Here is a 113,081-nt window from a genome sequence, read left to right on the forward strand (position 1 = left end):
AGACCGGGTCTACGAGCGGTTCGCGGCATGACAGCGCGCCGGCAGACAGCCCGGCAACGAGCGCCGCCGGCGGCGCTCTCAGTCGGACAAATTGTGCGACGTTTCCGGTGTGAAGGCGGTATCACTGCGAAGTGCCCTGGCGTCGCCACAACCGGCCGCCATGCACGCTCACTGCGCTCAACGTGACCCGAATTGATCATTTACGTTGGGAGAGATCTCATGAGATGCAGCGGTACCTACGAATATCTAGACGGCCCGGCGGAACAGGCGCGGCTCGACGCGGTACGCCGCTACCAACTGGTGGATGAGCCGGTCGAGGACACGTACGAACAGATCGCGTTCGTCGCCGCCGCCCTTTTCGACACTCCGATCGCGACGGTCTCGCTGGTCGAGCAGCATCGCGTCTGGCTCGCCGCTGCCTATGGCCTGCCGGACGTCCGCGAGGTCGGCCCGGAGCCGGGCCTGTGTGCTTCCGCCGTCGCCCACGACGGCGTCTATGTAGTCAACGACGCGGCCACCGACCCGCGGACCTACGAGCACCCCCTCGTCCGCGGCCCGCTCGGCCTGCGGTTCTACGCGGCAGCGCCGATCCGGACCTACGACGGCTACCGGCTCGGCACGGTCAACGTGATCGACAACCGGCCACGCGAGGCGACCCAACGACAGCTGACCGCTCTGGAGCATCTGGCCGCGACAGTGTCCGACGAGCTCGAACTACGCCTGCTGGTGATACGCAGCGCCGTGGCCGAGCAGCGCATGCGAGAAACGGTCAATTGAGTAAATACGCAGCTCATCCGCGGTCACAAGCTGCCGCATCCCAGTCCGCGTGCACTGCAGTGCCGTACCGGCACGGTGCTTGAGCAGGAAGCCGCCGGCGTCCGGAAGGACGTGCTCGACCCTGCTCGACGGTGCAGGCCATCAACGCGACCTCGCCTAGCTGACCAACGCGCACGCGCTCTTTGCCGACCGAGACCATGTTTCCGGTGTCGTGGTCAACCACGATGGTCAGGAACTCATGGCCGCGGTGATACGGATGTCGCGATCCACGCGCCTCGGCGACGGTGACACCGGCCCGCAGGAAACGTGCGATCAGCGCCGCGACGTGCTCCGGTCTGACGAGAGGTGACGTGCGGGATGTTGATCGAGATGGCGGCCTGCGCCCCGCCAGGGACACCCCGCCCCGTCCGACCCGCTGGTACCCGCCCGCTTCGTACCTGTAGGCGTTGGAGTCGAGCCCGGTGGAGTAGCTGATCAGATCGACCTCGTACTCGAGCCCGTCGACCACGATTCCGCGTTCGGTGATGTGGTCCACCCCGCGGCCGTCGGTGTCGGTCAGGGTGAAGATCAGGCCTGGACGCTGCGCAAGAACAGGTCGGCGAAGCGGCGGGAGGCGGCGATCGTCGCGGCTTCCGTCAGGCGGCGGATACCGCGATGGGCCATGATCAGCAGAAGCACGTCGTCGATGGTGATGTCCTGGCTCAGGCGGCCGGCCTCCTTGGCGCGGCGCAGCATCTCGCCGAGCGCGCGCACGGACCACTCGCGGGCGGCGCCGAAGTCGACCGCCTTCGGGTAGGTGGCCATGACAGCCATGGTGAAGCCGCGGTCGCGGGCGTGCAGGTCGCACACCTGCTCAACCACGTGGCGAAAGGCCTCCCACGGGTCGGCCATGGCGAGGCCCTCCGCGACGATGCTGCCGCAGCGGCCCATCTGCTCCGCGAAGGCCTCGGTGACCAGGGCCTCCTTCGTCGGAAAGCGGCGGTAGAGGGTGGCGGGCCCGACGCCCGCACGGCGCGCGATCGCCCGCATCGGCACGTCGAGGCCCTCGGCCGCGAAAAGCTCGCGGGTCGCCTCGAGGATCCGCTCCCGGTTGTCCGCGGCGTCCGCGCGCAGGTGAGGCACTTGGGCAGTCACGGCTCTCACTTTAGCTAAACGGACGGGGCGTGCCGCTAGCGTCCGGCGCATGAGAGCTGTCGTCTTCACCGAATACGGCCCCGCCGGCGTCCTGCACGTCGCCGAGGTGCCGGCGCCGCACCCCGGGCCGGGCCAGATCCGCGTCGCTGTCCGGGCCGCCGGCGTCACACCCGCCGAAACCAAGATCCGATCCGGGGCCCTGACCAGCGCCGTCAAGGCGACGTTCCCCGTCATACTCGGCTTCGACGCGGCGGGCGTGGTCGACGAAATCGGCGCGGGCGTCGCCGGGGTCGAGATCGGCGACGAGGTGTTCGGCGTCAGCACCGTCACGCTGCGCGCGACCCAGGCCGAGCACGCGGTCCTGGCCCACTGGGCGCCCAAGCCTGCACAGTGGAGCTGGGCCGAGGCAGGCGGCGCCGCCAGCAGCGTCGAGACCTCCACCCGGGTCCTGGACCGGCTGGCCCCCGGCGTCCTGCTCATCAACGGCGCGGCCGGGGCCGTGGGCACGGTCGCGGTCCAGCTCGCCGTCGCGCGCGGCGACACCGTCATCGGTACGGCCGGCGAGAACAACCACGAATTCCTGCGCACGCTCGGAGCGATCCCGGTGACTTACGGGCCGGGCCTTGCGGAACGCGTCGCGGCGTACGAAGTGGACTCGGTGTTCGACTGCGCCGGGGGCGCGTTGTCCGAGCTGATCGCCATCGCGGGCTCCCCGGCGAAGGTGGTCACGATCGCCGACTTCGGCGCCCCGGCACACGGCGTGCACCTGTCACACGGGGCGCCGCCCGGAAGCCCGTTCGGCGATCCCGACCCGATGGCGTTCCACGGGCTGGAGGCAGCCGTTCGCCTCGCAGGCGAGGGCCGGTTGCGGATCCCGGTCGCCGGGGCGTTCCCGTTCGCGGACGCGGCGGCCGCCCACGAGCTCAGCGAGACCGGCCACGCCCGAGGCAAGATCGTTCTACTCCCCTGAGGCCCCTGCGTCGTGTCCGCGGGCATGGTCGGTGAACGCCGCCGGCTGCACTGTCGGCCCGGACAGCCGAAGGAACCGGTTGAATACTGTGGTGAGTCGCACGAGTTGATCAACGAACGACGGCAACGTGACCATCTCCTCGCTGACACGAGGTGGCTGCTGACATGCGCTCGCAACAACGCCAGACATGACCGAACGTCACAGGAGCTTCTGAGGGCGCCCAGCGCCCGCACCGACCCTCCATGCTGGGGCCCGGCGATGGCCGACGTCATTCGGAGCAGTGGGAGGTTCACCTGTTCGAACAGAACAGTGAGGATCGCTGCGAACGGCATCGAGAGGACGATTCCGATGCCGGGCGCTATCGGATCGGCACGCTGTTGTCGACGGGGGCGAGGTGGGCACGGATCTGGCCGGACGCCGCTGAATCCGGACCGGCAGCCGGTGGCCGGCCAGACCGCGCCCGGATAGCCTGCCGGGAACGCGGGAGGATTCGATGAAGGCCGAAACAACACGGCTGCGGGCCGACGCTCAGCGCAACCGCGACCACATCGTGGCCGTGGCCCGGGTCGTGTTCGCCGAGATCGGCCCGGGCGCGCCGATGGACGAGATCGCCCGGCGGGCCGGGGTCGGCGTCGGCACGCTCTACCGCCGCTTCCCCGACCGGGGGTCATTGCTGCGCGCCGTCGCCCTGGAGAGCCTCTCGGCGATCCTGGCCGACGCCCACGCCGCGATCGGCGAGGAGCGGACCGCATGGGACGCCCTTGCGCGGATCGTCCGCCGGGCCGTCGGCCTGCGGTTCAGCACGCACGTATCCATGATGGACGAGCACACGCGGCAGGCCTTCAAGGAGGCACCCGACTTCCGGCAGACCCGCGCCGCGGTGATAGACGTGGTCGAGCACCTGGTCGAGCGAGCCCAGGCCGAAGGCTCGATGCGGTCCGACGTCGGCGCGGGTGACGTGTTCGCGGTGGTGTCGTTCCTGCTCAAACCTCCACCGAGCCGGTCCGCGGAGATGTCCGACCTGCTGATGCGGCGCTGTTTGACCCTCATCCTGGATGGCCTGCACTCCGGCGGGCAGAGCACGCTTCCCGGCGCGCCGATCAGCGTGGCCGACCTCCACCTGGATTCCTGACGACCAGACTGTCGACTCTGGACGAATGTCCGGATTCAGAGCTATTCTGGGCGAACAAGCGGAGGATTTTATTCCGCTTTGATTCGACCGCGACCGATGGAGGTTCCTCGGTGACCGCCCCCGCCCTGCAGACCACCCGCCGCTGCCCGTACGCGCCCGCGGACGAGCACACCCGCATCCGGGACACCGATTCCGGGATCTCCCAGGTCACCCTGCCCAGTGGTCAGGTCGCCTGGGCGCTGAGCCGGCTCGAGCACATCCGCGCCATGCTCACCGACCCGCGGTTCAGCTCCGACCGCCAGCATCCGAACTTCCCCCGGTTCACCCGCGAGCGACCCGCCTTCGACCTCATGCGCCGATCGATCATCCAGCTGGACCCGCCCGAGCACGGTCCCGCCCGCAAGGCCGTGGTCGGCGAATTCACCGTGCGCCGCATGGCGGCCCTGCGCCCGCGCATCCAGCAAATCGTCGACGAGCACATCGACGCGATGCTGGCCGGGCCGCGCCCCGCAGATCTCGTACGGTCCCTCTCCCTGCCGGTGCCGAGCCTGGTCATCTGCGAGCAGCTCGGCGTGCCGTACCGGGACCACGAGTTCTTTCAGGCCCGCAGTTCGGCCCTGCTGAGCCGCGCCGTCACCGCCGAGGGCCGGCGGCAGGCGGTCACGGAGCTGCGCGACTATCTCAGGGACCTGATCGCCGAGAAGGCCGCCGACCCGACCGACGACCTGCTGGGCCGTCAGCTCACCCAGGGCAACGACCCCGAGGACGTCCTGTCGCTGGCCTTCCTGCTGCTGATCGCCGGGCACGAGACCACCGCCAACATGATCTCGCTCGGCGTGGTGACGCTACTGGAGCGCCCGGCGGAACTGGCGGCGCTGCGCGAGGACCCGACGCGTACGCTCCCCGCGATCGAGGAGTTGCTGCGGGTCTACACGATCGCCGAGTTCGCCAACTCCCGCGTCGCCATCGAGGACGTCCAGATCGGCGACGTGACCATCCGGGCCGGCGACCCCGTCCTGGCACTGAGCAACGCGGCCAACCACGACCCGTCGGCCTTCGACGAGGCGGAAGAGATCAAGCTCGACCGGGGTGCCCGTAACCACGTCGCCTTCGGCTTCGGCATCCACCAGTGCCTCGGCCAGAACCTGGCCCGCATGGAGCTGCAGGTCGTCTTCGACACCCTCTTCCGCCGGATTCCGACGCTGCGCCTGGCCAAACCCGCCGACCGGCTGCCCTACAAGGACGACGCCTTCATCTACGGCATCCACGAGGTACCCGTGACATGGGACGAGCCGGCATGACCAAGATCGTGGCGGACCTCGACCGCTGCGTCGGAGCGGGCCAGTGCGTCCTGACCGACCCCGAAGCGTTCGATCAGAGCGATGAGGACGGCACGGTCGTCGTCCTCCAGGACACCCCGGCGGACGACGAGGCCTTGAAGCGGGCCCGGGTCGCCATCGAGATCTGCCCGAGTAGGGCCTTGACCCTGACGGAGTAACCGCCGGCACGGCGCGCGGCCACGCGTACAGGAACGCGGTGCCAGAGTTGATGTCCTTCCAGCTCGGCTCTCGGACAGTTCCAGCCGGGCATACGCGCGATAGATCGTAGTATTTCGCGGGCGTCCTCGCCTTGTAGTGGAGACGGTGCCGGCGGCCCGGGATCAGGGTGCCCGGGCCGGCGCGGCCACTTTATGTCAGCACTTCTTCCAGGCGACGTGGTAGACGGTGTCGATGCTCCCGTCAGTGGAATCCATGGTCAGGAAGCTCGTGCTCTTCGGGTTGGACCAGCCGCGGTTGACCCGTAGTTCGGTGTTGACGTTGAGGTAGCGGTCCTCGCCGCAGGGCAGGAACGACAGCGACTGGATGCCGACCGTGTCGGTGCGCTGCCAGTCGGAGTCCGCCGGGCCGGTGAAGTCGTGCCGGATCCGGGTCGACTGGGGCTCACCCTGGAAGTAGTAGTTCGCGCTCTCCGACCCGGATGCGCCGCGCTCGAGGCGCGCGTAGCCGCGGTAGTCGGCACCAGCGATGGCGAACGTGTAGCCCTGCGGGACGTGCACGTTCAGGGCGAGCTGGCAGTTCTTGCGGAAGTCGGTCGGCTTGGTGCCTGCGCCGGTCTGGGCGGTGAACTGACTGTAGGTGACGGTGAACGCCTTGTTGTCCGGCGACACGGTCACGTCGGCGCTGCCCATCGGGCAGCCCGAGCCGTTCGCGGCGGCCACCGTGATGGCCATGTCATCGCTCGGGTGAGTCGACGCGGGTCCGGCGTGTGCGGCCGCACCGGTGGTGGCGAGTGAGGCGAGCAGGGTGGCTCCGGTGGCCAGTGCCTTCAGCATGCTGGTTGTTCCTTCTCTATCAAGGGTGCTGTGGTGACGATGCCGGTGGGCGGAACGAAGACCGAACCGCTCCACTGTCCGTAATGTACGTTTTGCGGCTTTAATGCGCCATAAGCGTTTTCGAGTAGATGATCCCGGACGGGTGACAAACGGCGGCCTTCAGGCCGTTCGGCCGACCCGATAGCTGACCGTTCGGCCGATCACATTTTACGAAGAGGAATCCGAGAAAAGGTCGGTGCATTTAGTACGGCCATCTGAACATCCGCTCGGCCGGCGGGCTGTGGTCGGATCGGTCGCAGCGTTATGCCACCGAAGAACTGACGTTGTCCATCGGAGGGAAAATGAACTGCATTACTCGTTTGCTCGCTATGAGCGGCCTCGGGCTCGGCGCCGCTTTGGCGATCGGCGCAGGACCCGCCCACGCCGCCACCGCCACGACCCAGCCGGCCGCGCACGGCGCCTGAATCCAGATGGGCAGCCATGAGAATGACGACGACAGCGATGTTGTCGGCTACTTTCCGGACCCGGATCGGCTGCGAGCGTGTCGGCCGGCTCGGCGAATACCACGACAGCTGGGATGACCCGGACTGGGGGAGCTCGAGATGGCCTGACGGGACCGGCTGGCGTCTTGGGCCCAGTGGTGTCCAATGGCCGCGCGGCGTGAACCGCGGGGCCGGTGCGTTGCGCGGGCAGGTCCACCGAACGCAGAGCAGGGATAATCAGGTGGCCGCATGCCAAGCAGCGAGGCCTTCCGCCAGGCCTGCCTCGAGCGCGGCACCGAACCGATCATCCCCAAGCCCAACACTCCCGGCGCGACGTCTCCTGCAACGACGAGCGAGGTGTCGGGTGACCGCCGTGGCATCAAACGAAGCGACCGGCCGAGGGACTACTCAAACTTTCGGACGAATTGCGCCGTAGCCTACAACAATCAATGTTCGGCCATCCACCGTTCGACCCTGTCCGCAAGCGCTGATGCGGCCACTTTCACTCACCCGGACCAAAGACTAATGGTGATCTTACGTCAGAGACACCGAGCCTTTAGTCACCATTTTTTGGTCGGACGTAATCAGTTACTCGCGGGCCGGTTCGGCCGTTGGCGTAGACGACTGGGAAGCAACTTCCCGGTCATCACGACCCCCCGATACGAAGGAAGTGAATTCACCATGTGGCACAACGCCCATCACGGCAACCCGCACGGCGGCAACGACTGTTCCGACCCCGGCCGTGAACGTTTCGGCGGGAACCACGAGCAGCACCACGGCGGAGGCTGGGGCGAACACGGCGTCTTCAACGATCCCGGCTGGGGTGGCGACTGCGGCCGCCTCGACGACCCTGGCTGGGGCGGCCTCGGCGACTGCCACGACGACCGTGGCTTCGGCGGCTTCGGCGACTGCCACGATGGCGGTCGCGGCCTGATCGGCTTTGACCACAACTCGATCCTGGCCTGCCACTGACGACGAGCGCGGTCGCCGGCGGCTTCGGTCGCCGGCGGCCGGCCCGCCGCCGGGCACTGTTACATAGCGGAGGCCACGATGACCGTTGCGAGCGACCTGATCGTCCGTGGTGATCTGCGGGAGGTCGTCGACCTGGTGCTGCAGGGAGCCGCGGCCAACGGGCGAGCCGATCTCGTGCGGCGGATGCACACGGCCGCCGCGGAATTGGCTGCTGGGCGCCCGGCGGCGCCTGTCGCCGAGACTGCGATACGAGCCTTGCAAGCGCTGGAGATCGACCTTCGCAACCGCCGCGCCGTCTTGGTCGACCCCGGTCAGCGGGCCCGCATCGCCAACGAGGCGCGATACGACGAGGTCCGCTTGCGCCAGTTTCAGGAGCGCGCCGTCCGATGGCCCCGGGTGCTCAGCGATGCCTTGGCGGCAACCACTTCGGACATCGAGTTCGCCGTCCACAACTGGTTGCGCGCCCTGCTCGACGAGGGCACCGTGGTGATCGAGTCGAAGGGGCTGACCGGCGACGACCTCGACCGCTGGCTGCGGAAGCGCCTGGCGACCGAGACCGAGGCAGTGCATCGAGCGTTGCGCCTGGCGGCACGCGAGATCGGCGACCGGGTCGCCTCCTCGGTCGAGCTGAGCGTGCCGGTGCCGCCGGCAACTCTCGACCTCGAGCCGCCGGCGGAGCTGGTGGCTCACATCCACCGCGGCCCACGGGCCCTCTCCGAACGCCAGGCGTTGGCCACCCGTCTGGTCGGTGTCCTGATGCCCGCCTACAGCGGGATCATGATATCCCTCGTCGTTCCTCGATTCCTCGGTATCGGGATGCCGCTGTGGTTGACCGGAGCTGTCTCAGCGTCCGGCGCGCTCGGCCTGGGCGGGGCGGCCGTGGCCGGGGAGAGGCAGCGGCAGCGCAGCCGACGCAACGCCGAGAGTGCCGGCGAGCTGAGGTCACTGATCGACGCGTTCCGCATGGCCGTCAGCAAGCGGATACGCGACGGGATTCGCGCCATCGAGCAGCAGATGCACACCGGGCTGAACGAGGCGGTGACGAGCCAGTCCCGCCAGCTGTCCGCGATCGCCGATGCGTCGCGGCGCTCGGCCGGTGAGATCGAGCGGCCGCAGCAGACCTTGGCCGATATCGATATCGACCTCGCCTCCATCCGTGAGCTGCGGCAACGTGTGCAACGACTCGGCTGGTCCGGCTGAGTCCCGCTCGTCAGGTTGTGGTGGCGTGCAGGTGGTCCGCTCGAAACTGCGGGTCAGGGCACTCCGGGGGCGAATCTGTCCCACGCGTGGAAAGCTCCGGCCTACACGTGCAGCTGGGTTCGGGACGCCCGCCTCGGTGAGCCGGCGGCCGAAGTCGATGCCTTCGTCGCGAAGGACGTCGTACTGGGCCACGGCCAGGAAAGCAGGCGCGAGGTACGGGGACGGTTCAGGCGCTTCCACAAGCCTCCGTAACGGCCCGAGACAAACGAACGGCAGGAAGCATCCCGGCGGCTGCCCGGCGCTCTGACAGTTCCGCATACGGTGTGAGGCGTCAGTCCGCCTTGATGCTGTCCAGGACGTTCAGCTGCGCGGCCTGCCGGGCCGGCCACAGTGCCGCCAGCAGACCGACCAGGGCTGCACCGGCAATGTATGCGGCGAACCGCCCGAGCGGATAGACGGTCGTGAGTCCGGTCATCGCCCTGCTGAGCAGCCGGACGCATGCCCAGGCCAGGAAGCTGCCGACGGCGACGCCCAGCGCGGCGCCGAAGGACGCGATCAGGACCGACTCCAGCCTGACCATCCGCTTCACCGCGTGGCGGGGAAGGCCGACCGCTCTCAGCATGCCTATCTCGCGCTTTCGCTCGAGGATCGACATGGCGAGCGTGTTGACGACGCCCAGGGTCGCGATGATCACGGCCATGGCGAGCAGGGCGTCCATGGCGTACAGCATCAGGTTGATCTGCCTGCTGAAGTGCTCTCGCATCTGGTTTTTCGTGCGGACGTTGATCAGCGGGTTGTCGCCGGTGGAGTCCTTGAGTGCCTGCTGAAGTCGGACCGTGGCGCCGGTGACTCCTTTGACCAGTACGGCGCTGTAGAACGGTGTGGTGGTGTGTGGGCTCAGCACCGACTCGCTCATCAGCACGGAGCTGAGGGCTGCGCTGTTCCGGTAGACCCCGCCGACCGTCAACCGGCTGCTGGTGCCGTCCGGGTAGGTCACCGGGACCGTATTGCCGACGCTCCAGTGATGGTTTGCCGCGTGGTCTTCGTCCACCAGGACCTGGCCCTGCCGGAGAGGTGCGCTGGAGCCGCTGACCATCTTCGGCACGAGGAGTTGGTCCAAGCTGGTCGGGTCGACGCCGGTGACGGCGAGTTCTTGGCCGTCCGTACGGAGGTGCTGGTCGTCCAGCGCGCTGTATGCGACCACGCCCGGGGTCCTGGCGATCGCGGGCAGCAGCGCCGGCGCGATCGGCAGGCTGAGCAGTGCGCTGACCGCGTAGTCGGCTTCCATGTTCTGGGTTACCTGCTCGTCGATGGCGTGGGTGAAGGATGCGCCGATGGCCGTCAACGCGCTGATCAAGGTGATACCTACGGTGAGTGCCGAGGCGGTTGCGGCGGTACGGCGCGGGTTGCGTACCGCGTTCTGTCGGGCCAAGGTGCCCGAGATTCCGAACAGCCGGGTGTACAGGGGACCGATCAGGGCGATCGCCGGCCGGGACAACGCGGGGGTGAGCACGAACACGCCGATCAGCGTGCTCGCCGCCCCCGCGGCGACCAGCACGTTGCCCACCGAGCCACGGTGCTCGGCACCCCACAGGACAAGTGCCAGACCGAGTCCGGAGAGGGCGCCCCCGATGCTGTTGCGAACGGCGAGGCTCTTGCGGGTGGCCGGGGAGTCGTCGTCGCGCATCGCGGCGAGCGGGGCCACGCGGGAGGCACGCAGGCCGGGCAGCAGCGCCGCCAGAACGGTGACGGTTAACCCGGCAAGCAGGGTGACCAGGACGGTAGGGGGCGAGACGACCAGCGTGCTGGTGGAGATCTGACTGCCCATGGAGCCCATGAAGGCCTGGAGCGCGGCGCCGATTCCGATGCCCACGACGAGCCCGGCGACCGATGCGCTGACCCCCACCACGAGTCCTTCCAGGAGCACCGCGTTGGTGATCTGGCGGCGGCTCGCGCCGACGGCGCGCAGCAGTGCCAGCTCCCGGGTGCGGTGTGCGACGAGCATGGTGAAGGTGTTGGAGATCAGGAAGACGCCGACGAACAGGGCGACCCCGGCGAAGGCGAGCAGCACGTTCCTGATCCCGGACATGTTGCCGCGAGACTGTGCGGATAGGTCGGCGTCGAGCTGGGTTCCGGTTCTAACCGTAATGTTCGAGCTGTCCGGAACGACCTTGAGGACCTCGCTGCGTAATTCGTCCTGGCTGGTGCCGGGCGTGGCGACGACCTGGATGCTGTCGTACCGGCCGGTCCGGAGATAGAGGCGCTGAGCGGTGGCGGTGTCGAACAGGACGAGCGATCCGCCCGCTCTGACGTGCGGGTCGTCGGTGCTGAAGATGCCCGTGACCGTCATCCTCAGCACGGGTCCGTTGACGGCCACCCGTACGGTGTCGCCGATCTTGAAGTTGTTGTCGCTCGCGGTCCTGCGATCGATGGCGATCATGCCGGCGGCGGTCGGTCCGGCGCCCTGTGCGATAGGGAACTCCGGGTCGCCCGAGTTCCCCGACGGTACCCAGTTGGCGCCCTGGGTGTTGCCGAGGCTGCCGATGAGGTTGCCGCGCGGGTCTGAGAGCCCGGCGAAGCCAGTGACAGTGCCACGCACCGAGCGCGTTGCCGTGAGGGCGGCGATCCTGCGCACTGTGGACTCGGTCAGCGGGCTCCGGGCACCGCTGTCGTCGGCGGCTCCGGAGCTCGGGTCCGCGGCAGTGTCGGTGACCTGGACCGAGACCCTGGAGTGGCTGCCGGACATGCTGTTCTGGAGGGACTGCTCGATGGAGTCGGAGAAGATCAGGGTTCCGGCGACGAAGGCGGTGCCGAGGAGCACGGCCAGCATCGTCATCGGCAGGCGGCCCTTGTGGGCCCACACATTACGGAACGCGGCGCGGTACACGGTGGTCGGCTCCTGTTCAGTTGGTACTGGCCGGGGCGTCGAAACGCCGCATGCGGTCCAGTACGGTGGCTGCGGTCGGGGCCGGCAGTTCATCGACGATGCGACCGTCCGCGAGGAACATCACGCGGTCCGCGTACGAGGCGGCGACCGGGTCATGGGTGACCATCACCACGGTCTGTCCGAGCTCACGCACGCACTCACGGAGGAAGGCGAGGATTTCCGCGCCGGACCGCGAGTCCAGGTTGCCGGTGGGCTCGTCCGCGAAAATGATCTCCGGCTTGGATGCCAGAGCGCGGGCGCAGGCCACCCGCTGCTGCTGACCGCCCGACAGCTGGGACGGACGATGGCCGAGGCGGTCAGCCAGGCCGACGATCGCCACCACCCGGTCCAGCCACGCCGGGTCGGGCCTGCGCCCGGCGATGGCCATGGGCAGCGTGATGTTCTCCAGCGCGGTGAGCGTCGCCAGCAGGTTGAACGACTGGAAGACGAAACCGATCCGATCCCTGCGCACTCCGGTGAGCTGCTTGTCGTTGAGGCGTCCCAGTTCGGTGTCGCCGATCCGGGCCGAGCCCGCGGTAATCGAGTCCAGGCCGGCCATGCAGTGCATCAGGGTGGATTTGCCGGAGCCGGACGGACCCATGATGGCGGTGAACTGGCCGCGCAGGAACTCGACACCGATGTTGTCCAGGGCAATGACGCGGGTGTCGCCCTCACCGTAGACCTTGCTGAGACCGACAGCGCTTGCTGCGGCGGTTTGCGGATTGGCTGTCATCAGGGCTTCACCGGACATCTGAACTCCTTGACCATGGCGGCGTTCACGTCGCGGTCCACGGTGCCGGGCCGGCATGTCCGCAGTCATTGCCCCGCGGGCAGATTTCCGCGCTCTGCCCGCGGGGGTGCGCCACCGCTGAACGGGCTGGTGTCCGCCCGTGGAGGTATGCCGCGAGACTGACGGGCCGGCGCCGAGGAGCGCCGGCTGGACCGGGTTCCGGCCGATCTTCGGGGCTTCCGCTATGCCGATGGGCATAGGCCTCACGGCAGAGGCCGGACGCCTGGCAGCGCCCTACGCTTCAGCCATGCACACCGAGCCGCGGCCGCCGCTGATCAAACGGCTGCGGCCCGCCCATTGGCTGACCCTGGATTGCCTCGTCGCTGCCGGAAACGCCGTGATCGCCGGCGCGGTGCTGGTGCGACACCCGTCCGGAACGCCGATGGCACTCGGGCTGGCCGCTGTGGCGGTGCTCAGCCTCGCGATGGGACTACGCCGCCGGCAGCCGGTGCTCGCGTTGGCGGTGGTGCTGGTGCTGCTGGTGGCGCTCGACTTGCCGTACCAGAGTCTGCTGCCCGCCTGGAGCGCCCTGTACCTGGTGGCGGTCACCGGCCGGCGGCGGACCGCGCTGGCCGCCCTCGGTGCGGTGATCATCGCGCCGGCGCTGGTGGCGGGAGTTTTCGACCGCGGTGTGCTGCTCGGCCTGATCTCCAGCCTGGTCTGGACCATCGGCTACGCGGTCGGGCGGCACCGGGCCTCCGAGCGGGAGCTGCGGCTGTACCAGGCCCGGCAAGCTGCGGCCGAGCTGGAGAAGGCGCGTCGTGGTGTCACCGAGGAGCGGATGCGCATCGCCAGGGAGTTGCACGACGTGGTCGCGCACAGCTTGAGCGTGATCACGGTACAGGCCGGTTTCGGCAACCTCGTGATCGACGACCAGCCGGCCAAGGCGCGGGCCACACTCAGTGCCATCGAAACCACCAGCCGGGAAGCGCTTCTGGAAATGCGCCAGCTTCTCGGCATGCTGCGGGACGACGGTCCGGCGGCGCTCGCTCCGGCGCCCGGTCTCGGCGAGCTCGACCATCTGGTGGCGCAGACCGCGAAGGCCGGCGTCCGCGTCCAGGTAAAGATCACCGGCATCCCTCGGCCGCTGCCGCCCGGGATCGACCTGTCGGCGTTTCGGATCGTGCAGGAGGCGCTCACCAACGTGGTCAAGCACGCCGAGACCGCCAACTGCCGGGTCGCCATCGCGTACGCGGAGCAGGAGCTGTCCATCGAGGTGACCGATGACGGCCGAGGCGGCCCAGCGGTCAACGGGCACGGCCACGGCCTCATCGGCATGCGGGAGCGAGTGCACCTTTACGGCGGAACCGTGCACGCCGCGCCGCAGCCCGCACGGGGGTTCCGGGTCGCCGCGTCGCTGCCGGTCGCGAGGGCGGCGGTGTGACCATCCGTGTACTCGTCGCCGACGACCAGCATCTCATGCGTGCCGGCCTGCGCGGCATAGTCGACACCGCCGCCGACCTGACCGTCATCGCCGAGGCCAGCACCGGCCTGCAGGCGGTCGACCTGGCCCGCCGGGAACGACCCGACGTCGTCCTGATGGACATCAGAATGCCCGACATGGACGGCCTTGAGGCCACCCGCCTCATCACCGCGTCGACCGGCGTGCGGGTACTCATTCTGACCACCTTCGATCTCGACGACTACGTCTATGAAGCGCTGCGCGCCGGAGCCAGTGGCTTCCTGCTCAAAGACACCCCGCCGGCCGACCTCCTCGCCGCCGTCCGGGTCATCGCATCCGGCGACGCGCTGCTCGCCCCGAGCATCACGCGCCGACTCATCGCCGAATTCGCCGCCCGCCCCGAGCCGCCCGGACCAGGCGCTGCTGGTCCCGGCGCTGCTGGTCCCGATCCGCTCGCGTCGATCACAGACCGGGAGCGCCAAGTGCTCGCGCTCGTCGCCGAAGGACTGTCCAACGCGGAGATCGCCCGGCGGCTGCACATCGCACCCGGCACAGCGAAAACCCATGTCGGCAACCTGCTGTCCAAGCTGAACGCCCGGGATCGGGTCCACCTGGTGATTTATGCCCACCGCGCGATGGGCGCGCCACACCAGGCATAGGCGCCGCCGTTCTCGTCGAGTGGCCAGATGCCGGGAACGTGGGCGCCACTCACGTCCGGGCGGCCTCGGGTTTATCGACAATCTTAAATTTTTCTAAAGGTCACTCGTGTCGAGGGCCATGGATGCTTCAATCTGTTAATCAGTCTTACTAACGATTGACGGAGGCTCCCCCCACATGCCATCCACCCGTACGCGCTTCGCTGTGGCAGCGGCCGCAGCTCTCGCGCTCGCCACCCCGTTCGCCATCAAAAGCGCCGACGCCGCCACGACCCCCGCCGCCACGTCGGTCACGGCCGCCCAGGCGCTGGCTGCCGTCCAGGCGAACATGACGACCGCGAACAAGGTCAACTCCAAACCACACATCAACACCATGACGCGAGCCCAGAACGTGAACGTGTACCAGGTCAAGCCGGGCGTCTACGCCTACACCTCCGGCATGGCCATCGACACCGACGGCAGCGACTCCGACCCCGATCCCGACCACCAGGGCGAGACGACGTGGCAGGACAGCAACGGCAAGGCGCTGGGCGCACACCACGTGCCGTTCTACGTGCTGGGCGACGACTGCTGGGATCGCACGTCCCCCTGCCCGCACTTCTTCTACCAGGACCACAACATGACGGGCCGGCAGTTCGCCCTGATGTTCTACAACGGCAAGGTCATCGGTTCGATCTTCGGCGACACGCAGACCGCGAACAACCAGACCACCTCCGACAACGACTCCCGCGAACTGGGCGAGGCGTCCGTGAAGGCGGCCCAACTGCTCGGCATCCCCAGCAGCGGCACCACCGGTGGCGTCGACAACGGCGTGACCGTGGTGATGTTCTCCGGCTCGTCCTGGGTCGTCAGCGGCACCAACGCCACCCTGAACGACAACGCCCAGGCCCGGGTCCAGCAGGCCCTGGACAGCCTCGGCACCGGTGCGAGCACGCCGCCCACGACCCCGCCGGGGAGCACGGTGTTCGAAGCGGAGACCGGCACACTGTCCGCCGGTGGCACGTTCGACTCCAACCACCTCGGCTTCACCGGTACCGGCTTCGCCAACCCGGCCAACGCGGCCGGCGCGTACGTCGACATCCCGGTCACCGCGGCCGCCGCCGGCACGAAGACCCTGACCTTCCGATACTCCGACGGCACCACTGTGGCGCGGCCCGCGACCATCTCGGTCAACGGAACCTCGCGCGGCACACTGAACTTCCCGATCACCGCCGACTGGGACACCTGGTCCACCGCGTCCATCTCGGTGCCCCTGACCGCTGGCGCCAACACCATCCGGGTCACCGGCACCACCGCGGTAGGCGCCGCCAACATCGACTCGGTGACCATCTCCTAGTAAATCCAACGTGCACCTACGTCCCGGCGCCGGCCGGCGGGCCACCTCCCGTCGTCCGGCGCCGGTGCCGTCTCCCCCGTGCATGGCGAGCGAAAAGTCTTCCTACCCGGTGAGCGGGCGGCTCGCTCGCTGGTGCCGCTCCCGGTAGGTGCGGGTCTTGTGCCGGTTGCCGCAGACCTCCATCTCGCACCAGCGCCCGCGCCCGCTGCGGGACGTGTCGTGGAACGCCCAGCGACAGTCCCCCGCGGCGCACAGTTTGATTCGCTTCCAGTCGTCGCGGGCGGCGCTCTCCGCCACCGTCTCGACGATGACATCCAGCCACGGCCGGCCTGACCGGGCGGCCAGGCGCAGTCCGCCCGACGCGCCGGGAACCAGCCGCAGCGGGTAACGCTCGAGGGCGGTCGCGGCGTCAGCCTCGCCGCTGAGCGCCCGCCGCAGCGCCGTACGCAGTTCGGTAGTGGCGGCCAGGTCGGCCGCCCGCAGCGGGCCCCCGCCGGCCGGGAGGTCGCGGGCCGTCAGCCAGTCCGCCAACGCCTGGGGCGACGTCAGCTCCTCGCCTGCGACGTGCCGCTCCCCGTTCCGCACGAAGGTCCGCTCGTCGACGGTGTTGAGGAACTCCTCGATCAGCTGTAGCTCGGCCACGACACCACCATACCCCGATAACGGTGTTTGACGAGACCGCAACACCGGTATTAGGTTTCAGTGGTGTTGCAACGATCCAGGGAGGAATCGATGTCTGTTCTCAACGTTCCCGACGCCGACCTCGACGACCTGCGGGCACGCCTGCGGGGAACCCGCTGGGCGGAGCCTTGGCCGGTCGCCGCCTGGGAGGCCGGCACCGACGGCGACGAGCTGCGCCGGCTGGTCGGTTACTGGGCCACGGCGTACGACTGGCGCAAGCACGAGGCCGCCATCAATGCCCTGCCGTCCCGCTTCGCCGAGATCGCCGGAACGACCGTCCACTACCTGCGTTACGACGCCGAGCGCCCGGAGGCCCCGCCGCTCCTGCTGACCAACGGCTGGCCGAGCTCCTTCCTGGAGCTGACCGGCCTGGCCGACCGCTTGTCGAATCCGTCGCGATACGGCGGTGCGGCCGAGGACGCGTTCACGGTGATCGTCCCGTCCCTGCCCGGGTACGGCCTGTCCCCGCAACGCCCCGCCCTGGGCGGCCCTCTGCACACCCACGAGCTCTGGCACCGCCTCATGCACGACGAGCTCGGCTTCCCGCGCTACGGGTTGCACGGTTCCGACATCGGCGCCGGCGACACCAGCCGGTTGGCGCAGGCGCACCCCGGGGCAGTGACCGGCATCCACCTGACGGACGTGGCCGCTCCGCCCTCCTACGATCCGGCGACCCTGACCGACGAGGAGCGGGCCTTCCTGGCCGCCGAGAAGGCATGGGAGGAAGCCGAACGCGGCTACTCCCACGAGCAGCAGACCCGTCCGCTGACCCTGGCCCAGGGGTTGTCCGACTCCCCCTCGGGCCTGCTCGCCTGGATCCTGGAGAAGTACCGGGCCTGGAGCGACAGCGACGGCAACGTCTCCACCCGCTTCAGCGACGACTTCCTGCTGACGCAGGCGTCGCTCTACTGGTTCACCAACTCGATCTCGACGTCGTTCCGCCCGTACTACGAGCGCAACAACCGGCTGGCCACCCGTATCGAACGCGTCGAGGTGCCCACCGCACTGGCCCTTTTCCCGGCCGACCTGGGCGCCCGCCAGCCCCGCAGCTGGGTCGAGCGCACCTACAACCTGACCCGCTACACCCCGATGCCCCGGGGCGGCCACTTCGCCGCCCACGAGGAGCCGGCCCTGCTGGCAGCCGACATCACCGCGTTCTTCCGCCGGCAGGTGCGGTGGTAGCGCGCATGACGAAGGCGGCGCTGTCAAAGGTTCAGGTAGGCGGTTCCAATCGATCCTCCAGCGCTGTTGCGCAGGGTCAGGACACTGCGGTCGTACGCCGGGTCTGTCCCGCCCTCGTTGAGCCCGATAGCGGGGAGGATGAAGGTTCCGTTGACGACGCCGGCGACGACCGCCGTACGCCGGGGGCGGCTCAGCGAGACCGACGCGACCCGCCCGTCCAGGACAAGCCCGGTGACCGCAACCGTGTCACTCGCGGTCGAGCCGTCGGCCTGGTTCGCGAAGCCGTAGAAGACCGTATGGGTGTACACCGACGGGTTGCCCTGCGCCTCGTCATCGCGCAGGCCGTTACTCAGCAGCCCGTCGTCGACGGTCACCTCCGGTGAGCCGGCCGCCCCGGCCGCTCCACGTAGAACACATACCGCCAGCAGTCCGCCGTAGCGAGCCAACTGGATGCTCTCGTTGTCGTTCAGACGCGCGGAGGCAGCCGGTTCCCAGGCCGGGGCATCGACCAAGGGCGGATTACCGCCCTGCTCGGCGCAACGGTCGATCGTGTGGCCGGCGACGGTGCTGCGGTCGGCCGCCGGTTGGCGCCGATCGGTCACGGACGTTACCGCCGCGGGCAGTTCGGCCGCCGTCACCTCGATGGTGGTGGCCGGTCGAGTGCCGCCGGCGCCGAGGCGCAGGTGCAGAGACGCGGGGCTGGCGGTGACGGTGTTGGGAAGCACGAAGACACCGTCGCTGACCACAGCCTCCTCGCCGTCGGTCGTGGTCGGGTTCAGCAGTGCCGGATCGGCGACGGAAACGTCTTCCACGGCTCGGTCGACGACTCCGGCGACCGTCCCGTGCGCGGACACATAGGTCACGGAGCCGCCGGCGGCCGGAATGGACGCCGGGGTAGATACCGCGACGGTCTGGGGGGTCAATTCACAGAACCGCACCGTGGCGCCGGACCGGAAGACGACCACCGTGTCACCCCGGCTGGAGGCAGTCAGTGCCGGCCGCCACGATGCCGGCTCCGGCCGGCTCAAAGACGGCTCGGCCCGCCGGCAGCGATCGGCCGTATCCGTCGTGGCACCGTCCTGCACGCCGTACCTCTCGTACGGGGTCACGAAGTGGGTGCCGGACGAATCGCCGTCGGACGGCTTGCCGTCCGACCCGTGCCGCGAAGGGACGTCGACCACCGCGCCGGCGACCGGAATCATCAGGACGACGGCCGCCGCGGCTACCACAGCCAGCACGGTCGACCCGCGGCGACGCCGAGGCGAGGGAGTCAACGCGTCGTGCAGGCGCCGGCGGGCCGTGACCCGGACGGCCACCGGCAGCGGGCGCGAGGGCGGCAGGTCATCAAGGTCGAACATCGGAATCCTCCGTAAGAATCTGCTGCAGGCGGGTACGGGCGCGGTGCAGCCGGGACCGGACGCCGTGAACCGAGATGCCCAGCATCTGCGCCGCGTCGTCCGTCGAAGTGCCGCCGAGAAGGCACAGGCGGACCGCCTCGCGTTCGCTGCGGGGCAGTCGTTCGACCGCGGCCAGCACTCTCGCCAACCGCTCGGTGGCGGCATCGCGGTCGGCGACCTGCTCGGCGTGGTCGGGCACCTCCCCGCTGAGCAGGCGCGGCAGGGCGCGGAACAACCGGGCCAGCCGACGCCGTTCGGACCGGCACACGTTGCTGGTCACCACGAAGAGCCACGGCAGGGCGCTGTCCCGGACCAGACGGATGTCGCGCCGGCGGCGCCACGCGGTCAGGAACACCGCCGAAAGCAGGTCGTCGGCCTCGCTCCACGAGCCGGTCAGCCGGTACGCGAAATTCCAGACGGCTTCGGCATGCCGTTCGTACAGTTCGGTGAACGCAGCATGATCGCCGGTGCGGACCGAACCCGACAACGCGGTGTCGGAGGCATCGGGGGGTGCGGCCAAGTTGCCGCCCCCGTCTAAAGGTGTCACATCCATATATGGCCGCGGTCGACTCGCTCGTGCATATCAGCGTGGTGACCTGGCCCACAGCAGACTAAGACCCAGGTGACGCAAGGGTAGTCGCCTAGCATTTACCACCATGCAATTGGATCTCAATGTGCTCGTCGTGCTCGACGCCCTGCTGGAAGAGCGCAGCGTCATGGGAGCCGCCGAGCGGCTGCACCTGTCGTCGCCCGCGATCAGCCGGACCCTCGGGCGGATCCGAAAGCTCACCGGTGACGACATCCTGGTACGGGCCGGCCACTCGATGATTCCGACGCCGTACGCGACGGCGATTCAGGAGGATGTCCATCGGCTGGTCCGGCAGGCGCACGACGTACTCCTGCCCAGCCGGACGCTGGACCTCAGCACGCTCGACCGCGTTTTCACGATCCAGTGCCACGAGGCGCTCGCCACCTCCCTGTCGCCCGCACTGCTCAGCCGGGTCCAGGAGCAGGCGCCCGGGGTACAACTGCGGATCCTGGCCGAGAACTCGGTGGACACCGACGACCTGCGGCGCGGCCGCGTCGACCTGGAACTCGGACAGGACCGGCCGGATCTGCCCGAGTTCCGTTCCCAGGCGCTCGGGCAGGACGCCCTCGTCGTGGCGATGCGTCCGGGCCACCCGCGCGCCGACGACCTCGGCCTCGCCTCGTACGCGTCCCAGCCGCACGTGGTCGTCTCCCGGCGCGGCCGGCTCACCGCGCCGATCGACGATCTGCTGGCCGCCGAGGGGTTGCAGCGCCGGGTCGTCGCGGCCGTCGCAACCCTCACCATGGCTCTTCACATTGCCAGCCGGAGCGACACCCTGGTCACGAGCACGGCGTTCATCAGCCGTCCGCTGATCGACGCGTTCAATCTCATCACCCGGCCGTTGCCGGTCGAGTTTCCCCCGGTGCCGATCAACTGCAACTGGCACCAACGCTATGACACCGATGCGGCGCACGTCTGGCTGCGTGACCAGGCGCGGGCCACGCTGGCGGAGATCAGCCAGAGCTAGCTCGGCAGCGGTACGGCGATGGCGGCCCGGTCGGTGCCGAGAGCGGAGAGCACCAGGGAACCCTGGTTTACGACCGCGGCGAGGCCCGCGGCATCGGTCACGTCGGCCGTGACTTCTCGCAGCGCCGGCCGAATCCAGTGCACGTAGGTAAAGGAATCGATTGCGCTCCGGTAAATCGGCAGTTCCGCAGAAGGCAATTCACGTCCGGCCCGGCGCCCTTTACAGTCGTAGGCACACAACGTGGCAGCCGGCATTTCGGCATCCGGCCGGCAAAAGGAGTCAGCTCATGCGTGCAGTGGTGGTCGGCGGGGGGATCGTCGGACTTACCAGTGCGATCGCGCTTCGCAGTATGGGCATCGACGCGGTCGTCCATGAACAGGCATCCGATATCCGCGCCGCCGGCGCCGGCCTCGGATTGTGGGCGAACGCCCTTGCGGTTTTCGGTGAACTGGGACTGAGCGCTCAGCTGCGGGCCATCGGCAAACCAGCCGAGATGTACTTCCGGGATCCGACCGGGAAACTGATCGACCCTCCGGGGTTCTCCACCGATGATCACAGCTACCTTCTGGTGCACCGGGCCAAGCTCAGCGAATTGCTGGCCCGGACGGTGCGGCAGGAAAACATTCGGCTGAACTCACGCCTGGCCGGTTACGAGGAGACCGACGCCGGCGTGACCGCACGTTTCACCGACGGAACGACGGTCGAGGCGGACCTGCTCGTGGGCGCGGACGGGGCGTACTCGGTCGTTCGTTCCCAGCTGATACCCGGTAGTGAGGCGGTCGAGCACAGCGGCCACTACGCCTGGCGCTCGGTCGTCAAGCCACCGGCGGGCGTCCGCGTCGACGCCGGTGTCATCGTGCTGGGCGACCGGCGCAGTCGCGGCGGGTACGTGCCGACCGTGGACGGCAGCGTGTACTGGCTGGTCAACCAGTTCGAGTCGCCTTCACTCGAGGGCACACCGAAACAGCAAGCCCTGGAGCGGGCCGACCTCCTGGACACGACCGGCTGGAATCCGGCGCTGCTCGCGTTGATCGAGTCGACCCTCGACGAGCAGATCCTGTGCAACCAGATCATGCTCGTCCCGCCCCTGCCGCGATGGGTCTCCACGCGCGTCGCCCTCGTCGGGGATTCGGCGCACGCACTCTCTCCGCACATCACCGCGGGCGCCTCCCTGGGCGTCGAGGACGCATTGCTGCTTGCCCGGCTGCTTGCCTCCACCGACGACATTCCCGCCGCGCTCGCCGCGTACGAACAGGACCGGATACCGCACTACGGCAAGGTCAACGAGCTTTCCCGAAAGGTCGAGAACTCGGCGACGCCGGACGAGTTCGCCACCAATTACGTGGCCTTCACCCACTGGATGCTCAACCGATAGCGGCGCCGACGAATCGGAGACAGAAATGGGTTCGACCATTCACACGGATGTGCCCGTGCCGATGCGCGACGACGTTGCTCTGGCGACCGACGCCCTCCGACCCCGACACCCGGATCGCGGTCAACCGAGTCTTCCATGGGCCCGCACATCCCAGCCGGCTGACGTTGCCGGTGATCGCGAGAGCCTCCGCACCCACATGAGGACGATCGGCGTACCCCCCGCCGCCGAGGTCCTGCGCCGCAGACTCATCCGCCGGGGTCGTCTGGATCTGCGCACTGGCCCTCGGCTATGCCCAGGGTGCGGCGTTCGCGTTCGCACTGCTGCTCATCACACTCCGCAGTCCGGATGCGGCCACCGCATCAGCGATGTCAGCCATGGCTCAAGGGATCGGCTACCTGATCGGATGCCTCGGCCCGCTGGGAGCGGGGAATTATCCACGCAGTCACCGGCTCCTGGACCATCCCGTTGGTGGGACAGGCCGCGGCTGGGGCCACCCCGCCTTGATCAAGCGGCCGCGCGGGCTTGTTGTTGCAGCATCCGGCTGATGTCGTCGGCGGGCAGCGGCCGGGCGAACAGGAAGCCCTGCACGTGGCGGTAGCCGAGTTCGAGCAGCCGCCGCGCCTGTTCGGAAGTCTCCACCCCTTCGGCGACGGTGCGCAGGCCCATCGTCTCGGCGATGCCGGTCAGGGCGGTGACGATGGCCTCCTGCTGTGGGGTGCCGCCCAGCCCGTCGACGAACGACTTGTCGACCTTGATGACGTTCACCGGGCAGGTACGCAGCAGGCCGAGCGACGAATGCCCGGTGCCGAAGTCGTCCAACGCGATGCCGACCCCGAGGTCGGACAGCGCGTGGACGGTGGCCAGGGCCCGGCTGCCACCGAACACAGCGGTCTCGGTGATCTCGACGGTCAGCTGCCGCGCCGGGATGCCGTGGCGGCCCAGCGCGGCTTCGACGAGGCCTGGCAGGGCGGGATCCAGCAGCTGCCGGGCGGACACGTTGACACTGACCGAGGCCAGCGAGTCCGGGCCGTGGTGATGCCGCCACGCCGCGGTCTGCGCGCACACCTCGTCGATGATCCAGGCGCCGAGTTCGATGATCAGCCCGGTGTCCTCGGCGATCGGGATGAAGTCGGCCGGCGAGACGACCTGGCCGTCCGGCCGGGTCCAGCGCACCAACGATTCCACGCCGCTCATCCGCCCGTGCGGCAGTTCGACGATCGGCTGGTAGAGCAGGTGGAATTCGCCGGCGGTCAGGGCGCGGCGCAACTCGGCCGCCAGCACTGCCCGCCGGGTCAGCTGACGTTCCAGCGAGGAGCCGTAGCGAACTACTCCCCCGCCGTCGGCCATCGCGGCACGCAACGCGATCTCGGCCCTGCGGTACAGGTCACCGGTGTCGCCGTCGGCGATCCCGACGGTCACGTCGACCAGTACCTCGCGGCCGGCCGCGTGCAGCGGCTCGCCGTTGGCCTGCAACAGCCGGTCAGCGAAGTCCGAGTCCGCCCCGGGAAGCAGGATGCCGAAGTCGTCACCGCCGAGCCGGGCCACCACCGAGCGGGCACCGGCCAGCCGGGTCAGCCGGTGCCCGAAGGCGATGAGCAGTTCGTCCCCGGCGTCCGGCCCCAGTGCCTCGTTGAGTTCCCGGAATTCCTTCAGGTCGAGCAGCACCACAGTGTGTGCGGTGGTCAGGGCGGCGACGGCGGGTGTGAAGTAGCGACGGGAGAACAGGCCGGTGAGATCGTCGTGCATAGCCTGGTGCGAGACCGTGTCGAGCAGCGTCACGTTCTCGGCCAGCGCGACCGCTTGCCGGGCCACCACGAGCAGTAACAACATCGTGGTGCCGCCCACTTGGACCGCACTCAGGTGCCCGTTACGCGCGAAGAGGGTGGCCAGCAGCAAACTGGTGAGGCCGGTGGCGACCAGCGGCACGGCGGTGCCACGCCGGGACGCCACCGGACGCGGCGTACGCGTGGGCCGGCCGACGCTGCCGGCGCCGAGCGCACGCCGCTGCGCCCGCGTGGCGAGCACCCCGAACAGGCCGACGAAGGGCAGCACCGCCGCGCTGCCGTTGAGATACGGCCACGGGCTCAGCACCGACATGAGAACCGTGGACAGCGGCCCGCAGAGCCCGACCGGTGCCAGCCACCACAGCGCGGCACGGGGCACCGGACTCAGCCGCGCCGACATGATCTTGACGACGACCACCACACCGGCGACGGCGATCGCCATCATCGCGATGTTCAGCCACCACGCCGAGGCGCTGACACCGAACCGGTCGACGAACCAGCCCACGTACTCCGAAGCAGCGATCCCGGCGGTCACCGCCACCACCGCCACATCGAGCACGGCCGTAGTCAACTGCCGCCAGTTGCGCCCGCCGCCCGGCAGCCGCAGCAACCCGGCGATCGCGAGGACGGTGCCGATCACGTAGAGCAGAAGGGTGCGCGCGCCGATCGGCGGCATACCCGAGTACGGGATGGTCATGACATCGACGGTCTGGCTCAGCGCCGCGACACCCACCGCACCCATGCCCAGCGAAAGACGCCGCCAGAACCGGCGCAGGGCGCCGTCGACCAGCAGCGCGGCGTCACGAAACGCGGCGTACGCGAGCGCCGGGCCGATGACCGCCGGCACCCACACCAGCAGACGCGGGAAGCCGGCATGCGTACCCAGGAGGACCAGCACGAGGTCCGCGATGGCCAGCGCGACAGCGACCGGCGTGAACCATTTGCGCCAACGACACAGCGCGAGCAACGGCATCGTCCGAGCCACCTTCGCCCCCTCGATCCCGCCAGTCGCCTACCCACCAACAGTCGGCAACGACGACGCCGAGTTGAACGATCTGACCGTGGCGTACGTCTCGGACCGGATCAAACGTCCTATCGGTCCGAAACGGCTTCAGGTGGCGTTGCGACCGCCGTCGACGTCGAGGACGGCTCCTTGGACGAAGCCGGCGTCGCCGCCGACGAGATAGGTGATCGCGGCGGCGATCTCCTCGGGTCTCGCCGGTCGTCCGGCGGGTGCAGCAGCGGCAAGGCGGTCGAGTCCGCCGCCGAATGCCTCGGTTCCTTCGGTACGGGTGGGGCCCGCGCTGACCGCGTTGACGCGCACCCCTCGGGGCCCGAACTCGGCGGTCCACGCTTTGGTGAGCAGCAGGAGCGCGGCCTTGCTCGAGCCGTAGAGCGCGAAGCCGGGCATGCCGAAGCGCCCGGCCATGCTCAGCACGTTGACCACTGCACCTCGCCCGCGTGCGGCCATCGCCGGGCAGAGCTCGGCGACCAGGATGAAGGGAGCCTCGACGTTGACGGCGTAGCAGTTCCCGAAGTCCTCATGCGTGAGCTCAGGGGTGCGGCCGTGCGCGGGGTAGACGGCGGCGTTGTTGACGAGGATGTCGACGTGCCCGCCGCTGAGTTCGGTGGCCTGCCTCGCCATCGCCCGTACAGCGTCGGCGTCGGCCAGGTCGCCGAGCAGGAGGTCGGCCTTGCCGCCGGCGCTGCGGATCGCGGTGATCACCGCGTCACCGCGGGCGGCGTCTCGGCCGCCGACGATGACGTGGGCTCCCCGCACGGCGAGCGAGAGTGCCACCGCGCGGCCGATGCCGCTGGTGGCGCCGGTGACGAGAGCAGCTGAGCCGGCGAGTTCCGGGGAAGTCATGCGATCAGCGCTTGTCGTGGATGGTGACGGCGTATCCGTCGGGGTCGGTGAAGGTGAAGGTGCGCCCGAACGGGCCGTCGAACGGGGGCACCGTGATCGCGACGCCGTCGGCCGCGAGCTTGTCGTGAACGGCTTGGGCGTCGTCGGCGCCGAGCCACAGGACGACGCCCGCGCCGGGCCGCGGTGACACCGCGTCGAGGTCCACCCCCGGCAGCGTTTCCCGGACGGCGAACGCGATGGTCGTGGTGGCGAAGACGACCGCGTGCGGCGGTGCGCCCGCCGCGCGCTCGAGGCCGAGCTGGGTCTCGTAGAAGGCAGCGGCTTTCTCGAGATCGCGAACCTGCAGGCCGATGAAGTCGGGGCCGGTGATCGTCATGACTCTCCTTGGATGTGTCAGTGTGTTGACACGCCCAGTGTGTGTCATCATGTTGACATGAGTCAAGCGGAAGTTGTCCGGCCCGTCGACGAGCAGGTCGGCTACGTGCTGAAGAAGGCCGCCAGCGCGCTGCGCGCGGCGATGGACAATGCGCTGCGGCCCTTGGACCTGACGGTTCCGCAGTACGCCTGCCTCGAGCTGCTGCGCCAGCAGCCGGGGTTGTCCGGCTCGGAACTGGCTCGGGCGATGTTCGTCAGCCGCCAGTCGATGAATCTCGTAGTCAAAGGCCTGGAACGCCGGGGAATGCTCACCCGCGCGCCAGTTCCCCGGCACGGCAAGACGTTGCCGACCGAACTCGCTCCGGCGGGCCTGGCGAAGCTCGCTGCCGCCAATCAGGCGGTCGGCGTGGTGGAGCAGACAATGCTGGGCGCCCTGACTCCGGCCGCGCAGCGGCGATTGTGCGCGGACCTCACGGCGTGCGCGGCCGCACTCGGCCACCTCGCCGGAGAAGCCGATCCGGACGCTTAACGCCGCCGGAACTGAGCGCCCGCCACGACGCGACAGCGCCGATGACAACGGCGAGCAGACCGGCGACCATGCAGGCCAGCACGTAGTACTGGACATCTTTCGTCATGCCGTCGATCGCCTCGACGAGAAGATCGGCTCCGGTAAGGCCGAATGGCGCCGCGAACAGCCAGCCCGCGGCTCGGCGCGACGGCGTCCAGGACGGTGCGCCGATGGCGGTGGTGCGCCGCAGGATCAGCAACCCGACGACCAGCATCGCCCCGACCCCGGCGGTGAACAGGTAGGGAAAATCGTTGTCGGCGCCGGGAAGGACGCTGATCTCCGGCTGGTACGCCCGCACGCAGTCGAGCGGAACCGGCAGCCACGGGGGCTCGCACATCGGGTGTACGCCGAACCAGTCGGTGGCGATGAGCAGCCGGGTCCAGGGCCAGCTCAGCAACCAGGTGAGGGCACCGCTCAACCCGTACCATGCGAGGGCGGCGCCGGTCAGCGCCCATGCCGCTGTCGCCAACCGGCGCAGGGAGGTACGCGCGGTGCCGCCGCCCGCCGGCACACCACGGGCCACCGCAGCCGCCGCACCGAAGCGGCCGACCGCCTGGCGCTCGGCGGTCTCGGCGTCCAGGCCGCGGGCGCGTCCCTCGGCGGTGGCCTCGATGAGGTGTTCCTCGGCCTCGATCAGCATCCGCCGTCCGGCCGCGCCCGCACCGGCCAGCAGGTCGAACATTTCGTCAAGGTAGCGATCGACGGGCCCCGCACCGCGTCCGGCCTCGGCGGTCATGCGGTCCTCCCAGCGGTCATCGGCCCGATGACGGCCTGGACACCGACGACGAAGCCGCGCCATTGATGTTTCTTGGCCGCCCGGGCACGGCGACCCTCGGCGGTGAGCTGATAGATCCGGCGCCGGCGCGGCGATTCCTCGTCCCAGTGGCTGACCACCAGTCCGGCGCGTTCGAGGCGTTGCAATGCCGGATAGACCGTGCCCTCAGGGAGGTCGAAGGCGCCTTCCGAGCGGTCACGTAGAGCCGTGATCACGGCATATCCGTGCCCGGGACCGGCGTCCAGCACCGACAGGAGCAGGAGATCGAGATGACCGCGGAAGTCCATGCCCAGGAACCCTAAGCATAGGTTTGCTAGGTGTCAACGGCGGCGTACAGCGCCGTTGCCGGATGATGTGGCAGCATCGCGGCATGGTGAGGGACCCCTCGAGCGCCGGGCAAGAAGAGCAGGACAGCCCCGTACGCTCCGAGCCGCGCCCGGGTCGCGGGCGGCGTCCCGCGCAGCAGGTGCGGAGTCAGATTCTCGCCGCGGCGGACCGGTTGCTGCGCAGCGAAGGCATGGCCGGGTTCAGCATCGAACGTGTGGCCGCGCTCGCCGGGGCCAGCAAGATGACCATCTACAAGTGGTGGCCGACGAAGGGTGTGCTGGCCTTCGAGGCGTACGCGGCGAGCGTCGATGACGTGCTCACCATGCCGGACACCGGCGACATCGAGGCCGATCTGACGGCGAACGTGACCACGTTCGTGCGTCTGTTGCGCGACACCGCGGCGGGACGGGTGATGGCCGAGCTGATCGGCGCCGCGCAGACCGATCCGCAGCTGGCGGCCACGTTTCGGCGGGTCTACCTCGTCCCTCGCCGGGCGGTGGGCATCGCCGCGCTGCAGGTCGCCCGGCAGCGCGGGCAGATCCGGTCCGATGTCGATCTCGAGGTGCTCAGCGACCAGCTGTGGGGCGCGTGCATGTACCGGCTGATGATGCAGCATGAGCCGCTGACCGAGCACCTGGCGGCCGAACTCGTCCGCAACCTGCTGACCGGTGTGCGGCCGTGAGCATCGTCAGTGCAGTTGCCGGGGCACGACGATGAGTTCGTGCGGATCCGTCCGGCGCCGGATGCTCGCCAGACGGGTGCGCGTGTCGGCGGGCAGGGCGTCGGGAGTCGCGGTCCGACCGTCGCGGAACGCCGCCGCGCTGTGCCCGGTGTCGAACGGCCGGGCGGCCGCGAGCACGGCCTCGAGGCCGGTGGTGACGCGGCGCCGGGCGGCCGGGTCCGGTGCGGCGCCGACGGCGTGCAGCAGGATTTCCCCGCCCGGTGATGTCAGCGCGCCGGGCACGCTGCTCGCGGGAGCGGCCACGTGGCGCAGTTCCACCATCGCCACGGACGAGTCGGTGCCGGCGGCGGCGAGGATCTGCAGAGCGTGCTCCGCCGCGGAGGCGGTGAGCCAGCGTCCTTCTCCGAGCGCGGGAACCGCTACCGGAGGATCGAGGTGGATGCCGGACAGACGAGCGGCGTCGCACGGTCCCAGGGTGTTCGCGGCCGGCTCCGGGAGCGCCGACAGGGCCTTGCGCAGCGTCTGCATCGCGGCTTCACCGCCGACCGTTGCGGCGGCCAGGTGGACGACCGGTTTGCCGCGCAGGGCCTCCGGGATGAACGGCGCGGCCGGTGCGTGCAGCAAACTGATCGAGGTGGACAGGGCCGAGTCCAGGTCCGGTACTGCCTGTCCCCACGCTCGTACGACCTCCGCGGCGTGCCCGGCGTCCCACAGCAGGTAGCCCGCGTGCAGGGCGGACGCCGGGAAGAGACGCAGTTGCACCGCGGTCGCCACGCCGGCACCGCCGCCACCGCGGTAGGCCCACAGCACATCGCTGTTCTGATCGTCGTCGGCGCGAAACGGCCGCCCGGTGCCGTCGACGACGTCGACGGACAGCAGCGCGGCGCTGGCCAGACCGTGCGGCCGGGTGAGCCACCCGACGCCGCCGTGCGCGGTGTAGCCGGTCACGGCGACATCCGGAGAGGTGCCGCCCGGTGCGAGCAGGCCGTGGGCGAACGCGGCCTGGTTGATGGCGCTCATCGCGGTTCCCGCTCCGGCGGTCACGACGCGCCGGTCGGCGTCCACGGTCACCCGGTTCAGCCGGGAAGTGTCGAGCAGCAGCGTGTCGGCGCCGATCTCACCGGCTGCGCCGTGGCCGCTGGCCTGGACGGCGACGCGCCATTCGGCTTCGGCGGCGGCCTGCAGACATGCGGCGACATCACCGGCGTCCTGCGCGGCGACCACGGCGGCCGGCCGCTGGCGCGCGCTGGCGTTGTGCGGTGACGTCGCCCGCGCGTACTCGTCGGTGGCCGGCCGGAACACGCGCCCCGGCAGACGTGCGGTGAGCTGCTGCAGTCTGTCGCTGACCAAGGAAGTCCCCGTTCACGGGTCTATATGTACGGCGCGTACATATAAACATGGTGCGGGCACCGTTGTCGAGGACCGCAAGCATCCTCGTGAAGAAAGATCGACCCAGCTAACAAATTGCTTACATCGGCTCGCCAAGCTGACCGCATGCGGAAAGAGAACCTGAAGACGATCGGGCCGGCGGCGCTGCTGCTGCTGTCGCTCGGGGCGTGCGGCGGCCACTCGGAGGCCCCAGGGCCACAGGTGGCCGCGATCCCGGGTGCCACCACGTCGGCGAGTGCCGCGGCGGCCGCATCGAAAGGCGACGACCTCCGGCAGCTTCCCCTCGGCGCGACCAAGGAGGAGATCAACCGCGCCTACGACGCGTACTACGCCTGCTGGACCCAGCACGGCGTGCCGTCGGATCCGACGCCGAACGGGGGCGGCCCATTGCTCAGCTACAAGAAGAACCCGAAGAAGTACCAGCCGGCCGTCGACGCCTGCGCCGACAAGGAGCCGCTGGACGCACCGGAACTCGATCCGCACCAGAACCCGAACTTCGCTGACGACCTCCGCACGGAACTGCAGTGCGACCGGAGCCACGGCCTGTCGATGGAGATCCGGCAGTCGGGAACCGACGACGCCAGCATCTGGGTCGCGCCGGAGACCAAGGCCAACCTCGACAAGGCGAACAGCGACTCCGGGGTGGAGATCCAGCGCCAGTGCGAGATCTCGGCCTTCACGCAGAAGTAGCGCCGTGCGGACGAGGACCCTCATCGCCCTCATCACCGGCGTGCTGGCGGTGGGCGGTGCCGCCTACGGCGTCCACGCCCGGGCCCGCGTCGACTCGCCGGCCCGCCCACCGGCGGCGGCCACGGTGGCGACGGCCACGGTGGTCCGCACCGACCTCTCCGACTACTGGACCGAGAGCGGCACGGTCGGTTACCGCAAACAGCGCACGCTGCGCGGCATCGAGGCCGGGGTGCTCACCTGGCTGCCGCGTTCGGGCAGCGTGATCGCCCGAGGCGGGACCCTCTACCGGGTCGGCGACCGGCCGGTCTGCCTCTTCTACGGGTCGTCGCCGATGTTCCGCGACATCGACGCGGTCGGCACGGTCGGCCGCGACGTCAAGGTGCTCGCCGACAACCTGCGGGCGCTCGGCTACGACATCGGCCGCCAACCCGCTCCGGGAACCTCGGCCACGGTCGGGAAAGGGCAGCCGATCGTCGTCACGAGCAAGGACGGGGTCTTCACGGCCGCCCTCAAGGAGGCCGTGAAACGGTGGCAGGCGGCCGAGGGCGTACGGCCCCCGACCGGAACCGTGACGCTCGGCGACATCCTGGTGCTGCCCGGCAAGGTGCGCGTCGGAGCGGCGGCAGCCCAACTCGGCGACGACGCCACCGGCAACCTGATGGCGATCAGCGATCAGGACAAGGCGGTCTCGGTCGAGATCGACGCCGGCCGGGCCGACGACCTCCGGGCCGGCCAGAAGGTGCAGATCACGTTGCCGGACAGCGCGGTCACCGGCGGCACCATCAGCTCGGTGAGCAGCAACGTGCAGCCCGGCTCGGCCGACGGCGGAGATGCGAGCTCCGACGGCCCGAAGGTGCAGGTCGTCGTCGCGGTCGACAAGCCGTCGGCGATCCGGGACATCAGCTCGGCCGCCGTCGACGTCCGGTTCACCGGCACCACTGAGCACCACGTGCTGGCCGTTCCGGTCGGTGCACTGCTGGCGCTCAGCGGCGGGGGCTACGGCGTGCAGATCGCCGGCGGCACCCTGACCGCGGTGAGGGTGGGCCTGTTCGCCGACGGCATGGTGCAGATCACCGGCGCGGGCATCGCCGTCGGCACCCGGGTGGTGACGACGTCATGACCGCGGTGCTGGAGATCTCGAACGCCACCCGTCGCTACGGCGAGGACGTGACCGCGCTGCGCGAGGTCTCGCTGCGGATCGACGAAGGGGAGTTCGTCGCCATCCTCGGACCGTCCGGCTCGGGAAAGTCGACCCTGCTGAACATCATGGGAACACTGGACCGGCCGACCGAGGGCCGGGTGCGGATCGGCGGCCGCGACGTGACGGGGATGTCCGACCGGCAGTTGTCGAGTCTGCGCGGCCGCTGGCTGGGCTTCATATTTCAGCAGTTCCATCTCACCGACGGGCTCACCGCGACCGAGAACGTCGCGACCGGCCTGCTCTACGCCGGCGTGCACCGCCGTCATCGCCGCGCACTCGCGCTGGCCGCCCTGGAGCGGGTCGGCCTGACGCACCGCGCCGGCCACCATCCGCAACAGCTCTCCGGCGGCGAACGGCAGCGGGTGGCGATCGCCCGGGCGCTGGTCAACCAGCCCGCGCTGGTCCTGGCCGACGAGCCGACCGGCGCACTCGACGTAGCCACCGGCTCGGCCGTGCTGGCGCTGCTGACCGAACTGAACCGCGGCGGCACCACGATCGCGCTGATCACCCACGACCACGACGTGGCCGCCCGGGTGCCCCGGCAGATCCGGATCCTCGACGGCCGGCTGGTGTCCGACTCCGCCGCATCGGTCACGGCGGGAGGTGACCGGGCTTGAGGCGTACGCGTCACGAAGCGCCGTTGGACCGCGATGCCGCACCGGTCCGCTTGGCCCCGGCCGACCTCGTCGGACTGGGCCTTCTCGGGATCCGCACCCGCAAGGTGCGAGCCGCCCTGTCGGCACTGGGCATCGCGATCGGCATCGCCACCCTCGTGCTGGTCACCGGGATTCCGGCATCCAGCCAGCGGGCACTCGACCGGAAACTGGCTGCCCTGGGCACCAACCGGCTCACGGTCACGCCGGCACCCAACCACGATCCGCCGATCAAGCTGCCGGTCGAGGCGGTGGACATGGTGTCCCGGATCGCGCCGGTGACCGTGGCCAGCGCGACCGGCGACTTCGGCGTGAACGTCGCCCGCTCCGACAGGACCGGCACCGGCGACTACAACGCCATCGCGGTGGTCGCCACCAAGGCCAACCTGCTCGCGGCGGTCGACGGGCGGGTACGCACGGGCCGCTTCCTCGACCCCGCCATGGAGCAGCTGCCGACCGTCGTCCTGGGCTCGGTCGCCGCGCAGCGGCTGGGCTTCACCGGCGTCGACCTCGCCCAGCCGGTTCAGGTCTACCTGGGGCGGCATCGGTTCACCGTGATCGGCATCCTCGACCCGGTGCCGCTCTGCCCCGAAATCGACCGCTCGGCGATGATCGGCTGGGACGCGGCCGCCCGCTGGCTGCGCTTCGACGGGCACCCGACCCGGATCTATGTGCAGACCACCGACGCCCAGGTGCTGGCGGTGCGCTCGGTGCTGGCCGCCACGGCCGACCCGGAACATCCGGGCGACGTGCTGGTCAGCCGGCCCTCGGACGCGCTCGCCGCCCGGCAGGCCGTGCGACAGACGTTCAGCTCGCTGCTGCTCGGGCTGGCCGGGATCGCCTTGCTGGTCGGCGGCATCGGGGTGGCCAACACGATGTACATCTCGGTGCTGGAGCGGCGGCGCGAGATCGGCCTGCGCCGCGCGCTGGGGGCGAACCGGGGCCAGGTGCGGATCCAGTTCCTGACCGAGTCGGTCGTGCTGTCGGCGCTCGGCGGAGGAGCCGGGGTGCTGACCGGCGCGCTGGCCGTCGCCGGCTACGCCACCCTCGAAGGCTGGCCGGTGACCGTCCCCGAAGCGGCGGCGGTCGCCGGCCTCGGCGGAGCCCTGGCGATCGGCGTGCTGGCCGGGGTCTATCCGGCGGTGCGGGCGGCCCGGCTGGCCCCGACCGAGGCCTTGTCCAGCGTATGACCGGCGCTAACATCCGCGGCATGGACGCGAAGATCCTGGTCGCCGACGACGATCACCGGCACGCCGAGGGCATCCGCCGCTACCTCGTCGCGGCCGGCCACGAGACGATCGTGGTGCACGACGGGCGGGCGGCGCTCGACACCGCCCGCCGGGACCGGCCCGACCTGCTGATCCTGGACGTGATGATGCCGGGGCTGGACGGCCTGGAGGTGTGCCGGACACTGCGGCAGGAGTCGGATGTGCTGGTGCTGATGCTCACCGCGCGCAGCACCGAGAGCGACCTGCTGCTCGGGCTCGAGCTCGGCGCCGACGACTACCTGACCAAGCCGTTCAGCCCGCGGGAACTGGTCGCCCGCGTCCGTACCCTGCTGCGCCGCACCTCGCGCGGCGCCGCCTCGCCGGCCACCCGCGAGATCGGGCGGATCGGCATCGATCTCGTGGGACACCACGTGACGGTCGGCGGCGAGCCGATCCGGTGCACCCGCGGGGAATTCGCGATCCTGGCCGCCATGTCCGAGCAGCCGGACCGGGTCTTCACCCGCGCGCAGCTTCTGCACCACACCCGCGGCATCGACCGCAGTTCCACCGAGCGCACCATCGACGTGCACATGAGGAACCTGCGCCGCAAGGTCGAAGCCGATCCGCGACGGCCTCGCCACCTGCTGACCGTTCACGGCATCGGCTACAAGTTGGCACCGTGACCGCCCATCGGGTGCCGCTGCGGCACAGCCTCATCACCCGGCTGCTGGTCACCTCGGTGGTGATCGCGCTGGCCGCCATCTCGGCCACCGCCTGGCTGGCCGCGACCACCACCACCCGGGCGATCAGCCATGAGCAGGGCGTCGCGGTCGCCGACGAGAGGGCGGCGTACGAGGCCCTGGTCGGCTATGCCGCGACCCACCGCGACTGGTCCGGGGCCGCGGCCCTCGTGCGCTCCCGCGCCGCCCGGCTCGGGCGCCGCATCACGCTGACGACCGAGGACCACCGGGTCATCCTCGACTCGCAGGCCGGCCCGCCGCTGGCCGCCATCCGGCCGTCGGCGGTGGTGGACGCGCTCGACGTCGACCTGGGGCTCACCGGCGGTTCCCAGCGCATCGACGAACGGGCGGTCGGACCCTACGTCGTGCCGTACGAGGACCGCTATATCGAAAAGGAAGTGGCCCGGCACGTGCTGGTCTGCTTCAACAAGCTCGGCTACGACGGGGTCGTCAGGTTCGCGGAGACCGGCCGGCCGACCGTCGTGGTCACCACCGTGCGGCCCCGGGCCGAGGAACCGCTGACCCGCTCCGCGACCGAAGGATGCGCTTTCGAACTCGACAGTCTGGTCAGCCCGGCCGAGAAGAAGGCGCTGCAGACGCTGACCGAGCTGACCGCCCGCTGCCTCGACCTCGGCGACCGCGCCTCGCAGCTGCGCATCACGCCGACCTTCCGGGCCTATCTGGGACCGTGGCAGCTGGTGCGGACCGTGCACGAACAGGTCAAGATCGAGCCGCCGTCGATGTTCGAACCGGCTGGACCGGCCGACGTCGTGCAGGGCTGCGTCGAATCCGAGCGCAGGACCCAACTCCGCCCGTACGTGGCACCCCGCGCGCTGCTGTTCGTCACCGCGGCCGGCACCGGTCGCACCACGCTGAGCCTTTCCAGCGCCGGGATCGGCCGCATCGCCGGCGTCACCGGCGCGGTCCTGCTCGCCACCATCGCGGTGACGGTACTGGTCGGTCGGCGCCTGGTGCGGCCGCTGCGCAACCTCGCTGACGCGGCCGAGTTGCACGGGCCGGCCCCGGTGTCGACCCGCGACGAGATCGGCCGCCTGGCCCGCGCCCTGAACGACTCCGCCGAGCGCCGCCGCACGATGGTCAGCGACGTGGCGCACGAACTGCGGACGCCGCTCAGCAACATCCGGACCTGGTTGGAGGCGGCCCAGGACGACCTCGCGCCGACCGACGCCCAGTTGCTGGGGATGCTGCACGAGGAAGCCCTGCTGCTCCAGCACATCATCGACGACCTCGGCGATCTGGCGGCCGCCGACGCGGGCACGCTGCGGATCGACCCGGAACCGACGTCGCTGCGCGACGTGCTGACGCAGGTGGCGGCCGGCCACTGGGGCAACGCGCAGGCGGCCGCGGTTCGGCTGGAGGTTCAGGTCACCGGCGATCCGGTGGTGTCGGCCGATCCGGTGCGGCTGCGGCAGGTGGTCGGCAACCTGGTCTCGAACGCCATCCGTCACACCCCGCCCGGCGGCTCGGTCACCCTTGCCGCGGACGGCAGCACCATTTCCGTACGGGACACCGGAAGCGGTATCGCCGCGACCGACCTGCCGAAGGTCTTCGACCGGTTCTGGCGGGCCGACGGGTCGCGCAGCCGAGCCACCGGCGGCAGTGGACTCGGGCTGGCGATCGCGCGCCGGCTGACCGAGGCCCACAGCGGCACCATCGAGGTCGAGAGCGAGCCCGGCCGCGGCACCCTCTTCACGATTCGGCTTCCGGCTGAACCGTTCTAGCCTCGTTGGGTCGTGGTAGAGGGCCTTGCCGGGACGGTTATCCGGACGGTGGTGCCTTCCCCGGGCGCCGAGGTGACCGCGGCCGTCCCGCCGTGGGCCGACACGATGGCCTCCACTATGGCCAGACCCAGACCCGATGAGCCACCGCCGTCGCGATTGCGGCTGGGATCGGCGCGGTAGAAGCGCTCGAACACGCGCGGCAGATGCTCCGGCGCGATGCCGTCACCCTCGTCATGCACCGCGACGACCACCTGCCCCGGCTCCGAGCTGACGGTCACGGTGACCGGGGTGCCGGCCCGGGTGTGCTGCACGGCGTTGCCGACCAGGTTGCGCAGCACCTGCTGGATGCGCGGGCGGTCCCCCTCGACGACCGCTTCCGCCGCCCCGTCGAGGGTGATGACCCGGTCGGCGCTCACCACCCGGGCGTCGTCGACCACCTCGCCGGCCAGCGCCACCACGTCCACCGGCGTGCGGTCGAGCGGCTGGGCCGCGTCGAGTCGGGCCAGCAGCGCCAGTTCGTCGACGAGCAACCGCATCCGGCCCACCTCGGCCTGCATCCGTTCCATGGCGTGGTCGAGCTGGTGCGGGTCGGTCAGGCCGCCTTGGACGTACAGGTCGATCCAGCCGTGCACGGTGGCCAGCGGCGTGCGCAGCTCGTGGCTGGCGTCGGCGACGAAGCTGCGAAGCCGGTCCTCGGCCCGCCGCTGGGCGTCGAGTGTGCGCTGGAGGGAGGCGCTCAACGCGGCGGCTCGCGGGCCGGCGAGCAGCAGGACGAGGACGGTCCGCCACCGCGAGGACGGCGCGATCATTGCGGCGCCGGCCGCAGGCTGTATCCGAAGCCCCGTACGGTGTGGATGAGCGACGGGCCGCCCGAGTCGATCTTCTGACGCAGGTTGGAGATGAAGCGTTCGACCACACCGGCGTCGCGGCCGAAGTCGTACTGCCAGACGTGGTCCAGGATCTGCGCCTTGGAGACCACCCGACCGGTGTTGGCGAGCAGGTAGCGCAGCAGCCGGAACTCGGTGGGAGAAAGTTCGATCGGGCGCCCGGCCCGGGTCACCAGGTGCCGGGCTTCGTCCATCTCCAGATCGCCGCAGCGCGACAACCCCTCCGGCTCCGCAGGTGCCACGCGGCGGGAACGCCGGAGCAGTGCCTCCAGGCGCGCGGCGACCTCCACCACGTCGAACGGCTTGGTGAGGTAGTCGTCGCCGCCCAGGCGCAGCCCGCGTACCCGGTCGTCGAGCTCGTCGCGGGCGGTCAGGAACATCACCGGCAGGTGTACACCCCGCGAGCGCAACAGGTGCACCAGGTCGAAGCCGTCGGTGCCCGGCAGCATCACGTCCAGGACGATCGCATCGGGCGTCCGCGCCTCGATCGCGGCGAGCGCGGCCGGTACGTCGCCGGCCGCCTCGACCCGGAATCCCGCGAACCGCAGCGCAGACAGCAGCAACTCGCGCAGCCCTCGGTCGTCGTCCACCACCAGGATGCTGTCCACGAGCCCTATTCCACCACGAGGACGGGCAACGCCCGTTCCAGCCATCGCGGCAGCCACCAGGCGCCGCGCCGGGCCAGCGTCAGCACCGCCGGCACGAGCGTCATCCGGACCAGGAAAGCATCCAGCAGGACGCCCATCGTGAGCGCGAAGGCGATCGGCTTCAGCGTGGCGTCGCCGCCGGGGATGAAGCTCGCGAAGACCGACACCATGATCAGGGCTGCCGCCGCGACCACCCGGGCCGAGGCCCGGAATCCCTCCCGGACCGCGCGGTGCGGGTCGCGGCTCCTCGCGTACGCCTCGTGCATCCGGCTGACCAGGAAGAATTCGTAGTCCATGGCCAGGCCGAACAACACCGCCATGAGGATGATCGGCATGAAGCTGATCACCGGCCCGGTGCGCGAGACTCCGATCAGATCGGCGAGCCAGCCCCACTGGAACACCGCGACCACCGCGCCGAGCGTCGCCCCGACCGACAGCAGGAAGCCCAGCGCCGCCTTCAGCGGCACCACCAGCGACCGGAAAGCCAGCATCAACAGCAGGGCGGCGAGGCCGACCACGATCAGAGCGAAGGGCACGAGCGAGTCGCGCAGCAGGCCGGAAATGTCGATGCCGATGGCGGTGACGCCGGTGACCCGGGTGGATTCACCACCCGCCGCCTCGAGATCGGTCACCACCTTTTCGGTACGTTCGTCCTGCGGCCCGGTCCTCGGAATCACTGTCAGCAGCGCGTAGCGGGCGTCGGCGGACAGTTGCGGGCGTCCGACCGCGGCCACCCCGTCCACCGCACCGAGCCGGTCGGCCAGGGCCGTAGCCGCGACCTGTTTGTCGGTCTCCTCCGCCACGTCGGCGAGAACGAGCAGCGGTCCGTTGAAGCCGGGTCCGAACGCGGCGGCCGTCAGGTCGTACGCCTGCCTCTGCGTGCTGGTCGCCGGCGCCGAACCGTTGTCGGTGAGCGCGAGCCGCAGCTCCGCCGCCGGTGCCGCCATCACGCCGAGCACGACGACCACAGCGAGCGTGGTGACCAGTGGCCGCCGGGTGACCAGTCCGACCCAGCGCGCACCCATGGCCGGCCGATCGGCTGCGGCCTCACGCCGGACGGCCCGGGAGCCGGCCCTCGGGCGCAGCCGCTCACCGGCGAAGCCCAGGACGGCCGGGATCAAGGTGACCGCCACCAGCATCGCGATGAGCACCGCGGCGGCCGCCGCGAGCCCCATAGCCGTCAGGAACGGGATTCCGACGACGGTCAATCCGGTCAGGGCGATGATGACGGTGAGGCCCGCGAACACCACGGCGGTGCCGGCCGTGCCGATCGCGCGGGCGGCGGACCCGGGTGCGGGCATGCCGGACGCCAGCTGCGACCGGTGCCGCCCGACGATGAACAGCGCATAGTCGATCCCGACCGACAGCCCGAGCATGAGCGCCATGGCCGGCGCGGTCGTCGGCACCTTCGTCAGGCCCGCGACCGTGGCCAGGCCGGCGACCGCGACGCCCACCCCGAGCAGCGCGGTCAGCAGTGGCAGCCCGGCCGCCACCAGAGAACCGAACGTGACGACGAGAACGGCCATGGCAATCAGCAACCCCGCGCCCTCGGCGCCGTTGCCACCGGCGCCGGGGACGCCACCGTACGCCGACCCGCCGATCTCCACCCGCAGTCCGGCCGCCCGGGCCGGTTGGAAGACGTTCGACAGCACCTGGAGCGAATCGGCCGTCAGGTCGGCGCGGTGCCCGTCGTAGTACACATAGGCCAGAGCGACCCGGCCGTCCGGCGCGACGGTCCTCGCGGTGAACGGATCCACCGCCCGGGAAACCTGCGGCACTTTCGCGGCGGCGGCAACCGTATGCTCGATGACGGCCTTGCGCTCGGTCAGCCGGTGGCCGTCGGGCGCGACGAACACCACCTCGGCGCTGACGCCGGACGAGGCCGGGAACTCCTGGTCGACCAGGTTCAGCGTCTGTTCGGCACGGGAGCCGGGCAGGGAGTAATCGTCCTCGTACGACCCGCCGGTGGTGCCGGCGAGCACCCCGGCGGCGACCAGGACGGCCGACCAGGCGACCAGGACGACCCAGCGGCGTCGATAGGCCCACGAACCGATACGGCTGAGCAATGCGGCCATGACGGTGAACTCCCACAGGTCGGTGATCGAGGCGCCTCATCACACCGCCCGCACCTGACGACCGGCTGTCGCCGCACCTGACCGTTGCCTGACGGTCGTCCGCTGCCACCGGGCGACGAACGCTCAGCGAGCGAACGCGCCGCGACGCCAGCGGCCGGGGTCGGTCGGTGGCAGTTCGTCCGGGCGGCTCAGCCGGGCAGCGACGATGGCGGCCGTGAGCTCCCGGGTCGCGTGATAGACACGGCGGCGTGCGTCCTCGTGGGTGATCTTCAGCTGCCGCGCGGCCTGCCGCGTCGTCTGCCGGCGAAAGTACGTCGCGACCAGGATCTCGCGATGCGCGGGCGGCAGATCCCGCAGGATCTCTTCGATTCGGCACGCCAGGATGGCCTGTTCGGCGCTCGGTTTCGCGCGATGACGGCGGCGGCCGGTGGCGGCGGAGAGGGCATGTGTGGGCGGCACCTGAAGCACTTTGGTCGGCTGCCCGGCCGAGCTCCAGTGCGCACCCGCGGCGTAGTCAGCCGATTACGTCTTGACCAGTGCTGTACAGCTGTTTAGTGTACTGAACATGCGTTCAGTCGTCGACGAGGGTGACCTTACGGGCAAGGCGAACATCCGCAATGCCGCGCTGCGGCTGTTCGCCGAGCGGGGACACGACGCCGTAACGGTGCGGGAGATCGCCGCCGCGGCGGGCGTGTCGCCGGCGCTCGTGGTTCATCACTTCGGCAGCAAGGAAGGTTTGCGCGCGGCGGTGGACGACTATGCCGGGCAGGCCTTCGACGCGCTGTTCGAGATGGACGAGCAGGCGGTGGCCGACATGCTGACCGGCGACAGCGTCATGTCCCTGGCCGAGATGTTCGCGCGGGTCTTCCCGCACGGCTCGCCGTTGCCCGCCTACCTGCGCCGGCTGCTGCTCACCAACGACCCGGCAGGCGCGGCCCTGTTCGGCCGGTGGTACTCCCTCACTCGCCGGCTGCTCGACGCCATGACCGAGATCGGTGCCGCTCGGCCCGGTGAGGATCCGGCGATCCGGGCGGCTTTTCTTCTCGTCAACGACCTCGCGCTGGTTCTGCTCCGCAATCACGTCGCCGCCGCGATCGGCGTCGATCCGCTCACGCCGGAGGGCGTCACCCGCTGGGCGAAAGAGGTCACCACTGTCTACACCGAGGGCGCGTTCGTGACCACGCCCAGGGAGGAGCCCTCATGAGTCACTCCACCGCGGTCGTGCACATCCGGCAACTCATCAAGACATTCGGGAAGGCTCGCGTCCTCGACGGACTCGATCTCACCGTGCACCCGGGCGAAGTGCACGGCTTCCTCGGTCCTAACGGGGCGGGTAAGTCGACCACCATCCGCATCCTCCTCGGGCTGATGCGCGCTACCGCGGGTCAGGTCGAACTGTTCGGCGCCGACCCCTGGCGGCGGGCCACGCAACTGCACACCCGGCTGGCGTACGTCGCCGGCGACGTCGCGCTGTGGCCGGGCCTGACCGGCGGCCAATGCCTGGACGTGATCGGTGCGACCCACGGCAAAGTCGACGAGAAGCGCCGCGAGCGCCTGATCGAACGCTTCGATCTCGATCCGACGAAGCGGATCCGCGACTACTCCAAAGGCAACCGGCAGAAGGTCGCGCTCGTGGCCGCGCTGGCGGCGGACGTGGACCTGCTCGTCCTCGACGAGCCGACGTCCGGTCTGGACCCGCTGATGGAGCAGGTCTTCCAGCAGTGCGTGCGCGAGCGGAAGCAGGACGGCGCCACAGTGCTGCTCTCCAGCCACCTTCTCGCCGAGGTCGAGGCGCTGGCCGACCGGGTGAGCATCATCCGCCGAGGGCGCACCGTGGCAACCGGCAGCCTCACCGATATGCGCCGGCACACCCGGACGTCAGTGCACGCGATCACCGCCCGGGAACCCGACGACATGGCGGCCGAACCCGGCGTGGCCGACTGGGCCTGCGAACGGCTGAACGGATCGGTCGACACCCGGCTCACGGTCGACGCGGATCACCTGAACGCGACGATCGGCAAGCTGCACACCGCGGGGATCAACACCCTGACCGTGGCTCCACCCAGCCTGGACGACCTGTTCCTGCGCGCCTACGGCGAAACTGCCCTCGAGGCCACCCGATGAACACCCGGCACCCGGCGGCATCACCCGGCCACGGCGGGCTGAGCACGATGACGTGGATCATCTGGCAGACGCGGCGCCGCAGCATCCTCCTGTGGGCAGCATGCCTCGCGGCAGGCATGACCGCCACCGCCACCGCCGTCGCCCGGCTCTACGACACGCCGGCGAAGATCCACGCCTATGCCGAGGCCGTCACGGCCGGCAGCGCGCTGGTCGCGATCAACGGCCGGGTCGAGGGTATCGACAGCCTCGGGGGCGTGATCCAGGACGAGTTCGGGTTCCTCGCCTCATTTCTGCTCCCGCTCCTGGGCGTCGGACTGGTCGCCGGCTCGACGCGGCGCGAGGAGGAAACGGGCCGGCTGGAGACGATCCTCGGCGGCCGGATCGGCCGCCATCAGCCGCCTCTCGCGGCTCTCGTCGTCGCCACGGCGGCGATTCTGGCCACGTCCGTGCTGTTCGCCATCGGGCTGCGGCTCGCCGGCGTCCCGACGTCCGGGTCGATCCTCTACAGTTCGGCGCTCGGCGCACTGGCGTTCGCGTTCGCCGGGACAGCGGCGCTGGCGGCGCAACTGGTGCCGTACGCGCGCGGCGTCTACACCTGGAGCCTGATCGCGTTGGCCGGCGCGTACGTCCTGCGCGGCGCCGGCGACGCGACGAACACCGGGTGGACCTGGTTGTCCCCGCTGGGGTGGGCGGAGAAGGCCGCGCCCTTCGGCGCTCAGCGGTGGTGGGTGCTCGCCCTTCCGGCGGCCGCCGGGCTCGGCTCAGGCGGCGCAGCAGTGTGGCTCGCGGCCCGCCGCGACGTCGGCAGCGCGCCGCTGCGAAGCGGTGCCGGCCCGGCCCGGGCGACCCGGTTCCGGCGACGGCCGACCGGCTTCGCGGCCTGGATTCACTGGCCGGCGACCGCCGGTTGGCTGGCCGGCGGCCTCATCTTGGCCGGGATGATGGGCTCGCTGGCCCAACAGTTCCTCGGCGCGATGGCCGGCAATCCCCGGCTGGCCGAGGCCATGGGCATCCAGGGCGGCCGGCCGCTGGACGGCTTCATCGCCGCGACGCAGCTCTACTTGGCGCTCATCGCCGCCGGGTACGTCATCCAGGCCGTAGGGACCCTCCGCGCCGAAGAGGCGGACGGCCGCTTGGAGGCCCGGCTCGCCGGCACGCTCGGCCGGATCCGCTGGCTGATCGTCCACAGCACCGTCATCGCAGCCGGTCTGGCGTTGATCGTCTTCGTCCCGTCGCTCGTCCTCGCGCTGACAACCGCGTGGTCGACCGGAAATGCCGCCGAATTCGGCGCTGTCGTGCGGGCCGGTGCGGACTACCTGCCGGCGGAACTGGTGTTCGCCGGCCTCGCGCTGGCCATCCTCGGCCGGTGGCCTCGCGGGTTCGCCTTCGCCTGGGCCGGATTCGCGGGAGCGAGCTTCATCGCCTTACTGGGCCCTGGCCTCAGATTTACGCGATGGGTGCTCAACCTTGCTCCGACCACCCACCTCGGCGATCCTCCTTTGACGGCAGTCCACGCCCGTGGCGTGGCGGCGCTCTTACTGGTCGGCTTCGCGCTTACCGCCGCTGGGTTCCTCTTCTTCCGCCGCCGGGACGTGCCGCGAAGCTGATGGACCGGGTCGGGTCAGGAGAAGGCGCATGACACCGCCGCGATAAGCCGCCCCGGCCTCATGCCCGCTCATCCGGCCGGTCGCCACTTGCTGGGCGGCGGCGTGGCCGAGAGCAATGACCGTGGCCACCATCCACGACTCCGGCCAGCTCTTGTCGAATACACCGGTCCGGCGGCCACGACGGAGCAGTTCGGCCAGTTGTGTCGTGACGGTTTCGTGGCGCTCGAGCTCGTCCGTAGCCGGCGCGGCTTCGGCGATGGCGGGGCTGAGCAGGACCGGATACCGCTCGATGAGGCTCCAGGTGGCTTCCAGCCATTGCTGTAACGCCTCGTCGGGAGGCGGTGTCGTCAGATCGAGCGCTTCCAGGCGGGTCGTCGTCTCGGCGGTCAGATGCTCGATCACCGCGTCGACCAGGACGCTGCGCGACGGGAAATGGGCGTACACGGTCTGCCGGACGACACCGGCCGCCGCTGCGATGTCCTCGACGCTCGCGTCCGTTCGCCGGGCCAGCAGAGCGATGGCCGCATCAAGCACAGCGGCACGGCTGCGCTCGGCGTCCGTCCGCCGCTTACGAACTCGGGGCACCTCCGGATCGGCCATGGTTGCCAAGCGTAAGCGCCCCGCTTATCTTAGACACACATGTAAGAGATATTGGAAGGTGCCGTCATGGCCCAGCCCCACTTCCGGACACCCGGCGACGACCTCACCGGATATCTCCGGCGCTACCCGCATGAGGTCGCGTTCGGCGACGAGGAACCCGCGGTCGTGTTCAGCCGCTACCACACCGACGACTTCGTGCTCCGCAACGACGGCATCGACCTCGGCCGCGAACGACTGCTCGCCCACGTCAGATCCGGCCGCCGCAACGTCGACGAGATCCACGTCGAGGTCCACCAGACCCTCACCTCGGCAGGCCGGGTCGCGGGCCGATACACGCTCACCGCCGTGATGCGCCGCGGGCAGGTGATCGCGACGGAGATCTACATGTTCGGTGAGCTGGCCCCGGATGGGCGGCTGCACCGGGTGGAACAGTTGTCGCGCGATGTCTCGCCGAAAGAGCCGGCACGCTGAACCGTCAGGAGGACGCCGCCACGTCCATTTCCTGCCACTGCCGCCACCACTGCGGGTCCGGCACCTCACCGACCGCCTCCACCACGGCGTTGAGGACTGAGGCGAACGCCAGCGGGCGGGTGAGCGACAGCTCGGAGATGACCGCGGCCAGCGCCTCCCGGCGGCGCCGCATCACCTCGCCGACCAACTCGCGGCCCACCGGGGTCAGCACGATCCAGGCGGCGCGGCGGTCCTCCGGGCGTTCCTCACGCGCCACCAGTCCCTTCCCGACCAGGCGATTGCACATCCGCACAGCCGTGGAGGACGTGACGGTCAGCTCCTGAGCCAGGTCGACGACCCGTTGCGGGCCCCGCGAGACCAGTACCACCAGGGTCCGGAACTGCGGCAGCGTCACGTCCTGGTCGAGACCACTGAACGTCCGCGCGGCGACGCCGACGAAGGCGCGGCTGAGCGCCAGCAGCGCGCCGACCACCTCCGCCTCACCCGGCGACAGGGCAGTCTGTGATGTCACGGGCCTACTCTGGCACGACCCGCAGGCCGCTGGCCTCGCAGGGCGGCGGCGGGCTCAGCGGAGGGCTGCGGTGGGGCTGATGTCCGCGTCGTGTCACGTCCTCGTCGAGGCCGCTGAGCGAGCGGGCCGTCTCGGCCACGAAGACCCGGCTGAGCGACAGAGACGTCCGCGACGTGATCGGCAGCCCGCCGACCTGGCGCTCGCCGAGCCCCTTCCCCGTACCCGTTTTCGTGGCCATGTTCGATCCTCCCGCGTGCCGCATATCGCTGGTTCCCCGTTCGGTCGCCCGCCCGCGTATGCAGCCGGGCTCAGCTACGCACCGCTCCGGCCCGCGGGTCGATCGCCGGACGGCGGCCGCGCATGATCCGTACGGCGGCGATCCCCGCGATACCCGTGATGCCGACTGCCAGCAGCCACAGCAGTGTCGAGGAGATCGGCGGCGCGCCACCGGCGTGTGCCGTTCCCGCCGCGGCCAGATCCTGATCGGCCGTCATCGCGGCCGGTGGCAACATCGCGTACCGCACCAGCCCGGTGCTCTCCAGCATCTGCATGTGATGCATCACGAAGATGCTCGCCTGATCGGACAGTTTCCGCACGACCTCGTTCCGGGTGGACGCCCGTACCGCCGAGATCACCGGAAAGATGAAGCCGTGCGTGCCGCGCAGGAAGGTGACGAACAGCTGGTTGAACTGGATGCCCTTGGCCGCCTGCAACTGGGTCAGGAAACCCTGCTGCTGGGCGGTCGGCGTGGCCGGCAGCGTCACACCCAACTTGTTCGCGGCGTCGACCGTCAGCTGGTCCAGCTGCACGTGCTGCGTCGCGATCATCTGGCCGACCTGCCGGACCTGCGCCGTGGTGCCCTTCTGAGCGGCCATCTGCCCGGCCGGGATCTCCCACAGTCCGGCCTGCCGTACGCCGTTGAGCAGGGTCATGTCGGCCACGCCCAACTGCGTCGACGCCGGGTCGGCGCCGGCTCGCGCCGGCACCACGATCAGGGCGGTGATCGCGGCGACGGCCAGCGCGGCCGCGCGGCGCATCAAGGGTGACATCGGTACCTCCAGCTGGTCGGTCAACTGCCGCCCCGTAGTACGGCCACGATCCCAGGAGAGTTCATACCTGCACCTAAATAGGGGCGCCATCCCTGGCAGTCTCACTGAAACGCGAAAAATCAGGTGCACAGTCGAACGTTTCTACGGCCACGCGCGTACTACCGCCCGAGGTCCCGCCCACGTGGAGGTTCGATGTCACCGCTCATTGCGCGTACGGCAGCCGTCGCCGTCGCGGCAATCGCCGCTCTCGTCGTGTCGTCGGCGCCCGCACAAGCCGCCGCGGACGGGCCGGGCCGGCTGAACGCGGCCGACATGACGCTGCTGATCGGCCTGCGACAGGGCGGCCTGTGGGCGGTACCAGCCGGGCAGGCCGCCGCCCAGAACAGCACAACACCGAAAATCCAGCAGGCCGGCCAGAAGATCGCCGACGGGAACGGCAAGCTCGATCAACTGACCGTGGACGCGGCCAGGAAGCTCGGCGCGACCATCCCTTCCGCACCGACCGCACAGCAGCAGGGCACACTCGATCAGTTGCGGGCGGCCGACGGAACCCAGTTCGACCAACTGTTCGTCAACTCGCTGCGCGACGCGTACGGGTTCCTCTACCCGATCATCGGCGAGGTCCGCTCCTCGACCCGCAGCTCGGTGATCCGCGACCTGGCCGATCAGGCCAACGTCGCCGTCATGGGCTACATGCAGATCCTGGAGAGCACCGGCCTGGTGCAGTACCAGAAGCTGGCCCCGGCCGCGATCCCGCCGGCCCAGGACCTGTCCACGATGGGCATGGCCCAAGCCGACGCCGGTATCTCGCCACCGCTCTCCCCCACGGTGCTCTGGCTACTGGCCATCGGCGCCGCCGCCGTCGCGGCGATCACCGCCGTCCGGATCCGCCGTTCAAAAGTCTGACGGATCACGGCCGAGAGCGCTGTGGGACGATGTGCGCCGCCGTTGACCATCTTTACTCTCGCGGAGTGTCATGCGCCTGTCCCGCCGTACCCTCGCCGCCGTGGCCGTCACCGCGGTGGCTGCCGCAGGCACCGTCTTCGCGCTGTCCGCGGTGAACGCCGCGTCCGCCGACACGACCTCCGACGCCGCCCTGGTCGCCACCCTCGACCAGGTGTTCGCCGACTCACGCCTGGCCGGGTCGACCACCGGCATGCTGGTCGTCGACGGCGCCACCGGCGCGGTCGTCTACTCGCACAACGCCGACCAGCGGGTCATCCCGGCTTCCAACGAGAAGCTCATGACCTCGGCCGCGGCGCTCGAGGTGCTCGGAGCGGGCTACAAGTTCCACACCGTCGCCCGCTACTCCGGAAAGAAGAGCGGCACGACCGTCACCGGCAACCTCTACCTGCACGGGCAGGGCGACCCGACCATGACGTACGCCCAGGTCGACGCCGTCGCCGCCGCGGTCGCCAAGACCGGCGTCAAGAAGTTCACCGGCACCCTGAACGCCGACGACACCTGGTTCGACCACGTGCCGCTCGGGCTGGACTGGTCGTGGCAGGACGAGACGTACTTCGACAACGCGCCGGTCTCGGCGCTGACCGTGGCCGCCGACTCCAACTTCAACACCGGCGCCCTCTCGATCGCCGACAAGCCCGGCACCGCGGCCGGCAAGGCCGGCGTGCTGGCCGTGACCCCGGCCAACTCGGTCGTCACGATCGTCAACCACACGGTCACCGGCAAGCAGGGCTCGGCCGACACGGTCACCGCGACCCGGGCGCACGGCACCAACACGGTCACGGTCAGCGGTTCCGTCCCGCTGAAGGGTGCCGCCCACTCCAGCCTGGTCGCGGTGCCCGACCCGACCAAGCTCGCGATCGGCGTGTTCCGCGACGCGCTCAAGCGGCACGGCGTCACGATCACCGGCGTGACCACGACCGGGACGACGCCGGCCACCGGCACGACGCTGCTCACCGACCACGCCTCGATCACGCTCGCCCAGCTGCTGCCGTCGTTCCTCAAGCTCTCCAACAACGGGCACGCCGAGCTGCTGACCAAGGCGATGGGCCGGGCCAGGACCCCCGGGTCGGCCGGCAGCTGGTCGACCGGGCTCGCCGCGTCCACCGCGGCCCTCAAGGCCCTCGGCGTCGACACCAGCAAGATCAGCATGGGTGACGGCTCCGGCCTGAGCCGGCGCGACTGGCTGACCACGCGCCAGATCGGCACGCTGCTCAACGCGGCGCAGGCCCGCCCGTGGTTCGCCACGTGGTACGCGGCGCTGCCGATCGCCGGTGACCCCAACCCGCTGGTCGGCGGGACGCTGCGCAGCCGGATGGCCGGCACCCCGGCGGCGGAGAACCTGCACGGCAAGACCGGCACCCTGACCGGCGTCAACGCGCTGTCCGGCTACGTCAAGGACGCGGCCGGCCGCACGCTCGTCTTCTCCTCGGTGTCCAACTCCGCGCCGGCCAGCGTCGCCGACATCCTCGACCGGGCCGCGGTCGCGCTGGCCAGCTCGGGCGCCACCCAGTCGGCCACGCTGATGCAGCGCCGGCTCAACAGCGTCGAGGTCAAGCCGCACGTGGTCACCCGCAAGGGTGAAGAGGTCGAGTGTTCCTGGGTGCCGGGTTCCTGCTGACGGCAACGCACGCGGTGCTGCGATGACTCGGCGATCGACCGGGTGGCACTTGCCGGCATTCAGTCGGCGTGCGGTGTCCGGCGCGTGAGCCGCTGCCACAACCAGCCGCCGGGCACGTTGCGGTCGTAGAGCACGTATTCGCTGACCGGCCGGTCGGTCATCGTCTCCAGGAGCGCTCGACGGGCGGCCGGATGGCCTACGAACAGCACCTGGTCGCCGTCGTGGACCAGCTCGTCGTCGGCCGGGCCGAGAATGGCCTGGTGCCCGCGCAGCACCATGAGCGGCACCGCGGCCACCGGCCGGTCCCGGTCCCGCGGGCTGCGGACCAGGTCTCCCAGGCGGGCGTCGCCGCCGCGCAGCCACGGGCCGAGCGCCGGCGCCTCGGCTTCGGTGAGCGTGGCTTTCCAGACGCTGCCCAGGCGGCTGCCGCAGTGCGCCTGGAGGCGGTCGAGCAGCCCGGCCGCCCACTCGTCGCCGCGGGCCGGCATGTCCTGCAGGAAGCGCCACAGCAGCGGGCTGCTCAGCTGGGCGTAGATTTCCCGGGCCACCACCTCGGCCGGAACCAGCACCCAGTCGATGTCGAGCGCCGCGAACAGGGGTGCGCTGGCCGGGCGGTTCTGCCGGGCGGCCAGGAACAGCCGCGGGTTGCGGGCCCGGGCGGCGGCGATCAGTGACAAGTTGGTGGTGTCGTTGTCGGTGCCCGCGACGAAACCGACCGCCTCCTCCGGGCGGGCCTGCCCCAGCACCTCCGGATCGGACGCGTCGCCCACGATCACGCCCGGTTCGTCCTCGTGCCCGGCCGGATCGATGATGGTGACCTCGAGGCCGTCGGCCCGCAGATCCTCGGTGAACTTGCGGCCGAACCGCCCGTACCCGCAGACCACCCAGCGCCCGGCGGCCGGTGTCCGGCCCGGCTCTTCGAGCTCCGCGCCCGGCCCGCCGACCAGCCAGGAAAGCAATTGGTAGGAGGCGGGCGCGTGCAACGCCAGCCGTAGCCGGTCACCGAATCGGTCGAACGGGTTCACCACGGTCGGCGAGCCGAACGCACGCATCCGCTGCTCGATCACCGGCGACACCGTGCGCGCGATGACCGGCAGCTCGGGCCGGATCAGCGCGGCCGTCATCGCGACCACCAGGTTGGCCTCGTCGTCGTCGGTCAGTGCCAGTACGCCCTCGCAGCAGGGATGCTCCAGGCCCGCCAGGTCGAGGGTGCGCGGGTCGGTCGCGTCGCCGGCCAGTCCCGGCACGTCGGCGTGGTAGGAATCGATGTCCAGCGCATCCACCCGCTCGGCCGACTGGTCCAGCACGACCAGGCGGCGGCCGAGCGCGTCGAGCGCCCGGCCGAGCAGCTGCCCGGTCTGCCCGTAGCCGGCCACCAGCAGGAACGGCTCGCGCAGCCGGGTCACCGTGCGGGTGAACCGGCGCAGCGCGATCGCCTGCCGGAACGTACGGTCCTGAAGCAGGGTGAGCAGCGAGCCGATAGCGTACGCCCACCCGACGACGGTCAGGTAGATCGACGCGATGACCCACATCCGTTGCGCGCCGGAGAACGGGCCCGGCAGTTCGCCGTAGCCGATCGTGGTGGCGGTGTAGCTCATGAAGTAGAACGCGTCGAAGATGCCCATCCCCGGCGGCACCAGCGACATGCCGAGCACGCTGACCGAGAAGATCACGATGAGCACGATCAGCGGCGCGCGCATCCGCCGCAGGATAAGGAAAATGGTCGGCGACGCGTCCGGGTACCGCGCGGAGATCCGGCGCCGCCAATGCCGGTGGCGGGTCATCGGCGATGGAACGAGACGGTCTCGATCACCAGCAGCACGACCGAGACGAGGTTGGCCAGCAGCGCTCCGCCGGACAGCGACACCACCGCGGCCGTCGCCTCGGCGTCGAGCCCCCCTTTGGACACCTGCGTGGCGAACGCCCACGTCACTCCGGCCGCGATCAGCTGCAGATCGGCGACCAGACTCGTGGCCAGGTGAACAGCACCGAGCTGGGTACGGTCGCCGAACTTCAACACCGTCGCGATCAGACTCACCACCAGCGCGGCGAACAGCTCATAGACACTGTGCACGGCCGGGTCGGAGATGTCGCCGATGAAGAACCCGAAGTTCAGCGTCGCCGCCAGCAGCACGAAGAAGCCGAAGACCACCTTTTCCAGGCTCATGACGATCACGCTAACCCAGGTCAGCGCGATCCGTTGCCTTCCTGTACCGCACCTGCCGCGACTCGGGACTCAGCTGCGGTCCCGGACAGTACGGACGTCATCGTGAAGGAACAGTGAGGTGGTCTCGTCCGGGTCGTGGACATCGGCCGGCGGGTGCCAGAACGGGTCGTCGCGCTCGGCGGCCAGCTGGGCCCGGCGTTCCGCCCGCGCCGCCAGCACCGAGCGGAGGTGGCGTACGGCCGGCCACCCGAGCAACAGGAGCACGCCGGCGGCGACCAACCACAAGACCAGCCAAGCGACCGTACGGATAACCGGTGAGCGACCGTCATCGCCGGTCGCGGTGACCGTGGCCGCGGTCGTGGCCGGCGCGCTGAGCACGGCGTCGTACGGGTTGACCAGGCCGGCGCCGTAGTCGTCGGGGTTCGCCCACGGGGTGGCGGTCCGCAGCACCTGCCGGGTCACGTCGGCGGCGGACAGGCCCGGATGGGCCGAGCGAACCAGCGCGACCGCGCCGGCCACGAATGCGGCGGCGTACTGCGGTCCGGAACCGGACCGGCCGATGGTGGCCACCTCGACGCCGGGCGCGGCCAGGTCGACCGCGCCGGTGGGATAGTTCTTCTCCGGTGCGCGGTTGTCGGCGACGCCGGCGACCCGCAGCAGCCCGGGCTCGGCCGGCAAAGCGGCCGTCCTGGCCGGCACCACCACGACGACGTTGTGTGCGATCGCCTGGTCGATGGCCGCCCGGACCGCCGGTTGCCCGGGGTCGACCCGGGCGCCCAGCGTGATGACCTGCACGCCGGAGGAGACGGCGACTTCGATGGCGGTCGCGGCGGCGGGAGCGGGGAGCGTTCCGCTCGCGCCGGCGATCTGGATCGGGACCACCGTGGCCTGCGGGGCCAGGCCGAACTGCCGGCCGCCGGCGCCGTCGTCGCCGGCCACGATCCCCGCGATGCCGGTGCCCGTGCCGAGGCAGTCGACGGCGCCCCGACCGGTGCCGTCGACCAGGTCGGTGCCCGCGGCGACCCGACCGGCCAGCTGTGGGCTGACCGCGGCGATGCCGGAGTCGACCACGGCGACGCGGATCCCGGCGCCGGACGCGGCGGCCCACACCCGGGCCGGGTTCAGCAGCGTCTGCCCCCAGTAGGCGGCCGACCCGACCGTGGTCGGCTTGACGCAGGGCGAGGCGGTACCGGCCGCGGGCACCGGGCCGTACTGCACGCCGGCGCCGACCGCGTCCCACGGCAGCACGAGCGTCCATCCGGAGCGCACCTTGGCCGGATCGGCCAGCACGCCGCCATCCGGCTGCACCCGGCCGGCGTTGAGGTCGAGGATGTCGTCGGCCCGGTTGTCGTCCCCCAGGAACCGGGCCGCGATCTCGAACAGGTTCTCCGGGTGGCCCTGATAGGACGACTGCACCTGGTAGTAGGGCACGTTCGCGGCGGGCGCGGCCACCGCCGGGGCCGCGATCAGCACGGTCAGTGCCACCACGACGGTCGCCACTGCGAGCCGGGCTGTTCTCACCATTGCCCCTTCTCCACCAGCGCCCACTCGTGATCGTCCTTGCTGAGGCACGGCACGAGGTCGAGCCGCGCGTTCAGCCCGCCGTCGCCCGCCCCCGGTACGTCGAGGCAGAGGTCGCCCGCCTGGGTGTCGCGCAACCAGTAGTACTGGAAGCCCTTGGCCTTGAACCGCGCCTCCAGCCGGAAGTACTGGTTGTCGCTCTGGTTGCAGGTGGCTTCGGACAGCACGGTTCCGGAGTCGACGGTGCCGAACCCGGGCGGGTCGAGGCAGAGGTCGTCGGACGTGTTGCGGATCCAGTAGGTCTCGTTGCCCGACCCGTCCGCTCCGAAGGGGACGAACTCGAACTGTTGATTGTCCGCGGCGGTCTTGTTGCATCCGTTCTGCAGCACCGGTCCGCCCGGGGTGCCCGCACCGTTGCCGGGCAGGTCGACGCACATCTTGGTGGCGTGGTTGGCGATGAAGAACGGGCCGTAGCTGGCCTTGGTGGCGTCGGCCGCCTTGGCCGGGGGCCGGCCGGCCAGCACGGACGGCGTGGTGGTGGCCGGCGTCGATTTGCTCGGCGTGGCCGACGGGCTGGTCTTACCGGGCGTCGGGCTGGCCGTCGCGTGCAGCCGGGTGTCCTTGGCGTACTCGGTCTGGTCGCGGGCCACGGCGTCGGCGGTCGCGGTCACCGGTTCCCCGGCGTCACCGCGCAGGAAAAGAGCCAGGGCTTTCGGGTACGCGCCGGACTCCTTGCCCAGCAGCGTGCACATCGCCTTGCCGAGCGCCTTGATCGCGTCCGTGGCGTCCCACGGCGTCGCGTCCCCGCTCTTCGGCCCGTACGTTTTCCAGGTCAGCGGCGGGAACTGCGCGATGCCCTGCTCGCCGACGGGTCCGAGTTTCTTCGGGTCGAAGCCGGACGTGGCCATGATCTGGGCCGCCACCTTGGCCGGCGGCATCGCCGCGCACACCTTGCCCGCGGCCACCACCGCCTTGAGGTACGGGTCGGGCACCTGGACGACCGAGGAGCCGGCGAACGTTCCCACAGCCGGAACGGGCATCCCGAACTGCGGCTGCAGCGCGTACCAGTCGGCGTAGCGACCGACAGTGCTCACGTACTGTTTCGCGGCCGCGGGAACGCCGCCCGCGGCTACCACCGTGTCCATCCCCTCGTGATAGGCCGCCAGCGCCACCTGCCAGGCATCGCCCGACGCTTTGACCGCGCGGGCCTGCCCGGCCAGCTGGCACATGTCGTGGGCCAGTGCGGTGATCGCGGCCGACCGGTCGCTGATGGCCGCCCCCGGGTAGGGCGCCCACTTCTGGAAGACCGCCGGGGTCAGCGCGGCCACGCCGGCCGCCCCGCCCGCCCGCATGTCCTTGACCGGCTCGTCGCCGAAGTTCGAGGCGACCTTGATCTGACCGGCCAGGCGGGCCGGGGTCAGCGTCGGGCAGGAGGCGGCCGCGGCGACCAGGATGCGCAGGTCGGCGTCGGAGACCTGGGAGCCGTGCACCGCGCCGGCGGCGTCGGCCGAGGTGCGGACCAGCAGCACGCCGGCCGCGACCGCGGCGGCCAGGCCGACGGCCAGGCCGATCGTCAGTGGGCGGCTCAGCTTGGGCAGTTCAGGCATCGTGCGGTTCCAGGATCTCGAGTACTTCTTCCTCGGTCGGCACGTCGATGCGGTCGGCCCAGCGCAGCGTGCCCACGATCGCGTCGAAGAGCAGGACGACGGCCCGGACCGGCTCCGCCTCGACGTCGCCGTCGGTCAGCACGGTGAAGGTGAGCAGAGCCCAGACACCTGGGGTGTCCGGCGCGGCCACGTAGTAGTTGACGCGGACCGACGGCGCCTTGCGCTTGAGGGCGTCGCTGTCGGAGATCTGCCGCACCCGGGCGGCCGGACAGCCACCGACCTCCAGCGCGACGCCGTCGGGTCCGGCGTCGGCCAGGATCGCATCGAGGACGAGTTTCGGATCGTCCGGCATGTCGGCGTCCTCGAGCACGGTCAGCACCATGGTGCCCGGCAGGCGTACGCCGTGGAATTCCCGGACCGGCAGCACCACCGCGCGGGCGCTCTGGCGCGACGCCTCGTCGGTGGCGTCGGTGAGCTCCCGGCGGAGCACGCGCCGCCACGGACCGGCCTTGTCGCGGGGCAGCGTGTCCGGCAGTGCCGTGCGGACTACCGCTTCGATCATTTTCGCCCGCACGCGGGCCAGCTCCGGTGTGGTCGGGATATGGACCCAGCCCTCGGGCAGGATCAGCTCGAAGTCGATCATGTGGTGTCTCCGAACCGCAGTTCGCCGGCCTGGCTCGCGATCTCGTGCATCGCCACTTCCACCCCGGCGCCGATCGCCCCTGCCTTGTCCATGCCCTTGACCCGGGTGCTCAGCAGCACGTCGACGTCGGTGCGGCCGGGCCTCTGAAGGCGCAGCGCCGCGTTGACCCGCGCATGCAGGCCCTCACCCTCGGACTCGGCCAGTGCCACGACCCGGACGCCGTCGCCGCGGTCGGTTGTCACGTACTCGACCTGTGGTTCACGGATGTCATCGGCGAGGCCGTCGGCACCGACCTCGGCCATGAGGTAGGACGAGTCACCCGGCCGGGCCGGGCGGAACTCGACCAGAATCAGCAGGGGCAGCCACCGTACGTCTTCGTTGACGAACCCGGCCCCCCAGAGGAGCCGGCAGTTGTCCGGCACCGAGCCGGCCCGCTGCAGCAGGGCCTCGGCCACCGCCTCGCCCATCGCGCCGGTCGTGAACGGAAAGTCCTGTCCGGTGCGGGCCGCGGCCACCTTCGCCCCGGCCCAGTCCTCGAGCAGCCGCGACACGTACCCGGTCCAGGCCGCCGCGTCCTCGCCGCCCGGCACCCAGTCCCAGTACCAGGACACCTCGAGTGACGTCGCCGGACTCATCAGCTGCCCCCAGTGAAGCTGCCCTTGACCTGAAATCCGCCCCAGATCGCGCCGGCCCCCAGGTTGAAAATGATGTTCAGGCCGCCCCACGCGCGATACCAGTTGGTCAGGCCCAGCCCGCGGCCCAGGGAGAGCAACTCGTCGAAGGTGCCCATGTCGAGGATGGCTGCCCCGTAGTCGGCGAAGAAGGCCTTGAAGTTGCCCGTCCAGATGTTCTTCCAGATCGCGCCGGCGTCCTTGATGCCGTTCCACATCGCTCCGAAGAAGCCCGGCCCCTTCGTGATGCCGCCCAGCGTGCCGCCCACATCCATCAACGGGATGACCCGGCCGCTGTTGCCGAGTGCCGGGAGGAACTTGAGCGCGCCGAACGACTTGGCGATGTCACCGACGATAGTGGCGATCTTGCCGATGCCGGCGGCCAGTCCGCCCAGGCCGAGGCCGAACGCGTCGAGGATGACGCTGGACAGGTCGCCTTCGCCGTTGGCATAGAGCACGCTGTCCGATATCAGCAACACGGCACCGGCCACGATGGCGCCGATCACCAGTACGTTCACGCCGGGTATCAGGAAGGCGAGCGCGGTCAGGATCAGGGCGATGATGCCGAAGATCTTGCTGATCATCTTGAAGACGGCGAGGATCTTGTCCTTGAGCGAGTCGGTCAGCCCGTCGTCGTAGTTGTTGCAGTTCACCGCGTCGCCGAGCCGCTTGCCGGACACGTCGAGCGCATCCAGCGCGGCGGTCAGCCGGTTCTTCGCGGCACTGATCCGGCCGTTGGCGTCGTTGACGGCGTTCTGTTTGTCGGTCCCCTTCTGCTGTTCCTCCGGCGAGATCTTGCCGGACGAATCCTTCTGCGGGTCCGGCAAACCCTTCGCACCGGTCAAGGCCGCTTCGGCGTCCGAGCTGTCGTGCAGCGCCGCGGTGATCTCGGTCTTCGCGTGGTCCAGGTCCGGTTCATAGACCGCGATCTGCTTGGCCACGTCGCGGTAGCGCACGCCCGCCTTGGCCAGATCGTCCTTGATGGACTTGGCGTCGTCCTTGAGCGGATCGATCCACTGTCCGATCATGCCTTCGCTGCCGTTGTCGACGATCTGCTGCAGCTTGGTCACCGCGTCGTCAAGAGTGTCGGAGATGTGCTGATAGCGCTTCTGCGCCGACTCGATGTTGGCCGGGTCGGCCCGGTCGACGGTCGCGAGGCGCGCGTCGTCGGACGTGGGGTCGAAGAAGAGTCCGAGGAAACTCACTTCTTCTCCTCCAGGCTCTCCAGCAGTTGCTGCTCACCCTTGTGCCAGGCGTCGTCGACCTCCTGGAGCTTCTTCACGAAGCCCTTCATGGCGTCGACCATCTTGTTGCGGTGGATGGTCCAGTTGTCGGCGAAGTCGCCCATCGAGAGATTCGCGTTGAGCTGGCCCCAACGCCCCTTCTCGTCGTTCTGGAAGTCCAGGGCGCCCTCGAACTGACCGATCAGTTCATTGAGGTCGCCGATCAGCACGTCGAGGTCTTTGACCACGAGGTCGGCCATCACATCACCGCTTCCACTGTCGTGTGTTCGCTTCCAGCAGAGGTACCTGGGCCGCCTGCAGGGTGCCGTCGCCGAGATGCACCCGGGCGGCGCCGGGCACGACCCGTTCGGCCAGGTGCGCGCGGGTCAGGCGGGCGCCGACCAGGTCCCCGGCGCTGATCGTGGGCGGCGACAGCAGCAGACCCCGCCGGTTCTTCTTGATCTCGACCTGCCAGCCGGAGAAGCCCATCGCCACCGACGAGATCTCGCCGGCGATGACCACCGCCCGGCGGGTGCCCGACGCCTGCCGGATCAGCTGGCGCAGCCAGTCCCGGGCGGCCACGTCCTTCCAGGACTCGGCGTCGTCGATCAGCAGCGCGACCGGCCCGTCGCCCGGGTCGACCAGGTCGGCGAACTCGGCGTCCTTCGGGTTGTCGCTGGTGATCACCCCGCGTACGCCGGGGCGGCCGGCCAGGTCGCTCAGCGGTGAGCGCAGCGGCGTACCGATGACGAGCTCGACGCCGCCGCTCAGCAACGACTCGGCCATCACCAGCAACGCGGTGCTGCGGCCGGAGCGGGACGGGCCGGCGATCAGGAACGTGGGCACGTCGGCGACCAGGTCCATGCCGATCGGTTCCATCTCGTCGCCGCCGACGCCGAGCAACGCCCAGCCGGGGGTGGGCTTCTCGACCGAGGCCCAGGCCTGCTCGAAGGTGAGCTGGCTCGGCATCACGGCTATCTTGCCGGGCCGCAGTTGTTTCGGCACGCCCGCCTCGCGCTCGCTCAGCCGGGCGGCCAGCGCGTGCATGGCGGCCACCTGCGACGGGCCGGCCGGGTCGGCGGCGACCAGGGCGACCTGCGTCTCGACGGCGGTGACCGCACGGTAGCCCCGGCCCGGTGGCAGGTTCTCCGGGATCTTCCGCGGGTTCAGGCCGGCGAGGCTGGCATCCGTACGGTCGGACAGCCGCAGCACCAGCTTCTCGTCGCAGAGCGAGCTGATCCGGCCGGACAGCAGCATGTGGTCACCGGCGATGATCAGGTGGACGCCGGCGCTGGCGCCCTCACGCGACAGCGTGAAGATCAGGTCGGTCAGCGCGCCGCCGTCGTGCTCGCTGAGCGTGCCCATGAAGCCTTCCCAGCGATCCAGCAGCAGCATGATGTGCGGCAGCCGCCCGGCGGCCGGAGTCGAGGCGCGCTGCTCGGTCACGTCGGCGAAGCCGCCCTCACCCAGCAGCCGCTGCCGGCGCTGCACCTCGGCGTGCAGGCGGTTGAGCAGCCGGACCGCCCGTTCGGTGTCGGAGCGCTGCACGACCGCCCCGCAGTGCGGCAACCTGGTCATCGGCAGCAACGCGCCGTTGCCGCAGTCGAGGCCGTAGAGGTGCAGGTCGCTGACGCTGGACGCGCTGGCCGCGGCGACCGCGATGGTCCGCAGCGCCTGCGACCGGCCCAATCGCGGAGCCCCGACGATGTGCAGGTGGCCGAAGGTGGAAAGGTCGATGGTGACCGGTTCCTGGGTCTGCGTACGGGGCAGGTCGGCCACCGCCCAGGCGAAGGTCGGCTCGCCGCGGGCGTCACGGACCGGCTCCGACGGCAGTTCGACCACGTGGGCCGCGGGCAGCGCGGGCAGCCAGGGACGCCGCTGCGGTGCCAGGCCCAGCATGTCGTTGGCCAGCCGGACCGCCGAAACCAGCACGGACAGGTCGGTGGCCTCCTGGGTCTCGGCCACGCGGCGCGGCCGCTGCGGTGCCGGACGGCCGAGATCCAGCCAGGTGACCGGGCGCAGGAACGGGGCGATCACCTCGGCGCGGTCCCGTTGCGGGCGGCGGCCACCGACCCGGCCGGTCTGGAACGGGATCAGTGAGCTGTGACCGAGCCGCGCGTACGCCCGTCCGGGATGCGTCGACGAGATGCTGGCCGCTTCCCGGGCGTCGATGACGTCGCTGCTCTCCCCCGCGTCGGTGACCCGCAACGCGATCCTCAGGTTGGTGTTGGCGCGGATCTCGGCCGAGACGACTCCAGACGGTCGCTGGGTGGCCAGGATCAGGTGGATGCCGAGGGAGCGTCCGCGCTGGGCCACATTGACCAGGCCGGTGACGAAGTCGGGCAGCTCGCGGGCCATCGAGGCGAACTCGTCGATGACGATGAGCAGCCGCGGAATGGCAGGCAGGCCGGACCGCCGGGCCGCGTAGTCCAGGTAGTCCTCGAGATCCTTGGCGCCGGCCGCGGCGAGCTGATGCTCCCGGCGGGTCAGCTCGGCACCGAGCGAGGTGAGCGCCCGTTCCACCAGGTGGGTGTCGAGGTCGGTGACCATGCCCACGGTGTGCGGAAGGTCGACGCAGTCCTTGAAGGCGGCGCCGCCCTTGTAGTCGACGAGTACGAAGTTCATCGCGTCCGGGCGGTTGGCCACGGCCAGCGACGCCACCACGGTCTGCAGGAATTCCGACTTGCCGGAACCGGTGGTGCCGGCGACCAGCCCGTGCGGTCCATGGTGGACGAGGTCGAGCGCGAACGGCCCGTCGAGTGAATAGCCGACCACGGCGCGGGTGTTGCGGCCCGACGACGACCAGCGGGCGGTGATCGCTGAGGGCGACGGATCCTCGAGGTTGAGCAGCTCGAGGAGCCGGGCCGAGGACGGCAGGGCCAGCTCTCCCTGGTTGTCGCTCACGTCGCGCAGCGGGGCGAGCCGGCGGCCGGTGATCCGGAACCAGCCGTCCACGATGTCGTCGGCACGGATGTCGCCGATCTGAGCCGACCGCTGTTGCCGCAGCGTGGCCGGCATCCCGGCGCCGCCGACGAGCACGGTGGTGCACTCCTCCGGCAGCGTCCGTTCGTCGGAGTCCACGCAGATGCTGTAAACGCCGACCGCCGGTCCGCTGAGCAGGATGTTGACCACGCCGGGCAGGGCGCGCAGCCGCCGGGCGCCGTCCATCACGACCACGATGCTCGGGTCGGCCGACACCGCGCCGGCGCTGGCGTTGAGCCGCGCCTGCCGTCGGGCCTCGATCAGCTCGATCAGCTCGGCGACCCGGCGGGCGATCGTCTCGGCGTCGGTGCCCAGCAGCGTGAGGCTCTGCTGTCCGAGCGACGGACGGGTGTGCGGCAGCCACGCGGCCCAGCCCCACAGCGGCGCCGCGCCGGGGTCGGTCAGCACGTAGAGCTGCAGATCGCGCGGGCTCTGCAGCACGGACAGCTGGCCGGCCAGCCAGCGGGCCATGTGCCGGGGCCACTCGTCGCGGCCGGCGATGCCGACGACGCCGGCCTGCACGATCGAGAAGGACACCGGTACGTCCTGCACCGGCCGGGGCTGCGGCCGGCGCTGGGTGTCGTCGCCGTCCGTCTCGACGGTGACCACGCTCGGCCGATCGGCGGTGCCGACCCGGACCACCAGGTGATCGGGGTCGGTGCTGCGGCGCTCCCACAGCCGGGCCCGCGGGCCGGTGGCGATGACCAGCAACTCGGCCGGATCGGGGCCGGCGCTTCGCCGGTCACTGCGTTCCAGTTGCAACGCCGTACTGATGTCGGCCTCGACGGCATCGCGGCGGGCCTGGTATTCGGCCAGTCGGCGCCGGTGTCCGCGGCGGCCCTGCCGGCGCCCACTGACCCAGTTGGACAGCATCATCAGCGGCGACATCGCGGTCATCATCAGGTACAGCGGGTTGTGCAGGGCCATCGCCATCACCCCGCCGAACCCGGCCGGCAGAAGAGCGGCCAGCCACGGCAACGCGTTGGTCCCGGGCGCCTTGGGCTCGGCCGGCAGGCGGAACGTGGTCGGCCGCGACGGCGGGAGCAGTCGCGGCGGCCGGTTGTAGTCGAGGTACTCGCTGTCCGGGGACTGCTCGACCATCGCGTCCGGTACGAGCACCGGGTGCGCCTCGAGCAGGGTGTCGCCGACGAGCAACTGGGCGGTCTCCCGCCAGACGATCGGTCCACTGTCGACCGGCTCCCGGTCCAGCAGGACACCTTCGGCGGCGGCTCGGACACGTACGGTGGCACCGATCGACACCGAGATCACGGCCGCCACCGGTGCGTCGCCGAGGGCCACCGTGCTGCCGGCCGCGCCGATGCGGTGCTCGCCGGGGCCCAGCGACCAGATCCGGCCGGCGCCGGTCCCCGCCACCGCCCGGATCGTGACCAGGCCCTCGGTGGCGTACGGGGCCGGACCGGGAGCCCGCAGCCACAACGTCGCGCCGTCGTGCAGGCCGCTGGCGGACAGTGGAAGGCCGAGGTCGAGCGGGTGGTCGTCGAGGAAGACCGAGCCGTCGGTCCGGTATTTCGGATCGAGGCTGTCGAGCAGGTTCTTGACGATGTCCCGGACCGGGGTGGCGGGCTCGGCGTCCACCACCACATCGGCGGACCACGCCGACGGATACGCCAGTGTGATCAGCATACGCACTGTCGGTTACTCCTCGATGAACACAGCGCCGCGCCGGTCGATCGACCGGCGCGGGCTCACATCGTTGTCGTCACTACTTGTTGAGCGAACCGGCCAGCTGCGTGTCCATGTCCTGCAGCGCGTCGACGGCCTTGTCGAGCCAGGTGGAGAGCTGCTCGAGCGTCTCCATGACGGTGTTGGCCGAGTTGACGAATTCGGTGTGCACCTCGTCGAACTTGCCCGATGCCTGGTCGGTGACGAAGCCCGACGCGGTCAGCTGGTCCACGATCGACTTGCACTCGGTCAGCCGCGAGTCGATGTCGTTCTTGTTGTTGCGCATGCGGGTCGCGCTGTCCGACATCTCCGCGTAGGTGACGTTGAGGTTCGCCATCGTGAGAGTCCCTTCGAGTCTGCCGGGGCCTCGGAACGGACCCGACGATCATCAACCGACCCAGAAGGTAGAAATATTGAAGGGACAAGTCCATAGTGGGGGCCGAGATTGGGTCCAAGGGCCTAAAGCGGACGTGCGGGAGGGCACAATGAGCCGAACGGCTGGTGCTTCGGCACCGTCGTATGAGTCAGCCGGCGCCTGGACGGTCGATCGAGCGGTCCGCGCTCTGGCCACCGCGTGTGCGCGGGAGTCGCGGGCGGTGCCCGAGGTCGTCGCGCTGACCCTGGCCCCCGAGCACCTTCGGCTGCACCTGGGCGCGCCCGACGAGTGGGCGCCGCCGGGCTGGTCGGTCGCCGACGAGGGCCGCACCTGGTGGATCGAACTCGGGAAGGTGCAGAGCGCGCCGATCGACCACGGCGTCGCCGAGCCGTTCCCCCGGCTGGTCTCGCTCGGCGTGACCGGGGCCGGACGGATCCTCCTCAACCTCGCCGCGGCGGACGGCGTCATCGGCGTCGAGGGGGACGCCACCCGGGCGTACGGTCTGGTCCAGGCCTGGGCGTCCCGCCTGACCACCAGTCCGTGGTCGGCCGGAGTCCGGGTGATCCAGGTCGGCTTCGCCTCGGAGGAGAGCCTCGCCAACCTGGCCGAGGCCGCAAGCTCTCTGAACGACCCCGACGGCGGCGTGCTGATGCTGGCCGAGCCGCCACAGAACCGGGACCTCGAGTACGTCACCTGGCTGGCCCGGGAACGGCACCGGGGCTGGTCGATCGTGGTGCTGCGGGCCGACGACGCCCGTTGGCGCCTGACGGTCGACGCGTCCGGGTCGGTGGAAACTGGATTGCTCGACGAGCCGGTACGCCTGCGCGCCTGAGAGGACACCCGTGAGCGCCACCAGCCGCCACGTAAAAATCGCCATCTCCAGTCCGGACCTGCTGGCCCACATCCGGCGCGAGTTCGCCGGCACCGGCCTGACCGCCCAGGTCGACGACCCACCCACCATCGACGTGCTGATCAGCGGCGACCCGGACGACGAGGCACTGGCCGAGGCGTTGCTGCGGCTGGCCGGCCCGCAGACCTACCAGCGCCGCCCTACCACCGCTCGTTACCGCCTCAGCTTGATCCCGGCCCGGCCGCCGCGTAAGACTGCCCCTTCCGAGATCCCGTTCCTGTCGCCACGCGAGGCCCAGGTGATGGCCTCGATCGCCCAGGGCTTGCGTAACGCCGACATCGCGGCGGCGCTACGAGTGGCCGAGAAGACGGTGAAGAACCACGTGAACCGCATCTTCGCCAAGCTCGGCGTGAGCACCCGGGTGGAGGCGGTGCTGCTCTGGCAGCAGACCCAGCGCAGTTAGTACTGCAACCGCCCGTCACTCCAACGGCGTGCCCGTGTGCTCGGCGAGCGCCGCGAGCAGGCGCTCCTGGAACTGCCGGAACGGTGCATGCCACTGCTCAGATAGACGAGCCGCCGCGGCTTCCCGATCAGAGCGGTGAGCAGGTACGGCGCCACGACGTTCACCCGCATGACCAGCGGCCCGCCGATGATGCCCGCGTTGTGGATCACGGCGTCGACCGGACCGAGGCCGTTCACCTGCTCGGCCACCTCACGCGTCTGACCGGCATCGGCCAGGTCGCCGACAACCCCCGCGGCGCCGCGGTCGAGCAGGTCCCGCACGGCGGTCAGCCGCTGGGCGCTGCGCGCGTGGACGATCACGTCGTGCCCGTCGCCGAGCAGCGTCGTGGCGGTCGCCCGGCCCAGCCCGTCAGCGGATCCGGTGATGAAGATGCGTGCCATCGGCTTCCTCAATGGTGTCGAGTCGCTGGGTGGCGGCCCAGGCCGCGAGCAGGCATTGTATTCGCCCGCGGGCGTTCCGGGTTCGGTGAGCGACGCCCGAAGTGCGCCTGCACAGCAGGCATTGCGGACTCACCAGATATGAGCGAAAGCGCGTGTTCTTGGTTGCTCGGGGTAGCCGGGCCGCATGGATGTGACGATGGCCGCGCTGATCGGTCTCATCGCTTTGGCTCTGCTGTTCGACTTCACGAACGGGTTCCATGACTCCGCCAATGCCATCGCTACAGTGGTCGCCACCCATGTCCTGCGGCCGCGGGTGGCCGTGGCGTGGGCGGCGGCGTTCAACTTCGCCGCTCTGCTGATCGTCGGTACCGCTGTGGCGAATACCGTCGGGCAAACGGTCAAGATGGAATACTTCAGCCTGCCGGTGGTCTTCGCAGCGCTGCTCGGCGGGATCTGCTGGAACTACCTGTCCTGGTGGAAGGGTCTGCCCACCTCGTCCTCGCATGCCCTGGTCGGCGCCCTGGTGGGTGCGGGTCTGGCCGGTGGCGGGCCGGACGCGATCCACGGTGCCAGCGTCCAGAAGACCGCCCTGTTCATCGTGATCAGCCCGGTCGCCGGGCTACTGCTCGGCGGCGCGGTCATGCTGGTGCTCCGCATTCTGCTGCGCCGTGCCGACGTGGTCCGCACCGAACGCCGCTTCCGGTTCGCCCAGCTCGGCTCTTCGGCGGCGGTGGCGCTGGCACACGGCGGCAACAACGCCCAGAAGACGATGGGTGTCGTCGCCGCCCTCCTGGTGGCCACCGGACACCTCGACGGCTCCGGCGGCGCACTGCCGATACCGCTGTGGGTGGAGCTGGCTGCTTACAGCGCGATCGCGCTGGGCACGGTGTCCGGCGGATGGCGCATCGTCCGCACCATGGGCACGCGCATCACCCAACTACGGCCGGTCAGCGGCTTCGCCGCCGAGACCGCAACCGCCGTGGCCATGTTCGGCTCCACCTATCTGGGCGCCCCGGTATCCACCACGCACACCGTCGCCGGCGCGATCACCGGGACCGGCATCGGAAACCGCGCCTCCAACGTCAACTGGTCGATTTTCCGCCGCGTCGCCGTGGCGTGGCTGGTCACCATGCCGGTCGCCGCCGCCATCGCGGCGCTGGCCTACTGGGGTTCCACTCTGCCACCCGAGCCGTACAACATCATCCTGATGGCGCTGGTCATCGCCGTCCTGGCCGGCCTGCTCGTGATCGCGCTGCGGCGAGCGCCCTCAGCCGAGGACATCGAGCGGGAGGCTGCCCGAGACCACGAGGTACCGCTGCGCGCCGGTTCCGGAAGCTTGCACGGCAGCGCCCAGGTGCCACTCACCAGCCCCCGGCCGGACCCGGACCGCGCCCGGGCCGTCGCCAAGGAGATCGACCAGCCGCTCTGACCGGCGGTGCCGTGCCGTGCCTGCCGTCCCGGGGGGGCGGGTCGATACGCGAGCGCTGATACGCGAGAAACTAGCGAGTCACTCCGGCTCACGTTCCACAGAGCGTCCTAGGAACCTACGCTGGAACGGCCGCGGCCACCGCGGCGCCCGCGGCCCGGCCGGCCGGCGAGCCAGTAGAGCGCGCCACCGGCCGCGATGGCGAACAGCCCGGCGCGCGCCGCCGCGAGCACATCGTGTCCGGTGACCGGCATGTGCGTGGACGGCATCACCTCGATCCGGATGGTTGCGGTGGCGCGGCCACCCCGGCCGTCGCCGATGGTGTACCCGACGACCTCCACCGTGCCGGGCCGGTCCGCGGCGGCGGTGTAGGTCACGGTGGTGGCCGTCATCGTGGTCGTGCCGAGCCGGGCCTTGCGGATGGCGACGACGGTGACACGGTCGCCATCCGGGTCCCGGTCGTTGAGCAGCGGCCTGATCACCACGCGGTGGCCATCGGTGACCACGGCTGTGTCGGCGGCCGCGATCGGCGGCCGGTTGCGGGTGGACGGAGACGGCACCGGTGCACCGGGCGGTGGTGTTGACGGGGCCCCGGACGACGGCGACGGCGTGGCCGGCGGCAACGGCGTGGGTGCGGCGGACGGCGACGGCGTGGGCGAAGCGGACGGCGACGGCGTCGGTGAGGTCGACGGTGCCGGTGCTGTGGTGGTGGGGACGGGCAGCGGCGGGCCCGGCACGATCACGTGCACGGTGGCGGCGGCCACGTTGCCGTCGGCGTCCACGACCTCGTACGTGAAGCTGTCGGTGCCGGTGAAGCCGCGATCCGGAACGTAGGTGACCGTTCCGTCCGCGTTGATCACCGCTGTGCCGTGCTGCGGCCGGCCGATCCTCCAGAGCGTGACCGGCCGGTTGTCCTGCCCGGTGACCGGCAGACCGATGACGACCGATCGGCCGTTCAGCACGGTCGTCTGCTTGTTCGGGACCGACGGCGGTACACCGACCAGGATGCCGATCGCGGCGGCGGTGCGGTGACCGGCGTCGTCGATCGCCGTGTAGGTCAGCGTCGCCAGGCCGGCGAAACCGGCCGGCGCGGTGTACGTCACGGTGCTCGGCGTGAACGTCGCCGTGCCGTGGTCGGGTACGCCGATCGACGTGACGGCGAGCGTGCCGGCCGGGTCGATGTCGTTGATCAGCACACTCAGGACGATCGCGTGCTGGTAGGGCGTGGCGCCGGAGTCCGGTACGGCCACGGGGCGGCCGTTCGAGACCGTGACGGTGACTGTCGCGGTCGCGGTGCCGCCGTTGCCGTCGGTGATGGTGTACGGGAAGGAGTCCGGGCCCACGTAACCGGCTGCCGGGGCGTACCCGATCCGGCCGGAGGTCACGACGGCCGTGCCGTGCCCCGGCTGCCCGGCCGAGAGGACGGCCGGCGTCTGCCCGGGGTTGGCGTCGGTGTCGTTGGCGAGCACGTCGATCAGCACGGTCCGGTCGGAGAGCAGCGCCGCGGCGTCCGGACGTGCGACCGGCGCGGCGTCGGCCACCTGCACCGTCACCCGTGCGGAGGCCGTGTTACCGACGTTGTCGGCGATCGAGTAGGTGAACGTGTCCGTCCCGAAGAACCCGGGGCTCGGGCGGTACTCCACGGTGCCGCCCGGGTTGATCCGGGTCGTGCCGTCGGCCGGCGGACCAACCGCATTCACCACCAGCGGCTGCGACTCCGGGTCGGTGTCGTTGGCCGTGACCGCGATGTCGGCCGCGGTGTCGGCCGGGATCGACACCGCATCGTCGGCCGCCGTCGGCGCGCCGTTGATGACGATGGTGACGTATGCCGTGCCGGTGGCGCCCAGGTCGTCGGTGACCACGTAGTTGAAGCCGTCGGTCCCGAAAGTTCCCGGATCGGCCCGGTAGGTCAGCACCCCGCCGGACAGGGTGAGCGTGCCGTCGGCGGGCGCGGTGGCCGAGGCGACGCTGAGTGACTGCCCGGTGTTCGGGTCGCTGTCGTTGGTCAGCACCGGCAGGGTGACCGGTACGCCCGGCCGCGCCGCGAAGGAGTCGTCGTTGCCGACGGGCGCGGCGTTTCGCACGGTGACCGTGACTATCGCCGAGTCGGTGAGCCCGGCCGGGTCCCGGATCGAGTAGACGAACGAGTCGCTGCCGGTGAAGCCGGTGTCCGGTACGTAGGCGATGGTGCCGTCGCCGTTGAGCGAGGCCGTGCCGTGGCCGCCCGTCGCGGCGGCGATCAGCGTCACCGCGTCGCCGTTCGGGTCGTCGTCGTTGGCCAGCACCGGCACGGTCACGGCCGTGTCGGTGTCGGTGCCTGAAACGTCGGGACGGGCCACCGGCGCGGAGTTGACCACGGTGACCGTCACGGTCGCGCCCACCGGGGTGCCGTGGCCGTCGTCGAGCGTGTAGTGGAACGCGTCGACGCCCAGGAAGTGAGCCGCCGGGGTGTAGGTGACGAGACCGTTCGCTGCGACGGTGACGCCACCGTGGCCGGGCGGGACGTCAACCGCGAACGTGAGCGGGTCGCCGTTGGGATCGGGGTCGTCGTTCGCCAGCAGGTTGATCACCAGAGGCGTGCCGCCGATCCCGGTGACCGGGTCGTCGCGGGCGACCGGCAGTCCATTGTCCACGGTCACCACTACCGACGCGGTGTCCGTACCGCCGTTGCCGTCGTCGATCGTGTAGGTGAACGAGTCCGGCCCGGACCAGCCGGCGTCGGGAAGATAGGTGATCGTGCCGGCCGCGTCCCGGGTGACCACGCCGTGCGCCGGGGCGCTCACCCCGGAGACGCGCAGCGGGTCGCCGTTCGGGTCGGTCGCCGCGGCCAGCACGTCCAAGGGCAGCGGCGTGCGGTAGCCGGCGGTCGTCGTGAACGGCTGCGCGACCGGCGGGGCATCGCCGACGAGGACGGTGATCTGGGCGGTGGCGGTGCCGCCGTGGCCGTCGTCGATGGTGTACGGGAACGTCCCGCGGCCGGAGAAGCCGGCCGGCGCGGTGTAGGTGACGACTCCGGCGAGCAGCGATGCCGTGCCCGTTCCGGGGGCCGGAGCACCGACGGCCGTCACGGTCAGCGGATCGTGGTTCGGGTCGGAGTCGTTGCCGGTGGCCGGCACCACGACGCCGGCGAGGGCCGCCGCGTACGTCACCGGCAGCACGTCGTCGGCGGCGGTGGGCGCCGCGTTGGCCACGTCGACCGACACCGTGGCGGTGGCGGTGCCGCCGTTGCCGTCGCTCACCGTGTAGGCGAAGGTGCTCGTTCCGGCGAAGGCGGGTAGCGGCGTGAAGGTGACGTCGGTGCCGGTGAAGCTGACGGTGCCGTCGGTCAGCGACGGCGGGGTGACCGCCACGACGGTGAGCGGGTCACCGTTGGGGTCGACGTCGTTCTGCCGTACGTCGAGGGTGACCGCCGTACCCGTCGGCGTGTTGATCATGTCGTCGTTGGCGACCGGTACGGCGTTCTGCGTGGTGACCGTGACCGTGCCGGTGTCCGTGCCGCCGTGCGGATCGTCCACCCGGTAGTCGAACGTGTCGGCGCCCGACCAGCCCGCGGCGGGCGTGTAGGTGACCGTCCGGTCGGCGTGGGCCACGGCCACCCCGTGCGCCGGCGGGCCGACCACCGAGACGACCAGGGACGAGGACGGGTCGTCGGGGTCGCTGTCGTTGCCCAGCACGGCGACCGTGACCGGGGTCGCGTACGGCGTCGCGGCCGCGTCGGCCCCGGCCTGCGGCGGGCTGTTGACGGCCAGGGCAACGGTGGCCGTGTCGTTGGCGGCGTTCGAGTCCGCGCCGGTGCCGCCCGCAACCATCGAGGCCACCGCGCTCGCCGCCGCGGTGCTGTCGACGGTCGCCGGGATCGTGGCGTTCGCCGAACTGCCGGCCACCAACGGCCCCAGCGCGCAGGTGACCACCTGACCGGCGACCGAACAGCCGGGCGGCATCACGCCGGGCGACACCCCGGACGGCAGCGTCAGCGTGGCAGTTGCGGCCGGCTCCAGGTCACCGGTCCGGTTCGCCACGGTCGCGACGTAGTTCACCGCGGCAGGCGTGGCGGCGCGCTGCACGAAGGCCGGCGCCATGGTCAGAGCGGCGGCCAGGTCGTCGTGCGGCTGCAGCACGGTGGTGGCGGCCGTACCCCCGGCGGCGGCGACGCTCACCCCGGTGGTGTGCCCGGAATAGCTGACGTTGACCAGGTTGGTGATGGCGTAGCCGACCGGCACGGCCGCCTGGACGGTGACCCGGAACGTGACCCAGGTGGTGCCCGCGTACGGGATCGAGCCGAGAGTCCAGCCGGCCGCGCCCGCGCTGTACGCCCCGGCGTCGTCACCGGCCGCGTCGGTGAGCGGGACGCCCGCCGCGACGAGCGAACCGGGGACGTACGTGGTGTAGGGCGGAACCGCGTCGGCCAGGGCGACCCGGTCGGCGGTGTCGCTCCCGGCGTTGCGCACCGCGATCCGGTACTCGATCACGTCGCCGGGCAGCAGATCGCCGCCGTTGATGTCGGTGCCGGTGACGGTGGTGGTGATGTTGGGGGCGTAGAGGTCGATGGTGAACGTGACCACGCCCGGGTAGTACTGGTCGCCGCTCGTGGTCAGCGTCAGCGTCGTCGAGGTGGCACCGTTCGCGAACATGCCGCTCGCGTCGACCTGGTCGATGTCGAAGCCGAGCAGATTGTCGTACCCCGGGTTGTGGGCGCCCACCGCCGTGCCGGACTCGCTCACCGTGCTGTTGAAGAAGTTGTCGGCCGGGTTCTGCGCATCGCTCAGCGGCTGCCCGTCGACCTGAAGGCTGTCGCCGTTGGTGCCCCGGTCACCCTCGTAGGCGACGGCACCGATCCGGGCGTGCACGGTGCCGGTGTGCGGCGTCTCGAAGCCGGTGACCGGAATGGTGGTGGCGCCGCTGGAGACCTGCCCGAAACCGTCGTAGACGCGCAGGCTGCGCATGTCCTCGGCCGCATTGTGGTACGCCACCACCAGCGCCCACCCGGCGTAGGAGTTGGCCGCCACCGACGCCTGGATGTTGGCCACGCCGTACACGCCGTTGCCGACGCCGGCCACCTGGGCGGTGACGTCGGCGAAACCCTGGTAGATGTTGCCGTTCGGGAACAGCGTGCTCGCCGTGACCGGGTGGTAGGAGGTGCCGCCGCCGGTGCTGAACAGGATCTGGTTGCGCAGCGGTGAGGCCGAGCTGGCGCCCCAGTAGAGCCCGGCGAACAGCACCGTGCTGCCGGCCGGCATGTCCAGTGTCGCGGTGCTGTCGTTGAAGGTGGCCGGATTCCCGTCCGCGTCGGTGTACGCCATCGTGTAGTTGTTGTTGTTCGCGTTCCCACCGGTGGCGGTGCCGTTGCGGGCCTGCGCACAGGTGGGCTGCCCGGCCAGCAGACAGGTCAGGTTCGAGTTGCCGCGCATCAGGATCGAGCCGTTGGTGTCGACGTCGAAACGAGGGCCGAACGGCGTCGTCACGTTGGCCGCCGCCGGCCCGGCGACCAGCGTCGTCCCCGCGAACAGGAGGGCGACCACCACCGCCAGGACCGCAGCCGCCCGGCGCACCCCCACGCCGATCAGGCTAGGTCACGGCGGTCGGGCACCGCTGGCGGAATCAGATCTCGGTGACGCGGACTGAACCGACGATGCCCCGGCTTTCTATACCTATACAGAGTTCGGGCATGGTCCGACCACGGCGCCCGTCGGCGCAGACCGTGCTGGTCCTCGATGCGCTGGCCGGTGACCCGGCCACGTGGCGGTACGGCTACGAACTCGGGCGGCAGGCGGGGCCCTGCCCGGCCAGCACATCAGTGAGAGCCGGGGCGAGATCATCACGCAAGGCAGAGTCAGCGGTCCAGCAGGGCGACGCCCAGGTCGGTCGCGGCGTGTGTCACCCGGTTGCCGTGCCGGTGGCTCGTCACCAGCCCGGCCTCCCGCAACGCGGACAGCTGGCGGCTCGCGGTCGACGGCGGCAGACCGAGCCGGCGGGCGACGTCCGTGGTGGTGCCGGCGGCGTCGGCGACCGTGCGCAGCAACCGCGACCGGGTCGACCCGAGCACGGCCGCCACCGGGTCGCCGCCGCGGTCCGTCCGTGCGGTGGCCGGGCCGGCCCAGCCCAGCTCGTGCTCGATGGGATAGGCCAGCACCGGCGGCAGTTCCGGCGCGGCCAGGGCGGTCGGCGTGCCGCTGCAGAAGAACGACGGTTGCAGCAACAGCCCGCTCCCGGTCAGCTCGATCGTGTGCTCGACCGGGTAGTCCATCTCCAGCACCGGGTAGTGCCATCGGATCGAGTGGTGCAGCGTGCCGAACACACCCGCCCAGCCCCACTCGGCGAGCCGCAGCGCCCGGACCATCCGGTCCTGGTCGACCTGCGCGCGCACCTGCGGCCAGTACGGCGCGAGACCGGCCCCGAAGTACCGGCCCGCCGCATCGGCGAGCCGGGTCAGGACGGGCGCCTCGCCTCGCGCGAGTTCGGCGTACCAGGGCGGGACCGGGCGGCGCGGATGCAGGCGGACCATTCGCTCCAGGTCGGCTTCGACGCGGGCCTTGGGCGTACGGCGCAGCGCCTCCAGCTGCTCGGTGAGTGACGGTGCCGGCGCCGCCGGGGTGAGGAAGTCGGCTGCGTATCCCCGGGTGGGCGCCAGGTCGACGAGCATTGCGGTCGACGCAGGCACCAGCGCGGCGATCCGACGCCGCCACGGTCCGAAAAGGACACGCTGATCCCGGCCCCGCAACCGGTACAGGCTCAGAAGGACCTCCCACATCGGATCGGGCCCGGCCGCGAACCGGGTCCGGGCCAGGTCGTCCGCGGTGAACACGATCCTGAGCACATCGCCCCCCATGATGCTGACCAGCGACATTGCACACCACTGCAATCACGTATCCATAGCTCTATCCCTCAGACAGTCTGTTGTCGACTCGAAAGGCGCAAACACGACCCACGGGGAGACCGATGGCGTCGCTCACCCACTCCGTCCGGCGGTTCCTTCGCGGTGGCACCGGTGTGCTGGTGTTCCTGGTGGCCGGTGAGGTTCTCGGACGGATCGGCCTGGTCGACCGCGGCTACCTGCCGCCCTCGTCGGCGGTGCTGGCGCGCACGGCAGGCCTGGTCGCGGACGCCGGCTTCCGGCAGGACGTGGCGGCGACCCTCGAGGTGTGGGCCGCCGGCCTGCTCATCGCGCTGCTGATCGCGGTGCCCGGCGGCCTCCTGCTGGGCAGTCTGCCGGTGGTGAACTCCGCGGTGCGTGTGCTGGTCGAGTTCCTGCGTCCCATCCCGGCGGTCGCGCTGATCCCCCTCGTGATCCTGATCGTGGCGGATCAGCGCCAGATGCAACGGGATCTGGCCGCGTACGCCGCGCTGTGGCCGATCCTCCTCAACACGATCTACGCCGTCGGGGACGTGGACCCGGGCACCCGGGACATGGCCCGCTCCTTCGGGCTGTCCGGGCCGGCCATCCTGGCTCGCATCGCGCTGCCCAGTGCCGCGCCGTTCATCGCCACGGGCACTCGGGTCGCGTCGGCGATCGCCCTCGTCGTCACCGTCAGCACCGAGTTGATCGCCGGCGGGGGCGAGCACGGAATCGGCATCTTCGTGTTGAACGCGAGCGCCGATGCGGGCCACGCCGATGTCGTCTTCGCCGCCGCCGCGATCGCCGGCCTGCTCGGGTACGCGATCGACCTGGCCCTGCGGACCGTGGAGCGAAGGGTGTTCCGATGGCATTTCCAGCGGCTGGCCGTGCCGGCATGACCGCGGCCGGACGCGGCGGCTTCCTGCTGCGGTGGGCCGTCTTCGCGGCGGCCGTCGCCACATGGCAACTGGCGGCCTCCGTCGCGGTACCCGAGGACGAGAAGGTGTTCTTCCCGCCCCCGTCCGTGATCGCGCCCCGGATATACCAGTTGTGGTTCTCCGGCCCGGCCGACCACGGATTCCTCACGCCGGCCGCGACGGCCGATATCGTCCCGAGCGTCGAGCGGATGCTCGCCGGCTGGCTGCTCGCGGTGGTGCTGGGGGTCGGGCTGGGTCTGTTGCTCGGGCGGCTGCCCGGCGTACTCGACTACGTCGACCCAGCGATCCAGTTCTTCCGGGCCGTTCCGCCGCCGATCCTCATCCCGGTGTTCATCGTGCTGTTCAAACTCGGCCCGGCGATGAGACTCGCGGTGATCGTGTCCGGGGTGGTCTGGCCCATCCTGCTGAACTCGATCGACGGCGCGCGGACCGTCGAGCCACTGCGCCTGGACGTCGCCCGCGTGTTCGCCCTGACGCCCTGGCAGCGCCTGCACGGCATCATCCTGCCGGCCGCCGGTCCCAAGATTTTCGCCGGCCTGCGGGTCAGCCTGTCGATGTCGATCGTCCTGATGGTCATCTCGGAGATGGTCGGTGGCACCGACGGCATCGGCTACCGGCTCTACATCACCAAGGACTCGTTCCAGCTGCCCGAGATGTGGTCGGTCATCGTGCTGCTCGGCCTCCTCGGGTACACCTTCAACGCCCTGTTGCTCACACTCGAACGCCACGTGCTGGCCTGGCAGCGCGGCGAACGCCGGGTGGAGTCGTGACCGGCCGCGGGGGCCCGCGGCCCCTCGCGGTCAACGGGCGTACGGAGTCACGGGCCGAGGTAGTCAGGATCGGTCATGATCTCGATCAGAGCCGGCCCGGGATGCGCTCGCGCGTCGGCCATCGCCGCGGGCAACTCGTCCGCGTGATGCACGCGCCGGGCGAGGACGCCGTACCCGCGGGCGATCGCGGCCACGTCGATGCCCGACAGGTCCTTGCCCGGGTACGTCCCACGCGCAGCGGCAGTGCCGCCGTAACGGCGCAGCGCCGCCCCCACCGCCGCGTAGGACTCGTTGTTCATCACCACGTAGGTCACCTCGATCCGGTACCGGGCGGCGACCCACAGGGCCTGCGGGCTGAACTGGAAGGCGCCGTCGCCGAGCACGGCGATCACCTCGCGTTCGGGGTGCGCCAGCTTGAGCCCGAGGGCGGCGCCCATGCCCCAGCCGAGCGAGCCCGAGGACGTGGTGTGGTGCTGGTGCGGCGGGTCCTGCGGAAGGCGCCGCAGCAGGATCGCACCGGAGGTCGTCGCGTCGCCGACCACGGTCGTGTCGTCGGTGACGAGCCCGGCGAGCGCGTCCGCGACCGCGGCCACGTTCTCGACGCCCGCACGCCCGGGTGGCAGCGGGCCGCGGTCGGCGAGATGCTCCGCGCGTACGGAAGCAAGCCGGTCGTGAAACGACAGGTCCTGGGCCGTGGGTTCCGGGATTTCGGCCAGAAGCTGGGCGAGGGCCAGCCGCTCGTCGGCCACGACGCCGACGTCGACGCCGTAGATCGCGCCGATCTCGGCGGCATCGGTGTGCAGATGGATCACGCGGGCAGCGGCCGGCACATCCGGGCGGCCGGGCACCTCGAACTCGGTGAAGCAGTGGCACCCGGCGAACAGGATCACGTCGCGGTCGCCGACGGCCGGGCGCTTCGCGTCGTACAGGCCGGCGTAGTGCGGGTGGGAGGTCGGGAAGCCGGGGCGCTCGAAGGTACGCCGATCCTCGTTGACCACCGGCGCGCCCAGCCGCTCGGACAGCGCGATGAGCTCGGCGACCGCGCCGTGGCGTGCCACCTCGGCCCCCGCCACGAGCAGGGGCCGGCGGGCCGAGGCGAGCAGTCGGGCGGCATCCCGGACCTGCCGCGGGTCCGCGGCGGTGCGGGCCTGGGGACGGTAGCGTGCCGGATCGGGTACCGGCGCCTCGCACGCGGCGTTCATCAGGTCCTGCGACAGTCCCACCCACACGGGCCCGCTGGGCTCGGTCAGGGCGAGCCGCAGCGCGCGGTTCAGGTCCTCGGGGAGATCCTCGGTGCGCAGCGACTGCCACTGGTGCTTCACGTACGGCTCGGCGAGCCGGCCGGTGTCGGGTACGCAGGTGAAGCCGCGGTGCGACTGCAAGCGGGCAGGCTTCAGTCCGGTAAGGACGATGACCGGCGAACGGGCCAGGCGGGCGGCGTTCAGGTTGGCCAGAGCGTTGGCCAGCCCCACATGCGTGTGCAGGTACGCCACGGCGGCCTCACGGGTGCCCCGGGCGTACCCGTCGGCCGCCGACACCGCGACGGACTCGTGCGGGGTGAGGACGACCTCGAAGTCCGGGTGATCGAGGGTGGCATCCAGAAAGGACGCCTCGGTGCTTCCGGGGCACGTGAAGACGCGCCGGACACCCCACGCGAGCAGGGTTTCCAGAACCGCCTGCCCGCCGCTGCGCAACGATCCGGCCATGTAACACATCCCTTTATCGATCTATAAATCCAGATACATCATACGACCCTATGGGTCCATTGAGGAGCGTCATGAAGACATACCGCTGGGCCTCCGCGACCGCGACCGGGCTTCTTTTCGCCGTGGTTCTCGCCGGATGCGGCGGATCGCACCGGGGATCGCCGTCCGGCACCACGGGACTGGAGAAGACGGATCTGAAGGTCGGCATCCTGCCGATCCCTGATGCGGCCACGGTTTACATCGCCAAGAGCAAGGGCTACTTCGCGGCCGAAGGGCTCAATGTGACGCCGGTGGTGCTCGCCAACGGTTCGGAGACCGTCAGCCGGGTCGTGTCCGGCGGCGTGGACATCGCCTACAGCGCCTACGTGCCGATCATCCAGGCGGCGTCCGCCGGCGTGCGGGTACGCGTGGTCGGCAGCGGCTATCAGGGACGTACCAACCTGTACCCGATCGTGACCCGGCCGGACTCCCCCATCCACGACGCGCGGCAACTCGCCGGCAAGAAGATCGGCCTGATCAACACCAAGGGCTTCCCGGCGCTGCTCACCGACGCCGCGCTGGCCGGCGTCGGCGTCGCCGCGTCCGCGGTCCACCTGGTCGAGATCCCGTACCCGAACATGCCGGCCGCGTTGCAGAACGGCTCCATCGACGCCGCGTTCATGACCGAGCCGTACCTCAGCCAGTCCCGCCGGACCTTCGGCGCTCGCGTGGTCATCGACACGATGAGTGGCCCGACCGCCGACCTCCCGGTCGGCGGGTACGTCTCCTCCCCGCGATTCGTGGACGGCAACCCGAAGACCCTGGCCGCGTTCAACCGGGCGATCAGCAAAGCTCAGGCGGCGGCCACGGACCGCGCGCTCGTCGGCCGGACGCTGCCGATGTACGTGCACGGCCTGTCCCCCGCCGTGGCGCAGTCGATCACCCTGGGCACGTTCCCGGCGTCCCTGGATCCGGCCCGGCTTCAGCGCGTCGCCGACCTGATGACCCGGTTCGGCGCCATCCCGAAGCACTTCGACGTCCAGCAACTCCTGCGGTCCTGATGGTGCTCGACGTCATCAAACTGGGCCATGTCTACGACGGCCACGCCGCCCTCGAGGAGATCTCGTTCAGCGTCCAGGCCCGGGAACTGGTCAGCGTCGTCGGGCCGTCCGGATGCGGGAAGTCCACCTTGCTGCGGGCGGTCGCCGGGCTGATACGTCCGACGACCGGCGAGATCCGGCTCGGCGGTGAGCCGGTCAGCGGCGTGCCCGCCGATCTGGCCGTGGTCTTCCAGGATTATTCGCGTTCCCTGCTGCCGTGGATGTCGGTCCGCGACAACGTGCTGTTCCCGCTGCGCCGGCGCGGCTCCGGCCGGGCGGACCGGCGCCGGGCCGCCGACATGGCGCTGGCGGAGGTGGGCCTGACCGCGGCGGCGGGCCGGTTCCCCTGGCAGCTGTCCGGGGGGATGCAGCAGCGGGTGGCGATCGCGCGGGCCCTCGCGTACCGCCCCTCGCTGCTGCTCATGGACGAGCCCTTCGGATCCGTGGACGCGCAGACGCGGGAGGACCTGGAGGACCTGCTGCTGCGGGTCCGCGCCGACACCGACATGACGATCCTGCTGGTCACCCACGACATTGACGAGAGTGTGTACGTCAGCGATCGGATCCTGGTGATGGGGCAGGCCCCCGGTCAGTTACTGGCCGATCTCACCGTCGACCTGCCGCCGGTACGCGACCGCATCGAGACACGGGAACTGCCGGCCTTCGTCCGGCTACGTTCGGCGGTGGGACGCCTCATGCGCGACAACGCCCCCGGCCCGCCACCGCTGGAGAGGTAGCGCATCACCGATCGGTTTGGACGGCCCACAGGTGGATGCGGTAGAACTCGACGGGTTCCTCGACGAACTGGTCGAAGAACTTCTTGCGATCGGTGGCCGTGATCCGGAAGGCGTAGGTCCCGGCGTGCGGCGGGGTGAAAATCGGATCCGGGACGCCGGTGTCGATGGTCGGAGCGAGCAGATAGAGCGGCTGATCGAGGATCAGTGCTCCGGCTGACTGCTCGGTCCCATCGGCACCGGCGCCGTCATCGGGTGCGTCGACGAGGTCGACGTCCAGGGTGATCGGTCCCATCGCGATGCCCGTGACGATGATCAGGCTGCGCCGGTCCGGGGCGACCTGCACCAGGTCGTCGGGGCGGGCCGGGTCGAACACCGGGTACGTTTCCGCCGGCGCCAGGTACACCTGGTGGTAGTCGGCGATCGGTGTCACTCGCATGCGTGATCATCTCCACGGCGGTATCGGCGATGGCTACCTCGGTGTCAGGTCAGGGCAGGTAGCCGATCTCGAACGGGTCGTGGGCGAGCATCCGCTGGGCGCGGTAGAACGCGCCGGTGGTGCCGCCCGACGAGCTGTTCTCCCCGGACGGGATGAAACAGCGGCTCCAGCCCGACGGGCCGGTTCGCTGCGGATCCGGCATCTGGCACCAGGGCAGGCTGCGCGCCTGGGTGGCGCCGCTGGTGGAGGCGCCCTCGTAGGTGCTGCGGAACGGGTACTCGTCGCACTGGTATCCGGTCGGCCGGGGCAGCGACGCCGGGCAGGCCTTCGCCCCGTTCTGGTTGGACAGTGTGCCGTCGGTCAGCCTGGTCAGATAGGTACCGGTGTCGAGCCGGCCCGGCAGTCCGGAGACCTGAGCGCCGTACACGTGCTGGACAAAGTTGGGCACGGTCGTCTGGCTGAAGCCCAGCACACCGGGGATGTTGCCGAAAACGCAGCCCGGGGTGGACGTCCCCGGGGTGGCGTTGTCGCACCGTGACAGGGCGAGGTAATTCTCGACGGTCACGGTGTTGCCCCAGCCCTCACCACCGAGGGTGTATTCCCAGAAGCCGCCGACGTTGTTGTCGACAACTCCCGGGGTCAGACCGGTGACCTCGGCATTGCCGGTGCCTTTCCAGCTTTCCCCGTCGGCCTGCGTGGTCCAGGTGCCGCCGGTGCCGAGGCACGTCGCGGTGGAGCAGGACGGGAACAGCAGCCCTTCGGCGAACGACGGAGCGCCGACGCCGGTGAAGTCCCACAGCCACAGGAACGTCGTGTTCGCCCACGTGGCACCGGTCGCGCTCGCCGTCGAGACCGCGTGCAGGTCGGTCGTTCCGATCACCTCACCGGACGGTTCGAGCGTGGTGATGATGTCGATCTCGACGTGGTTGCAGGCGTTACGGCGATCGATGGCAATCCACCCGGTGAGCGTGCCGGATGTCGAACTGCATTCGCCGGGCCAGTCGACGGCATCCAGGCCGGCCGCGGACCGGGTCATCTTCACCGTCGGACGGCTGCACCGGTAAGAGTGAATCTTGCCGGCCGCCAGCAATGCCGCATTCTTGTCGCAGCCTTTCGCGTCGGCGCGCATCAGCACCCGACCGGCCGTGTCGATCGGCCGCCCGGGCACCCGCTGCACCGTGCCGCCGGGCGTCGCGGCGGCCTGCGGCGCGCGATCGGCGGCCGCCTGCATGATTGCCGCCGCCTGTTGCTGACCCGCCGTGTTGTCCTGCGCCTGAGCGATGGATGCATTCGCACCCACGACGGCCGTCACGGTCGCTGTAATGACAGCTAATCCACGACAGAGCCTTTTGACTGATCGCACAATGTCCCCCTACATCGTTGGGATCACTAAGGCGCGCGTATCCCCCGCGAGACGCCGTGGCCGCCACCAATGATGCCTACGGTTCGTCACCCGCCAAAGTTGCAACTTACGCCCGCCCCACCGATTGTCAACGGCCTATGCCTTGGAATTCAGGCTCTCCCCGGCGGGACGCCATTGTTGATGTTCGAGCACTGTGGACCACCTGCGCGTTCCGCCTCCGTCACACGGTCACGGACGCGAAAAGTCAGGTGTCCGACAGGTGTCCGAGCGCCGGACCGCTTCGCCAGGCGCTCGGACGACTCCGAACCCGCCGTCGTCGGCGACCGAACTTCGGTGTTGGAAACGAGTGCTTCCCGGTTGCGCGAACTGGAATTTCGTGGCTTCTGTGGCAGGCCGTTAGCGTCGGATTCATGGAATGGAGCTTTCGGACCGCCGAACAGCTCGTCGCCGCATTGGGCGCCGGTGCGGTGACGTCAATGGAACTGACCGACGAGGCGATCGCCCGAATCGAGCGCGACGACAAAGTGATCAACGCGATCTGCGTGCCGGACTTCGACCGTGCGCGAGCCGCCGCGCACGGCGCCGACCAGGCCCGCGCGCGCGGTGAGGACCGGCCGCTGCTCGGCATTCCGGTGACGGTCAAGGAGTCGTACAACATCGCCGGGCTGCCCACGACCTGGGGCATGCCGCCGCACCGCGACTACATGCCGGCCGAGGACGCGGTACAGGTGTCGCGACTCAAGGCCGCGGGCGCGGTGGTGCTCGGCAAGACCAATGTGCCGTTGGGGCTGCAGGACATCCAGAGCTTCAACGAGATCTACGGCACCACCACCAACCCGTGGGATCACGGTCGTACGCCGGGCGGATCCTCCGGCGGGTCGGCGGCGGCCCTGGCGTCCGGGTTCGGCGCGCTGTCCATCGGCTCCGACATCGCCGGCTCGCTGCGTACCCCCGCGCATTTCTGTGGCGTCTACGCGCACAAGCCGACGCTCGGGCTGGCGGCCAACCGCGGTATGGTCGCGCCGCCCGAGCCGGCGTTGCCGGCCGACCTCGACCTCGCCGTCGTCGGACCGATGGCGCGCACCGCCCGCGACCTCACGCTCCTGCTCGATGTCATGGCCGGACCGGACCCGCTGACGCTCGGCGTGGCGCACCGGTTGGCGCTGCCGGCCGCCCGCCACGAGCGGCTCGGCGATTTCCGGGTCCTGGTCCTGCAGGAGCATCCGCTCATCGCGACCGGGTCGGCCGTACGGGCGGGCGTGAGCCGGGTGGCCGCCGCGCTCGTCGACGGCGGCGCCCGCGTCGTGCGACACAGCCCGCTGCTGCCCGACCTGACCGAAGCCGCGACGCTCTACATGCAGTTGCTGATTTCGGGCTCCGTTGCGCGCTTTCCCATCGAATCACGGGAGCAGCTACCGAGCGCGGACGACCGCAGTCTTGACGCCGTACGGCGGCGCGCCATGGCGTTCAGCCACCGCGACTGGATCGACGCGAACAACCGCCGCGAACTCCACCGCCACGGCTGGCGACAGTTGTTCACCGAGTTCGACGTCGTGGTGTGCCCGATCACGCCGACGCCCGCGTTCCCGCACGACCACAACCCCAACCCACTGGTGCGGCGCATCGACATCGACGGCGTCGAGTACCCGTACCTCGACCAGCTCGTCTGGGCCGGCCTGGCCACCATGCCCGGCCTGCCCGCCACCGCCATACCCACGGGCCGCTCCCCCGGCGGCCTGCCGGTCGGCGTGCAGCTCATCGGCCCGATGTTCGAGGACCGCACCCCGCTGCGGCTGGCCGAACTGCTCGAGCAGAAGATCGGCGGCTTCCAGGCCCCGGAGTAGGGCATGCCGGCCGGCCGGATGACCGGTTACGGCGCCGGCGAGGAGTGGCTGGAATTGTTGTACGCGTTCTTGGCCGCGACCACGGCCGCCTGGACGTGTCCGGGTTCGACACCGGACACGTTCAGCGGCGGGTGCAGGCGTCGGACAAGTTCGGCCTCGACGGAGGCCGGCTCCGGGTCCTCAGCCCAGGTCAACCGCAGGTGCGCGTACATCCAGGCGGTCAGCCGGGCCTCGTCCTCGGGCACCAGGACGACACGATCGGTCCAGGTCGTCCGGTAGCCCTCGGACACGAGGAGCCCGGCCAACGTGCGGCGCAGCGTCGAACTGCCGGAACGCCGCAGGTGGTTGCGCAGGATCCGGCCCCGCAGGCTGGTCGCCCGACCGAGATACAGCAGCCGTAGCGACCGGTCGTTCTCGTTCGGCGGTCCGGGCAGGCCGGGAAAGACCGAAGGCGCGGCCCACCACGCGTACACACCGCCGCTACGGCTGAGTCTCTTGACGGCGGCGTCCAGCGCGACCGGCACGCCGGACAGCAGCCGCAGGGCTTCCTCCGCCCGTGCCCGGTCGGTTGGAGCGTCGTCGGGTCGCTTCTCGGGAGTGGTCATCAAGGCCATGCTAGGCGGCCGGGCCGGACACCCACCTTCGGCCCAGGTCAGGCGTACCACCTGCCGTGGCCGGCAGGCCCATTGTCACCGCCCGGGCGCAACTGGCCTCCATGTCGCCCGGCTCGCAGTCCCAGGACCATTGGGTGTGCACATGTCCGTCGGTGGGCAGCGTGGCCGCCATTCGATCCGTGCGTGCGTCACGGGCGCTAGTTTGATTGGTGTGACTGGTCGAGGGTGGCCTTCGACTCGTCGGCCAGGTCGGTCAGGCGGGCCACCTCGGCGTCGGTCAGATTTTCGGCGACCTCGGCCGCGGCGATGTTGGCCCGCAGGTGCTCGGGGTTTGAGGTGCCGGGGATGACGACGACGGCGGGCGAACGGCGTAGCAGCCAGGCCAGCGCGACCTGGGCCGGTGTCACGCCGAGGCGCCGCGCGGGGCCGGCGAGCTCGTCGTAGCCGGCGAGCCGTCCCGATGCGAGCGGGAAGTAGGGAACGAACATGATGCCTTGTGCCTCGCAGTCGGCGAGGACCTGAACGCCGCTACGGTCGAGCAGGTTGAAACGGTTCTGCACGGCCGCGATCGGTGTCATTCTCTGGGCGCGGGCCAGCATCTGCGGCGACGCCCCGGACAGGCCGATGCGGCGGATGAGCCCTTGATCGCGCAGCTCGACGAGCACGCCGAGCGATTCCTCCAGCGGCACCGCGGCCTCCGCTCCCCGGGTGTCGCCGGGAAGGCGGAGGTAGGTCAGCTCGCTCGCCTCCGTGCCCAGGTCTTCGAGGGCCTCGTGGACCTGCCGGCGGACGACGTCAGGGTGATCGGTGATGATCCACGACCCGTCGGGGCCGCGCCCGGCACCGACCTTGTTCCCGACGATCACGCCGTCCGGGAGCGGCCGCAGTGCCTGCCCGATGAGCTGGTTCACCGTTCGCGGCCCGTACGCGTTCGCGGTGTCGAAGAAGGTGACGCCCAGCTCGACGGCCAGGCGAAGCACGTGCCGCGCCGACTCCGGGTCGGCCGGCAGGCCCCGGACGTTCGGGCCGGCGAGCTGCATGGCGCCGTATCCGACTCGGTTCATGGACTCGCTCCTCCGTGTATCAGTGCTACGACGAACTCCGTAGCATCGCTTCGTCTCAGTGATACGCCGAATGCCGTAGCATTGCAACCGTGGACGACGCCAAGACCCGTACTCGCCGGCACATCCTCGAGGCGGCAGCCGACATCCTCGAGAGAGAGGGCGCCGAGGGAGTCTCCACACGCTCGGTCGCGGCAGCGGCCGGCATCCGCGCCGCGTCCCTCTACCAGCTCTTCGGCGACAAGGAAGGCCTCCTCGCAGCCCTGGCCATCCAGGCGTTCGACCATTACCTGGCCGACAAGCACACGATTGCGCCGACCGCCGATCCGGTCGAGGACATGCGTCGGGGCTGGGACGCCCACGTCAATTTCGGCCTGGGCCACCCCGCCGCGTACCTGTTGATGTTCGGCACCGACCGGCCCGGGCGCTGGCCGCCGGCCGCCGACGAGGCCCACAACCTGCTGCTGAAGTTCCTCGACCGCGTGGCCGCCGCCGGCCGCCTACGGGTCCCCCCGGCGCTCGCCGCCCACCTCTGCCAGGCGGCCGCCACCGGCGTCACCCTGTCGCTGATCGCCACCCCCGCCCCGGACCGAGACCTGAAAATCTCCGCGAAAATGCGAGAAACCGTGGTCGGCTCCCTGATAACCGACCCGCCCCCGGACCCCGATCCGGGCCTTGCCTCCCGGGCCCTCGCCCTCGACGCCGCCCTCAGCACCGCAGACGAGCCGCTCCCCCTGCGCCCGGCCGAAACCGCCCTACTCCGCGACTGGCTCCAGCAACTCGCCGGCTGACGGGTCCTGACCCGGGTACGGGGCGGCGTTACGGGCGGCACGCAAGGCCTGCGCCCGAATCGGTTCGACGCGCGATCAAGAAGCCGTGCGCCCCTGCGAGCGGCATCCACATCCGGCGGTGGACCCACCCGCGGTCCGCTGATGACCGGACGGATGACCACGCCGCGGGAGCGCTCCCATCTGGGCGTATCGATGCTGCCAGAGGATTGGGGGACCTGACAAGGCCGACCAACCGCCGGCGCCGCGCACGGGCTGAATTTCAGCCCAGCGAGTCCAGATAGGTGAGGACTGCCAGGACCCGTCGATGGTCGTCGTCGGTGCCCGGCAGGTCGAGCTTGGTGAGAATGCTGCGCACGTGCTTCTCGACGGTTCCCTCCGAGATCCACAACCGGTGCGCCACACCGGCGTTCGAGCGGCCCTCCGCGACCAGCGACAGCACCTCCCGCTCACGCTCGCTGAGCGCGCCGAGGGGATCGTGCCGGCGGCGTACGCCCACCAGTTCCTGCACCAGCGCCGGATCCACGACGGAACCGCCCGCCGCTATCCGCCGCACGTTGTAGATGAACTCCTCCACATCGGTGACCCGACTCTTGAGCAGGTAACCGACTCGGCCCTCGCTCGCCAGCAACTGCATCGCCTGCTCCACGTCGACGTGGGCGGAGAGCACCAGGACGGCGGTCTCGGGCCGCTCCTGACGGATCACCTGGGCCGCGTCGAGGCCCTCGGTGGAGTAGGTCGGGGGCATCCGGATGTCGACCACGACGAGCTCGGGGCGGTGCCGCCGAACCAACTCGAACAACTCCGCGGCGTTACCGGCCTGGCCGAGAACCTCGAATTCCGAGCGCTCCAGCAGACTCGCGAGCCCTTCGCGGAGCAGCACGTCATCGTCGGCTATGACTACCCGGGTCCGCCTCATCGGTCGTCCTCCCGTCGGCACTCGCCAGGGTAATCGCACCGGCGTCGTCGTTCGCCGGGAACCCCGCGAGGCGGTCGCGTGGCGAAATGACGGATCCGGCAGGTGATTAGACACTTGCGCAAGTTGGGAGGCCGGGCGTAGGAAGACGCAGGGGCGTCTCATGTGGGGGTGGCGAATGGAAAAGGGGGCAGTGTCGGCCGGCCGGGATCCACCCGTTTCGACCGAAGTAGTGCATGCGAGTGACCGTACGCGTATCACGCGGCTGTTCCTCCCCGGGCGAACGGTGATCCGCAAGGAGCCGCTGGGGCCCGACGCGCAACGTCGGCTGCAACAGGAGCTGGCGATGCTCAAGCGGTTGCGTGGTGTCGCCGGAGTCGCGCAGCTGGTGGAGGACCCGCAATATCCCGGGGCGGTCTCGCTGGCGGACGTAGGCGGCAGAAGCGCGGCGGCCATAGCGACGCCGATGGACGCCGACGTCCTGATCGGCCTCGGATCGGCGCTGGCTCGAACGGTGGCGGAAATGCACAGCAGGCGCGTGATGCACCGCGACATCACGCCGGGCAACATCGTGATCTCTCCTGACGGCGTTCCGTGGCTCGTCGACTTCGCGTTGGCGACGACGTTCGCCGCGATCCGTCCGGCGTTCACCCACCACAGCGACATCGTCGGGACGCTGGCGTACCTGGCGCCGGAGCAGACCGGCCGCACCGGCCGGCCGGTGGATCACCGGGCCGACCTGTACGCGCTGGGCGCGACACTCTACGAACTGGCCACCGGCGCGCCACCGTTCGGCTTCGGTAACCCGCTGCGGCTCACCCATGATCACTTGGCGCGGGTCCCGGTGCCGCCGGCCGAGGTCAACCCGGCTGTACCCGGAACGCTGTCCGAGATCATCCTGCACCTGTTGGAGAAGGAGCCGGACAACCGCTATCAGACCGCGGAGGGCGTGCATCACGACCTGCAGCGGCTGATCGACGCCGGGGCCGAGCCGACGTCGGGCCCGGACGGCATCGGGCAACACGACGTCCCGCTGCGGTTGCTGCCGCCGTCCCGGCTGGTGGGCCGCGACACCGAGGTGGCGACGCTGCAGACGGCGTTCGGGGAGGCACTCGCCGGACGCTGCCGGGCGGTCCTGGTCGGCGGCGCGCCCGGGATAGGCAAGACGGCGCTGGTCGATGAGCTGCGGCCCGTCGTGACGCGGGCCGGCGGATGGTTCGTGGCCGGCAAATTCGACCAGTATCGGCGAGATCTCGAGGCCAGCGGGGTCTATCAGGCGTTCCGCGCGCTCGGCCGGCTGCTACTGGCCGAAAAGGAGGACGAGCTGGCGAGGGTGCGCGAACGGATCCGGGCGGCGCTCGGCGCGAACGCGGGTCTGATGGCCGCGATCGTCCCGGAGTACGCCGCATTGCTGACCGTACCTCCCGACCCCGGCGACCCAATGACCGCGCAGGTGCGGGGACAGCGCAACGGCGTACAGATCGTGCGGGCGGTCGCGTCGCCGCACCGGCCGATCGTGCTGTTCCTCGACGACCTGCATTGGGCCGGGCGCACCCCGTCCGGCTTCGTCGACCTGCTCCTCGAAGAGGAGCCGATCGAAGGCCTGCTGCTGGTCGGCACCTATCGCGATAATGACCGGAAGAGCGCAGATCCGCTGTCGCGCTGGCTGGACCAGGCCGGTGTGCGGCACCTACGGCTCGCCAACCTGCCCGTGCCGAGCCTGGTCACCATGATCGCCGAGATGCTGCACGTGGACCCGGTTGCGGCGGCGGATCTCGCAGAGGTCGTCGAATCGCACACCTCGGGCAACCCCTACGAGACCGTGGAACTGCTCAATGCACTGCGCCGTGACGGCGTGCTCACTGTGGCGGCCACGGGATGGCGTTGGAACCCGGCCACGGTACGCCGGCGCCTGAATCGTCCGGAGGCCGGCAGCCTGCCGGCAACACCGGTCGCGGTCTTGCCGGCGCCGACTCGGCAGTTGGTGGAGGCGGTGGCGTGCCTGGGCGGACGGGCCACGGTGGACGCGCTGCGGACGGCGACCGGAACGCCGGCCGAAGTCATGCAACAGCGGCTCGCACCGGCATTCGGCGAGGGCGTGCTGATCGTCGAACCCGGTGCCGACGAGGCGGTGCGGTTCCGCCACGACCGGCTCCACGAGTCGATCCTGCGCGGGCTGGACAAACAGCGGCAACGGCAACTGCGGCTGACCATGGCACGGCGGCTGGCCCGCGTGCCCGAGCTCTCCGCGGTCGCCGCCGAACAGTACCTGGCCGTGGCGGACGCGATCGACGAGCCCGCCGAACGCCGGCGGGTGGTGGACCTGCTGCGCGGCGCCGCCGACCGCACCCGGCCGGTCGGGGATCACGCGCTCGTCAGCGCCCTGCTCGGCGCGGCGCTGCCACTCGTCGACCAGCGCGAGACGGCCACGCTCGTCGAGATCTACATCGGCCGGCAGAGCGCCCTGTACAGCCTGGGGCGTCTGGAGGAGGCGGACGAGGACTATCTGGCTATCGAGAAACTGGGGCCTACCGCTGCCCAACGCGCGGACGCCGCCGCGATACAGGTGCGGAGCCTGACCAATCGGAACCGGTTCGGCGACGCCCTCGAACTAGGCGTCGACCTGCTTCGTGAGCTGGGTATCGCCGTTCCGGCAGATCGTTCCCCGGCCGAGCTCGAGCACCAGCTCAGCCATCTGGACCGGTGGTTGGAGCAGACCGACATCGATGACGACCTGGAACGTCCGGAGATCACCGATCCGACGTTGGTCGCCACCTGCCGGCTGATCGCGGCGCTCGTTCCGGTCGCCTATTTCGTCCCCGACTTCTCCCTGTTCCTGTGGTTGAGCCTGGAGGGACCGCGGATCTGGCTCGAGCACGGCCCAGGTCAGATCCTGATCGGGCTGACCGGCGTCGCGGCCAACGCCGCCACCGCCCAGCACACCGAGAACTACGCCGCGGGATACCGGGCTCTGCGGCGGATCATCGCCGTGGGTGAGGCCCGCGCGTACGAGCCGGAGACCTCGCTGGTGCGCTCGACGTTCGCCAGCGTCGCCTGCTGTTGGTTCGAGCCGATCGAGAACGCCGTCCGCGCGGCGCAGGAGGCCCGGCAGGGACTGATCGCCGGCGGTGACCTGGCCTGGGCCGGATACGCCTACCAGCCTTCGGCGGCCGGCCTGCTGGAGTGCGCGCCGACGCTCGACGTCTATGTCGCTGAGGTCGACGCCGGCCTGGCGTTCGTGCGCCGCACCGGCAACGAGCAGACCGGCCAGTGGCTCGACAGCTACCGCTGGCTGGCCGACGTGTTTCGCGGCGAGGGCAGCGACGGCCCGGCGGCCGTCGGTGACCCGATCCCGGTCGACCGGTACGCCGGCAATCCGGCGGCGCTGCTGTACGGGCACATCGCCCGCAGCATCGCCATGGCCGTGTTCGACGACCCGGCGGGTCTGGCGGCGCATGCGGCGGCGGCGATGCAACTGCTCGCGGCCGCTCATGGGCTCTATCCGACCGCGATCGCCCGCCTGATGTACGGGCTCGCGCTCGCCGAGCAGGCCCGCGCCGCGGACGACGCCGACCGTGATGATCTGCTGTCCAAGCTGAACGAGATGACGCGCTGGCTCAGTGCGCGGGCCACGGATGCGCCGGACAACTTCCTGCACATGCTGCATCTGCTCGAGGCCGAGCGAGGCTGGGCGGTCGGCGACTTCCGCGCCGCCGTCCTGGCCTTCGACGCCGCACTGCGCGTGGTCGACGGCCGTAACCGGCCCTGGCATCGTGCTTTGATCGCCGAGCGGGCCGCCCGCTTCCACCTCATCCACGGGGCCGAGCACGCCAGCCGGCTCCTGCTCGCGCAGGCCCGGGAGGCCTACGCGGCGTGGGGCGCGAGCGCGAAGGTCGTCCAGCTGGACTGGGCCTACCCGCGGCTCGGAGCCGAACCCGGCACGCCGGCCGGACTCGGCGGCGGTTCGGCCGACGGCTTCGGGCAGCGCTCGACCGTTACGACCGGCACGCTCGACCTGCTCGGCATTCTGTCCGCGTCGCAGGCGCTGAGCTCGGAGACCAGCATTGAGCGCCTGCACGCCCGCGTCGTGGAGGTGCTGAGCGCGATGACCGGTGCCACCGGCGTTCGGTTGCTCCTGCGGCGGGACGACCACGAGGAATGGGTGGCCCCGGCCGGTGCCGCCGGGCAGAAGTTCGACGCGCCGATGTCCGTGCTGCGGTACGTCCAGCGAGTGCCGGAGCCGCTCCTCGTGGACGACGTCACCCGCGACGACCGGTTCGCTCGCGACCCGTACTTCATCGGTGTCGCCGGCTGCTCGTTGCTGGCTCTTCCCGTCCTGGGCCGCGGCACCGTGCGCGCGGTGCTGCTGCTGGAGAACCGCCTCATTCGCGGGGCGTTCACCGCCGATCGGCTCGACGCCGTCAAGCTGATCACCGCCCAGCTGACGGTCTCGCTCGACAACGCGCAGTTGTACGCCGAACTGACCTCGTCGCGGGCCCGGATCGTCGCAGCGTCCGACCAGACCCGTCGGCGCATCGAGCGGGACCTTCACGACGGTGCCCAGCAGCGGCTGGCCAACCTCGCAATACAGGCCCGCCTAGCGCTGGACGCCGTACCGGGGTCGGATGAGCTGACCGCGCGGCTGCGGGCAGTGATCGCGGAGGCGAACAAGGCGATGGCCGAGTTGCGCGAGCTGGCTCGCGGCATCCACCCGGCCGTCCTGGCCGAAGGAGGCCTGCGGCCGGCGATCCGGGCGTTGGCCCGACGCTCCCGGGTCCCGGTCGAACTGCGGCTACAGGTCGAGGGGCGGCTGCCGGAGCAGGTCGAGATCGCGACCTACTTCACCGTCGCGGAGGCGCTGACCAACACGGCCAAACATGCCGGCGCCACGGCCGTCACCGTCGCCCTCGGCGTCGACGACGCCGTGCTGCGGATACGGGTGAGTGACGACGGCCGCGGTGGCGCCGACCTCGGCGGTGGGTCGGGCCTCGCCGGGCTCAAGGACCGGATTCAGGCGCTCGGCGGACGGTTCGCGGTGCACACCGTCCCGGGCGACGGCACCACCGTGCACGCCGAGCTGCCCCTGAGCCGGCCCGGGCCGGCCCACGGCTGAATCAGGATCGCAGGAAGGTCAGCAGGTCGGCGTTGATGGTCTCGGCCTGCGTGGTGGGCATGCCGTGCGGGAACCCCGCGTACGTCTTCAGGGTTCCGTTCTTCACGAGCTGCACGGTCAACGGTGCCGAGTCGGCGTACGGAACTATCTGGTCATCGTCGCCGTGCATCACCAAGACCGGCACCGAAATTTGCCTGAGGTCGTCGGTGAAATCGGTCTGTGAGAACGCGACGATGCCGTCGTAGTGTGCTTTCGCCCCGCCGATCATGCCCTGGCGCCACCAGTTCCCGACGATCGCTTCGGTGGCCTCGACCCCGGGGCGGTTGAAGCCGTAGAAGGGGCCCGATGCCAAATCCCGGTAGAACGCCGACCGGTGAGCGGCCAACTCGGCCTGGAAGCCGTCGAACACACTCTTGGGCAGGCCGCCGGGGTTGGTGTCGGTCTGCACCATGAGCGGGGGAACGGCGCTTATCAACACGGCTTTCGCCACGCGGCTCTCACCGTGGCGGGCGAGGTAGCGCACGACCTCGCCGCCGCCGGTGGAGTGCCCGACGTGGACGGCGTTGTGGAGATCGAGGTGGGTGGTCAGGGCGGCCAGGTCGTCGGCGTAATGATCCATGTCGTGGCCGTCGCTGGTCTGGGTGGAGCGTCCGTGCCCGCGGCGGTCATGGGCGATGACTCGGTAGCCGTGGTTGAGGAAGAACATCATCTGGTTGTCCCAGTCGTCGGCCGAGAGCGGCCAGCCGTGGCTGAAGACGATCGGCTGGCCTGAGCCCCAGTCCTTGTAGAAGATCTCGGTGCCGTCGCTCGTAGTGATGGTTCCCACGCTGTGCCTCCGGTTCAATGGGCGGGTGCGCTGGTTGGTCCCGCGAATCAGGCGGTCGACAGGCCGCCGACGCGGCACGACCTCTCGCAGTTCCACCATCGCGCCGCCGGGCTGCGTTGTCTGCCCGGCCAGCTACCAGCGGGGTCCCATGCCACCTACCATCTCGAGTTACCGGCTAGCTGTAATGCTCTCGAAATTGTGGTGATCATCGTCCGGGAGCCTCGTCGAGCGGGCCGGCGGAGCCGTCGGGACGGCCGGCGAGAAGCCGGCGGATCGCCGCGGCGGACAGCGCCTCCTTGGGGAGGAACCCGACGGCGGGGCTGTCGGCTATGAGGTCGGCGTAGTCCTCCTCGGCGTAGGTCGAGATCAGAATCACCGGAGGCACCGCGGCGCCGGCCGGACCGGCGAGGCGTCTGGCCAGTTCCAGGCCGCTCTCCGCGCCCAGATCGATGTCGACCAGGAGGAGGTCCGGGCGTAGTTCGGCGACCAGCCGCACCGCTTCGGCACCGCTGCCGGTGCAGCCGAGCACGGTCACGCCCTCGCGTTCCAGCAGGGCACGGGCTGCCGCGACGAAGGCGGGATTGTCGTCAACGACAACGCAGCGGAACGTCATGACCTCAACGCTGCCTATCGGGTCGCCGTTCTGCATCCCTGCTAGCCGGAAGTCATCCGCGACAGCTGCTCGAGGGCGGCGACGGGATTCACTGAGCAATTAGGCGAGCGCCTGACCTTGGACGTCGCGGAGAGCGGCGCGGGCCTGATCCGCGTTCAGTCGCCGATGCGGATCCTTGGCGAGCAGGCCCTCGACGAGTGGGCGGATCGGGCCCGCGAGTTGCGCGGTCGGCGGCGCCTCCTCGGCCACGGCGGTCAGCGTGGCGACCAGGTCGGCCCTTTCGAACGGCGATCGGCCCTCGACCGCCGTGTAAAGCGTCGCGCCGAGCGAGAACAGATCGGACGCGGGGCTGGGCCGTTCGCCGCGGAGCCTCTCCGGCGACGCGTAGGCCGGACTTCCGGCGAACAGGTATTCCGGCCAGGGAGAATCTCCGTCGGCAGGGCAGGCGATGCCGAAATCGGTCAGGACCACCCGCCCGTCGTCACAGAGATGGACGTTCCCCGGCTTGACGTCGCCGTGGACGATGCCGGCCCGGTGCGTGGCCTGCAATACGTCCAGAAGGCGCAGCCCGAGGCCGGTCACCTGGCCGATCGGCAGTGGCCCGTCGAGGTCGAGCGTCTGCGCCAGGGTCAGCCCCGACAGCAGCTCCATGACTATCCAGGGATGGCCGTTCTCCTTGACCACGTCGTGGATGTCGACAGCTCCGTCGTGCTGGACACGTGCGGCCGCCCGCGCCTCGGCGAGTGCCCGCAAGAGGGCCGCCTTGCGTGACTCCTCGGCCAGCGGATCGCTGAGGACCATCTGTTTGAGCGCCACCGCCCGGTCCAGCAGCTCGTCGTCGGCGAGCCAGACCAGCCCCATACCGCCGCGGCCCAGCAACGAGCGGAGTCGGTAGCGGCCGGCCACGAGCCTCTCGGCCCGTTGGATCCCGCTGCCGTCGACCGGATCCGCCGCCACCGCCGTGCCGGTCCCGTGCTGAGTTCTCGTACCGTGCAGGCTTCCAGCGGGTAGATCCGTGATCGCCTTCATACCGGGTAACGATGGCGCTCGCTCCCCCACCTGTCGTCATGGCGGGCGCCCAACGTCACTACCGGCTGGCCGGAATCCGGTATACCCGGTATCCGGAACGCCTCGGCAGCGGGCGCGGCTCGAACGGCCCTTTCTTCGCGCCAACGCCGAGACTCCGTACCCGCCAGCAGGAATCCGGAAGCCCGGGCAGCTACCAGTCATGGCGGACGCTAGCGGTGATGCCACGCGGCGGGGTCCGAGGCAAGGCTGTCTCCGGTAGGCAACAGCACGTCCGGAGAAGGGACCGACAGTGATGACCAACCCGAAATCATCCGCGTTCCGCCGCGGTGGCCGCCGAGTGCCGGCGTTCCTCGCATTTGCCGCGCTCACGTCGGCCGTGGCGGGCTGCGGTGACACGTCCGGCGGGGCGACCTCCGGAGGGGCGGCTCCCGGAGCGGTGCCGTCGGCCAGCGGCAATCTACTCAGCGCGCAGGCCACGTCGCTGGGCACCATCCTGGTCGGCAGCAGCGGCCGGACGGTCTACGAATTCGCCAACGACAGTGGCGGCGCCTCCACCTGCACGGGGGCGTGCGCGGCGAACTGGCCGTTCGTCGCGGCGCCGGCGACGCTGCCCGCGTCGTTGCCCGGAGTGACGGGCCGGCTGGGCACCACCACCCGGTCCGACGGCGCTCGCCAAATCACTGTGGCCAGCCACCCGATCTACACGTTCGTGGGTGACTCCGCGCCCGGACAGACCAACGGACAGGGCATCACCCTCAACGGCGGTCTGTGGACCGTGGCGTCACCCGCCGGCGCGCCCGTCACCAACCCGAAAGCCGGAGGGGCGCCCGGAGTCGGCTACTGATCGCTGCGCCCGGACGGCGAGACCCGGCCCGGGTGGTGTGCCCGCCCGCCGCCCGAAGCGACCGACCGAGAGGAAGTACCAGCCGATGACCCACGATGCGTACTCCGCACGGCAACGCCGCCGCCTCCCCGCGCTACAGCGAATCTTGGCGGCGGCAACCGCGGCGCTCCTGCTGATCGACGCCTACGTCCATTTCCACGACGCCGGCCTATACGAAACCGTCGCCACCGCCACCCTCAGCCAGGCGACCCTCTTTCGCGTTCAGGCCGCCGTGGCGGTCGTCGTCGCGATCGCGCTCCTGATCACGCGTCGCCCGGCCGTCTGGGTGATCGCGGTGCTCGTGGCGGGGAGCGCCGCCGGGGCCGTACTGCTCTACACGAACGTCGACGTCGGCAAGCTGGGTCCGCTGCCGGACATGTACGAACCGACCTGGGCCCTCCCCGGCAAACGCGCCTCCGCCATTGCGGAGACAACCGGCACCGTGCTCGCCGTCGCCGGGCTCGCCCTGTCCCTCTTTTCCCGGCTGCGAGAAGGCCGCCGGACGCAGCCCCTCGGAGCCCGTCGGGCATGATGGACGCGCCCAACGACGGCGTGGTCCCGTAGGAGTGGGCATTCTCGACGCATGCGACTCGGGCCGGTGAGGATGCCTTACCGGCCCGGCGGTTCGCCTAGGGTGCCGTTGGTGGTCGACGCGTTCGGCACGTCCGCACACCGACCGGACTGGCCACCCACGATCTCCTTGCCGCTACCGCCACCGCCGCTCGACGTTCCGTACCGGGCGGCGACGATGTTGGCCTGCACCGAGTTCTCGGTGGCGCTTAACTAGTGGCGTCGGTCGATTGTTACGCCGACATCAAGGGCTGGTCAACGCCGTGATTTCCGGCCGGTCCCGGCCGCTCGGCGCCATCCGAATGTCGCTTGAAAAACGTTACGGCCGACGGTGATCAGAAGTCTGCGTACCGACTCGAGGCGCAGCTGTCAGCGCTCTCAGCTGCGCCCGGAAGAGAGCGCCGCGACGTCGACCCTCGTTGGTCCGGCACCGACGTCGGTCAGGCTCGCGATCTCAACTAGCATGGCCGCGGTTGAGGTGTCAGCGGCAGCGAGACGAGGCGACATGCGGTGGTTCCGGCGCAAACCGTCCGAGCAGCTCGTGCTGCGGGAGGCGGACCGGCAGGTCATCGACGATGTCCGGCAGCGGTTCGGCCTTCATCGGCCGGGGTCGTTCGGCGACCAGGCGAACGCCGTCGCCGACGTGCTGGCCGGTCCGGACGGTGTCGGGGCGGCGGCCGGCATCGTGCACGAGTTCGCCGACTCGGCTCATCAGGAGATCCAAGGATTGGCCGCGGCGCTGTCCCGCAGCGTCGGCTACCAGTTCGTCGTGGACCGCAGCAATTACCGTCCCTTGTGGCGGGACGCCCGGCCGGAGCTGAAGTGGCCGCTGTTCGCCCTGCGGTGCGGATTGTTTCCCTACATCCACGTCGCCGCGGCCGTACGGGTGATCGGCGCCCACCCCAAACACGCGTCCGACCAGAATCTGTTGGTTTCCCGGCTCTTCGAAATTCTCGACCTGACCGTCGCGGGCTGGGAGTTCGCCAGCGTCCGGGTCGACACCGACGGCGCGGCGCTGGCCACTGGGCTGATCACCACTGCCCGCGCCGTCCGCGACGCGATGAGCAAGGAGCCGCCGCTCCCGGCCCCGGTCCGAGAGCTGATGCGTCGCAAGAACACCGTCGACGTCTACGCCCCGGACGCCCCGCGTGTGGTCGCCCACATCGATCCCGGCCGCACCCTACGCGAGGTACTCCTGGTCTGAGCCCCGGGACTCTCAGGCGTCGAACCCGGCGAAGAGGCTGTTGAGACCCTCGGCGAACAGGGGATGGGTGAAGATCGCGTCGGCCATGGCGGTGCCGGTGAGGCCGCCCAGCATCGCGACCTGGATGATGCTCATGATCTCGCCGCCCTCGCTGCCGAGGACGGCAGCACCCAGAATCTGCCCGGTTGTGGCGTCGACGATCGCTTTCATGAAGCCGCGGGTCTCACCGGTCTCGATGGCACGCACCACGGCGCCCATCGGCAGCTTCGCTACCTTGATCGCCTGGCCCTGCGCCCGGGCCTCGCGCTCGCTGAGACCGACCCGGCCGAGCTGGGGGTCGATGAAGACCGCGTACGGCACGACGCGGTCGCGGATGCTCGCCTTCTCCTTTCGTACGAGGTTGGCGTTCAGCACCCGGTAGTCGTCGTACGAGGCGTGGGTGAATGCCGGCCCGACGCGTACGTCGCCCATCGCGTAGACACCGGGAACGCTGGTCTCGAGGCGCTCGTCGACGGCGATGAAGCCCTTGTCGTCGAGGCGGATGCCGGCGGCGTCGACGGTCAGTGCCTCGGTGTTCGGAGTACGGCCGATCGCCGACAGCAGGTGCGAGCCCTCGATCTGCCGTTCGCCGTCCTCGGTCTGCACGGTGAGCCGGATACCGGCGCCGTCGAATCGCTCGACCCGGGTCGGCGTCGCCGATGTCAGAACGGTGATGTCCTCGTCCCGCAGGATGGCGGCGACCTCGTCGGCGACGTCGTCGTCCTCCATCATCAACAGGCGGGCCGAGCTCTGGACTACGGTGACGCGGCTGCCGAACCGGCGGAACATCTGCCCGAACTCGAGCCCGATGTAGCCGCCACCGAGGATGATCAAATGCTCCGGGAGCTCGTCCAGCTCCATGATCGACGTGGAGTAGAGCACCGGAACATCGCTCGCTCCGGCGATCGTCAGGGGTTTGGTCCGGGTGCCGGCGTCGATCACGATCACCGGTGCGCTGAGCCGCCGGGTTCCTCCGGCGTTCAAGGCGACCTCGACCGTGTGCGGCCCGGTGAAGCGGGCCTCCCCCTCGATAAGGTCGAGTCCGTCCTCGGCCAGGCGGCTCGCGTAGTTCTCGCGTGCGCCCGCGACCATCGCCCTCTTACGCTCGCGCACCGCGGCCAGGTCGACCGACACCGGTCCGGTCCGCACACCGAATTCCGCCCCGCGCCGGGCCTGATGTGCCAGCCGCGCACTGGCGACCATGGTCTTGGTCGGCGTGCACCCGGTGTTCACGCACACTCCGCCGAGCTGATCGCGCTCGACCAGAGCCACTCGCCGGCCCGCCCTCGCGAGGTCGGCGGGAAGGAACCGGCCGCCCTGACTGGTCCCGATCACGATCGCGTCGTACTGCTCGGCCGTCGTTTCCGTCATAGCCGTCACGCCTTCCTGGAGTTGAGATCTGGGCGGGGCGCCCGACCGACTAATGGAAATCTGGAGCGCGTCCGTTAGCCACTATGGCGGTACGCGTTACCGCTGTCAAATGGTTGCCTTGGCGTTATCCATTAGCCGCCGTTATGGTGGGAAGCGTGACCGGTGAGGCAGAGGTGACCAACGCGACGCTGCTGGGCGAGCCGCTGCCGGTGGAATTGATGAACACGGTCTCGGTCGTCGACAGCGCAACCCGGGACTGCCTGGCCGACGACGACGGGATCGCGGCCTGGCTACGGGCGGTCGCCGACCGGATCGCCGGCGAGACCGGCACCCGGCCCCGGCCCGGTGCCAACGCCTCGGCCCAGCCCGTACGGCCGTTGCGGGAGTTGCGGGACGCGCTACGCCGGCTGGCGGTCGAAGCCACCGCGGACCCACGACCGCCGGCCACGGCACCCGACCTGACCCTCACGCAGGCGGTCAGCACGCTCAATGCACTCGCGCAAGCGCGGCCCGAACTCTCCTGGGCCGCCGGAGGGTTACCGGCGCGTTCCTATCAGACTTACGGTTCGGCCGGCCTCGCGGTGGCCCTGATCGCCGTCCAGGGAGTCGAACTGTTCACCGGCCCGGCGCGAGAGCTACTGCGCCCCTGCCTGGCGCCGAACTGCCTGCTCTTCTTCGCCAAGGATCACGGGCGCCGGGAGTGGTGCTCGCCGGCGTGCGGGAACCGGGCCCGCGTCGCCCGGCACTATCGGCGCCACCACCGCGGAATGTAGTCCTCCGCCCTCATCGGACAGTCGGGCCGAACATCTTGCGCTGAAGCGCCGGCAGGTGGGTGCCGATGCGCAGCAGGGTGCGGAAGGCGGTGCGGTTGGCAGGGGCGGCGAGGGCGGCGTTGGTCGCGTTGCGGGTGGAGAGTTTCAGGGCCTGGTTGGCGTATCGGCGCATGGCGTTCTCGTACCGGCTGATGGCGTCGAGCGGGTCGTGGCCGGCGGTGAGGGTTCGGCGGAGTTGGTCGGCATCGCGCAGGGCCGTGTTGGCGCCGATGCCGGCCATGGGTGTCATGTTGTGGATGGCGTCGCCGAGCAGGGTGACCGGTGAGGGTTCCCAGTCCGGCAGCAATGGCATGGTGCGCAGCGGCACGGTGTTGATGGTGGCGGGCTGGGTGGCCTCGACGAGGGCTTGCAAAGGGCGGCCCCAGCCGGGGATCCGCTCACTGACAAGCTGTTTGAGTTGTCCCCCGTCAAGTGCCCCGATTCCGGTCGGGTAGGTGGCCTCGGCTGCGGCCCAGGCCCAGACGATGTACCGGTCGGCGCCGTGGCTGACGTCGGTGTTGTCGGGGTCGCCGGTGGCCCAGGTGGACAGGAACATCCATCCCGTTCGGGCGGGTACGACGTTGTTGATTCCGCCGTCGGTGAAGGCGGCGGGCAGTTCGGCGGCGAGTTCGCCGCTCAGCGGTACGCGGCCGGCGATGTTGATGATGCCGAGGTCTTGGCGCTCGAGTTCGGGTAGCCGCTGGCGGCGTACGCGGGAGTTGCTGCCGTCGGCGCCGATGAGAATGTCGCCGTCGGCGTACGTGCCGTCGGCGAAGTGGGCTCGCACGCCGCTGCTGGTGATGTCGTAGCGTTCGAATTGTTTCTGCCAGTGCACGCTGGGGTTGATGTCGTTGCCGGTGCCGAGCAGCAGTGCTTCGCGGAGTTTGCCGCGGCTGATGGCACGGCGTCTGGTGACCGGGTCGGTGGCGTTGGCGGGAAAGCGTTTGTCGATGGTGGCCAGCACGCCGCCGCGCGGGTCGTGGAAGCGAATGATCATGGGCGCGGGCGTGGCGTCGGCGTCGATCTGTTTCCAGTTGGCGGCGGGCAGGCTGTCGTGCAGGGCGCGCAGCCCGTCGGCGTCGAGGTGAATCCCGTAGCTGGCCGGCTGGCCGCCGTGGCGAGGCGAGCGCTCGTAGACGCAGGCGTCGATACCGGCGCGGCGCAGGCCGTGCAGCAGAGTGAGGCCGCCGAGGCCGGCGCCGATGATCAGGACGCGCATGAGGTGACCCTTCCGGTCAGAGGCTGTGCGGGCAGGAGGCATCGGCCGGCCACCTGAATGCCGGCGGTCGGCGGATGCGGTGAGCTGCGGGCGAGGACTTAGCCGTCGGTCATGACGCGCAGCAGGTGGCGTAGCTGGCGGCTCTCGGCCGGCGTCAGCGTGGCGGTCGCGGATGCTTCGGCGGGCTCGGCGCTTTCGTACGCCTGCGCGAAGACAGCCCGGCCGTGCTCGGTCAGGGTGACCGCCCGCAGCCGGCGATCGCCGGGCACCAGTTCGCGGGAAGCGAGCTTCAGGCGTTCCAGATCGTCGACGATCCGCACGATCGAGGCCTTGTCGTGGTCGGTCTGCTCGACCAGGTCCCGCTGCGTGAGCGGCCCCGCGGCGTGCAGCCGCATCAGCACCATGAGGTGGCGCCGTTCAATACCGAACGGCGTCAGCGCCTCATCGATCACGGCGGCGACGCGGTCGTGTGCCCGGCGCAGCAACAGCCCCAGGGCGAACGGTGACCCTTCGAGCGGGTTTTCCGGAGTTTCCGCGGCGGGCGCAGCCGCGGCGGACACTGATCGCAAAGGCATGGCCTAAGACTATCTCAGGTAAAACAGACTTGCAAGAAACAGTTTCTCATGAAACAGTTTTTGGTATGACTGATCTCCGTAACATCCCGATCCGGGAGGTGCCGATGTCCGCGACGGGCGACGGGCCTTCCAGCACCGATCCGGCAACGACGTCGCACTCTTCGCACGGTCGTCACGCTGCGGCCGAGACCGGGTGGGCGGCGATCCGGCAGACGTGGAGCGACCCGCAGCGCTGGGTGGCAGTCGTCGTGGCCACGGCACCGAGCCTGGTGTTCGTCGCGGTCAACGCGCTCGCCTCGCTCTATCCGGCGATCGCGGCGGCCGGCGCGACCGCACTGGCCGGACTGGGTTACCGGCTGGTCCGCCGGCAGTCACCGAAGTCGGCACTGGTCGGGTTCGCGGTGGTCGCGATCTGCGCGGTCGTTGCCGCGGTCACCGGCCAGGCGCGCGGCTTCTTCCTGGTGCCGGCCCTGATACCCTTCGCCGTGGTCCTGCTGTGCGCGGCGACCATCGTCGCGCGGCGCCCGCTGACCGGGCTGCTCCTCAACCGGATCACCGGCGGCCCCCCGGACTGGTACCGCAACCGGGGGCTGCGGCGGGTGCACCTGGTGGCCACCGGCACGGCCATCGCGATCAACGTCGTCAACGCCGCCGTACAGACCGTCTTCTACGGCCGCGGCGACACCGTGGTGCTCGCCGTCGCGCACACCGCCACCGGGCCGATCTTCGCCACCCTGGCCGCGGTCACGGTTGTCGCGGCCCGCCGCACCCTGGCCGCACAGCGATGACGGCAGCCGCGGGCAGTCCAGTGGTGGCACCGCCCGAGACGATCGTGGTGACCAGCGTGTTCACCACCGACGAGCAGCACCAGCAGCAGCTGTACGCGTTGCTGAGCGCCAACGGACACGACGTGCTCGAACACGCACCCGGCTTCCTCGGCTCCGCGCTGATGCGGTGCGACGACGGACGCCACATCATCCATCAGGCCCACTGGCGCGACGACGCCGCGCTCGCCGCCATGCTGGCCGGCCCCGCCGCCCAGGCCCACATGACTGTCGCCCGGACGCTGGCCGACGTGCAGGTCTTCCGCTCCCGTCACACCGAAGGATTCACGGCGTCATGACGCCGCCGCCGACAGTTGCGATACGTTGCCGGAATGCAAAATCGGGTGGAAGCCGCGGTACCCGTCCTGTACGTGCGTGATGTCGCATCGGCTCAGGCCTTCTACGGCCTGTTCGGCTACGAGCACATGCAGGCGGGTGGCGACGGGGACGCCCGCTGGTCATACCTGAAAGGCGGTCGGCACACCGTCCTGCTGGCGTGCGTGCAGCCTCCTCTGATTCCCGTCGAGCTGCCGCTGCTGATCTACCTGTACGTCACCGACCTCGGCGACGTACGCGAACAGCTGGACGCCGCCGGCCACGGCTACGAGCTGACCGGCTACCCCGACCACGCCCCCGGCGGCGAGCTACGCACCCACGACCCGGACGGCAATGTCGTGCTGGTCGGTCAACGTACGACGGTGGCCGCGGACGCCCGGACCGCGCCGAGCGCACCCGAGGCGCGCTTCTCCTTGATCAAACAAGCGGCGGAAGCCATCAGCCGCCGCGGCGGCGCACCCGCAACCTGCCAAGTCCCGACAGCCGACAGCAGCCACTGTCCCCGGCCGGCGGAGATCAAGCTCGCCGACACCTGGGGAGCGACCATATGGGCGTGTCTTCCGCATGCCGACGAGGCCTTGATCAACGCACCCGCGGCGTTCATCGCCTCTGAGGACGCGCAAGGTCTTGGGCCTTGGCTCAGCCACCGCGGCGCAACGGCATAACCCAACCGATGGCCGGATCGGCTCATCCGGCGGCGGACGGCGCCATCCAAGCGGCCCAGCTGGTACTCGAGTGCGCCATGCCTCATGTGGCACTGGCCGCTCGGCCGATCGTGTCAAGGTGTCGGAGCGCCTGGGCGTACGAGGAGATCAGCCCGGTCTCGAGGTAAGGCACGTACTGGCTCGCGCAGAACTCGTTGACCAGTCGCTGGGCCCGACGCAGATTGCCCCGCGGCATCGACGGGAACAGGTGGTGCTCGATCTGATAATTGAGGCCTCCCAGAGCGAAGTCGGTGAGCCAGTGCCCGCGCACATTCCGTGAGGTGAGCACCTGCCGGCGCAGAAAGTCGGCGTTGTCGGCGGCGCTCAGCGGCGGCATGCCCTTGTGGTTGGGTGCGAACGAGCAGCCCAGATACAGTCCGAACAGAGCCTGGTGGATCGCCACGAAGGCCAGGGCCTTGCCGGGCGGGAGCACCACGAAGACGGCGACCAGGTATGCCACGACGTGCAGGGCGATCAGCAGTCCCTCTCGGATCCGGCCACGGTCCCGGCGGGTGAGCAGGTATCGCACACTGGCGACTCGCAGATTCACCGCTTCCAACAGCAGCAGCGGGAAGAACGTCCAAGCCTGGTATCGGTAAAGGACCCCGGCGACGCGCCCGCTGGCTTGCGCCTGTCGTTCGGTGAAAACGAGTGCACCCGCGCCGATGTCGGGGTCTTTGTCCTCGTCGTTCGGATGCGCGTGGTGACGGTTGTGCTTGTCCACCCACCAGCCGTAGCTGAAGCCGACGCCGAGATTGGCCAGCAGGACGCCCAGCCGGTAGTTGCGGCGCGCGGACCGGAAGATCTGCCGATGCCCGGCATCATGGCCGAGGAAGCCCAGTTGGGTGGAGAGCATTGCGAAGTAGGCGGCAACGAGCAACTGCCACCAGGAGTCCCCGATCATTACCAGGGCGGTGACACCGGCGGCCACCAGGGCCAGAAGCAGAGCAATCTGCGCGGCGTAATAGCCAGGCCGCCGATCGAGAAGGCCGGCCTGCTTGATCTGCCGGGACAGAACGGAGTACGCGCTACCGCGTTCTGCTGCGGTCACCGACTCGCTCGGATAGCCCTGTCCGGCCGGAGATGTGTCGGTAGCCGTCACGGTCGCTCCATCAACATGTTGACTACAAGGGGGGCGTTGCCCGGCTCCGGCAAGCGTTCGCTGACGCCGGGCGATCTCCTGGTCGGCGGCAGTGGATGCCGAGGTGTCCATCCCGTCATGGCACCTTAATGCCCGCCGGCCGTGCGATGATGCCGATCCGCGCTTCCGGTTTACGGGCCGGCCCGGTCAGGTGCCCCTTTTGAGCGCCCCTACGGGCACGCCGTCGATACTCGCGCGGCACCAGTCGATGCGGCCGGCAGCGACGGACACTTCGAGGTGGTCCGGGAACGCCGGGTAGCGTCGAGTGCGGGCTGCCTGGACGCGAAGCTTCGCCGATGCGGTTTCCGGTCGGCGGGCAGGCGCGCTGGTCGGCACCGTCAGTGTGGCCGGGCGCGGGGCGAAGACCTCCGGACGGCGGTAGTGAGGGTTACGTGCGATGAGCGATTCTGGTCGTGTCGACAGGTTCCAGCGTGAACACTCATGGACAGGCTTCCCGCTGGCGGTGTTGTACAAGTTCTTCGACGACCAGGGTAATTACCTCGCCGCTCTGATCGCCTACTACGCGTTCGTCTCGATGTTTCCGCTGCTGCTGCTCGCCGCGACGATCCTGGGTTACGTCCTGTCAGGTAATCCGGGTCTGCAGCAGCACATCCTGACTTCCGCGTTGAGTCAGTTCCCGGTCGTGGGCAGCCAGTTGCAGGAGCCGTCCCGGATCGGCGGCGGTACCACCGGTCTGGTGATCGGCGTACTCGGAGCCATTTATGGTGGTCTCGGAGTGGCGCAGGCCGTGCAGTACGCGATGAACACAGTCTGGCGGATCCCGCGCAACAATCGACCCAACCCGATCAAAGCCCGCGGCCGCGGCCTGCTGCTGCTCGGAACCGCCGGGCTGGCCGTTGTCGGCACGACCACGCTGTCCACCCTCGGCAGCAGCGACGCCGGATCCCTCGGTGGCCTCCTGAGAATTCTCCTGCTCGTAGCGTCGGTTCTGATCAACGCCGTCGTATTCGTGTTCGTCTTCCGGCTCGCGACGGCCCGGCACCTGACCGTGACCGACGTTGCCCCCGGCGCCATCGGGGCTGCGGTCGTCTGGCAGGTGCTGCAAACCTTCGGAGTGGCCTACGTCGGACACGTGGTCAAGGACGCCAGCGCCACCAACGGCGTGTTCGCGTTGGTGCTCGGCCTGCTGGCCTTCTTCTACATCACTGCGGTCGCGGTGGTGCTGTGCGCGGAGATCAACGTCGTGCGGGTCGAACGGCTCTATCCTCGCGCGTTGCTCACTCCGTTCACCGACAACGTCGTACCGACCAGCGGTGACCATCGCGCCTACACCGGTCAAGCCGTCTCGGAGCGCAGCAAAGGATTCGAGAACATCGACGTCACCTTCGACAAACCCGACCCGGCTGCCGGCGACCAGGACAACTCAAGTACATAAGAGCCGCCGAGCCGAACGGCCTATCGGACGGGGCGGGTAAAGGGCTTACCGGTACGCCGACAATCAGCTGAGTTCCCGGCGACCGGCAGGTGTAGTCCGGCGTGGTCCGGGTAGACGCCGCCGATGGCGGGATACCGACACCGAACATCTGCGCCCCGGTCAACACGGAGGCACCGCCCGGCACGCACAGGTAAGGCTTCGACATCACACCACGACAACGCTCGGCGAGCGACGAACGAACGCAGCGTATGCGGTCTTTCGCGGACCGTCGTGCACCCACGGCGTCCGCGCGGTCCGGACACTACAGACGGGTACGTCGGAGGAGTGCTTGCGTCATGCCTCCACTGACGTGGCGCATCGACACGTGGCCGGACTCGGCTCATCTCGCCCTGCAGGGACGACCGGATCCCGCCTCGATGACGAGGTTGCAGGAGGTACTGGAAGGGCTCTGCGATCGGCAGAGCGGTTCGGTGGTCATCGATTTCTCAGCTGTGCAGCAGCCGGACCGAAAGACACTTATCGGGTCGACGCTGATCGGCGGCTACGCCAGGATGAACTGCGGCCCGGCGGTTCTGCTGTGCCGCGGACGCCGGCTCGAAGCGGTGACGGCCCGCGTCGACAGCCGCGGCCTGCATGCGCGGATGAGCCGCGACCTCACCGACGCCTGGCAGGCCATCACCCGGGGGCCTTTGCGATCACCATCCTTCACGGACCAACTTCTGCCGCTGCCGGGCGCAGCCCGACGTAGCCGCGATGTCGTCACCGCCGCGTGCCTGCATTGGGATCTCCCGCATCTGGTCGGCGCCGCTTCGCTGATCGCGAGTGAACTGGTCAGCCACACCGTCGACCATGTGTCGACGACGATGAGTGTCACCGTCTTGCTCGATCATGATGTCCTGTACCTGTGGGTTCGCAGCGGCAGTTGGTCAGAGCCGACGCCGCAACACGCCGGCACCAGCCTCGACCTGTTGGTCATCGACGCCTTCGCCACCCGCTGGGGGTTCCTCCCCGACGGCGACGACACCCTGAGCTGGGCGGCTCTACCCACCGACCCCGCCGGTCGCTAACCGGCAACGCCGCGGACGCCGCGCCCGTACGGACTCCGCCACACCCACGGCAAACTCCGCAGGCACAGAAATTGCTCGGCCTTCCGGGCATCCCACTGCCCTGAATGGCGTGACGCGCCTCATTGGATCACCTGTCGCGCGGCCGACGGGCTAATCTTCTGATCGCCCTTTGCTCACCCGATCACCGAAACGATGGAGCGATGGCCGAAACGTCCTACGCGTTCCAATCCGGCAGGACTCCGGTTGTTCTGATTCACGGATTCTGGCACGGGAGCTGGTGCTGGAGCCTGGTGACACAGGAACTCGCCGCCTCCGGCGTCGCGTCGGTTGCTCTCGACCTCGAAGGCCACGGATTGAAGAGCTGCTCACCGCGAACCCGCTGGGGGCGGCCGTTCGATCCGGCCGCGTACGCCGCTGAGCCGTCCGCCGTGGCGGGCGTGACCGCCACCTCGGCCGCGTCCACATTGGCCGATCAGATACGCCGGCTCGGTGGTGGCAGGCCGTGTACGGCCGACCAGGCGATCATGCCCGCGCTGCAACGTCGATTCATCGGGGAGATCGACGCGGTGTCCGCCGCCCCGACCGAGGTCATCGAAATGGACACCGCGCATTCACCGTTTCTGTCCCGGCCGGCCGAACTCGCCGATGTCTTGAAGACTATTCACGAGTCCACGCCGCGACAGTGACATCCATAACGACGGTGAGTGACCGAAAGAAAGGAATTTCGGTGCGAGGTGCCGAATCGGTGGTGGAAAGCCTGCTGGCCGGAGGCGTGGATGTCTGTTTCGCGAATCCCGGCACGTCGGAGATGCATTTCGTGGCGGCGCTCGACCGATATCCGCAGATGCGCGGTGTGCTGTGCCTGTTCGAGGGTGTCGCGACCGGCGCGGCCGACGGCTTCGGCCGCATGGCTGTTCGTCCCGCGGCGGCGTTGCTGCATCTCGGGCCCGGGCTCGGCAACGGACTGGCGAACCTGCACAACGCCCGCCGGGCCGGCACTCCCCTGGTGGTCATCGTCGGCGAGCATGCCGCCGGCCACAAACCCCTCGACTCACCCCTGGACTCGGACATCGACGCCGTCGCGGCGACGGTGTCGGCGTGGGTACGTCGCCCGTCGGAAACTGCCAGCCTGGGTGCGGACGTCGCCGATGCCATCGTGGCCGCGCAGGCCGGCGTCACCGCGACGCTGATCGTCGGCGCGGACCTGTCATGGTCGGAGGGAGGGATCGCTTCGTCGTGGCCGAAACCATCCGAACCGCAAGCTGCGGCGGCGCTCGAGATCGAGGAGGTGCTGCGCACGGGCCGGTCGACCGCGATCCTGCTCGACGGGGATGCGCTCACCGAGGAAAGCTTGCGGGCGGCCAACCGGGTTGCCCAGGCCACCGGCTCACGGCTCTTGTGCCCCACCTGGCCGGCCCGCCTGCGTCGCGGGTCCGGCGTGCCGCCGGTGACGCTGCTGCCCTATCGCGGTGAGGCGGTGCGAGCGCTGCTCGACGGGGTGAGCGATCTGGTCCTCGTCGGCGCCACCCGCCCGGTCGCATCGTTCGCCTACCCGGGCCAAGACGGCGATCTGGTGCCCGACGGCGTCCGGGTGCACACCCTCACCGCGAAGGGCACATCGAGCGGCGCCGCGTTGCGCCTGCTGGCCGATACGCTCGCCCCCAGCATCGCGGCGAAAACGGCACCGAGCGTACGTCCGCAAACCCGCCCCGGCCCGTTGACGGTCGACAACTGGGCCGCGGTGGTCGGCGCCGTGTTACCGGAGAACGCGATCGTCTGCGACGAGTCGATCACTGCCGGAATGGACACGCTGGCAGACGCTTTGGCCGGCGCGCCGGCCCACGACGTTCTCGGACTTACGGGACTGGCGATCGGGCAGGGTCTGCCACTGGCGGCCGGTGCTGCGATCGCCGCCCCGGACCGGCCGGTGATCTGCCTGGAAGCGGACGGCAGCGCCATGTACACGATCTCGGCGCTGTGGACACATGCCCGCGAGGGCCTCGACGTGACCACGGTCATTCTGAACAACCGCTCGTACGCCATCCTCCGTGCGGAACTCGACCGGGTCGGTGCCCGTCGTGGCAGCGCCGCGTCCGAAGCCATGTTCGACCTGTCCCGTCCGGACCTCGACTTCGTACGCCTGGCTGAGGGAATGGGCGTACCCGCGACGCGGGCGACCACCGTCAAGGAGCTGACGACCCAGATCGAGAAGGCGCTGGCCGAACCCGGCCCCCACCTGATCGAAGCGGTACTCAGCAGGCGTCCGTGACAATCTCGAGAGCGGCGAGCCGTTCGTCGGTGAGCGCCTCGACCTGACCGATCGTGGCGGTACTGCGGGACCGCTTCGAGGACGTGCGCGCGGCACCCTTCGCATAGAAGCCACCGCTCCGGCCGACGGCGTCCGGGGCCAGAGCCCGCAGCACACTGCGGCGGGCCGCCTTCTCCGGGCCGGCGATCAGGAGCGGGGCGACCGGCCGGAGAACGCGATCCAGCACGGCCGCCGAGCCACCGGCCTTACGCCCGAAATCGGTGAACACAGCGCCGGGATCGGCCGCGTTGAACGTGACTTCGCCGTCGTCGACCCGCCGGGCCATGGCGTACGTGTAGGCCAGGGCCATGAGTTTGGCGTTGGAGTAGGCCCGGACCTGGCCGTAGCCGGAGTCATATCCCCAATCGGTGACGGGCTTCCCGATGCGCTCATTCATCGAGGTCACGTTGACTACCTGAGCAGGCACCTGCGCCCGGCGGGCGGCCACGCGCAGATGATCCAGCAGCAGCTGGGACAACACCGCGGTGGCGAGATGAACGACCGCCGTCGTCATCTCGATGCCGTCCGAGGTCAACCGCCGCTCGCTGAACTGGGCGCCGGCGTTGTTGACCAAGACGTCGAGGCCGTCCGGCGCCAATTCGTGCACCTGCGACACGAGCCGGCGCACCTCGTCGAGAGAACTCAGGTCGGCGTGCACGGCAACATAACGCGTTGCCTCGACCTCCGGCGCGTTCCCGAGAACCCGTACCGCTTGCTCGGCCTTCTCCCCGGTCCGACCATGCACCAGGACAGTCGCTCCACTGCGACCCAGACCGGCGGCCGTCGCGTAGCCGAGCCCGGCCGTGGCCCCGGTAACCAGCACTACACGGCCGGACATGTCAGCGATCGGTGTCTCGTACGGCTCACGCATGCGGCGTCCTCGGATCGACGAGAAGTGCTGGGGGGCCCAATTATCCGCAGGCGTCGGACAGCGGCGATCCGGCTGTCCGGAGGGGCGCGGATCGGTGCCCGATAGATCGAAAATCGGCGTTCAAACGAAGGATCATTTCTCCGGCGCTGTCGCTTCGGACCTCGCTGATACCCTCGATCGGACTCGCTCGGCGTCGGACCGGCAGTGGTAGCACCGACGGTCGGCGCCATGAGCATGGGAGCCGGGCCACTGATCCGCCAAGATTTCTACCTCATGTTCGCGAACGCGCGGACCGGCGTGCGGGCACTCATGCTCGCGCTGCGCTGGCCGGTGCTCGCGGTCCGTCACCAGGATCCTCGGCCGCAGTTCGACGCCCTCGTCGCTCGCCAGGACCAGCTGGACACTCTCGCGCTGGGTCCGGGTGAACCCGGTCCTCCCCCGTCGGCCCGGCCGGTGCCGTGGCTACTCTGCCAGGCGGTTCTCGGCCCCGCGGTGCTGTTGCTCAGCACGGTGATGTGGGCCTTCGCGCTCGCCACGGTCAGTACGCCGCTGTGGTGGCGGCTGGTGTCGGAGAACCCCTTGCCGGGCGTCGTCGTGATGGTCGGCAGCACCAACAACGCGTTCATCATCACGCTGCTCGGCCTGGTCGTCGTGCTGATCGCGGCGGCGTGCAGTCACGGGTTGCCGCGCTGGCATGCCAGCGTCAACCTGCTGCTGGGCGGCGGACCGCGGCGCAGCCGCCTGACCCGGCGGATCGCCGTGCTGATCGAGTCGCGGGCGGGCGCGCTGGAGGTACAGGCGGCCGAGTTACGCCGGATCGAACGGGATCTGCACGACGGCGCCCAGGCCCGCCTGGTCTCGCTCAGCATGATGCTCGGCCTGCTCGACTACAAACTGCCCGAGGTGCCGGCGGACACCCGGCAGCTCGTGGCGCACGCCCGTGGCGAGGTCGGCGAAGCGTTGCGGGAGTTACGGGATCTGGTGCGCGGCGTCTATCCGCCGATCCTGGCCGACCGGGGCCTGACCGGTGGCATCGAGTCGCTGGCCGAACACGCCGGTTCGGGACTTCGCGGCATCAGCGTCTCGGTCGACGTCGCCGACCGGCTGGCCGTGGCGTTGGAGTCCACGGTGTACTTCGTGGTCGCCGAGGCGCTGACCAACGTGGCGAAGCACAGCGGCGCCGACCAGGCCGAGGTCACGGTGCACAGCGACGGAAACCGCGTTCGCATCGACGTTGTCGACGACGGTCGCGGGGGCGCCGACGAACGGGCCGGCAGCGGCCTGGCCGGGCTGCGCCGCCGGGTTGCGGCATTCGACGGAAAGTTGTCGCTGAGCAGCCCGGTGGGCGGGCCGACCGTGCTGCACGTGGAGCTGCCGTGCGCATAGTGATCGCCGAGGGCCTGCTGTTGTTGCGGGAAAGCCTGAAACGGCTGCTGACCGGGCTCGGTCTCGCCGAACGCCTCAGACGATCACCGGAAGCTCGACGAGTCCGTGCATCAGAACGCTTGGCCTCCACCGCGGCACGAAGCCACCGTCCAGTTCCAGAGCGGGGCAACGCGCCAGCAGAGACGCGAAGACCGTACGCGCCTCCAGCCGGGCCAGCGGCGCGCCCAGGCAGTGGTGGATGCCGTGGCCGAAGGCAAGATGGGAAACGTCTTGCCGGGTCAGCTCCACGGTGTCCGGATCGGCGTAGCGCCGCCGGTCGCGGTTCGCCGAGAGAACCGAGATGAGGACCGTCGATCCGGCTGGGATCACCTGTCCGCCGTACGTGACATCCTCGGCCGCGACCCGGTGGGTGCTCAGCTGGACCGGGCTGTCGTAACGGAGCAATTCCTCGATCGCGGCGGGAAGCAGTTCCGGCCGGGCGCGAAGCGTTTCCCAGCGTTCACGGTCCGCCAGCATTCGGTAGACGCCGTTGCCGATCAGCCCGGCGGTCGTGTCGTGTCCGGCGAGCAGAAGCAGGTAGACGGTGGAAACGATCTCGTTCTCGGTGAGCCCGTCCTCGTCCCGGCCCGCGTCGGCCAGCAAGGAGACCAGGTCGGTGCCCGGGTGCCGGCGTTTGGCCTCGAGAAGCGTACGAATGTAGGCGACCAGGTTGGCCTGCGCCGCGGGCAGATCGTCGCGTCGGGCCGCACCGGCGACCATGATGTGCGACCACTCGGCGAACATCTCCCGATCCGCCTCGGGCACACCGAGCATCTCCGCGATGACGGTGATCGGGAGCGGGAAGGCCAGCTCCGCCAGCAGGTCGTGGGTCCCGGGCGTGACGAAACTGTCGAGAAGGCGGTCGGTGATCGACTGGATCGCGGGCGCCAGCGCCTTCATGGCCCCGGGAGTGAAGGCCGGCTGGATCGAACGGCGCAGACGACCGTGTTCCGGCGGATTGACCACCAGCATGTGGTGCCGGGTCGCCTCGTCGATGTCGGGAGGCACCACCGGCTGATAGCCGACCGGGGACAGGAGGCCGTCCTTGACCAGACGGGGGTCGGCCAGGGCCTGGCGTACGTCGTCGTGGCGGGTGAGGAGCCACCCGATCCGCCCGTCCAGCAGAGTCAAGGGAGCAACCGGTTGCTGCTCGCGCAGGTCGGAGAGGACGTCGTAGACGTCCCCCTCGAAGAACCCGGCGAAGGGCTTGGACGCGATGCCGCTCATACGCGGAACCTACGTCGGCGGCGCCCGGACGGCTCACGATTTGAACTGTGAGGGTGCCGACCTGCCTTTTCGGACAACAGTGAACCGGTGTGATCTCGATCAATGGCACTTCATGGGGAGAAGAGGGATGGCTTTCGGGTTGTAGGGTCCGGTCGGGGGGAAAAATGAAGCAGGTTCGAGTTGCTCTTCAGGCCAGCAGCCCGATCAGCGAGGCCGGCCTCATCGGGCTCATGGAAGCGTCGCCGGAATTCACCGTGCTGCCGGCGGAACGCCACAGCGAAGCCGACGTGCTCGTGCTGGACACGGAAGGTCTCACCGCCGTCGTCCTGGCCACGCTGCGCCGCTGGAACGCCGACACAGCGGCCCCGGTCGTACTCGTCACCGGCCCCATTTCCGAAACCGGGCTCTTGGCCGCGGCTCGATATGGCGTACTGGCCATTCTCCCGCGCACTGCCATCACGGCCGAGCAACTGACACACAGCGTCCGGACGGTCATCAACGGCGGCGGGGTCATGCCGCCACGGCTGGTCGGCGAACTCGTCCGGCAGATCGACAGGCTGCAACGAGAAGTGCTGGCACCCAGCGGTCTGAACGCGGCCGGAATGACGCAGCGTGAAGTCGATGTGCTGCGACTGATGGCGGACGGGCTGGACACCAACGAGATCGCCAGCAAGATCTACTGCTCCGAACGCACCGTCAAGAACGTCTTCGCCGGCATGGCCGAGCGCCTGCAACTGCGGTCCCGTTCGCACGCCGTGGCATACGCGCTCCGCGCCGGGGTCATCTGAGCCAGTGTCTTCCGAGCCGGCGGTGCGGCCGAACTGATCGGAACTGGCCGTTCGCGTACGGAAAATGCGCCTTAGATCAAAGATCTTTCGTTGCCTTCGCGGCGGCGTCAGGATTTCGCATGGTACTTCCCCCTATCGATGCGAAGCACGCCGACCTCGAGGAATCGTTCCGGCAGTTGGTCGCCGCCGAACTTGCGCCCCTGCGGCGATTCGCGCGGACGCTGACACCGGACTCGCACCGCGCTGAAGACCTGGCGCAGAGCGCGCTGGAAAAGATGTACCTCGCGTGGCCGCGCGTTCATGCGGGCCGCAACCCGGCGGCCTACCTCCGCACGATCGTGGTGCGGCAGGCGATCGGCGAGAGCCGCCGCGCCTGGCGCCGTGAGCGCCAAATGCATGCGATGCCCGAGCAGGCGTGCGAGGATTCCACACCGTCCGCTCTGCTGCGTCTCGATCTGACCAGGGCACTGGCCACCCTGACGGTCAAGCAGCGGGCGATCGTGATGTTGCGCTACGTCGAAGACCGGCCGCTCCGAGAGGTGGCGGAGACGATGGGTATCGGCATCGGCACCGTGAAGCGACAAAGCGCGACCGCCGTCAGCAAGTTGCGTCGCGCGCTCGGTGAGGGATTCGTCGACGGGCCGCCGGGACAGGAAGTCCCGGCGCCCCCTGCGATGCGTCTTATCTGACCGAGTACGCGGCGAGAACGGTCTGCGTAACGTGATTCCCGCTCGGATCCGTGACGGCCGCACGAAGCGACACCGTGCCGCCATGCGGATTGTTCACCGCGGCGCTGCGGGTGGCCCCGGATCCGCTCAAGCGGGCCCGTGACCACGTTTTACCCTGGTTGTAGGACACGTCGACGGTGATCGTCCTGACCTTCGCCGGCTCCGACCGGTCGACGTCGTAAACCTTCAGCGGCACCGTGAACCGGCCGGCCGGCGCCCGATTGTCCCCGTCGAGTGCGGGTGACCATTCGACGTGCTGGAGCGGCAGGCTGTCGTCGGTGGATTTCGACTTGAACGTCCAGTCGACCTCGACATGGCGCGACAGGCGTGCCCACGGTGCCGTCCGGTCGAGAGCGGTGGTCAGGCGGTACGTGCCGGCCGAGGCCGGAACCGCTACTCCCCCGCCGTCAGTGTTCAGGTCACCGGCCAGCTTGCCCGACCACAGGACCGTTCCATTTCGCGTCAACTTCGTGTAGCCGGTGTATCCGAAGTTGTAGCTGTCATGACCACCCGCTCCCTGCAGGAGCGGGAAATCGGCGCTCATCGAGGTTTCGTCGCGGTCGGCTATACCGCCGTCGGGAGGATTGAATGCCGGGCCGAACACCGCGGAATTCCAGACCGACTTCACTACGCTGCCCTTCTGGTATTCGACCCCGTCCAGGGCCGCCGTCGTATCGAGATCGATCGACCCGTCCGAAGCGCGCGAACCGGAGTCGAACTTGGTTCCGAAGCTTGTCCCGGCGACGGTGCTGAAATAGTCGGTCCGTTGCTCGAGTTGCCCGAGCTCGACGTTCGGAATGATCGAATCGGTCATGCTGAAGGCGGCCCAGTTCGCCAGTGCGCGAGCCTCCTGCGGAGACTGCCGGCGCACGGTCTGCTTGACCGTGGCCAGATCCGCTGCCGGCAGCGTTCGAGTCGCGGCCGGGAGAGTGCCACTGCCCTGCACGAACAGGTTGTAGGTGAACGGTGAGGGCGCGGTGCCCCGCTTGATCAGCGTGGAGGTCAGCTCGTACGGGATCTTCGGGGTTCCGGCCGGCGACGGCACCACGTAGACGTTCCCGGAATCATCAGCCACCGACAGGGATTCGTCGTCCTTCACCCCCAGGGCAAGGGCGGTGTTCGCGTATTTCGTCTCGGCGACCGGGTGGTCCACCGCCAGCCGGACCAGTTTGCGACGGCGGCTGTCCAGGACCAGATCAACCGGCTTGTCGACGGTCAACGGGCGTACTTCGACGGTCGGTGTCCGCGGGTCGGACCCGTCCGCCCGGACATCGTAGGTGACCGCGAACGCGGTGTACGTGCCCGCCGGAACCCGCTTGATCCCGGTGTCCTCGAACTCGTCGGAGTACTCCTGGCCGGTCTTGGTGTTGACGAGGTGCAGCTCGGTGACCGAGTGCCCGGATCCGGGGCGGAGCGACAGATACGAGATGTTGTAGCTTTCCCGCTCCCGGTAGGCGCCCACGGCGGTCTGCACCTTGACTTTGCCGTCGGGGCTCGACGCCACCAGCACGCCGCTGTACAGCCCTCGATCACCGACGGTGGATCTGATCGTGACCGATACGGACGCCGTACCCCTGGCCTTGACCGTGACCGTCCGCGCGCCGACCGCGAACATACCGGTCGCGGCGGGCTTGCCGGTGTCGTTGCTGACCGTCAACGCCAGCTTGAGCGTGACCGCGGAGGTCCCACGATTGGTGTAGGTCACCTTGCGGCTGACCGGCACCGGATCGGTGTCCGGCCAGGGGAAGTATCCGAGATTCGCCTCCCCGGTCGCGGTGACCTGCTGAGTGGACGCGCGTCCGATGTCCAGCCGGCCGTCGCCCTGTTGATACACCGTCTGGCCGGGCTGGAACTTCGCCGTCGACATGAGCGCGGTCTTGATCTGCGCGGGCGACCAGTCCGGATGCTCAGCGGAGATGATCGCCGCGGCGCCGGACACGTGCGGGGTCGCCATCGAGGTCCCGGACATCGCGATGTAGTACTTGTTCGGCCCCTCGCCCGTACCCGCGGCGCGAGCGGC

General features: G+C 70.0%; 103 protein-coding genes (1 of these 103 cut by a window edge). 51 read left to right on the forward strand and 52 right to left on the reverse strand.

Annotation, left to right across the window (positions count from 1 at the left end; genetic code table 11):
- The first annotated feature begins 219 nt into the window (after positions 1-219).
- Positions 220-777: a GAF domain-containing protein gene (locus ACIA5C_RS00970; RefSeq protein ID WP_396049888.1), complete on the forward strand. Its 558-nt coding sequence runs from the start codon at positions 220-222 to the stop codon at positions 775-777.
- Positions 778-790: 13 nt separating this feature from the next.
- On the opposite strand, the gene ACIA5C_RS00975 is transcribed toward ACIA5C_RS00970, so the two are convergent.
- Together ACIA5C_RS00975 and ACIA5C_RS00980 are read right to left on the reverse strand one after the other, a co-directional pair.
- Complete coding sequence (locus ACIA5C_RS00975; RefSeq protein ID WP_396049890.1) at positions 791-1,312, reverse strand: hypothetical protein; 522 nt, start codon at positions 1,310-1,312, stop codon at positions 791-793.
- 32 nt (positions 1,313-1,344) lie between these two features.
- Positions 1,345-1,911, reverse strand: a complete 567-nt coding sequence (locus tag ACIA5C_RS00980; protein ID WP_396049892.1) for a TetR/AcrR family transcriptional regulator — start codon at positions 1,909-1,911, stop codon at positions 1,345-1,347.
- A gap of 49 nt (positions 1,912-1,960) precedes the next feature.
- Here ACIA5C_RS00980 and ACIA5C_RS00985 point away from each other — a divergent pair, with 49 nt between their 5' ends.
- From ACIA5C_RS00985 to ACIA5C_RS01000, 4 genes are all read left to right on the forward strand, one after another.
- Positions 1,961-2,881, forward strand: a complete 921-nt coding sequence (locus ACIA5C_RS00985; protein WP_396049894.1) for an NADP-dependent oxidoreductase — start codon at positions 1,961-1,963, stop codon at positions 2,879-2,881.
- 493 nt (positions 2,882-3,374) lie between these two features.
- The gene (locus ACIA5C_RS00990; RefSeq protein WP_396049896.1) at positions 3,375-4,013 is read left to right on the forward strand and encodes a TetR/AcrR family transcriptional regulator; all 639 of its coding nucleotides are present in this window, start codon (positions 3,375-3,377) and stop codon (positions 4,011-4,013) included.
- Between the two features lie 110 nt (positions 4,014-4,123).
- The gene (locus ACIA5C_RS00995; protein WP_396049898.1) at positions 4,124-5,314 is read left to right on the forward strand and encodes a cytochrome P450; all 1,191 of its coding nucleotides are present in this window, start codon (positions 4,124-4,126) and stop codon (positions 5,312-5,314) included.
- Positions 5,311-5,511, forward strand: a complete 201-nt coding sequence (locus ACIA5C_RS01000) for a ferredoxin (protein ID WP_396049900.1) — start codon at positions 5,311-5,313, stop codon at positions 5,509-5,511. The genes ACIA5C_RS00995 and ACIA5C_RS01000 overlap by 4 nt, the downstream gene beginning before the upstream one ends.
- A 195-nt stretch (positions 5,512-5,706) precedes the next feature.
- On the opposite strand, the gene ACIA5C_RS01005 is transcribed toward ACIA5C_RS01000, so the two are convergent.
- Entirely contained in the window at positions 5,707-6,345 is a 639-nt protein-coding gene (locus ACIA5C_RS01005; protein WP_396049901.1) for a DUF4360 domain-containing protein, read from the reverse strand.
- 731 nt (positions 6,346-7,076) lie between these two features.
- On the opposite strand from ACIA5C_RS01005, the gene ACIA5C_RS01010 reads away from it, so the two are divergent.
- Complete coding sequence (locus ACIA5C_RS01010; protein WP_396049903.1) at positions 7,077-7,799, forward strand: hypothetical protein; 723 nt, start codon at positions 7,077-7,079, stop codon at positions 7,797-7,799.
- Between the two features lie 78 nt (positions 7,800-7,877).
- Positions 7,878-8,999, forward strand: a complete 1,122-nt coding sequence (locus ACIA5C_RS01015) for a hypothetical protein (protein WP_396049905.1) — start codon at positions 7,878-7,880, stop codon at positions 8,997-8,999.
- Between the two features lie 331 nt (positions 9,000-9,330).
- Here ACIA5C_RS01015 and ACIA5C_RS01020 read toward each other — a convergent pair whose 3' ends face one another.
- Complete coding sequence (locus ACIA5C_RS01020; RefSeq protein ID WP_396049907.1) at positions 9,331-11,886, reverse strand: ABC transporter permease; 2,556 nt, start codon at positions 11,884-11,886, stop codon at positions 9,331-9,333.
- Positions 11,887-11,902: 16 nt separating this feature from the next.
- Positions 11,903-12,658 carry an ABC transporter ATP-binding protein gene (locus ACIA5C_RS01025; protein ID WP_396051986.1) on the reverse strand — a complete coding sequence of 252 codons (756 nt, stop codon included), beginning with the start codon at positions 12,656-12,658 and terminating at the stop codon, positions 11,903-11,905.
- A 304-nt stretch (positions 12,659-12,962) separates the two neighbouring features.
- Here ACIA5C_RS01025 and ACIA5C_RS01030 point away from each other — a divergent pair, with 304 nt between their 5' ends.
- From ACIA5C_RS01030 to ACIA5C_RS01040, 3 genes are all read left to right on the forward strand, one after another.
- On the forward strand, positions 12,963-14,099 hold the full coding sequence (locus ACIA5C_RS01030) for a sensor histidine kinase (protein ID WP_396049909.1): 1,137 nt from the start codon (positions 12,963-12,965) through the stop codon (positions 14,097-14,099).
- Positions 14,096-14,776, forward strand: coding sequence for a response regulator (locus tag ACIA5C_RS01035; protein ID WP_396049911.1), 681 nt, complete (start codon positions 14,096-14,098; stop codon positions 14,774-14,776). The genes ACIA5C_RS01030 and ACIA5C_RS01035 overlap by 4 nt, the downstream gene beginning before the upstream one ends.
- Positions 14,777-14,978: 202 nt before the next feature.
- Positions 14,979-16,109: a glycoside hydrolase family 75 protein gene (locus ACIA5C_RS01040; RefSeq protein WP_396049913.1), complete on the forward strand. Its 1,131-nt coding sequence runs from the start codon at positions 14,979-14,981 to the stop codon at positions 16,107-16,109.
- Between the two features lie 102 nt (positions 16,110-16,211).
- On the opposite strand, the gene ACIA5C_RS01045 is transcribed toward ACIA5C_RS01040, so the two are convergent.
- On the reverse strand, positions 16,212-16,751 hold the full coding sequence (locus ACIA5C_RS01045; protein ID WP_396049915.1) for a CGNR zinc finger domain-containing protein: 540 nt from the start codon (positions 16,749-16,751) through the stop codon (positions 16,212-16,214).
- A gap of 90 nt (positions 16,752-16,841) precedes the next feature.
- Here ACIA5C_RS01045 and ACIA5C_RS01050 point away from each other — a divergent pair, with 90 nt between their 5' ends.
- The gene (locus ACIA5C_RS01050) at positions 16,842-17,972 is read left to right on the forward strand and encodes an epoxide hydrolase family protein (RefSeq protein WP_396049916.1); all 1,131 of its coding nucleotides are present in this window, start codon (positions 16,842-16,844) and stop codon (positions 17,970-17,972) included.
- 23 nt (positions 17,973-17,995) lie between these two features.
- Here ACIA5C_RS01050 and ACIA5C_RS01055 read toward each other — a convergent pair whose 3' ends face one another.
- Together ACIA5C_RS01055 and ACIA5C_RS01060 are read right to left on the reverse strand one after the other, a co-directional pair.
- Entirely contained in the window at positions 17,996-19,330 is a 1,335-nt protein-coding gene (locus ACIA5C_RS01055) for a hypothetical protein (protein ID WP_396049917.1), read from the reverse strand.
- The gene (locus ACIA5C_RS01060) at positions 19,317-19,889 is read right to left on the reverse strand and encodes an RNA polymerase sigma factor (protein ID WP_396049919.1); all 573 of its coding nucleotides are present in this window, start codon (positions 19,887-19,889) and stop codon (positions 19,317-19,319) included. Before ACIA5C_RS01060 ends, ACIA5C_RS01055 begins: the two co-directional genes overlap by 14 nt.
- Before the next feature lie 136 nt (positions 19,890-20,025).
- Between ACIA5C_RS01060 and ACIA5C_RS01065 the strand changes: the two genes are divergently transcribed.
- A complete protein-coding gene (locus ACIA5C_RS01065) occupies positions 20,026-20,925 on the forward strand; it encodes a LysR family transcriptional regulator (RefSeq protein WP_396049921.1) in 900 nt (299 codons plus the stop codon).
- On the opposite strand, the gene ACIA5C_RS01070 is transcribed toward ACIA5C_RS01065, so the two are convergent.
- On the reverse strand, positions 20,922-21,068 hold the full coding sequence (locus ACIA5C_RS01070) for a hypothetical protein (RefSeq protein WP_396049922.1): 147 nt from the start codon (positions 21,066-21,068) through the stop codon (positions 20,922-20,924). The genes ACIA5C_RS01065 and ACIA5C_RS01070 overlap by 4 nt on opposite strands.
- A 143-nt stretch (positions 21,069-21,211) precedes the next feature.
- Between ACIA5C_RS01070 and ACIA5C_RS01075 the strand changes: the two genes are divergently transcribed.
- Positions 21,212-22,300 carry an FAD-dependent monooxygenase gene (locus ACIA5C_RS01075; RefSeq protein WP_396049923.1) on the forward strand — a complete coding sequence of 363 codons (1,089 nt, stop codon included), beginning with the start codon at positions 21,212-21,214 and terminating at the stop codon, positions 22,298-22,300.
- A gap of 504 nt (positions 22,301-22,804) precedes the next feature.
- On the opposite strand, the gene ACIA5C_RS01080 is transcribed toward ACIA5C_RS01075, so the two are convergent.
- From ACIA5C_RS01080 to ACIA5C_RS01090, 3 genes are all read right to left on the reverse strand, one after another.
- The gene (locus tag ACIA5C_RS01080) at positions 22,805-25,057 is read right to left on the reverse strand and encodes a putative bifunctional diguanylate cyclase/phosphodiesterase (protein ID WP_396049924.1); all 2,253 of its coding nucleotides are present in this window, start codon (positions 25,055-25,057) and stop codon (positions 22,805-22,807) included.
- Between the two features lie 138 nt (positions 25,058-25,195).
- Entirely contained in the window at positions 25,196-25,951 is a 756-nt protein-coding gene (locus ACIA5C_RS01085) for an SDR family NAD(P)-dependent oxidoreductase (RefSeq protein ID WP_396049925.1), read from the reverse strand.
- A 4-nt stretch (positions 25,952-25,955) separates the two neighbouring features.
- Positions 25,956-26,327: a VOC family protein gene (locus ACIA5C_RS01090; protein WP_396049927.1), complete on the reverse strand. Its 372-nt coding sequence runs from the start codon at positions 26,325-26,327 to the stop codon at positions 25,956-25,958.
- A gap of 57 nt (positions 26,328-26,384) precedes the next feature.
- On the opposite strand from ACIA5C_RS01090, the gene ACIA5C_RS01095 reads away from it, so the two are divergent.
- Positions 26,385-26,855, forward strand: a complete 471-nt coding sequence (locus ACIA5C_RS01095) for a MarR family winged helix-turn-helix transcriptional regulator (protein ID WP_396049928.1) — start codon at positions 26,385-26,387, stop codon at positions 26,853-26,855.
- On the opposite strand, the gene ACIA5C_RS01100 is transcribed toward ACIA5C_RS01095, so the two are convergent.
- Together ACIA5C_RS01100 and ACIA5C_RS01105 are read right to left on the reverse strand one after the other, a co-directional pair.
- Positions 26,797-27,630 carry a hypothetical protein gene (locus ACIA5C_RS01100; protein ID WP_396049929.1) on the reverse strand — a complete coding sequence of 278 codons (834 nt, stop codon included), beginning with the start codon at positions 27,628-27,630 and terminating at the stop codon, positions 26,797-26,799. The genes ACIA5C_RS01095 and ACIA5C_RS01100 overlap by 59 nt on opposite strands.
- Positions 27,627-27,956 carry a PadR family transcriptional regulator gene (locus tag ACIA5C_RS01105; RefSeq protein ID WP_396049930.1) on the reverse strand — a complete coding sequence of 110 codons (330 nt, stop codon included), beginning with the start codon at positions 27,954-27,956 and terminating at the stop codon, positions 27,627-27,629. Before ACIA5C_RS01105 ends, ACIA5C_RS01100 begins: the two co-directional genes overlap by 4 nt.
- Before the next feature lie 83 nt (positions 27,957-28,039).
- Between ACIA5C_RS01105 and ACIA5C_RS01110 the strand changes: the two genes are divergently transcribed.
- Positions 28,040-28,678, forward strand: coding sequence for a TetR/AcrR family transcriptional regulator (locus tag ACIA5C_RS01110; protein ID WP_396049932.1), 639 nt, complete (start codon positions 28,040-28,042; stop codon positions 28,676-28,678).
- A 6-nt stretch (positions 28,679-28,684) separates the two neighbouring features.
- Here ACIA5C_RS01110 and ACIA5C_RS01115 read toward each other — a convergent pair whose 3' ends face one another.
- Complete coding sequence (locus ACIA5C_RS01115) at positions 28,685-30,028, reverse strand: FAD-binding oxidoreductase (protein WP_396049933.1); 1,344 nt, start codon at positions 30,026-30,028, stop codon at positions 28,685-28,687.
- Positions 30,029-30,172: 144 nt separating this feature from the next.
- Here ACIA5C_RS01115 and ACIA5C_RS01120 point away from each other — a divergent pair, with 144 nt between their 5' ends.
- The 6 genes from ACIA5C_RS01120 to ACIA5C_RS01145 are packed head-to-tail and all read left to right on the forward strand — an operon-like array spanning position 30,173 to position 36,301.
- On the forward strand, positions 30,173-30,757 hold the full coding sequence (locus ACIA5C_RS01120; RefSeq protein WP_396049935.1) for a hypothetical protein: 585 nt from the start codon (positions 30,173-30,175) through the stop codon (positions 30,755-30,757).
- Positions 30,758-30,761: 4 nt separating this feature from the next.
- A complete protein-coding gene (locus tag ACIA5C_RS01125; protein ID WP_396049936.1) occupies positions 30,762-31,877 on the forward strand; it encodes an efflux RND transporter periplasmic adaptor subunit in 1,116 nt (371 codons plus the stop codon).
- Positions 31,874-32,575 (forward strand): ABC transporter ATP-binding protein, encoded by a 702-nt coding sequence (locus ACIA5C_RS01130; protein ID WP_396049937.1) that lies wholly within the window; start codon positions 31,874-31,876, stop codon positions 32,573-32,575. Before ACIA5C_RS01125 ends, ACIA5C_RS01130 begins: the two co-directional genes overlap by 4 nt.
- On the forward strand, positions 32,572-33,801 hold the full coding sequence (locus ACIA5C_RS01135; RefSeq protein ID WP_396049939.1) for an ABC transporter permease: 1,230 nt from the start codon (positions 32,572-32,574) through the stop codon (positions 33,799-33,801). The genes ACIA5C_RS01130 and ACIA5C_RS01135 overlap by 4 nt, the downstream gene beginning before the upstream one ends.
- 20 nt (positions 33,802-33,821) lie before the next feature.
- Complete coding sequence (locus tag ACIA5C_RS01140) at positions 33,822-34,502, forward strand: response regulator (RefSeq protein WP_396049941.1); 681 nt, start codon at positions 33,822-33,824, stop codon at positions 34,500-34,502.
- Entirely contained in the window at positions 34,499-36,301 is a 1,803-nt protein-coding gene (locus ACIA5C_RS01145; protein ID WP_396049942.1) for a sensor histidine kinase, read from the forward strand. Before ACIA5C_RS01140 ends, ACIA5C_RS01145 begins: the two co-directional genes overlap by 4 nt.
- Here ACIA5C_RS01145 and ACIA5C_RS01150 read toward each other — a convergent pair.
- The 4 genes from ACIA5C_RS01150 to ACIA5C_RS01165 all read right to left on the reverse strand — a co-directional run bounded on the left by ACIA5C_RS01150 (position 36,298) and on the right by ACIA5C_RS01165 (position 40,378).
- A complete protein-coding gene (locus ACIA5C_RS01150; protein ID WP_396049944.1) occupies positions 36,298-37,110 on the reverse strand; it encodes a sensor histidine kinase in 813 nt (270 codons plus the stop codon). The genes ACIA5C_RS01145 and ACIA5C_RS01150 overlap by 4 nt on opposite strands.
- A complete protein-coding gene (locus ACIA5C_RS01155) occupies positions 37,107-37,841 on the reverse strand; it encodes a response regulator transcription factor (protein WP_396049945.1) in 735 nt (244 codons plus the stop codon). Before ACIA5C_RS01155 ends, ACIA5C_RS01150 begins: the two co-directional genes overlap by 4 nt.
- Positions 37,802-39,910, reverse strand: coding sequence for an MMPL family transporter (locus ACIA5C_RS01160; protein ID WP_396049947.1), 2,109 nt, complete (start codon positions 39,908-39,910; stop codon positions 37,802-37,804). The genes ACIA5C_RS01155 and ACIA5C_RS01160 overlap by 40 nt, the downstream gene beginning before the upstream one ends.
- Before the next feature lie 123 nt (positions 39,911-40,033).
- Positions 40,034-40,378, reverse strand: coding sequence for a sigma factor-like helix-turn-helix DNA-binding protein (locus ACIA5C_RS01165; protein ID WP_396049949.1), 345 nt, complete (start codon positions 40,376-40,378; stop codon positions 40,034-40,036).
- Positions 40,379-40,475: 97 nt separating this feature from the next.
- On the opposite strand from ACIA5C_RS01165, the gene ACIA5C_RS01170 reads away from it, so the two are divergent.
- Genes ACIA5C_RS01170 through ACIA5C_RS01180 form a run of 3 tightly spaced genes read left to right on the forward strand, consistent with a single transcriptional unit; the run spans position 40,476 to position 43,641 of the window.
- Positions 40,476-41,114, forward strand: coding sequence for a TetR/AcrR family transcriptional regulator (locus ACIA5C_RS01170; RefSeq protein WP_396049951.1), 639 nt, complete (start codon positions 40,476-40,478; stop codon positions 41,112-41,114).
- Positions 41,111-42,034, forward strand: a complete 924-nt coding sequence (locus ACIA5C_RS01175) for an ATP-binding cassette domain-containing protein (protein ID WP_396049953.1) — start codon at positions 41,111-41,113, stop codon at positions 42,032-42,034. Before ACIA5C_RS01170 ends, ACIA5C_RS01175 begins: the two co-directional genes overlap by 4 nt.
- Positions 42,031-43,641: an ABC transporter permease gene (locus tag ACIA5C_RS01180; RefSeq protein ID WP_396049955.1), complete on the forward strand. Its 1,611-nt coding sequence runs from the start codon at positions 42,031-42,033 to the stop codon at positions 43,639-43,641. The genes ACIA5C_RS01175 and ACIA5C_RS01180 overlap by 4 nt, the downstream gene beginning before the upstream one ends.
- Here ACIA5C_RS01180 and ACIA5C_RS01185 read toward each other — a convergent pair.
- Positions 43,570-44,241: a TetR/AcrR family transcriptional regulator gene (locus tag ACIA5C_RS01185; protein ID WP_396049957.1), complete on the reverse strand. Its 672-nt coding sequence runs from the start codon at positions 44,239-44,241 to the stop codon at positions 43,570-43,572. The two genes, ACIA5C_RS01180 and ACIA5C_RS01185, sit on opposite strands and share 72 nt — an antisense overlap.
- Positions 44,242-44,307: 66 nt before the next feature.
- Here ACIA5C_RS01185 and ACIA5C_RS01190 point away from each other — a divergent pair, with 66 nt between their 5' ends.
- Positions 44,308-44,712, forward strand: a complete 405-nt coding sequence (locus tag ACIA5C_RS01190) for a nuclear transport factor 2 family protein (RefSeq protein WP_396049959.1) — start codon at positions 44,308-44,310, stop codon at positions 44,710-44,712.
- A gap of 4 nt (positions 44,713-44,716) precedes the next feature.
- Here the strand turns inward: ACIA5C_RS01190 and ACIA5C_RS01195 are convergent, their stop codons facing one another.
- The 3 genes from ACIA5C_RS01195 to ACIA5C_RS01205 form a co-directional block, all read right to left on the reverse strand.
- Positions 44,717-45,223 carry a MarR family winged helix-turn-helix transcriptional regulator gene (locus ACIA5C_RS01195; protein WP_396049961.1) on the reverse strand — a complete coding sequence of 169 codons (507 nt, stop codon included), beginning with the start codon at positions 45,221-45,223 and terminating at the stop codon, positions 44,717-44,719.
- A gap of 4 nt (positions 45,224-45,227) precedes the next feature.
- Positions 45,228-45,461, reverse strand: a complete 234-nt coding sequence (locus ACIA5C_RS01200) for a hypothetical protein (RefSeq protein WP_396049963.1) — start codon at positions 45,459-45,461, stop codon at positions 45,228-45,230.
- Between the two features lie 70 nt (positions 45,462-45,531).
- Positions 45,532-46,272, reverse strand: a complete 741-nt coding sequence (locus ACIA5C_RS01205; RefSeq protein ID WP_396049965.1) for a DUF4142 domain-containing protein — start codon at positions 46,270-46,272, stop codon at positions 45,532-45,534.
- A gap of 192 nt (positions 46,273-46,464) precedes the next feature.
- Here ACIA5C_RS01205 and ACIA5C_RS01210 point away from each other — a divergent pair, with 192 nt between their 5' ends.
- Complete coding sequence (locus tag ACIA5C_RS01210; RefSeq protein WP_396049967.1) at positions 46,465-47,178, forward strand: DUF4142 domain-containing protein; 714 nt, start codon at positions 46,465-46,467, stop codon at positions 47,176-47,178.
- A gap of 100 nt (positions 47,179-47,278) precedes the next feature.
- Positions 47,279-48,856, forward strand: a complete 1,578-nt coding sequence (gene dacB / locus ACIA5C_RS01215) for a D-alanyl-D-alanine carboxypeptidase/D-alanyl-D-alanine-endopeptidase (protein WP_396049970.1) — start codon at positions 47,279-47,281, stop codon at positions 48,854-48,856.
- Positions 48,857-48,915: 59 nt separating this feature from the next.
- Here the strand turns inward: dacB and ACIA5C_RS01220 are convergent, their stop codons facing one another.
- From ACIA5C_RS01220 to ACIA5C_RS01265, 10 genes are all read right to left on the reverse strand, one after another.
- On the reverse strand, positions 48,916-50,556 hold the full coding sequence (locus tag ACIA5C_RS01220) for a potassium channel family protein (RefSeq protein WP_396049972.1): 1,641 nt from the start codon (positions 50,554-50,556) through the stop codon (positions 48,916-48,918).
- 80 nt (positions 50,557-50,636) lie between these two features.
- On the reverse strand, positions 50,637-51,023 hold the full coding sequence (locus ACIA5C_RS01225; protein ID WP_396049974.1) for a DUF6394 family protein: 387 nt from the start codon (positions 51,021-51,023) through the stop codon (positions 50,637-50,639).
- A 69-nt stretch (positions 51,024-51,092) separates the two neighbouring features.
- A complete protein-coding gene (locus tag ACIA5C_RS01230; protein ID WP_396049976.1) occupies positions 51,093-52,547 on the reverse strand; it encodes a S8 family serine peptidase in 1,455 nt (484 codons plus the stop codon).
- Entirely contained in the window at positions 52,541-54,151 is a 1,611-nt protein-coding gene (locus tag ACIA5C_RS01235; protein WP_396049978.1) for an RICIN domain-containing protein, read from the reverse strand. Before ACIA5C_RS01235 ends, ACIA5C_RS01230 begins: the two co-directional genes overlap by 7 nt.
- Positions 54,144-54,794 (reverse strand): hypothetical protein, encoded by a 651-nt coding sequence (locus ACIA5C_RS01240; RefSeq protein ID WP_396049980.1) that lies wholly within the window; start codon positions 54,792-54,794, stop codon positions 54,144-54,146. Before ACIA5C_RS01240 ends, ACIA5C_RS01235 begins: the two co-directional genes overlap by 8 nt.
- Positions 54,791-55,429 (reverse strand): hypothetical protein, encoded by a 639-nt coding sequence (locus tag ACIA5C_RS01245; protein WP_396049982.1) that lies wholly within the window; start codon positions 55,427-55,429, stop codon positions 54,791-54,793. The genes ACIA5C_RS01240 and ACIA5C_RS01245 overlap by 4 nt, the downstream gene beginning before the upstream one ends.
- Positions 55,429-56,670: a hypothetical protein gene (locus ACIA5C_RS01250; protein ID WP_396049983.1), complete on the reverse strand. Its 1,242-nt coding sequence runs from the start codon at positions 56,668-56,670 to the stop codon at positions 55,429-55,431. The genes ACIA5C_RS01245 and ACIA5C_RS01250 overlap by 1 nt, the downstream gene beginning before the upstream one ends.
- Complete coding sequence (locus ACIA5C_RS01255; protein ID WP_396049985.1) at positions 56,667-56,948, reverse strand: hypothetical protein; 282 nt, start codon at positions 56,946-56,948, stop codon at positions 56,667-56,669. The genes ACIA5C_RS01250 and ACIA5C_RS01255 overlap by 4 nt, the downstream gene beginning before the upstream one ends.
- Before the next feature lie 4 nt (positions 56,949-56,952).
- Complete coding sequence (locus ACIA5C_RS01260) at positions 56,953-61,314, reverse strand: FtsK/SpoIIIE domain-containing protein (protein ID WP_396051987.1); 4,362 nt, start codon at positions 61,312-61,314, stop codon at positions 56,953-56,955.
- A 79-nt stretch (positions 61,315-61,393) separates the two neighbouring features.
- The gene (locus ACIA5C_RS01265; protein WP_396049987.1) at positions 61,394-61,690 is read right to left on the reverse strand and encodes a WXG100 family type VII secretion target; all 297 of its coding nucleotides are present in this window, start codon (positions 61,688-61,690) and stop codon (positions 61,394-61,396) included.
- Positions 61,691-61,838: 148 nt separating this feature from the next.
- Between ACIA5C_RS01265 and ACIA5C_RS01270 the strand changes: the two genes are divergently transcribed.
- Complete coding sequence (locus ACIA5C_RS01270; protein ID WP_396049989.1) at positions 61,839-62,561, forward strand: hypothetical protein; 723 nt, start codon at positions 61,839-61,841, stop codon at positions 62,559-62,561.
- A 10-nt stretch (positions 62,562-62,571) separates the two neighbouring features.
- On the forward strand, positions 62,572-63,042 hold the full coding sequence (locus ACIA5C_RS01275; protein WP_396049991.1) for a LuxR C-terminal-related transcriptional regulator: 471 nt from the start codon (positions 62,572-62,574) through the stop codon (positions 63,040-63,042).
- Here ACIA5C_RS01275 and ACIA5C_RS01280 read toward each other — a convergent pair.
- A complete protein-coding gene (locus ACIA5C_RS01280; RefSeq protein ID WP_396049993.1) occupies positions 63,039-63,482 on the reverse strand; it encodes an SDR family NAD(P)-dependent oxidoreductase in 444 nt (147 codons plus the stop codon). The two genes, ACIA5C_RS01275 and ACIA5C_RS01280, sit on opposite strands and share 4 nt — an antisense overlap.
- A gap of 184 nt (positions 63,483-63,666) precedes the next feature.
- Between ACIA5C_RS01280 and ACIA5C_RS01285 the strand changes: the two genes are divergently transcribed.
- Positions 63,667-64,911 (forward strand): anion permease, encoded by a 1,245-nt coding sequence (locus tag ACIA5C_RS01285; RefSeq protein WP_396049995.1) that lies wholly within the window; start codon positions 63,667-63,669, stop codon positions 64,909-64,911.
- A 107-nt stretch (positions 64,912-65,018) separates the two neighbouring features.
- Here ACIA5C_RS01285 and ACIA5C_RS01290 read toward each other — a convergent pair whose 3' ends face one another.
- Together ACIA5C_RS01290 and ACIA5C_RS01295 are read right to left on the reverse strand one after the other, a co-directional pair.
- Positions 65,019-70,463 (reverse strand): Ig-like domain-containing protein, encoded by a 5,445-nt coding sequence (locus ACIA5C_RS01290; protein WP_396049996.1) that lies wholly within the window; start codon positions 70,461-70,463, stop codon positions 65,019-65,021.
- A 275-nt stretch (positions 70,464-70,738) separates the two neighbouring features.
- Complete coding sequence (locus ACIA5C_RS01295) at positions 70,739-71,722, reverse strand: ArsR/SmtB family transcription factor (RefSeq protein WP_396049997.1); 984 nt, start codon at positions 71,720-71,722, stop codon at positions 70,739-70,741.
- Between the two features lie 122 nt (positions 71,723-71,844).
- Here ACIA5C_RS01295 and ACIA5C_RS01300 point away from each other — a divergent pair, with 122 nt between their 5' ends.
- The gene (locus tag ACIA5C_RS01300; protein ID WP_396049999.1) at positions 71,845-72,639 is read left to right on the forward strand and encodes an ABC transporter permease; all 795 of its coding nucleotides are present in this window, start codon (positions 71,845-71,847) and stop codon (positions 72,637-72,639) included.
- Entirely contained in the window at positions 72,606-73,448 is an 843-nt protein-coding gene (locus ACIA5C_RS01305) for an ABC transporter permease (RefSeq protein ID WP_396050001.1), read from the forward strand. The genes ACIA5C_RS01300 and ACIA5C_RS01305 overlap by 34 nt, the downstream gene beginning before the upstream one ends.
- A 47-nt stretch (positions 73,449-73,495) precedes the next feature.
- Here the strand turns inward: ACIA5C_RS01305 and ACIA5C_RS01310 are convergent, their stop codons facing one another.
- Positions 73,496-75,154, reverse strand: coding sequence for a thiamine pyrophosphate-binding protein (locus tag ACIA5C_RS01310; protein ID WP_396050003.1), 1,659 nt, complete (start codon positions 75,152-75,154; stop codon positions 73,496-73,498).
- A gap of 71 nt (positions 75,155-75,225) precedes the next feature.
- On the opposite strand from ACIA5C_RS01310, the gene ACIA5C_RS01315 reads away from it, so the two are divergent.
- Entirely contained in the window at positions 75,226-76,194 is a 969-nt protein-coding gene (locus tag ACIA5C_RS01315; protein ID WP_396050005.1) for an ABC transporter substrate-binding protein, read from the forward strand.
- Positions 76,194-76,970 carry an ABC transporter ATP-binding protein gene (locus ACIA5C_RS01320; RefSeq protein ID WP_396050007.1) on the forward strand — a complete coding sequence of 259 codons (777 nt, stop codon included), beginning with the start codon at positions 76,194-76,196 and terminating at the stop codon, positions 76,968-76,970. Before ACIA5C_RS01315 ends, ACIA5C_RS01320 begins: the two co-directional genes overlap by 1 nt.
- Before the next feature lie 4 nt (positions 76,971-76,974).
- Here the strand turns inward: ACIA5C_RS01320 and ACIA5C_RS01325 are convergent, their stop codons facing one another.
- Positions 76,975-77,406 (reverse strand): hypothetical protein, encoded by a 432-nt coding sequence (locus ACIA5C_RS01325; protein ID WP_396050008.1) that lies wholly within the window; start codon positions 77,404-77,406, stop codon positions 76,975-76,977.
- Between the two features lie 49 nt (positions 77,407-77,455).
- Positions 77,456-78,718 carry a hypothetical protein gene (locus ACIA5C_RS01330; protein ID WP_396050010.1) on the reverse strand — a complete coding sequence of 421 codons (1,263 nt, stop codon included), beginning with the start codon at positions 78,716-78,718 and terminating at the stop codon, positions 77,456-77,458.
- 461 nt (positions 78,719-79,179) lie between these two features.
- Between ACIA5C_RS01330 and ACIA5C_RS01335 the strand changes: the two genes are divergently transcribed.
- Positions 79,180-80,613 (forward strand): amidase, encoded by a 1,434-nt coding sequence (locus ACIA5C_RS01335; protein ID WP_396050012.1) that lies wholly within the window; start codon positions 79,180-79,182, stop codon positions 80,611-80,613.
- A 26-nt stretch (positions 80,614-80,639) separates the two neighbouring features.
- Here the strand turns inward: ACIA5C_RS01335 and ACIA5C_RS01340 are convergent, their stop codons facing one another.
- Both ACIA5C_RS01340 and ACIA5C_RS01345 read right to left on the reverse strand, forming a co-directional pair.
- Entirely contained in the window at positions 80,640-81,218 is a 579-nt protein-coding gene (locus ACIA5C_RS01340) for a GIY-YIG nuclease family protein (protein ID WP_396050014.1), read from the reverse strand.
- 206 nt (positions 81,219-81,424) lie between these two features.
- The gene (locus tag ACIA5C_RS01345; protein ID WP_396050016.1) at positions 81,425-82,291 is read right to left on the reverse strand and encodes an aldo/keto reductase; all 867 of its coding nucleotides are present in this window, start codon (positions 82,289-82,291) and stop codon (positions 81,425-81,427) included.
- Between the two features lie 89 nt (positions 82,292-82,380).
- On the opposite strand from ACIA5C_RS01345, the gene ACIA5C_RS01350 reads away from it, so the two are divergent.
- Positions 82,381-83,079 (forward strand): TetR/AcrR family transcriptional regulator, encoded by a 699-nt coding sequence (locus ACIA5C_RS01350; protein WP_396050018.1) that lies wholly within the window; start codon positions 82,381-82,383, stop codon positions 83,077-83,079.
- Positions 83,080-83,338: 259 nt separating this feature from the next.
- On the opposite strand, the gene ACIA5C_RS01355 is transcribed toward ACIA5C_RS01350, so the two are convergent.
- Positions 83,339-83,995 carry a response regulator gene (locus ACIA5C_RS01355; RefSeq protein WP_396050019.1) on the reverse strand — a complete coding sequence of 219 codons (657 nt, stop codon included), beginning with the start codon at positions 83,993-83,995 and terminating at the stop codon, positions 83,339-83,341.
- 283 nt (positions 83,996-84,278) lie between these two features.
- Here ACIA5C_RS01355 and ACIA5C_RS01360 point away from each other — a divergent pair, with 283 nt between their 5' ends.
- A complete protein-coding gene (locus ACIA5C_RS01360) occupies positions 84,279-89,105 on the forward strand; it encodes an AAA family ATPase (protein ID WP_396050021.1) in 4,827 nt (1,608 codons plus the stop codon).
- Position 89,106: 1 nt separating this feature from the next.
- Here the strand turns inward: ACIA5C_RS01360 and ACIA5C_RS01365 are convergent, their stop codons facing one another.
- The 3 genes from ACIA5C_RS01365 to ACIA5C_RS01375 form a co-directional block, all read right to left on the reverse strand.
- Positions 89,107-89,931: an alpha/beta fold hydrolase gene (locus tag ACIA5C_RS01365; protein WP_396050023.1), complete on the reverse strand. Its 825-nt coding sequence runs from the start codon at positions 89,929-89,931 to the stop codon at positions 89,107-89,109.
- A gap of 205 nt (positions 89,932-90,136) precedes the next feature.
- Positions 90,137-90,544, reverse strand: a complete 408-nt coding sequence (locus ACIA5C_RS01370; RefSeq protein WP_396050024.1) for a response regulator — start codon at positions 90,542-90,544, stop codon at positions 90,137-90,139.
- Positions 90,545-90,643: 99 nt separating this feature from the next.
- Positions 90,644-91,573, reverse strand: a complete 930-nt coding sequence (locus ACIA5C_RS01375; protein ID WP_396050025.1) for a serine/threonine-protein kinase — start codon at positions 91,571-91,573, stop codon at positions 90,644-90,646.
- Between the two features lie 292 nt (positions 91,574-91,865).
- Here ACIA5C_RS01375 and ACIA5C_RS01380 point away from each other — a divergent pair, with 292 nt between their 5' ends.
- The 3 genes from ACIA5C_RS01380 (at position 91,866) to ACIA5C_RS01390 (ending at position 94,230) form a co-directional block, all read left to right on the forward strand.
- The gene (locus tag ACIA5C_RS01380; protein ID WP_396050027.1) at positions 91,866-92,417 is read left to right on the forward strand and encodes a hypothetical protein; all 552 of its coding nucleotides are present in this window, start codon (positions 91,866-91,868) and stop codon (positions 92,415-92,417) included.
- Between the two features lie 85 nt (positions 92,418-92,502).
- Positions 92,503-92,988 carry a hypothetical protein gene (locus tag ACIA5C_RS01385; protein ID WP_396050029.1) on the forward strand — a complete coding sequence of 162 codons (486 nt, stop codon included), beginning with the start codon at positions 92,503-92,505 and terminating at the stop codon, positions 92,986-92,988.
- A gap of 543 nt (positions 92,989-93,531) precedes the next feature.
- Complete coding sequence (locus ACIA5C_RS01390; protein ID WP_396050030.1) at positions 93,532-94,230, forward strand: hypothetical protein; 699 nt, start codon at positions 93,532-93,534, stop codon at positions 94,228-94,230.
- 12 nt (positions 94,231-94,242) lie between these two features.
- On the opposite strand, the gene ACIA5C_RS01395 is transcribed toward ACIA5C_RS01390, so the two are convergent.
- Positions 94,243-95,640 carry a mercuric reductase gene (locus tag ACIA5C_RS01395; protein ID WP_396050032.1) on the reverse strand — a complete coding sequence of 466 codons (1,398 nt, stop codon included), beginning with the start codon at positions 95,638-95,640 and terminating at the stop codon, positions 94,243-94,245.
- A gap of 155 nt (positions 95,641-95,795) precedes the next feature.
- On the opposite strand from ACIA5C_RS01395, the gene ACIA5C_RS01400 reads away from it, so the two are divergent.
- On the forward strand, positions 95,796-96,413 hold the full coding sequence (locus ACIA5C_RS01400; protein ID WP_396050033.1) for a CGNR zinc finger domain-containing protein: 618 nt from the start codon (positions 95,796-95,798) through the stop codon (positions 96,411-96,413).
- Positions 96,414-96,423: 10 nt separating this feature from the next.
- Here ACIA5C_RS01400 and ACIA5C_RS01405 read toward each other — a convergent pair whose 3' ends face one another.
- Together ACIA5C_RS01405 and ACIA5C_RS01410 are read right to left on the reverse strand one after the other, a co-directional pair.
- A complete protein-coding gene (locus ACIA5C_RS01405; RefSeq protein ID WP_396050035.1) occupies positions 96,424-97,671 on the reverse strand; it encodes an FAD-dependent oxidoreductase in 1,248 nt (415 codons plus the stop codon).
- 98 nt (positions 97,672-97,769) lie between these two features.
- Entirely contained in the window at positions 97,770-98,246 is a 477-nt protein-coding gene (locus ACIA5C_RS01410) for a MarR family winged helix-turn-helix transcriptional regulator (protein WP_396050037.1), read from the reverse strand.
- Positions 98,247-98,311: 65 nt separating this feature from the next.
- Between ACIA5C_RS01410 and ACIA5C_RS01415 the strand changes: the two genes are divergently transcribed.
- Genes ACIA5C_RS01415 through ACIA5C_RS01425 form a run of 3 tightly spaced genes read left to right on the forward strand, consistent with a single transcriptional unit; the run spans position 98,312 to position 100,071 of the window.
- A complete protein-coding gene (locus tag ACIA5C_RS01415) occupies positions 98,312-99,034 on the forward strand; it encodes a DUF3159 domain-containing protein (protein WP_396050039.1) in 723 nt (240 codons plus the stop codon).
- Positions 99,035-99,057: 23 nt separating this feature from the next.
- A complete protein-coding gene (locus tag ACIA5C_RS01420; RefSeq protein ID WP_396050041.1) occupies positions 99,058-99,369 on the forward strand; it encodes an antibiotic biosynthesis monooxygenase in 312 nt (103 codons plus the stop codon).
- A 33-nt stretch (positions 99,370-99,402) separates the two neighbouring features.
- The gene (locus tag ACIA5C_RS01425) at positions 99,403-100,071 is read left to right on the forward strand and encodes a VOC family protein (protein ID WP_396050043.1); all 669 of its coding nucleotides are present in this window, start codon (positions 99,403-99,405) and stop codon (positions 100,069-100,071) included.
- Between the two features lie 82 nt (positions 100,072-100,153).
- On the opposite strand, the gene ACIA5C_RS01430 is transcribed toward ACIA5C_RS01425, so the two are convergent.
- A complete protein-coding gene (locus tag ACIA5C_RS01430) occupies positions 100,154-101,212 on the reverse strand; it encodes a fatty acid desaturase family protein (RefSeq protein ID WP_396050045.1) in 1,059 nt (352 codons plus the stop codon).
- Positions 101,213-101,648: 436 nt separating this feature from the next.
- Between ACIA5C_RS01430 and ACIA5C_RS01435 the strand changes: the two genes are divergently transcribed.
- The 4 genes from ACIA5C_RS01435 (at position 101,649) to ACIA5C_RS01450 (ending at position 105,983) form a co-directional block, all read left to right on the forward strand.
- Entirely contained in the window at positions 101,649-102,647 is a 999-nt protein-coding gene (locus ACIA5C_RS01435) for a YihY/virulence factor BrkB family protein (RefSeq protein WP_396050047.1), read from the forward strand.
- A gap of 416 nt (positions 102,648-103,063) precedes the next feature.
- Positions 103,064-103,714 (forward strand): hypothetical protein, encoded by a 651-nt coding sequence (locus ACIA5C_RS01440; protein WP_396050049.1) that lies wholly within the window; start codon positions 103,064-103,066, stop codon positions 103,712-103,714.
- A 122-nt stretch (positions 103,715-103,836) separates the two neighbouring features.
- Positions 103,837-104,400, forward strand: a complete 564-nt coding sequence (locus ACIA5C_RS01445) for an alpha/beta fold hydrolase (protein ID WP_396050051.1) — start codon at positions 103,837-103,839, stop codon at positions 104,398-104,400.
- 41 nt (positions 104,401-104,441) lie between these two features.
- Complete coding sequence (locus ACIA5C_RS01450) at positions 104,442-105,983, forward strand: acetolactate synthase large subunit (RefSeq protein ID WP_396050053.1); 1,542 nt, start codon at positions 104,442-104,444, stop codon at positions 105,981-105,983.
- Here ACIA5C_RS01450 and ACIA5C_RS01455 read toward each other — a convergent pair.
- Positions 105,967-106,893: an SDR family NAD(P)-dependent oxidoreductase gene (locus tag ACIA5C_RS01455; RefSeq protein ID WP_396050055.1), complete on the reverse strand. Its 927-nt coding sequence runs from the start codon at positions 106,891-106,893 to the stop codon at positions 105,967-105,969. The genes ACIA5C_RS01450 and ACIA5C_RS01455 overlap by 17 nt on opposite strands.
- A 228-nt stretch (positions 106,894-107,121) precedes the next feature.
- On the opposite strand from ACIA5C_RS01455, the gene ACIA5C_RS01460 reads away from it, so the two are divergent.
- On the forward strand, positions 107,122-108,279 hold the full coding sequence (locus ACIA5C_RS01460) for a histidine kinase (protein ID WP_396050057.1): 1,158 nt from the start codon (positions 107,122-107,124) through the stop codon (positions 108,277-108,279).
- A gap of 75 nt (positions 108,280-108,354) precedes the next feature.
- Here the strand turns inward: ACIA5C_RS01460 and ACIA5C_RS01465 are convergent, their stop codons facing one another.
- Positions 108,355-109,545: a cytochrome P450 gene (locus ACIA5C_RS01465; protein ID WP_396050059.1), complete on the reverse strand. Its 1,191-nt coding sequence runs from the start codon at positions 109,543-109,545 to the stop codon at positions 108,355-108,357.
- A 164-nt stretch (positions 109,546-109,709) separates the two neighbouring features.
- Here ACIA5C_RS01465 and ACIA5C_RS01470 point away from each other — a divergent pair, with 164 nt between their 5' ends.
- Positions 109,710-110,333 (forward strand): response regulator transcription factor, encoded by a 624-nt coding sequence (locus ACIA5C_RS01470; RefSeq protein ID WP_396051988.1) that lies wholly within the window; start codon positions 109,710-109,712, stop codon positions 110,331-110,333.
- A 119-nt stretch (positions 110,334-110,452) separates the two neighbouring features.
- A complete protein-coding gene (locus ACIA5C_RS01475; protein ID WP_396050061.1) occupies positions 110,453-111,022 on the forward strand; it encodes a SigE family RNA polymerase sigma factor in 570 nt (189 codons plus the stop codon).
- Here the strand turns inward: ACIA5C_RS01475 and ACIA5C_RS01480 are convergent.
- Positions 111,015-113,081, reverse strand: the 3' portion of a protein-coding gene (locus ACIA5C_RS01480) for a S8 family peptidase (RefSeq protein WP_396050063.1). Its footprint extends 1,161 nt past the window's final position; 2,067 of the gene's 3,228 nt are visible here — the last part of the coding sequence; the start codon falls outside the window, past its right edge — the gene reads right to left on this strand; it ends in the stop codon at positions 111,015-111,017. The genes ACIA5C_RS01475 and ACIA5C_RS01480 overlap by 8 nt on opposite strands.

This window comes from Actinoplanes sp. NPDC051343, from assembly GCF_044455125.1.
GTDB lineage: Bacteria > Actinomycetota > Actinomycetes > Mycobacteriales > Micromonosporaceae > Actinoplanes.

Excerpts from the sequence above, each read along its gene's own strand:
- ACIA5C_RS01260 (WP_396051987.1), bottom strand. The coding sequence starts at position 61,314 with ATGCTGATCACACTGGCGTATCCGTCGGCGTGGTCCGCCGATGTGGTG.
- ACIA5C_RS01265 (WP_396049987.1), bottom strand. The coding sequence starts at position 61,690 with ATGGCGAACCTCAACGTCACCTACGCGGAGATGTCGGACAGCGCGACC.
- ACIA5C_RS01465 (WP_396050059.1), bottom strand. The coding sequence starts at position 109,545 with ATGAGCGGCATCGCGTCCAAGCCCTTCGCCGGGTTCTTCGAGGGGGAC.
- ACIA5C_RS01030 (WP_396049909.1), top strand. The coding sequence starts at position 12,963 with ATGCACACCGAGCCGCGGCCGCCGCTGATCAAACGGCTGCGGCCCGCC.
- ACIA5C_RS00990 (WP_396049896.1), top strand. The coding sequence starts at position 3,375 with ATGAAGGCCGAAACAACACGGCTGCGGGCCGACGCTCAGCGCAACCGC.
- ACIA5C_RS01385 (WP_396050029.1), top strand. The coding sequence starts at position 92,503 with ATGACCCACGATGCGTACTCCGCACGGCAACGCCGCCGCCTCCCCGCG.
- ACIA5C_RS00970 (WP_396049888.1), top strand. The coding sequence starts at position 220 with ATGAGATGCAGCGGTACCTACGAATATCTAGACGGCCCGGCGGAACAG.
- ACIA5C_RS01245 (WP_396049982.1), bottom strand. The coding sequence starts at position 55,429 with ATGAGTCCGGCGACGTCACTCGAGGTGTCCTGGTACTGGGACTGGGTG.
- ACIA5C_RS01075 (WP_396049923.1), top strand. The coding sequence starts at position 21,212 with ATGCGTGCAGTGGTGGTCGGCGGGGGGATCGTCGGACTTACCAGTGCG.
- ACIA5C_RS01305 (WP_396050001.1), top strand. The coding sequence starts at position 72,606 with ATGGCATTTCCAGCGGCTGGCCGTGCCGGCATGACCGCGGCCGGACGC.
- ACIA5C_RS01230 (WP_396049976.1), bottom strand. The coding sequence starts at position 52,547 with ATGGTGAGAACAGCCCGGCTCGCAGTGGCGACCGTCGTGGTGGCACTG.
- ACIA5C_RS01340 (WP_396050014.1), bottom strand. The coding sequence starts at position 81,218 with ATGACCACTCCCGAGAAGCGACCCGACGACGCTCCAACCGACCGGGCA.
- ACIA5C_RS01315 (WP_396050005.1), top strand. The coding sequence starts at position 75,226 with ATGAAGACATACCGCTGGGCCTCCGCGACCGCGACCGGGCTTCTTTTC.
- ACIA5C_RS01325 (WP_396050008.1), bottom strand. The coding sequence starts at position 77,406 with ATGCGAGTGACACCGATCGCCGACTACCACCAGGTGTACCTGGCGCCG.
- ACIA5C_RS01300 (WP_396049999.1), top strand. The coding sequence starts at position 71,845 with ATGGCGTCGCTCACCCACTCCGTCCGGCGGTTCCTTCGCGGTGGCACC.
- ACIA5C_RS01310 (WP_396050003.1), bottom strand. The coding sequence starts at position 75,154 with ATGGCCGGATCGTTGCGCAGCGGCGGGCAGGCGGTTCTGGAAACCCTG.
- ACIA5C_RS01280 (WP_396049993.1), bottom strand. The coding sequence starts at position 63,482 with ATGGCACGCATCTTCATCACCGGATCCGCTGACGGGCTGGGCCGGGCG.
- ACIA5C_RS01190 (WP_396049959.1), top strand. The coding sequence starts at position 44,308 with ATGGCCCAGCCCCACTTCCGGACACCCGGCGACGACCTCACCGGATAT.
- ACIA5C_RS01010 (WP_396049903.1), top strand. The coding sequence starts at position 7,077 with ATGCCAAGCAGCGAGGCCTTCCGCCAGGCCTGCCTCGAGCGCGGCACC.
- ACIA5C_RS01225 (WP_396049974.1), bottom strand. The coding sequence starts at position 51,023 with ATGAGCCTGGAAAAGGTGGTCTTCGGCTTCTTCGTGCTGCTGGCGGCG.
- ACIA5C_RS01235 (WP_396049978.1), bottom strand. The coding sequence starts at position 54,151 with ATGCCTGAACTGCCCAAGCTGAGCCGCCCACTGACGATCGGCCTGGCC.
- ACIA5C_RS01005 (WP_396049901.1), bottom strand. The coding sequence starts at position 6,345 with ATGCTGAAGGCACTGGCCACCGGAGCCACCCTGCTCGCCTCACTCGCC.
- ACIA5C_RS01255 (WP_396049985.1), bottom strand. The coding sequence starts at position 56,948 with ATGGCCGACCTCGTGGTCAAAGACCTCGACGTGCTGATCGGCGACCTC.
- ACIA5C_RS01370 (WP_396050024.1), bottom strand. The coding sequence starts at position 90,544 with ATGACGTTCCGCTGCGTTGTCGTTGACGACAATCCCGCCTTCGTCGCG.
- ACIA5C_RS01240 (WP_396049980.1), bottom strand. The coding sequence starts at position 54,794 with ATGATCGACTTCGAGCTGATCCTGCCCGAGGGCTGGGTCCATATCCCG.
- ACIA5C_RS01175 (WP_396049953.1), top strand. The coding sequence starts at position 41,111 with ATGAGTCACTCCACCGCGGTCGTGCACATCCGGCAACTCATCAAGACA.
- ACIA5C_RS01345 (WP_396050016.1), bottom strand. The coding sequence starts at position 82,291 with ATGAACCGAGTCGGATACGGCGCCATGCAGCTCGCCGGCCCGAACGTC.
- ACIA5C_RS01470 (WP_396051988.1), top strand. The coding sequence starts at position 109,710 with ATGAAGCAGGTTCGAGTTGCTCTTCAGGCCAGCAGCCCGATCAGCGAG.
- ACIA5C_RS01000 (WP_396049900.1), top strand. The coding sequence starts at position 5,311 with ATGACCAAGATCGTGGCGGACCTCGACCGCTGCGTCGGAGCGGGCCAG.
- ACIA5C_RS01210 (WP_396049967.1), top strand. The coding sequence starts at position 46,465 with ATGTCACCGCTCATTGCGCGTACGGCAGCCGTCGCCGTCGCGGCAATC.
- ACIA5C_RS01160 (WP_396049947.1), bottom strand. The coding sequence starts at position 39,910 with ATGGCCGCATTGCTCAGCCGTATCGGTTCGTGGGCCTATCGACGCCGC.
- ACIA5C_RS01090 (WP_396049927.1), bottom strand. The coding sequence starts at position 26,327 with ATGACGATCACCGGCCCCGACTTCATCGGCCTGCAGGTTCGCGATCTC.
- ACIA5C_RS01415 (WP_396050039.1), top strand. The coding sequence starts at position 98,312 with ATGACTGATCTCCGTAACATCCCGATCCGGGAGGTGCCGATGTCCGCG.
- ACIA5C_RS01050 (WP_396049916.1), top strand. The coding sequence starts at position 16,842 with ATGTCTGTTCTCAACGTTCCCGACGCCGACCTCGACGACCTGCGGGCA.
- ACIA5C_RS01150 (WP_396049944.1), bottom strand. The coding sequence starts at position 37,110 with ATGATCGCGCCGTCCTCGCGGTGGCGGACCGTCCTCGTCCTGCTGCTC.
- ACIA5C_RS01410 (WP_396050037.1), bottom strand. The coding sequence starts at position 98,246 with ATGCCTTTGCGATCAGTGTCCGCCGCGGCTGCGCCCGCCGCGGAAACT.
- ACIA5C_RS01270 (WP_396049989.1), top strand. The coding sequence starts at position 61,839 with ATGAGCCGAACGGCTGGTGCTTCGGCACCGTCGTATGAGTCAGCCGGC.
- ACIA5C_RS01105 (WP_396049930.1), bottom strand. The coding sequence starts at position 27,956 with ATGGACTTCCGCGGTCATCTCGATCTCCTGCTCCTGTCGGTGCTGGAC.
- ACIA5C_RS01440 (WP_396050049.1), top strand. The coding sequence starts at position 103,064 with ATGACGAGGTTGCAGGAGGTACTGGAAGGGCTCTGCGATCGGCAGAGC.
- ACIA5C_RS01220 (WP_396049972.1), bottom strand. The coding sequence starts at position 50,556 with ATGCGCGCGCCGCTGATCGTGCTCATCGTGATCTTCTCGGTCAGCGTG.
- ACIA5C_RS01100 (WP_396049929.1), bottom strand. The coding sequence starts at position 27,630 with ATGACCGCCGAGGCCGGACGCGGTGCGGGGCCCGTCGATCGCTACCTT.
- ACIA5C_RS01080 (WP_396049924.1), bottom strand. The coding sequence starts at position 25,057 with ATGCCGTTGCTCGCGCTGTGTCGTTGGCGCAAATGGTTCACGCCGGTC.
- ACIA5C_RS01285 (WP_396049995.1), top strand. The coding sequence starts at position 63,667 with ATGGATGTGACGATGGCCGCGCTGATCGGTCTCATCGCTTTGGCTCTG.
- ACIA5C_RS00985 (WP_396049894.1), top strand. The coding sequence starts at position 1,961 with ATGAGAGCTGTCGTCTTCACCGAATACGGCCCCGCCGGCGTCCTGCAC.
- ACIA5C_RS01475 (WP_396050061.1), top strand. The coding sequence starts at position 110,453 with ATGGTACTTCCCCCTATCGATGCGAAGCACGCCGACCTCGAGGAATCG.
- ACIA5C_RS01435 (WP_396050047.1), top strand. The coding sequence starts at position 101,649 with ATGAGCGATTCTGGTCGTGTCGACAGGTTCCAGCGTGAACACTCATGG.
- ACIA5C_RS01130 (WP_396049937.1), top strand. The coding sequence starts at position 31,874 with ATGACCGCGGTGCTGGAGATCTCGAACGCCACCCGTCGCTACGGCGAG.
- ACIA5C_RS01185 (WP_396049957.1), bottom strand. The coding sequence starts at position 44,241 with ATGGCCGATCCGGAGGTGCCCCGAGTTCGTAAGCGGCGGACGGACGCC.
- ACIA5C_RS01065 (WP_396049921.1), top strand. The coding sequence starts at position 20,026 with ATGCAATTGGATCTCAATGTGCTCGTCGTGCTCGACGCCCTGCTGGAA.
- ACIA5C_RS01405 (WP_396050035.1), bottom strand. The coding sequence starts at position 97,671 with ATGCGCGTCCTGATCATCGGCGCCGGCCTCGGCGGCCTCACTCTGCTG.
- ACIA5C_RS01085 (WP_396049925.1), bottom strand. The coding sequence starts at position 25,951 with ATGACTTCCCCGGAACTCGCCGGCTCAGCTGCTCTCGTCACCGGCGCC.
- ACIA5C_RS01395 (WP_396050032.1), bottom strand. The coding sequence starts at position 95,640 with ATGACGGAAACGACGGCCGAGCAGTACGACGCGATCGTGATCGGGACC.
- ACIA5C_RS01375 (WP_396050025.1), bottom strand. The coding sequence starts at position 91,573 with ATGAAGGCGATCACGGATCTACCCGCTGGAAGCCTGCACGGTACGAGA.
- ACIA5C_RS01455 (WP_396050055.1), bottom strand. The coding sequence starts at position 106,893 with ATGCGTGAGCCGTACGAGACACCGATCGCTGACATGTCCGGCCGTGTA.
- ACIA5C_RS01380 (WP_396050027.1), top strand. The coding sequence starts at position 91,866 with ATGACCAACCCGAAATCATCCGCGTTCCGCCGCGGTGGCCGCCGAGTG.
- ACIA5C_RS01110 (WP_396049932.1), top strand. The coding sequence starts at position 28,040 with ATGGTGAGGGACCCCTCGAGCGCCGGGCAAGAAGAGCAGGACAGCCCC.
- ACIA5C_RS01390 (WP_396050030.1), top strand. The coding sequence starts at position 93,532 with ATGCGGTGGTTCCGGCGCAAACCGTCCGAGCAGCTCGTGCTGCGGGAG.
- ACIA5C_RS01170 (WP_396049951.1), top strand. The coding sequence starts at position 40,476 with ATGCGTTCAGTCGTCGACGAGGGTGACCTTACGGGCAAGGCGAACATC.
- ACIA5C_RS01095 (WP_396049928.1), top strand. The coding sequence starts at position 26,385 with ATGAGTCAAGCGGAAGTTGTCCGGCCCGTCGACGAGCAGGTCGGCTAC.
- ACIA5C_RS01140 (WP_396049941.1), top strand. The coding sequence starts at position 33,822 with ATGGACGCGAAGATCCTGGTCGCCGACGACGATCACCGGCACGCCGAG.
- ACIA5C_RS01180 (WP_396049955.1), top strand. The coding sequence starts at position 42,031 with ATGAACACCCGGCACCCGGCGGCATCACCCGGCCACGGCGGGCTGAGC.
- ACIA5C_RS01205 (WP_396049965.1), bottom strand. The coding sequence starts at position 46,272 with ATGTCACCCTTGATGCGCCGCGCGGCCGCGCTGGCCGTCGCCGCGATC.
- ACIA5C_RS01015 (WP_396049905.1), top strand. The coding sequence starts at position 7,878 with ATGACCGTTGCGAGCGACCTGATCGTCCGTGGTGATCTGCGGGAGGTC.
- ACIA5C_RS01155 (WP_396049945.1), bottom strand. The coding sequence starts at position 37,841 with ATGGCTGGAACGGGCGTTGCCCGTCCTCGTGGTGGAATAGGGCTCGTG.
- ACIA5C_RS01335 (WP_396050012.1), top strand. The coding sequence starts at position 79,180 with ATGGAATGGAGCTTTCGGACCGCCGAACAGCTCGTCGCCGCATTGGGC.
- ACIA5C_RS01460 (WP_396050057.1), top strand. The coding sequence starts at position 107,122 with ATGAGCATGGGAGCCGGGCCACTGATCCGCCAAGATTTCTACCTCATG.
- ACIA5C_RS01025 (WP_396051986.1), bottom strand. The coding sequence starts at position 12,658 with ATGACAGCCAATCCGCAAACCGCCGCAGCAAGCGCTGTCGGTCTCAGC.
- ACIA5C_RS01425 (WP_396050043.1), top strand. The coding sequence starts at position 99,403 with ATGCAAAATCGGGTGGAAGCCGCGGTACCCGTCCTGTACGTGCGTGAT.
- ACIA5C_RS01200 (WP_396049963.1), bottom strand. The coding sequence starts at position 45,461 with ATGGCCACGAAAACGGGTACGGGGAAGGGGCTCGGCGAGCGCCAGGTC.
- ACIA5C_RS01120 (WP_396049935.1), top strand. The coding sequence starts at position 30,173 with ATGCGGAAAGAGAACCTGAAGACGATCGGGCCGGCGGCGCTGCTGCTG.
- ACIA5C_RS01055 (WP_396049917.1), bottom strand. The coding sequence starts at position 19,330 with ATGTTCGACCTTGATGACCTGCCGCCCTCGCGCCCGCTGCCGGTGGCC.
- ACIA5C_RS01355 (WP_396050019.1), bottom strand. The coding sequence starts at position 83,995 with ATGAGGCGGACCCGGGTAGTCATAGCCGACGATGACGTGCTGCTCCGC.
- ACIA5C_RS01320 (WP_396050007.1), top strand. The coding sequence starts at position 76,194 with ATGGTGCTCGACGTCATCAAACTGGGCCATGTCTACGACGGCCACGCC.